A 113,434-nucleotide genomic window follows, 5' to 3' on the forward strand; every position below is an offset into this window, starting at 1 on the left:
GGATGTCTCTGTAGAGCTCTCCGCTGCGCATCATTGCGAACAGGACGTTGAGGCGTCGGCGTCGCTGGCCAGGAATTCGCTGACGTCCATGCCAATGACGAAGTCATAGGCCATGAGTCTGTGCTTCCTAGCGATGAGTAGGGAGTTGAATAGATGAGCTTCATCGCTGGGGTGGTCGGACATACTTGCGCTGGCATCCACATTACTGTGAAACCTCATGCCACCCGGGCCGGGCCAGGTTCCTATTGAGCTGTTTGAGTATGTCATTGTCTTCGGCGGCATCACCCCCGGATCATTTTCAGAGACAGGGACAGGAATAAGCCATACCGAAGCCAGCGACTAGTTCCACTTTCCTTTCAGACGGCGGGAACGGACATAAACATAGCCCGCCCATTCGGATGGACGGGCTTTGAATCTTCGGTGCCCTGGGGTGGAACTGCTAACAACGTAATGGGACATTCACGTCCCCCTAGTGCGTTGAGTTCCTAACCGATGCGCTTCACCGCATCGACGACCATGGTCCAGAACTTATCGAAGTCCAGTTCCACCGCCACCTGGGTGGTGCAGTCCTCCGGGGCGGGGGCGCGGAAATCGGCGACGGTCATGCCGGTGGTCAGCGCGCCGGACAGTTCCACATCCAGTGGTGCCTTGCGGGTGGTGAACACGGTGGGGTCGATGAGGTAGGCCACGGCGCAGGGGTCGTGGACGGGTGGGTTGTCGAATCCCTGGGCGTCCTGGTAGTTCTTGCGGAAGGCGTCGAAAAGTGCGACGACGAAGTCGCCCGTCGCGGTGCCCAGTGCGGCGAGTTTTTCCTCCACCTCCGGGGTGGCCAGCGCCTGGTGGGTGAGATCCAGACCGACCATGGTCAGGGGCCAGGACTCGTTGAAGACGATGTGGGCGGCCTCCGGGTCGATCTTGATGTTGAATTCCGCGACGGCGGTCCAGTTGCCGACGTGGTAGCCGCCACCCATGAGGACGACCTCCTTGACGCGTTCGGCGATGCGGGGTTCCTTGCGCACCGCCAGCGCGATGTTGGTCAGCGGGCCGGTGGGAACCAGGGCGACGGTGCCCGGTTCGTTGTTCATCACCGTGTCGATGATGAAGTCCACCGCGTGGGTGTCCTCAACGCCCACGGTCGGCTCGGGGAGGTCATAGTTGTTGATCTCCATGCCGGTGTCGCCGTGGATGTCCTCGGCGACCTCGATGGGGCGGACCAGCGGGCGGGTCACGCCCGGGTAGATCGGGGTGTCCATGCCGGCGATGGTGGCCACGACACGGGCGTTGTGGGTGACCTTGGCCAGGGTCTGGTTGCCGCCGACGGTGGTGATGCCGAGCAGCTCGATGTCCGGGTTGCCGTGGGCGAGCAGCATGGCGACGGCGTCATCGTGTCCGGGATCGCAGTCGAGGATGATCTTGGTGGTCATGGTGAAACTCCTAATTCTCAAAGCGCGGGGTTAGTTGCCCACGGGGGCGGTATCGGTGGTGTCGGTGGCATTGGCAGCCAGGTTTCTGGCCGCCACGGTATCGGTGATGGATTCCGGGCGTGGGATGAGCAGGGAGCACAGGAATGCCAGCGCCAGGATGATCACACCGGCCCACATACCGGCGGCGTACCCACCGTTGCTGTCCCCGAAGCTGGTGGCCACCGCGAAGAGGATGGCAAAGGAGATACCCGCACCGAGGTTGAAGGCGCCGGCGTTCATCCCCGGCAGGTACCCCTGGTTGTCGGCGGGGGAGAGCACCACACCGAGTCCGTTGAGCATGATGTTGGCGATACCGGCGTAGGTGATACCCACGAAGATGGAGATCCCCAGGTACGCCAGGTTGGAGGTGCTGCCCACGAGGAAGGTGGCACCGGCGACACCGATGATGGTGGCGGCGATACCGATCTGCAGGACGATCTTGTAGCCGAATTTGCCGGCGAGAATACCGGCGACGGGCCCGAAGACCAGGCCGGCCAGGGCATACGGGGTCAGGGTCCACCAGGAGACCACACCGGCGGACATGCCCGCACCATGGGTGGCGTTCTGCGCGAGGTTGGGCAGCAGACCGTTCATGATGGCGAACACGCCGGTCATGGTCAACAGGGTGGTCAGCAGCAGCGCCCAGGTGCGGCGCTGGCCGAGGTACTCGATGCTGACCAGGGGGTTCTTCACACGCTTTTCAATGTTGTAGAAGGCGACGGTGCCGATGATGCCGATGGCGAACAGGGCGATGACGAGGAACCAGTTGGCGTCGGCAAGCTTGCCGGCCTCGTTGAAGGCGGTCAGCAGGGCACCGATGGACACGGCGAGCGGCAGCACACCGAGCCAGTCCATCTTCGGGGTGGTCTCGGCGGTGGATTCCTTCACACTGAAGGACAGGGCCAGGGCGGCCGCCACGCAGAACACGGCCATGACCCAGAAGATGGACCGGAAGCCGAAGTGTTCCGCCAGCCAGCCACCGGCGATCGCGTCGACGCCACCGATACCACCGTTGATGGAGGTGATTACACCCAGCAGTAGTGCGTACTGCTTCTCATTGGGCACATGCTGGCGCAGGATGATCAGACACAGCGGCACGGTGGGGCCGGCCACACCCTGGATCAGACGTCCCAGGAACAACACGGTGACATTGGGGGCGAGTGCCGCGACGAGACAGCCGATGCCGGTGACGATCATCATGCCGATCAGCACCTTGCGGCGGCCGATGAGGTCACCCCAGCGCGGCAGGAAGAGGGAGAACAGGGCGGCCGCGGTGAAGAACGCGGTCTGGGTCATACCGATCTGGGCGGGGGTCGCGTTCAGTTCGACCTCCATGGTGGCCAGGGCCGGAGCGAGCATGGAGGCATTGAGCTGGAAGGCGAACACCGCCACCAGCAGGGCGATCATCAGCGGGATGATCGCAGCGGCCGGGGCTTTCTTCGGTTCGATGGTGGTTGACATGGTTACTCTCGTTTCGGTGGGGGAGTTAAGCGGTGACTGTGGGTAGGTCGTCGACAAGCGTGGGGTAGGAGGCCTGCGCGCCGCGGCGGGTGGCGGCGAACGCACCGACGCGGGCGGCGAAGCGTGCGGCCTCCACCAGGGAGTGGCCGTCGGCGAGCTTTGCGACGAGCGCACCCGCGAACGCATCGCCACTGCCGGTGGTGTCCACCGCCTCAACGGTGGGGGTCGGGATCGCGGTGAGGCCCTCGGCGTCACCGACCAGGGCGCCATCGGCACCGAGGGTCATGACCACGGTGGGGAAACCCTGACCCAGCAGGGCTGCCACCAGGGTGGACGGATCGGTTTCGGGGGTGGGTGCACCGAGCATCTCCAACACGAGGGCACCCTCGTGCTCATTGACCAGGAGGGGATCCGCCTGACGCAGCTGCTCATGACCGACCGGGACCACAGGCGCGAGGTTGATCACCACCCGACCCTGCGCCAGGTCCACCGCGCGGTTGAAACCATCGGCGGGGATCTCACCCTGCAGCAGGACGATGCCGGCCTGTTCAATGAGCCGGGCATGCCGGTCCACATAGTCGGCGTCCATGCTGGCATTCGCGCCGGGCACGACGATGATGGTGTTCTCACCGTCATCGGCCACCGTGATCACGGCCAGACCGGTGGGGCCGTCGACGGTGTGGACTGCGGACATGTCAGCGCCGGAGGCACGCATGTGCACCAGGGCGGAGTCGGCCATGGTATCGGAACCCACCGCACCGACCATGTGGACCTCCGCACCGAGCTGGGCGGCGGCCACGGCCTGATTGGCGCCCTTGCCGCCGGCACTGATCTCACCACCGCCGCCGAGGAGGGTCTCACCGGGGTGGGGGTGGCGGTGGACCGTGGTGGTCAGATCCGCGTTGATGGATCCGACAACAACAATGGAACCGGGTGAACCGGGTATGTCAGTCATGGTTGTGGGCCTTTCATGAGGGAATCACCCTGGATCAGGATAGTGGGTGTGACAAGGTGCGTCTGGGTGGATTCGGTAGTTTTGGAGCCTGTCAGCAGCCCGTGCAGGACGGTGAAGGCCTGCCGGGCCATGACGTCCACCTGCTGGTCGATGACCGTCAGGGGCCGTGGTTGCAGGGCGAAGATGGGTTGGTTGTCGAAACCGATCACGCTGATGCCCTCGCCGATACTCAGGCCGGCCCGGTGGCAGGCCTGGAGCACCCCGATGGTCATCATGGTGTCCCCGGCGACCAGTGCACGGGCCCCGTGGTTGAGTAGGTGGGTGGCACCCTGATAGCCCTGCTCCTGTTCGAACCCACCACGGAAGACCAGCTGCGGTTCCCGTTCGTTGTTCCGGCAGGCCTGCTGGAAGGCTTCCAGGCGGGCACGTCCCGAGGAGGTGCTCAGCGGCCCGGAGAGGTAACCGATCGGCAGGGCATGGTGCTCCACCAGCAGCGATACCGCGGCGTCCATGCCGGGTTGCGGATCGGAGATGACGGTGGGGATGGGGGATCCGGTGAGTTCTCGGTCGATGAGGACCAAGGGCATGCCCTGGGCGTGCAGGTTGTTCAGTTGGTCCGCGCAGGCTTCATCGGGCACGCAGATGATGCCGTCCACCCCGTGGCTGGCAAGGAAGGCCAGGGAGGCGGCCATGGTCTCCGGGCGCTCATCGGTGTTGGTGATGATGGTGGCCAGACCGGCACCCTCGGCTGCGTTCTGCACGGCGGAGACCATGGTGGCGAAATAGGGGTTGATCAGGCTGGGCACCACTATCCCGATGGTGTTGCTGCGTGAGCTCTGCAGGGCCCGGGCCTGGGCGTTGGGGAGATATCCCATCTCCGCGGCTAGGGCCTGGATGCGCGTGCGGGTGGTGGTGGCCACCGCGGGGTTGTCCGCCATGGCGCGGGAGGCGGTGGCGATGGAGACACCGGCGCGCTGGGCCACGTCCTTGAGGGTGGGACGGCTGTGTTCTGCTGCCATGATGGTCACCCCGCTTCGCCCTGTGGTGTGCAAACGATTGATGTAAACGTTTGCAATTTGTTAAATCCACCCTATTTCCTCACCACCGGTTCCAGCAAGGGGGCACTCTGGCGGGGGTGGAAACAGCTCCGACCCCGCCGCGGGGAGCGACGGGGTCGCAGGCATTGAGGGATAGGAACGCGGAAGCCGCGCAAGCGAATGTGCGCGGCTAGGAGGATGGTGGTCGCGCCGGGGTCGCGCAGGTCCTGCGGCACGAGGGAGAGGCCTGCGCAGGAGGCCATCTCGATGACGGCGAGGCGTCGCGCGGGGAACTCGACCCACTGGGCGGTGACCTGTTGTCCGACGGGTCCGGTGACTTCTATGGTGTGTGTCACCGCGGCGGGGCGGGCGGCGAGGATTTCGAATCAGGCTGTTCTGCAATGTTGCTCTCGTCACGGTATCCCAAGACATTAGTTTGGGGCGCAGATTTCCAATCTTCGGCTGCCTGAAATTGTGGGGAAGGAGGTCTATTTAGACCCGGCCTGGGGAAGAAATGGCCGACGGAATCGTACTCAGGCATGACTACTTAACTCGTCGAACCGGATAGCGTAGAGGCGTGGAAGTCTTTTCTGATAGGCGAATGATTCGTGACCTTGCGGTGTCGCTTTTGTGCGGAGCGGCGTCTCTCATCGGTAGGGACCTGATGTCCCGGCCGCTCTTTGACTACCTGATTATCGCCTTGGTCGTGCTAGTGCCAATTATTAGCAGGCGGTGGCCGCGCCTGGTGGTCTTCGTTGCATCAGTGGTGCTCTTCGCCAGCCTGTTCCAGGTGGAACTCACCGTAGGCATCATAATCCTTGCGGGGCAGGTCGCCTACATTATTCGCCGCAGGCTGGAAGAGCCCCTACGTCGAATAATGACTATAGGGATGCTTGCTGCGGACTTTATCGGCGTATTTTGGGTGAGCCAAACGGTACAGGAAGCAGCACAGGATATTGCGCGGCGCCTTTTCGTCGTGGGCTGGAGCCTACTGGTCCTTGCGGTGTGCATGCTTGTGGGTGAACTGCGTAGGAGAGCAGAGGAAGAACGCACACGGGAGATTTCGCGTGCTTTAGAGAAACAACGCCTGGAATTCGAGAAAAGCTCGACGGAACAACGGGCGTTCATCGCACGTGAGATCCATGACGTCGTCACGCACTCGCTATCGGTTATAGTTGCCCAAGCCGATGGGGCGCTCTACACCAAAGACACGGAAGCGCAAGAAGAAGCTTTGAAGTCTATTTCCCGCGTGGGAAGGACCTCTTTGAGGGAGATGCGGGGAGTCGTGGGCTTGCTGCGCACAGGCGAAAAGCGCGGCACTCAGCCGATGGCGGGATTCGGTGATCTTTCAGAACTCATTAACAGCGTTAGAAGCGCTGGCATTGCTGTGGGATATCGCTGCGCAGGAACGCCACCTGAAGAGCTTTCCGCCGCGACGTCGCTAAGTCTGTACCGAATTGTCCAAGAGGCTTTGACCAATGCGAACAAACATGGTGGCGGGCAAGCAGACGTACTAGTCGAATGGCTTGAAGGTATCGTCCGCCTTGAGGTGCGCAATGGATACATGGGTGATGCCCGAGGCGAGGGACATGGCATTGCTGGCATGAAGGAACGAGCGGAATTGGTTGGAGGAACCTTCCAACAGCGCAGTGATGCTGGCACATGGATAGTAGAAGCAGAGTTACCCACAGGAGGAGGAAGTAAGCAATGAAAGTCGGATTGGTAGATGACCAGGTTCTCTTCCTACACGGGATTGCCCAGATCATTAGTTCGCAGCCAGACATGGATGTTATCTGGCAAGCAAACGATGGCGAAGATGCGCTGACCCAATGCGCGGCCACGCCTGCTGATGTGGTGCTCATGGATGTACAGATGCCTGTCCGCGATGGAATTAGCGCCACCGCTGAGATCGCATCCACTCTTCCGGAGACGAAGGTCATCATTCTGACAACCTTCGATGACGAAGACTATGTAGTAGCCGGGCTGCGAGCAGGAGCGAGTGGCTTCGTGCTCAAGGACGCAGAGCCAGAGGAGCTACTAAGCGCGTTGCGCACTGTCTATCGCGGAGACGCGGTAATCTCACCCCGCGCCACAAAGCGCCTTGTCCACAGTATGAGGGATGATTCCACGGACACGCTGAGTATTAGCGGCGCAGACCGTCGGGTACTTGAATCGCTGACTGCCCGTGAACAAGAAATCCTTGAAGCAATCGGGATGGGATGGTCAAACACAGAGATATGTGAGCGGATGTTCATCTCTATGCCGACCGTCAAGACGCACGTTGGACGAGTACTCGCCAAGACGAGTTCTAGGGACCGCGCACACGCAGCCCTTTTCGCCTATCGCACAGGAGTTGTCTCCCGTGCTGACCTGCTTAGCTCCTAATACCCCGGTATGACTCGCAAAATCGTGCCTCGCGGCGATGTGCGGCGTAGGCGCGCCGGGCAACGATTGAGTTATGAGCACAGAATATGTTGTCGAAACTCAGGGTTTGACCAAGGAATATAAGGGATTCAAGGCCGTCGACGGCCTTGATATGGCAATTGGCCACGGTGTCGTTCACGGATTGTTGGGGCCGAATGGTTCGGGCAAGTCCACGACCATGAAAATGCTTTTGGGTCTGGCAAAGCCGACTGAGGGAAGCATCAGCTTGTTCGGTGAGCCTTTCGGGCCTAAGACGCGCAGCCGGGCCTTGGCCCGCACCGGCTCGCTCATCGAGCAGCCTTCGGCCTATTTGCACCTCACCGGGCGAGAAAACCTGCGCATCGCTGCGCGGCTTCTACGCGCTGAGGCAGAAGACGTCGATCGTGCAGTGCACCTCGTGCGGCTGGAAAAGCAGCTGGACAAGCAAGTAGCGAACTATTCCTTGGGCATGAAGCAGCGCCTCGGCATCGCAATGGCTATGATTCGTAACCCGCAGCTTCTGATCCTTGATGAACCAACGAACGGCCTTGACCCTGCCGGTATTGAAGAGATTCGCAATCTCATCGTCAGCCTCGCTGCCGATGAGGGGCGAACGGTATTGGTTTCGAGCCACCTTCTCTCGGAAATCGAAAAGATGGCTAGTGAGCTGACCATTATTAATCGCGGGCAGTTGCTCTTCCAAGGTACAAAGCAGGAGCTTTTCCATTCCCAACCGCCTGAAGTCTTCATCGAAACCCCGAACCCCAAGGAAGCGGCGCAAGCACTCGCGGGTATCTCAGTGCGCTTTGTAGAAGGTGGTATTCGGGTTCCGAACTTAAGCGAGCGCGACGTCGCGGGGGCATGCGCGCAGCTCGTCAACCATGGCGTGCCCATCTACCAAGTGCTAAGAACGCACCGCAGTCTCGAAGAGATCTTCATTTCGATTACGGGACGAGGTGGCTTGCAATGATGCTGCAGAATGAATATGCCAAGATGCGGCATACCCGGATGCTGCCGCTTGCCCTTGCTGTCACGCTCGCCATCGTTGCCTTTTCCAGTATGAATCTGGTGGGTGAGCACACCGCCGAACAATTTCAGCAAGATCCGCATAGTCAATGGGGCGGGCATCTCCTTGGCTACATCATGGTGACGGCTTTCCTCACTCCGGTGCAGGTGGCATTGTTAGCCAGCCGCGCAGCCGATGTAGAGCATCTCCACGGCGGCTGGCGGCTCAATTCCATCGCCGGGTACCGCCGCGGTGGTCTGCTCCGCGCGAAGTTCGCAGCTTTAGCCCTTGTCCTAGCCGCAGTAAAGGTAGTTGAATTGCTCGCGGTCTTGACCACTCCATTCCTCTTTGGCGCACAGTCGATTGATTCACTCGGCACATGGGTTCTCACAGCAGCTGGTCTATATGGAACCTCGTGCGCACTGATGGCGATTTTCTTGTGGCAGGCAGCACGCGTGGAATCCCAGCTCGTGGTGCTCAGCACTGGGGTAGTAGGCGGCTTCCTCGGTGTGGCAGGAATGCTTTCCCCAACCGCGGTCACGCTCATTAATCCCTTCGGCTACTACGCAGTCTTATCCCCATTTACTTTCCGCCCCGAAGGCCTAGTGAGCATCGAACCACTGTGGATTCCATGGGCACTTTTCATCGCCGTTGTAACCGTCATCTTCACCGTGCTTTGTCGCACGCTTGATTCCCAGGAGGAATAAGTTCATGTTTGCTATCGACTTGCTGAAATTTCGACGCTCCTACGTATGGGCTGTCACCTTCCTCGTGCCGTGTATAGCAGTCGGCATTGGTGCCGCGAATTATCACGCCAACTTGGCGGTACTTAATGCCGGATGGGCAAGCTATCTTTCCCAAGCAACGCTGTTCTACGGCCTTATCTTTATGACTGTGGGAGTGGCCATCATCGCTGCAGCTGCCTGGCGTCTAGAACACCGCAACCACAATTGGAACACTATTTTGACCTCACCGCGCTCGGCGGGAGAAGTAGTCGCGGCTAAGTTTTTCTCCATCATGGTCCTCATCGCGCTAATGCAGGCGGTGTTCATTGCGCTGGCATTAGGCATTGGACGCGGCTTAGGTATACAGGGAGAGATTTCGCCTCTCAACTTGAGCGCGCTGTTCCTAGCAATCATCCCGGCGTTCGCAGTCGGGGCCTGGCAATCCTTCTTCTCGATGATCTTTCGCAGCTTTGCCACGCCCGTGGCGATTTCACTTGTGGGCGCGATTGCCTCAGTTGGAATTCTCTACAGCGGTATTCGGCTCATCCCGATGCTGCTGCCACCGGCTATGGTTACGTCGACGATTTCGCTCGGCAGTACCGCCTTCGGCGCAGATGACACTCCTGATGTGTGCGGTATCGCGTTCAGGATGGCTGTTTCTATCTGCTTCGTCATCGGAGCTTGGATTGCATCTGTTGTCTGGCTGCGAACCCATGACGTTGAGGCTTAGGCCGCATCCTTGGGACTCTTGCTTGTGCCACAGATGCAAAATGCCCTCGCGTCCCTCCGCAGCTTAGTGCTAACGGGGGGAGGCGAGGGAGGCGTCGGCAAGCGCGTGTGTCTTGTCGCTTGCCCTTGGCTAGCGTGGCCTCTTAGTCGAGGTAGTCGCGCAGAACCTGAGAGCGCGATGGGTGGCGCAGCTTGGACATGGTCTTGGACTCGATCTGGCGGATGCGCTCGCGGGTGACGCCGTAGACTTGACCGATTTCGTCTAAAGTGCGCGGCATGCCGTCGGTCAGGCCGAAGCGCAGGCGAACGACGCCGGCTTCGCGCTCAGACAGGGTGGTGAGCACGTCTTGGAGCTGATCCTGCAGGAGGGTAAAGGATACGGCGTCGACAGCGATGACTGCCTCGGAATCCTCAATGAAGTCACCCAGCTGGGAATCGCCCTCATCACCAATGGTCTGGTCCAGGGAAATAGGCTCACGAGCATACTGCTGGATCTCCAGCACCTTTTCCTCGGTGATATCCATTTCCTTCGCCAGTTCCTGCGGGGTGGGCTCGCGGCCCAGATCCTGCAGCAGCTCACGCTGGATGCGGCCCAGCTTGTTGATGACCTCAACCATGTGGACCGGGATACGAATGGTGCGGGCCTGGTCCGCCATAGCGCGGGTAATGGCCTGGCGGATCCACCACGTGGCGTAGGTGGAGAACTTGTAGCCCTTGGTGTAGTCGAACTTCTCAACCGCACGGATAAGGCCTAGGTTGCCTTCCTGAATGAGATCCAAGAAAGCCATGCCGCGGCCGGTGTAGCGTTTTGCCAGCGAGACCACCAGACGGAGGTTCGCCTCCAGCAGGTGGTTCTTTGCCTTGCGGCCATCACGGGCGATGGAACGCAGGTCGCGCTTTTCCATAGGAGAGAGCTTGGCGGCCTTATCGCCCTCAGCGCGTGCCTTTTCCATCTCATCCATGCGGTACTGCGCGTAGAGGCCAGCCTCAATGCGCTTTGCCAGGGAGACCTCCTGCTCAGCGTTAAGGAGGGCGACCTTACCGATCTGCTTGAGATAAGCGCGGACGGAGTCAGCAGAAGCGGTCAGCTGTGCATCCTTGCGCGCCTGGCGCAGGGCAGCAGACTCTTCCTCGTCCCAGACGGAGGACGAGTCCTCATCGTCGTCTTCTTCGTCCTCATCCGCATCGAGCTCGTCCTCAGCATCGCCGAACTCGTCATCGTCCATGTCCGCGCTATCCGGATCGAAGTCCGCGTCATCCTGGTCGGCGTCATCTACCAGCTCGTCCTCGAGCTCGTCAGAAGCGGTCTCGAGGTTCTCCTGCTTTTCTTCAGGAGCGGTCGCGGCCTTCTGCGCAGACTTGCGGACGGTCTTCTTGGCAGATTTCTTCGCAGTTTTGCGAGTCGTCTTCTTGGCCGTCTTCTTAGCAGTCTTTTTGGCCGTCTTCTTCGCGGTCTTTTTGGCGGTCTTCTTCGCGGTCTTCTTGGCCGTCTTTTTGGCGGTCTTCTTGACAGGGGCAGATGCCTCGGCGGCATCAGTGCCCTCGCCGAGAACCTGGTCTGAAGAATCAGTGGCTGCCACGTACGCCCTTTCGACTTGCTTGTGATTGAAAACAGCAAGGTTAGACAAGGTCCAACCTTTGGGGCCATGCTACGAGCTCGCCACATCAGGGCGGGTTAGGCACGCCGCGTGCTGTTTAGATTAAGGATCGACGGCCCAGTATAGATGATCTTGCCTTTAAGGCGGTTAACTGGGGTCGATTAGCTATGTGATTGCTGTTACGGCTTAAGGCCCTGCTGGGCTGCCATAGCCGCACCCACGATGCCCGCACGATTGCGCAACTGCGCTGGGGCAACGGGAGTAGAAGTGGTGAGTTTATCGCCCCACTTTTCCCACTTGCGGGAAATGCCGCCGCCAATGATGAAAGCGTGGGGATTGAAAAGTTTTTCGTATTCTTCCAATACTCGGTCAAGGCGCTTGACCCATTCCTTGTACTTCAGTCCCTCGCGCTCCTTTACAGCAGAGGACGCCTGGTGCTCAGCCTCGGCATCGCCGACCATCATGTGGCCCAACTCCGTATTAGGGAAGAGCTTGCCGTCCAGCAGGAACGCGGAGCCGATACCAGTGCCGAGGGTCAGGAAGATGACCGAGCCCGTGCGCGCCACCGCGTCGCCGTAGGCAACCTCGGCGAGGCCGGCAGCGTCGGCGTCGTTAAGCACCACGAAAGGCTGATCCAGGTACTGGGCGAAAAGCTCCTGCGCATCCACGCCAATCCAGGACTTGTCGATGTTGGCGGCACTGAGCACCTTCTGATCTTTCACCACGGAAGGCAGAGTGATACCCACCGGGCCCTCCCAGTTCTTTTCCGCCACAATCTGCGCGACGATCGTCGCCACGGCCTCCGGGGTGGACTTTTCCGGGGTAGCAATCTTTAGACGCTCGCCCACGAACTCGCCGTTTGCTAGGTCTACTTCCGCGCCCTTGATGCCGGAACCTCCGATGTCGATGCCAAAAGAGTGCTCCGCCTGGGCTGGGGCGGCGTGGTTTGCGGTGCTGGTTTCAGCTGTAGTGCCAGTCATAGGCATCAAGTCTAGGCAAATGCATAATTGTTGGCATGGCTAGCTTTGATAGGGATGTAATTAACGTCGAAGAGCTGCGCGATTTCGCCGCGGCTACTGCCCGTGCCGCCGCAGCACGTATTCGCACGCAAAGAGCGGCGCTTATCGACGCCGACGGTCTCGCCGCGCACACGCAGACGAAGTCGAGTGCGGTGGACCCCGTCACCGAGGTGGATCAAGCAACTGAGCGTTTTATCACCGAGCAGATCGTCTTCGCGCGTCCTGGCGACGGCATCTTGGGCGAGGAAGGCGCAGACGTTTTAAGTAGCACCGGCATTACCTGGATTGTCGATCCCATCGATGGCACCGTGAACTTCCTCTATGGCATCAATGAGTATGCGGTGTCCATCGGCGCCGCCGTGGATGGCGAGATCGTCGCCGGCGCCGTCATCAACGTAGTGCGCGGCGACCTCTACTCGGCGGCCCTGGGCTACGGCGCCACGCTAGAAACGTCCGCTGGCACTCTACGAAAGCTTCACTGCCGCACCGAAACTGATCCTGCGCTAGCCCTGGTGGCAACGGGCTTTGGGTATGCAGCGGGGCGTCGCCAAGCGCAGGCGGAGTTGCTTTGCCGACTGCTTCCGCAGGTACGTGATATTCGTCGCATGGGCGCGGCCGCGCTCGACTTGTGCCGCGTGGCGGAGGGAAGCGTCGACGCCTACTACGAGCACGGAATTAACGCCTGGGACTGCGCCGCCGGTGCCATCATCGCAGCTGAAGCCGGAGCTGTAGTTAATCGCCCAGGATTGAATAAAGGCGCAAAAGACGGCGAATTAACCTGGGCCTGCGGGGGTAGCCTGGCCTCGGCATTTTCCCAGCTTCTCGAAGAAAATGGTGCCCTAGAGCCACTGCGGGGGTAGGAATCTGACCCGCCTGCGGCGGGGCGAGTATGACATCGCAGCAAATGTGTTTTAGGATGCGCACGATAAATACCTATCCCAACCACATGACTAATAGGGGCGTACACTATGGCCACCGATTATGACGCACCGCGTCGCCGTGTAGAAGACGAGCTGGAAGCCGACTCTCTCGAAGGTCTGAAGGCTGCCGAAACCGACAACAACGGCATGGACGACGATGGAGAAATCGTCGAGGCTTTCCAGCCACCGACAGTGGATCTCACCGGTGAGGAACTCAACGTCACCGTCATCCCGCGTCAGGAAGACGAGTTCACCTGCTCTTCCTGCTTCCTGGTGCAATCCAACAAGCGCTTGTCCCACGAGGAAGACGGTCAGCCGATCTGCCTCGACTGCGCATAGGCGAGAAAAACAAATTCCCCTCTGCGGGCGACTTACCCTTTGGAGCAATAGTTCCTTTCGGAGCAATAACTTGGGTAAGCGGCGCAGAGGGGAATTTTTATGTCTTGCTGCCTTTAGGGAGCTTGCGGCTCTTAAGTGTTAGGGCGATCTGCCGGATCTAAGAAGGCATTTAGCACCTGCTGTGGGTTCTTGGTGGCAACGAGCCAGTACGGAGTTGGATCCTCTGGATCATCCAGAACCAGCATCACGTGCTCATCGATCCAGCCATGCGTGACCAGGAAGGCGGCTGGGTCGAACTGCGGTCCAAGGGCGCTGCGGCGCGCCGACTTTGGCACCACCATGGAGCGCTGCACGACATCGTGGGGAAGCTGCGCGTCTTTGACCACGAGCCAGCGGGTGCCATCAGCATCCTTTTCCACGCGCAGGACGGTGCCGGACCAAGAAACCATGACCCAAATTGCGATGGCGCTTAAGACCACGGCCGGGATGATGATCCACCAAATATTGCGGTTCAGGCTGACCGTCGCGGTGGTAATCGCCACGACGAAGGCTGCCATGAACCAGAAATACCACGGCACCCATTGGCGCTCGCTGTAGAGGACCTCCGGCGCGGGGCTGCCTGCTACGCCGGCTGCGGTTTGGGAAGCGGAAGCAGAATTCTTAGACACGGGAAGTAAGTGTAGTCACTCAGGCCCTGCTTTAGCGAAGCCGTTGTGACACCACGGTAGGCTAGTGCGGGTGAATGAGACGAACCCATTAATCGATCCTGCAAGCCCCTTCGGCCCTGTCAAGGTACGCCGTCTGGATAAGGAGCTGCCGCTGCCGCAGCGCGCACACCGTGGCGACGCCGGCGCTGACCTCTGCGCGGCAGAATCGGTCGACATCGCCCCGGGCGAGCGCGTCCTCGTGGGAACCGGCATCGCGGTCGCACTACCGCTGGGCACCGTTGGCCTTGTCCACCCGCGCTCCGGCCTGGGCGCCAAGCACGGTGTTTCGGTGGTCAACACGCCGGGCACCATCGACGCCGACTACCGCGGCGAAATTAAGGTCTGCTTGATTAACCACGACCTGCACGAGACTTTCCACGTGGAGCGCGGCATGCGCATCGCGCAGCTGCTCATCCAGCGCGTGGAGCTGGTCGATTTCGAGGAAGTCGAAGAACTCGACGAGACCGTGCGCGGCACCGGCGGCTATGGCTCCACTGGTGTTTAGGTAGCGCGCGAGAAAAGTTTGGAGAACAATTATGCCTATGTGGCCTTTTTCTAAGAAGAAATCTGACTCCCAAAGCGATGAAGCCCAGGACCTTGAAACCCGTAATAAGGCCGAGGATCTCAGCGCGGCCGATGAAACTTCGGCGGCAGATGATGCTGCGCAAAGTGACGCTTCAGCTGCGCTTAGCGACGCCCCGTCCGGCCCAGAGGGCTTCAAAGCCTACAGCGTCGAGCACGACGCCGTGGGCGGCGAGATGGGTCCTTTTGACGGCGACCAAGTAAATATCCAGGACTTCGACTTCGAGGACTTCTCGGTAGGCCTTTTGGATTTGGGCTCCATGCGCATCCCGCTGCCAAAGGGCACCCAGGTCCAGGTGGAGATGGGCGAGCAGGGCCCGAAGATGCTCCACATCGTTAGCCAACATGGCCGCATGACGCCGGTTGCTTTTGCGGCGCCGCGAAAGCCGGGTCAGTGGGCTGAATCCGCGACGGACATCATTAATGGTCTCACCCGCGATGGCTTTGAGGCCCACGGCGAGGATGGCCCATGGGGCACCGAGATCGTCGGCACCAACCCGAATGGTGAAATCCGCATCATCGGCGTCGACGGCCCGCGCTGGATGTACCGCCTGACCCTTGCCGCACCGGCGGGCAAGCAGGAACAACTCGCAGAGCTTGGCCGTGAGGTCTTCGCCCGTACCTTTATCTATCGCGGCGAGGATCCGATCCTGGCTGGCAACTCTTTGCCGGTGACCTTGCCACAGCAGCTGGCCGAGCAGGTGCAGCAGGCAATGAAGCAGCGTGCCGAGGGCACCAGCGCCGATGGCGCAGACGCCCAGCGCACTGATTCTGCAGCAGCTGAAGCGGAGGCTGAGGCCAAGGCACAGCTGGATGAGTTGAACAAAGAAGAAAGCTAACGTGACGAAACCCGATAGTTCTAACGGCGCATCCGCGTCCAACGCGTCCAACGACGGAACCGCAACTACTGAGCAAGAGCCCACCCTTCTGGAGCAGATGGGCGGGCTTTCCGGTCTGGTATCTGCGACACTGCCCGTGGTGGTTCTCATTCCGGTCAACAACGTGTGGGGCTTGGGTCCTGCCTTGTTGGCCGCGCTTGGTGTTGCCCTCCTTATCGCCGTCTGGCGCATTGCCCGCAAGGAAACCCTGCAGCCTGCTATCTCCGGCCTGGTGGGCGTGGGCATTTGCGCCGCCATCGCGTGGTTCACGGGCGATGCAAAGGGCTACTTCCTCTACGGCATCTGGATGTCGCTGCTGTTTTTCATCGTGGCTGCCATCTCAATCGTGGTGCGCTGGCCGCTGGTCGGCGTCATCTGGAAAGGCATTAACGGCGAGGACATGCGCTGGCGCACCGTGGCGCCAGCCCGCCGCGCCTACGCCATCGCAACTGCCGGCTGGGCAGTGATCTTCCTGGCGCGTTTTATCGTGCAAAACGCCATTTACAACGCCGACAACACCACCGCGCTCGGCGTCGTGCGCATCCTGATGGGCTGGCCTCTTACGGGCCTGGTTACCTTGTTGACCATCTGGATGGTCCGCCGTGCCAACGCCGCTGTCGAGGAAGCCATGCCAGCAGAGGAAGCAGAAGCACCCGCTACGTCCTCTCCGGCCGCGTCCGCTGAGGAGGCTATTCGTGACTAGCCCGGAGGTAACGATTACTAAGGGCGAGACTTTCGACGTCACCGTTGAGCGCATGGCACACGGCGGCGTGGGCATCGCGCATGCTGCCGACGGCCGCATCGTCTTCGTCCACGGCGCATTCCCCGGCGACGCCGTGAGCGTTATCGCCCGTAAGGTCAAGAAGTCCTTCATTGAGGCTGACCTCGTGGCCGTGAATACCGCTGGCTCCCTGCGTGTGGAGTCCGCCTGCCCGGCGGCTGCACAGGGCGCTGGCTGCTGTGACTTCCACGAGCTGGATCCGGATAAGGAATCAGAGATCAAGACCGAGGTCTTGACTGAGCAGCTGCGCCGCGTGGCCAAGCTGGAAGCAGATGAGCTCGAACGACTCAACATTGAAACCCGCGAGCTTGCCCCACAGCGTGGCTGGCGCACGCGCGTGCGCCTCGGCGTGGACCAGGAGGGCCGTGCCGGTCTGCGCAAGCGTGGCTCTACCGAGCTCGTCACCGACGTCGCCTGCACCCAGCTGGTGCCGGGCCTCGTCGACGGAATCGTAGGGGAGAACGCCCGTCGGTTCACCCCGGGTGCTGAAGTCATCGCCGTGATGGACAGCGAGGGAAACCGCCACGTCGTGGAATCCCGCCGTGCCCCGCGCGGGCGCCGCGTCGAAACCGTCCGCGAAGTCATTGAAGGCACCGGCACCGTGGTCGAGCGAGTAGGCGAGCACGCCTTTACCTTCCCGGCCACCGCCTTTTGGCAAGCTCACCGCGCCGCACCCGAGGCCTATACCTCGCTCGTGCGCGAGTGGCTCTCTGCTTCGTCAGCACCGGCGGATTCTTCTGGAGAATCCGCTGTGGCCTGGGACCTCTATGGAGGCGTGGGCCTTTTCGTGCCCGCGCTGCACGACGCCCTGGTAAGCAGCGGAGCGGCCGAGAAACCTGCAGACTTTGCCTCCCCGCAAATTTACTCCGTGGACTACTCGCCGGCAGCAGCTGCCACTAAGCAGGATTGCCTGGCGCCGTACTCCGTGGAGTTCCGCAGCGCCAAGGTGGAATCATCTGCGGCGCAGCTGCCCGCACCGCGCTTCGTGGTCCTTGACCCACCGCGCACCGGTGCTGGAGACGACGTCGTAAGTTCCGTCGCTAGCGCCGCACCGCGCAGCGTCGTCCATGTGGGCTGCGATCCAGCAACCTTCGCTCGCGACATCAAGGCGTGGAAGCAGGCCGGCTATGAACTCAAACGCTTGACCATGCTCAACGCCTTCCCCGGAACGCATCATTTCGAGACAATGGCGTTGCTACAGCCGCATAAATAGCCTTGCCCCAGCCGCCGCGGCTAACACCCAAGCTAATTCGAGGATTGCCGCCCTTAGCGCAGGAACGGGTACGGTAGAAAAGAAAAAGAACTGACAAGAAGGAGAAGAAGGCCGCTCCATGACCATTCTGGATACCATTGCGTCGCCTCGCGATTTGAAGGCTCTCTCCCCAGCACAACTGCGCCAGTTGGCTGATGAAATTCGTCAACGTCTGATTGAGAAGGTCTCCGTCACCGGCGGCCACCTAGGGCCTAACCTGGGCGTCGTGGAGCTGACCGTGGCCATCCACCGCGTGTTTGACTCCCCGCGGGATGCCATCGTTTTCGATACCTCCCACCAGTCCTACGTGCACAAGATGTTAACGGGGCGCACCGATCAGTTCGATACCCTGCGCCAGAAGGACGGTCTTTCCGGCTACACCGATCGCGGCGAGTCTGAGCATGACTGGACCGAGTCCTCCCACGCTTCTGCCGCGCTTTCTACCGTCGATGGTTTGTCCAAGGCCTTCAAGATCAAGGGTGAGAACCACCGCAACGCCGTGGCCGTCGTGGGCGATGGCGCGTTGACCGGTGGCATGTGCTGGGAAGCGCTCAACAACATCTCGGCCGATAAAGAACGCAACGCCGTCATCATCGTCAACGACAACGGCCGTTCCTATTCGCCGACCATCGGCGGTCTATCCGAGAACCTGGGTCGTATCCGTGCCCAGCATGGCTACGATGAGATCATGGAACAGGGCAAGAAGCGCCTGAAGTCCATGGGCTGGGTAGGCGAGCGCACCTTCGATGCGCTGCATGCCATCAAGGACGGCGTGAAGTCCACCGTCATGCCTACCGAGATGTTCCCAGAGCTTGGCATTAAGTATGTTGGCCCCATTAACGGCCACGACATCGACGCCGTGGTGCGCGCGCTTTCCTACGCCCGCGACTACGACGGCCCAATCATCGTCCACACCGTAACGGAAAAGGGTCACGGCTTTGCCCCAGCCGTCAACGAGCCGAAGGATCAGATGCACTCCACCGGTGCCATCGACCCAGTCACCGGCGTGCCAAAGGGCCAGAAGCAGCCGGGTTGGACCGCAGCTTTTTCCGAGGAGCTCATTAAGGCGGCAGAGAACCGCAAGGACATCGTGGCGATTACCGCTGCCATGGCAGGTCCTACCGGCCTCGCGCCTTTTGAGGAGCGCTTCCCAGAGCGCTTCTTCGACGTCGGCATCGCAGAGCAGCACGCCATGGCTTCGGCCTCTGGCTTGGCGCTAGCCGGCATGCACCCGGTGGTTGCTATCTACTCGACCTTCCTGAACCGTGCCGTGGACCAGGTCATCATGGACATCGCGTTGCTGAAGCTGCCGGTGACCATCGTCCTGGACCGCGCTGGCGTCACCGGCTCCGACGGCCCTTCCCACAACGGTGTGTGGGATATGGCCCTGATGAGCATCGTCCCAGGCATGCGCATTGCCGCTCCTCGCGACGGCGCCCGCCTGCGCGAGCTGTTCAACGAGGCCCTCGAGGTCAACGACGGGCCCACCGTCGTGCGTTTCCCCAAGGGCAACCTGCTTGATGACATCGAAGCAGTGGACCAGCTTTCCGACGGCGTGGACATCATCTACTACAACGATGCTGAGGAAGCTGCTTCCGATGTCCCAGACATCCTGCTCGTTGCCATCGGCGCGATGAGCACCCGTTCCCGCAACGCCGCGAAGCTGCTCGAAGAGCGCGGCTACAACGTCACCGTCGCCGACCCGCGCTGGGCGGTTCCGGTACCGCAGTCCCTGGTTGGCCTCGCGGCAGACCACGACCTCGTGGCCACTGTCGAGGACGGCATCATCCGTGGCGGCATTGGCTCCATGATCGCAGAGGCGCTGAATGCCGCTGAGGTGGATACGCCGCTGCGCCGCATGGGCGTTGCCAACTACTTCCCACGCCACGCAAGCCGCGGCGAGGTGCTGGAGGAAAACAGCCTCACCCCGGAGGAAATCGCCGCAGCCGTCGAGGATTGGCTGGGTACCATCACCGAAGGCTAGGACCTAGCTGCCGGAATAATCGAGCCCTTCTTCCAGAATCGGTTGAAGGAGCTCGATTTGCCATTCTCTGGCCCCTTCATCGCGCAGGAACGGCGCGATATCGCTTTCGTCCGTGACGAGTCCGCCTACGGAACCCTCGCGTCGTGCCTGCGGCGGGCAGCCAGCAGCCCACACCACCGCACGCAACGTGGCGGGCTTGATGATGATTTCCCACGGCATGCCCAATTCCTCACCGAGCTCTTCGCAATCGGTGCGCAGGTCCTGGAACACTTTCCACAGATGCGGGTGGTCCTTGTTCCACACCGTCTTGGAAGGAACGCGGGAAGGCTCCCGCTTCTTGCTCGGCCACTCGCGTCGATCTATCTCGCGCGCCTGTTGGACTACCGCCAGCCACTGCAGGCCCGCCCCGTGGCGCTTGCGCGGCACGCCCTTGATGCGGGCAAAATCGCGGGGAGAATCGGGCAGCTGGCGTGCGATCTCCACGAGCACGCGGTGCGGCAAGACGCGGTTTGGTGCGGTGTCAGTCTCACGGGCAGTCTTCTCCCGCTTGGTCCACAGCAGCTTCGCCACGACGAGTTGTTCCGACTTATGAAGGGCGTTGAGCCCCTTGAGCCCGCGCCAGGTACGCGGCGCCGGCTCCTTGATGCCGGCATGCTCGGCCACGATTGCCGCGAATTCTTCGTAGGCCCAGTCGAGCTTGTCTTGCTCAGCCAAGATATCGCGCAAGGCCTCCGCGAGCTCTAAGAGCAACTCGACGTCGAGGGCCGCATAGGCGCGCAAATCCAAGCTCAAGTTCGGTTCAGACCAGTCAGCATCGCCGTAGCCTTTTTCTAGCTCGACGTCGAAAAGCTCTGCAACCATGGAGCCTAAATTCGCATGCTCGAACCCCGCCATGCGGGCGGCGAGTTCAGTATCAAAAAGGGTGCCTGGGCATAGCCCCAACCAGGCCAGGCACGGCAAATCCGAGGGCGCGGCGTGGACTACCCACGCGGAATCATTAAGCACCGGCGCAAGCGCTGCCGTGAGCTGTTCGCGTTTACCCTCCGGTGCAAAGAGGAAGGTTCCGGCGCCTTTGCGGCGCACCTGAACCAAAAATGCGCGGTCATCATATCGATACGAGGACGCACGCTCAGTATCGATAGCGAAAGGGCCCTCGCCAGCTGCCAGCGCACTAGCCGCGGCTTTGAACTCCGCCGCGGTGCGCAAAACCTCTGGAGTGCCTTCCGCTGGTCTGGTCCGCAATTCAGTCATAGTAGCCAGCCTACAAGTCTGGTGTGACACGGAGCGGTAGTTAACGTCCGAGCTCTGTAACGCCCTCCGGTGGCAGGCCGGCGACGTTCGCGAGAACCTGGGCAAAGGCCTCAACGTGCGGGGTTAGGTTCAGATCCGCAGCAGTCCAGGAGGCGCGCATCTCCAGCTGGTAGGCGCGCGGTGGGCCGCCGATCTCGCCGTAACGGACAGAGGCGGTCGAGGTAACCGTGCCGCCCAAGTTGGTGTGCGTTGCGCCGTTGGCCTCCATGGCCTCGTTGAGCCACTGCCAAGCGACGTCGGGAAGCAGCGGGTCACCCGCGACCGCATCGTCCATATCTGCCTGGATGTAGGCCACCAAACGCATGGCGCCTTCCCATGCCTCTTCGGCGCCGGGATCGTGCAGGAGGATAAGGCGGCCGAAGGCATCGCCCTCGGTGTCCGTTGGAACCACGTCGGTGCCTTCCGCGGCGTCGCCAATTTCCAGGCCAACAGCGTGGCTATACGGCGCCAGGCGCTGCGGCGGGCGAATGGTGCCCAAAGTGATTTCGGGGCGCAGCTGTGCCGCGTGCATGGAATCGACAGCGGCATTGAAGACGGTGGGCGTCGTTGCCTCTTCCTGTGCGGAAGTGGCCTTGGCTGCGGCGTGCTCGTGCAGGCTCATTGGGGCGCCTGCCGGGGTGCTCGAAGTTGCGTCGGAATTGCTCACGAGGTTCAAGCTATAGTTTTCGGCTCGGAATAGGGCGAAGGCGCGCCGGAACTTGGTGAGCTGCCCGACAAATGGGGCAGGGTGGTGGTAGGGGAAATGGAAATGGCCGCCTATCCAACTTATGATGGATAGGTATTTCAACATGAATCCGCTTTTCAAGGAGACGGTCCATTATGGCGAAGGTTAACTTCCAAGAGCTCAACGCAGTACAGCAGTATTCCCAACACGCGGTGTTCAAGGTCATCCCGGGTGCCCTGGGAACCGAGCGCGCGGACATCGTGACCCAGGCGCAGGAGTTCTTCACGGCTCTCGAAGCTGCAGGGAAGGTAACCGTCCGCGGAATCTATGATCTTTCGGGCATGCGCGATTCTGCCGATTTCATGATCTGGTGGCACGCCGAGCAGTTTGAGGACATCCAGAAGGCATTTGCGGACTTTCGCCGCGAGACTGTTCTCGGCCAAGTCTCTGAGGTGACCTGGGTGGGCAACGCCCTGCACCGTCCGGCAGAGTTCAACAAATCCCACCTGCCTTCCTTCATCATGGGTGAGGAACCAGGGGATTGGATTGCGGTCTACCCGTTCGTGCGTTCCTACGACTGGTACACCATGGATGAGGAAAAGCGCCGCCGCATCCTGATGGAGCACGGCATGCAGGCCCGCGACTACCCAGACGTGCGTGCGAACACCGTGCCATCCTTCGCGCTCGGCGACTACGAGTGGATCCTCGCCTTCGAGGCTCCAGAGCTAAACCGCATCGTCGACCTGATGTACCTGATGCGCTACACCGAGGCCCGCCACTACGTGCGCGAGGAGATTCCTTTCCACACCGGCCGTCGTGTCAAGGGCGTCGCCGAGCTCATCGCGGTGCTGCCTTAAGTAGGTTGCCTTAGGCTGCTGCCTAAAGCAACCTACTTAGGTATTTGGCAAACGCAGCCTAATCCTCGACGGGCTTTTCCTCGAGGTTGAGGCAGATCGAGTTGATGCAGTAGCGCTGATCCGTCGGGGTGTTATAACCCTCGCCAGTAAATACGTGGCCCAAGTGGGACTCACAGTTGGCGCACAACACCTCGGTGCGGGTCATGCCGTGTGAGGTATCAACTCTTTCGATGACGGCCTCTCCAACCAAAGGGGAGAAGAAGGAAGGCCAGCCACAGTGGGACTCGAACTTTTCCGTAGAGCGGAAAAGTTCGGCTCCGCAGGCCTTGCAGGAGTACACGCCCTCGGTGGTGGTGTTGGTGTACTCACCAACGTGAGGCGCCTCAGTGCCAGCTTGACGCAGCACACGGTATTCCTCGGCGCTTAGCCGGTTGCGCCATTCAGTATCGGCAATGAGCTTGAAATCAGTCATGCCGGGAAGTCTAGACCTTGGTCTCATTCTGCCGCCACCATCCGGCAACCGATGCGGCAATCAAAACAATCAGCAGGCCCCAGCCAATTGTTGCGCTGAACACGGCCATCCAGTATCCCGCGGTGGGCCAGGGCACCGAAGTCCACTTGACTGGCGCGAGGAATAAAAATGCCACGCACCACGCCGGGACGGTATGGAATACCGAACGCGGCAGAAAAACGGTAAAGACCAGCGGGATAAGCCACATGGAGTAGTACTGCTGGCCCAGCGAGGACAGGAAGAAGATTCCCGCCATAATTGCGCCTGAGGTGGTCAAAGCCCAGAACACCGGTTCCGTATCGCGCCATTTGAGTAGGCCCAGGATGCTAAACGCGCACGCCGCGGCGGCGGCGAGCCAAACGGCGTAGAACGGGGCGTCGCCAAGCCCAAAATAAGCCTGCACGCCCGGCCACGAGCTGTTGGCGAAGTCGCGCGTTTGCCCGAGATAAGGCACAAGCTTGTCCAGGTAGCCGCTGGCGCCCGGGGTAAGCGGCCAAGCGACGGCGTTGAAGATGACCGGCACCGCGACGCTTAAGGCGGCACTTAGCCACCGCTTCTTTACCAGCGTTAGGAATAGCAACGGCCCAAACTGGGGTTTGATGAGGATGGCCAAGCCCAACACCAGCCCCGCGATGATGTGGCTGCGGCGGCGCGTGTCCAAAATGCCCCAAAGGAATATCGCCATGGCCAAGAAGAGAATGCCGTTGATGTTGGTGAAGGCAAGGGTATTGGTCACTGACTCAGTGGCAAAAGCCAAGATGATGGAGGCCGGAAATTCCGGGCTGCGCAGGTTGCGTCCGACGAGTTTTATAAGGACAGCGAGGGCGCCGATGATGGCCAATGCATTGACCACAATGAAGCCGCAGCGCGCCACCGTTAGATCCATCCACCCTAAGGGCGAAAGTAAAAGCGTGGCGCCTGGATTGTAGAGATAGAGCGGATCGACATGCGTGTAGTCCTGCTCGTAGACGGGAATGCCTTGCAGGAAGCGGCGCATGGCCGAATGCACGGTAGTAAAGTCGTCGGTGGTGGTGCCGTTTAACGCGACGATGACAACGCGATGGAACACCAACAACAGTGCAATCGGCCAAGCCGCGGTTTTAAAAACCTTGATGCTTCGCGAGCCATACGAAGATTTTGTGTCCAATGGCAACGTGTCAGCAGCTGGAGAGAGACTCGGGGATTTCACGATGTGCAGTTTACGGGGCGTCTACTACGGCGTAGCGCAGAAACACCGTGCCGTCAGCGTCCGGGATTACGCTTTCAAGCGACAGGCTCAACGGCTGTGCATTAGCCGTTGCCTCATCCGGCGCGTGGACTAGCGGCTGGGAAACCGAGGGCGAAAGATGCGGGTCCAGGGTTAAATAAAGCTTGTCCACCATGCCTGCGGCAATGAAAAGGGAATAGATGCCTGGGCCGCCCTCGCAGCTGATGCGGGACCAGCCCTTCGCGCGAAGTGCCTCCACGACGGAAGGGATCGTGCCGTCACCAGTGCCTAGCAACGTGGCGCCGGCTTCCTCTAACCGCTTCGCCGCGGTGGTGCCTAGGTTCTCGTCTGGGGTCAAAATGATGGGCGGAGTTCCAACATTAAAAAGCTTCGACTCCACGTCCAAGTCAAGCGAGTTACTCATCACCGCAATGCGGGCCTTGCCAGGGGAGGAGCCCTCATAATCCTCGGCCTTGACCGTGCCTGAACCCACTACTGCGACGTCGGCCCATTCGCGCAGTGCTGCAAACAACGCGGCGTCGTTATCGTTGCCCATGGCATCCGAGGTGCCATCTATAGTGGCCGAACCAGAAAGGGTCGAGACCTCAATCAGGCGGATGCCCGGCTCGTCAGGGCCGACCAGCGTGGATACATCAATGCTTTCGCTCATGCCAGCCAGTCTAGTGGAGAAACAGCGGAGGAGATACAACAAAGCCGGCATCCTTCAATAAAAGATGCCGACTTTAAGAAAGCGGTGGTCCTAGCTGGGATTGAACCAGCGACCTTTCCGGTGTGAACGGAACGCTCTCCCACTGAGCTATAGGACCGCGGTGCGGTGTTGAATCTACACCTAGGGCGGCGGCAACTCCTAATCGGTCTATTGAAGAGAATTCTAAAATGACATTGGTGTAATTCGTTCGGTGAAAAGCGGTATCGAGCAGCGCTGTAAAAACAGCTAATTATCCTGCGGATTTGGAAACTTCGAAAGTGCGCGATAATGTTTCTACTCGCACCACGGCAGACGGTTGTTACACACAGCAGTTTGTATGATGCAATGCGGATGTAGCGCAGTTGGTAGCGCATCACCTTGCCAAGGTGAGGGTCGCGAGTTCGAGTCTCGTCATCCGCTCCAAGACGTTAATCGGTAGTTATTCTGGTTAGCGTGTTGACAATAAAATATCTGCGCGATTAGCTCAGTGGGAGAGCGCTTCCCTGACACGGAAGAGGTCACTGGTTCAATCCCAGTATCGCGCACAAGGCCCAGAAACGGGCTTAGAAAACCGGGCCTGGTTTTCGAATGCGGATGTAGCGCAGTTGGTAGCGCATCACCTTGCCAAGGTGAGGGTCGCGAGTTCGAGTCTCGTCATCCGCTCCAGCACACTTGTGTGTGAGGCGGTATCGCCACGGTGGAATGGCCGAGTGGTGAGGCAACGGTCTGCAAAACCGTGCACACGGGTTCGATTCCCGTTTCCACCTCAACTTTGACACGCTTTGGCGTGTCGAGCGCGATTAGCTCAGTGGGAGAGCGCTTCCCTGACACGGAAGAGGTCACTGGTTCAATCCCAGTATCGCGCACTAGGTGCTTAAAGCACCTAGTGGGGTTCGATAAGAATCCCAAATGCGGATGTAGCGCAGTTGGTAGCGCATCACCTTGCCAAGGTGAGGGTCGCGAGTTCGAGTCTCGTCATCCGCTCAAATAAGAACGCTCCTGTTCGGGATTCCTGACAGGAGCGTTTTCGTCGTGCACTTTGAAAGTTTCAAGAGCACTTATGACTCTTTAGCCCCTTTGGCATTACCTTGATGCGGATGAGCTGTATTCCAGTGGCGAAGAATGCAGCTCCTGCAGAGCTTATTGCTGCGCCGCTTGGAGTGCTCATGCATACTGGCACCATGAAACTGTTTCTTGCGTCCTACCTTCATCCGCAGCTGCGCGAATTCTTACACGGCAAAATCTTGTACATCGATGACGCTGCTGTGGGGATGGAAGAAGTGCCGTTTGCACAGAAGGAGCGGGAAGAAGTGGCTTCTATTGCATCCGACTTTGTTTCACTGACCGTTGCGAATACCACGCTTGAAGAGTTTGAGACTCAAGTAAAGAAGGCGGATTGTGTCTACGTCGCAAGCGGTAATGCTTACCGCGTACTGTATGAGTTAAAGAAGTCTGGTGCCTTCGAACTGCTTTCTGAAGCGGTTCGCGGCGGTTTGCCATATGCTGGCAGCTCGGCGGGTGCGGTCCTTGCCGGGCCATCGGTCGAACCGATTTCCGTTATGGATGATCCAGGTGCTGTTCCCGAATTGCATGATCGTACGGCTCTATCACTTACTCCCTATGTTGTAGTTCCTCACGCACAGGGAACTACTGGCCCATACACAATTTCGGTTATTAGTGAAACGGTTAAAAAGTACGGAAAAGACTGGAACCTGGTGCTTTTGCGTGATGGGCAGGCGCTGCTGATTAATGATGATTGCGTTGAATTGATCTAGAAGGTCCTATCTCGTACAGGCAGCCATACCCACCGGGCGTGGCGTCGATTGGCGGGTGCGTCAATTTCCACCTGGAGGCGTTAACCATTTACCGAAAATAGTGTGCATTAACACATTTCCTATGACACTGGGAACTAAGTCGAATGGGGCAGCGACTACTAAGGCAACCGCTGCTCGTTCAGTTTGTTGGTATCCTGATTTGCTTTAAGCAAGGCTTAGGTTATTGGCCATTGTTTCGGGTGCGGTTATAGCATGTATTTACCCATTCGCAAGCCATGCAATTCGAGGAGAAAACTATGCACTTTCGTCGCTCCACCAGTCTGTTTGCGCTCGGTGCTGCCGCGTCCATGCTCGCCATGTCCGCGCCTGCAGCCTTGGCACACGACTCTGTGATCGGCGGCAATGTGGTCAGTGATTCTCCGCTGCAGGAGTTTCCGGAGGAGATCACTCTGGAGTTTTCCGCAGTACCTAGGGACGACTTCAACACCTTCGCCGTCACCGACACTAAGACGGGCGAGGTGCTTTTCGACGCCGAGCCCGAAATCAAACAGCGTGAGCTCACCATCGAGGTTCCGGACGATGTAAAGCCGGGACCTGGCGAGTACCAGGTGGGCTTCCAGATCACCTCCTCGGACGGGCATGCAACCCGTGGTTCCGTTCCGTTTAGCGTTGCCGGCTCTGCCGACGGCGCAGCGGGCGATGCCGCAGACGGCGATGACGCGAATGACGCTGCTGCTAAACAAGATGAAACCAACTCCGAGGGCCTGCCGCCCGCCGCACTGTGGGCGCTGGGCATCGTCGGTGTTCTGGCTATCGTCGCCGTGGTCATCATGGCCGGTGCAAAGATGCGCCGGGCAAATGACCTGGACTCTTAAAAACCACCCCTTTTAAGACGCAGGCAAGGCACAAATAAAACGAGTGCCTTCGCGCCTTAAAGCTTGGACAAGAAAGACATCTAATGATGAAGATGCGTAATATCGTTGTTTCTGCCGTTGCCGTCAGCGCACTCTGGCTGGCTGGCTGCTCCAACAGCGAGCAGGATTCCGGTGCCGAAAAGGAAGCTGCAACCAGCGCGGCTCCGGCAAGCGCAAGCGCCTCCGATAAGCAGGCAGGCGATGTCACCATCGAGGACGGCGTGGTTCGCGCCATGGCTGAGGATGCGGAGATGACTGCCATCTTCGGCACCATCCATAACGATTCCGACAAGGACATCACCGTCACTGGCTTTAGCTCCTCCATCGACGCCGAGATGAACCAGGTGCACGAGGTTGTTGACGGTGTAATGCAGGAAAAGAAGGGCGGCCTGAAGATTCCGGCCGGTGGCACCGCAGAACTCAAGCCAGGCGGCGAGCACTTCATGCTGATGGGTGTGAAGGAACCAGTCATGGCGGGCGAGACGGTCAAGGTCACCCTCTTGTTTGAGGACGGTTCCAAGGTCGAGGCCGGTGAGGTGCCGGTGCGCGAAATCGGCGCCGGCGATGAGAACTACGGCGACATGTCTGGCATGGATCATGGCTCTATGGACCACGGCGACATGTCGGGCATGGATCACGGTTCGATGGATCATGGCTCTATGGACCACGGTTCGATGGAGCACGGCGAGCACTCGCACCACTAAAGGCTAAAGCCGACGCGCGGGTGGATTACTCACGCGCCAGCATTGGAATGAGTAGTAGGGAAAAGAACATGGATGAGTCCTTAAAATCTGCATCTTCCTCCGCGCGTGAGACCACGGAGTTTTTGAGCCGACGCGGCCTGCTGGTTGGCGGCGCCGTCGCGGCCAGCGCGGTGGCGGTGGCCAGCTGCGCTTCACCTTCTCGCGACGATTCTGACTCTGGGTCTGGTGCGGCAGCTGCTGCTGGGCAGCCAGCGCAGGATGAAGCAGCCGAGATCATGGGCGATAATATCGTCGCATTCGATGGCGAGCACCAGGCCGGAATCGAGACCCCGCCGCAGGCACACGTGGCGCTCGTGGGCTTTGACTTAAAAGATTCCACCACCAAGCGAGGCGCCAAGGCACTGATGCGGTTGTGGACTGAGGACGCACGCCGACTGTGCACCGCAGAAAACCCCTTGGGCAGCCTGGAGCCGGAGCTAGCGCAAACCCCGGCTAGCCTTACCGTGACCTGCGGTTGGGGAGAAGGCTTCTTTGCCCGGACGGGCGTCGCCAAGCCGGAGTGGCTCCGGGATGTGCGCGCGTACAAGCGCGATAAGTTGCGCCCGGAATGGGGCCAAAGCGATGTGGTGCTGCAGATTTGCAGCGATGATCCGCTAACGGCGGCGCACGTGATGCGGCACATGACCCGTGCGGGTGCGAGCTACGTGGACACCAAGTGGGTACAGCAGGGCTTTGGTCATGCCAACGGCGCCGCGAAGAAGGGGGAGACCGCGCGCAATCTCTTCGGGCAAAAGGATGGCACTGTCAATCCGCACACTCCAGAGGAATTCCGGGAGCAGGTCTGGATCGATAAAGGAAAATTCGCCGGCGGCAGCGCCATGGTCGTGCGCCGAATCCACATGAATCTGGACGCGTGGGAAGAGCTTGACCGCGCTTCCAGGGAAAACTCCACTGGCCGCAAGCTGGACTCCGGTGCGCCGATGCACGGCACCGAGGAATTCGATGCCGTGGACCTCAACGCGCGCGATAAGTTCGGATTGAAGGCAATTGACCCGGCATCCCACGTGGCGCGCGCCCATCCGCCGAAGGACCATCCGGAGCAGAAGATTCTGCGCCGGCCGTTCAACTACAACCTCCCACCGAGCGCGGAAAACCCAGGTGAGCTGTCTAATGCAGGGCAGATTTTCATCTGTTATCAAAAGGATCCGAGTAAGCAATTTGAGCCCATTCAAGCCCGCCTTGATGAGCAAGATTTGCTCAATACGTGGATTACCCACATCGGCTCAGCCATGTACTTTGTACCGGCCGGTACCACCTCTAACTCCTACTGGGGCGAGTCGCTTCTTGAGGGTTAAGCGGGGTAGAATCTTTCGCTGTAACTCTACGATTAGCTTTGGTCGGCCAGGTATGTCGATCGAAGCGTGAGCGCATAAGGAGCGCAAGTCTAAATGGCGGAAATGATTCCAGCTGTACCGGTGAACTACGAGCCTTTTAAGGTGCCAGCAGGCACTGCCGTAGGCGCAGCAATGCGGGAGCTCGAGCTTCCAAACAAGGGCCCAGAGGCAGTCGTCGTCGTACGCGGCGCCGATGGAGCTCTCTACGATCTCTCGCATACGCCGACTGCCGACGCCGAATTCACCCCAGTTGCAGCAAGCGAGGAGGACGGCCGCGCTGTCATCCGTCACTCCACTGCACACGTGATGGCACAGGCAGTTCAGGCTGAGTTCCCGGGTACCAAGCTGGGTATCGGTCCGGCCATTGAAAACGGCTTCTACTTCGACTTCCAGACCGCCGAGCCTTTCACGCCGGAGGATCTGAAGAAGATCGAAAAGCGCATGAAGAAGATCATCAAGACTGGTCAGCGCTTTGAACGCCGCGTGTATTCCTCCAACGAGGAAGCAGAGGCGGCACTTACTGAAGAGCCATTCAAGCTGGAGCTCATCCAGGACAAGGGCAACGTTGACCCAGACTCCGATGAGGCAGCAGAGGTTGGAGCAGGCGATCTGACGCACTACGACAACATCAACCCGCGCACCGGCGAGGTGGAGTGGTTCGATCTCTGCCGTGGTCCGCACCTGCCAACCACCAAGTACATTCCGGCGTTTACCTTGACCCGTTCCTCGGCTGCTTATTGGCGCGGTGACCAGTCCAAGGCTGGTCTGCAGCGCATCTACGGCACCGCTTTCGAGTCCAAGGAGGCCCTCGAGGCCTACCAGCACATGATTGCGGAGGCAGAAAAGCGTGACCACCGCCGTCTGGGCCAGGAGCTTGACCTTTTCTCCTTCCCGGATGAGATTGGCTCCGGCTTCCCGGTCTTCCACCCGAACGGCGCCATCGTGCGTATGGAGATGGAAGAGCACTCCCGCCGCCGTCACATTGAGGATGGATACTCCTTCGTCTCCACCCCGCACCTGACCAAGGGTGACTTGTTCAAGAAGTCTGGCCACCTGGACTTCTACGCAGACGGCATGTTCCCGGCCATGGCTTTGGACGGCGAGTATGACGAGGACGGTAACTGCACCAAGCAGCCGCAGGATTACTACGCGAAGCCGATGAACTGCCCGATGCACAACCTCATCTTCGCTTCCCGTGGCCGTTCTTACCGCGAGCTGCCGCTGCGCCTGTTCGAGTTCGGTACTGTCTACCGCTACGAGAAGTCCGGCGTTATCCACGGCCTGACCCGCGCTCGTGGCTTTACCCAGGATGACTCCCACATCTACTGCACCCCGGAGCAGTTGGAAGAAGAGCTGACCAAGGTTTTGGACTTCATCATTTCCTTGTTGAAGGACTACGGCCTGGATGACTTCTACCTGGAGCTTTCTACCAAGGATCCGAACAAGTATGTCGGTACCGACGAGATCTGGGAGCGTTCTACTTCCATCCTGCAGTCGGTGGCTGAAAAGTCCGGCCTGGACCTGGTTCCGGATCCTGCAGGTGCTGCCTTCTACGGCCCGAAGATCTCCGTGCAGGCGCGCGATGCCATCGGCCGTACCTGGCAGATGTCTACCGTGCAGCTGGACTTCAACCTGCCGGAGCGCTTCGAGCTCGAGTACACCGCATCCGACGGCACCAAGCAGCGCCCGATCATGATTCACCGCGCGCTGTTCGGCTCCATCGAGCGCTTCTTCGGCGTGCTGCTGGAGCACTACGCCGGCGCATTCCCGGCATGGCTGGCTCCGCACCAGGTAGTTGGCATCCCGGTTGCAGACGAGTTCTCCCCGCACTTGGAGGAGATCGCTGCGAAGCTGCGCAAGCGCGGCATCCGTGCCGATGTGGATACCTCTGACGACCGCATGCAGAAGAAGATCCGCAATCACACCACCGGCAAGGTGCCTTTCATGCTGCTCGCCGGCGAGCGCGACGTCAACGCAAATGCCGTCTCTTTCCGCTTCCTCGACGGTTCGCAGGTCAACGGCGTGCCGGTGGATGAGGCTATCGAGCTCATCGCCGCATGGGTTGCTGAGCGCATCAACGAGCAGCCGAACGAAGAGTTGATTAGTGCACGACGCTAACGAGCAATACGTCGATTCCGGGGCAGGGGAACCAGACCGCCTTGAGCGGCTGTGGGCTCCCTACCGGATGGCGTATATCTCGAAGCGTTCGAAGGACCCCTTTGTTGAGGCTCCCAAGGGCAGCGATGAGGACGGGCTGATTATTGCCCGCGGTGAGTATGTCTACGCCTTGCTGAACCTTTTTCCCTATAACTCGGGACATTTAATGGTGGTGCCTTATCGCAAGGAATCCCAGCTGGAGAACTTGACTCTAGAGGAATCCCACGAGCTGATGGCCTTCGCACAGAAGGCGGTACGTGTTTTAAAGCGCGTGTCCAAACCGGAAGCAATCAACGTGGGCTTCAACCTGGGCAAGGCGTCTGGCGGTTCCGTGGGAGATCACTTACATTTGCATGTGGTTCCCCGGTGGGCCGGTGACAGCAACTTTATGACTGTCTTGGAGGGCACTAAAGTGTTGCCTCAGTTATTACAAGAGACTCGTGCCCTTTTGGCCCAAGGCTGGCGGGAGATCGATGAGGAGGATTCCAATGCTTAGCGTTCACGGGCGAAAGCCAGCGGCAGTCGTCGTGGAACCCGTGGCAAAGCTGTTTCTGAAGATGGGGCTGACCCCCAACGTGGTCACCATCGTCGGCACTCTTGTCACCATTGCTATCGCAGTCGTCTGCATTCCTCTGGATCACCTGTTCGCGGCAGCAGTGCTCTCTGGTCTCTTTGCGGCCTTTGACATGCTCGACGGCACGATGGCCCGCATGACCACGGGCGGGTCCAAGTTTGGCGCGACACTCGACGCCTCCTGTGATCGCATCACCGACGGCGCCCTGTTTTCTGCCATCTTGTACTGGCTGGTTTACGTCGATAACGCTCGCCCCATCCACGTGGTGGCCTGCCTCATCGTGCTGGTTTCTTCGCAGGTCATTTCCTATATCAAGGCCCGCGGCGAGGCTTCTGGCTTCAAGATGGTCGGCGGTCTGATCGAGCGCCCAGAGCGCCTCATCATCGGCCTGGCCGGTATTGGCTTGGAGGGCTTGGGTGTTCCCGACGCCATCGAGATCGCCCTGTGGATCCTTGTATTCGGTTCCATCTTTACCGTCATTCAGCGCATGGTCCAGGCTGCCCGCCAGGACACGAAGGCCCGTTTCACCCCAGACCTTTAAGGATTAATGCCTATGGCCCTTCTTCCTGGATTAGACCGTGAGCAACTGTCTGCCGCCGGCTACTTAGCAGGGTGGCGGCTGGTGCGTTTGTTGCCGGAGAAGTGGGCCAAGCGCCTTTTTGACTGGGGCGCAGACCGCGCCAGCGATGATGGCCGCGGCATGGAGCAACTGCGCCGAAACTTAGCGCGCGTGGTGGGCCCAGAAAACGTCACTCGCGAGTTGGTGCGCAATTCCATGCGTTCCTATATGCGCTACTGGCGGGAGGCATTCTGCCTGCCGTCGATCCATCAGGACCCGGATCTGCACGCCAAGCTGCTTTCCGGTTTGCAGGGCTTAGAGAACTTCGATGAGTCCATGGCCCGCGGCAAAGGCGTCATCTTGGCGCTTCCGCACACTGGCAACTGGGACATGGCCGGGGTGTTTCTGGTGGGCCACTATGGCCAATTCACAACGGTGGCAGAAAGGCTCAAGCCGGAGGTGCTTTTCGACGCCTTCGTGGACTTCCGCGAGTCCCTAGGCTTTGAGGTCATCGCTCTGACAGGGGAGAAGACCTCACCTTTTGGCCGGCTCAAGGAAGTCTTGGAAGCAGGCGGCGTGGTCTGCCTGCTGGCCGAGCGCGACCTCACTCGCACTGGCGTCACGGTCGACTTCATGGGCGAGGAAGCCAACATGGCTGCCGGCCCGGCCCGCTTGGCCATGGAAACCGGGGCGGCATTGCACGTGGTCCACTCCTGGTTCGAGGATGAAGGCTGGGGCCTTTCCGTCAGCCCGCAGGTGGAAGTCACCAATGTGCAGGAGACTACCCAACGCCTGGCCGATGGCTTCGCTGCGAACATCAAGGCCCACCCGGCGGACTGGCATATGCTGCAGCCGCAGTGGAACGCAGACGTTAAACGCCGCGCGGCCAAGGACAAGCGTACGTCCCAAGAAAAGCTCGAAGATAACGGTAAAAAGTAGGGAAGTAGGCAGTAGTGCGTATCGGAATCGTATGCCCGTATTCCTTTGATGAGCCAGGCGGCGTGCAGGCCCACATCCTGGATTTGGCCACCGTCTTTATCGAGCAAGGCCATCACGTGGAGGTCCTTGGCCCAGCAGCGCCGGAGACACAGCTGCCGAGCTTTGTTATGAAAGGCGGGCGCGCCATTCCGATTACCTACAACGGCTCCGTGGCCCGCTTGTCCGTAGGCCCGCAGGTAAAGCGCAACGCCAAGAAGTTTATCGAACGCGGCAACTTCGACGTGCTGCACATCCATGAGCCGAACTCGCCGAGCTACTCCATGGTTGCGTTGGCACAAGCCAAAGGTCCCATCGTGGCGACCTATCACGCCTCGGCTTCTAGCTCGCTCGTGTTGAAGCTGGCCAAGCCTTTCCTCACACCAATTCTGGAGAAGGTGCGCGGCGGCATCGCCGTCTCAGAGATGGCCCGCCGCTGGCAGGTGGAACAACTCGGCGGCGACCCAGTACTTATTCCGAATGGCGTGGATACCTCCGTGTATGCGGCTGCCCGCAAGCGCGTCGCTGCGCAACCAGACCAAGAAGGGCAGCCAGGGCAATCCGGGCAGAAGGTGCCCGAGATTGTGTTCTTGGGGCGTCTCGACGAGCCACGCAAGGGCCTGGATATTTTGCTGGAGGCCCGCACGATGGTGGACACGGACGTCAAGGTCACCGTCATGGGCGGCGGCCGCCCGCGTGAGGTCGAGGGCGTGGACTTCGTTGGCCGCGTGAGCGATGTGGAAAAGGCGGAGATCCTCGGCCGCGCTGATATCTATGTCGCTCCTAACACCGGCGGCGAAAGCTTCGGCATCGTCCTGGTAGAGGCGATGGCTGCAGGCTGCGCGGTGGTAGCTTCCGATCTTGAAGCCTTTGCCGCCGTATGCGACGCCGATTCTGAGACCCCAGCCGGAGCGTTGTTCCGCAACGAGGATGCCCGCGATCTCGCGCGGGTGCTCAACCTTGTCCTGCAGGACGAAGATAAGCGTAAAGCTTTAATTGAAGCCGGTACCGAGCGCGCTCGCACCTACGATTGGGACCATGTGGCCGCTGCCGTGATGCAGGTTTATGAGACTGTGCAGGACGGAACTAAGGTCCGCACCAAGTAGAAGCGGGCGTTGCCGCCCTTTACCCACAGCAGATTTAAGAGCAGGAAAAGACTATGGCAGTAGAACTGGTTATCGCGATCGTCGCGCTCGTGCTCATCTTGATGTGGGCCTATTTCACCGCGCAGCGGTTGAACTCCCTGCACATCCGCACGGATGCGGCTTTGGCGCAGCTGGAGGCCACCCTTGACCGCCGCGCCGCCGTCGTGGCAGCGCTAGCTCCGGAGCTGGAGGAGGTTGCCTCCCGCGCGGAGTCGAGCGAGCTTACCCAGGGCCATTTTGAGACGCGTTCGGCCCACGAGCGGGAGCTGTCTATCGCGGTCAACGAGCGCTTTGCCGAGCGTCCCGCATTGCTTGCCGACGCCGAGGGGCGCATCCACCTTGCTCATCGCTTCTACAACGAAGCGGTCAGCGATACCCGCTCGCTACGCCTACGCCCCCTCGTGCGCATGTTCCGCTTGGGCGGCACGGCACCGCTGCCGGAGTTCTTCGAGCTCAGCCAGCTGCGGATTACTGAGTAGTTCCTGCTACTGAGCTGCTTGCTTGGTAGAGCTAGTGTTTTCGCGCTTGAGCTCCAAGCGCAGCCAAGACAAAGCAAGGCTTGTCAACACGAGGACGAGCACGTTGCGCGCCAGCAACAAGAAGGCAGGGAAGAGGCCGTCGCGGCCCGCGTAGAGCACCGCGTCATAGTTGAACGGGTAGACCAGTGTGCCCAGTGCCGCCGCACCAAGCGTGCACAGTGCGAGGTTGCGCAGCACTTTACCTACTTTTTCGTCGATATGTTGATGCGCAACCGATGAGTCACGCGGCCAGGCATCCTTGAGCGCTATCGCCAAGATCGGGCCGAGCCAGGTGATGTACTGGGTGGAAAAGACCTTGTTGCTGATAAAAAGCAGGCAGATCATCGTGATGAAAAAGGCCAGCGTGCTGCGCGCACCCCAGTTGCCGTTGCGGAAGCGCATGAGTGCGAAGCCGATGGCGAAAAACAGCATCGCCAAGGTCAAAACGTTGCTAAGAACTAAGAGCGTGCTCACCCAAGGGCCGGTGATTTCAAAACTCTTGGAGGCAGCGTAGCCGATGGACCACGTGTCCGAGAAAAGATGTGAGGCAAATACCGGAAGTGTTGCGGGTATCGATTCCACCTGTAGTCCCCGTACTCCCTGGTAGCGCAGCGGGGAAATGAGGCGCTCGACGTCATTGAAGGTGATGACGAGCAGGCAGATGCCCACGATGGAAGCGAAGAACGCGCTAAGGCGCTGCCAAGTCGCACGGGCATCGAAGCGGCCAACCAGGCCTGCGGCGAGCACGCCGGGCCACAGCTTCATCGTGGTGGCAAGGCCAAGCAACGCCGCCGCAAGCCGCGAGTTGCGGCCAAGAAGCATTCCTGCGGCAGCAACTGCCAGAGCCGGAAAAATATCGAGGCGCCAGACAAAGACCTGACCCACTGCGGTTCCAAAGATAACCCAAAACCATGCGGCGACGAAGGCCTGCGGCTTGCGGCGCCAGCCGTGAAGCAAGACCATGAGGAAAGCGGCGTCGACAAGCAGGCACAGCCCTGTAAAAATACCGGTAAAGCTGGTCTGATTCGGGCCGCTCAACCAGCCGACGAGAATTGAAGGCCACGTGCCAGGGTGCGGGTACTCGGTCATATCCGAGGAGTTTGTCCCAAAACGCCCGGAGAAGTAATAGGAAATATCTCCTAGCGGGACGTTGTTCCATTGCAGCAGTCCGATGAGGATAAGCCGGAAACAAATCCAGCCAGTCCAAACTGCTGGAACGGAACGAAAAATTTTCACCTAAGTAATGCTATTAGATGTTCGACTCGATAGTGGATTCGACATCGACGGGTGGCCCGAGCATCAGCAGAACGCCAAAGACCAGCGCAATGACTACGACGAACACGCTCAGAGTGCGCACTGGGAAGCGCACTACCTGGGCCAAAAGCTGCTCGGCAAGGCCGTGCGGCTGCTCAGAATCGCTAAAGCGCCAATGCGGCAGGAACTTATCGTGCTTGTCCGCCCATAACGCAAACGGGAGCGCGGCAAAAGGTATGACCGAAACGATAAGCCCCAACATGCCCAGGCCAAAAGACCACTTGTTATTGATCCACACCATTACGCCCACGACGATGAAGCAGAGGAAACCAAAACCGTGGATACCGCCCGCGATAGGAGTTAGAGCCTCCGTCACGCCGGAGTACTTCAGAACCATAGAAAAAATAAGAAATGCCCACGTGAACATCTCAAGGTAGGCAACGACGCGGTGCAGGCGAGCAGGGCGGAGTAAAGTCATGCGGCATATCCTACGCGCTAGCCCGGCGCACAGGTAAAGTTGGCAGGGTTGCATGTGAAGAGCGCACGTTAAGGTTGCGCGTTGAGCAAAGAGGGGAGTCCCGCGTAGGTAATGGCTAAGGTGTGCGAGGTTATTGATCTAGCGCCGCTGAACGAAAAGGCTCAGGGTGATGTCTTTTCCGTGCCCATGGTTCCGTCCCAGATTGCGCGCACCTTTGGCGGGCAGGTGGTGGCCCAGGCGCTCGCTGCAGCCCAGCACACCGTTGAAGGAAAGCTCGTACATTCCTTGCATGGCTACTTCGTGGGCCCGGGTGATGCCGCAGCGCCTGCGCGCGCCGAGGTAGAGCGCGTGCGGGACGGCCGTTCCTTTGCTACCCGTCAGGTGCGCATCTTTCAAGACGATCGCCTGATTTTCCTGCTCAACGCGGGTTTCCATATCGCCGATGACTTTGGTCCTGAGCACCAGGACGCCATGCCGGAGGTTATGGGCCCGGAGGAGGCTGCCGCCGCCGGCGGTGGTGCTCCTTATTCCACCCGCATCATCCTGCGGGAGTGGGAAGACTGGGATATCCGTTTGGTCCCGCAGGAAAGCCGTGACCCTGAACTTGCCGAAGCCACAGGCGCTGGGTTCCGCTACGTGTGGTTCCGCAACACCTCGCAAGAATTCGCGGCGTCAGAAAGCAGCCAGGATGCCCACCGTGCGGCACTTGCCTATATGTCTGACATGACCTTAATCCGTGCTTCGCTGCTGCCACACCAAGGCGAGCAAGTACAGCTTGCCAGCCTGGATCACTCGATCTGGTTCCTGCGTCCAGTGCGTGTTAATGAGTGGTTGCTGTATGTGCAGGAATCACCATCCGCGCAGAATGCGACTGGTCTGGCCACCGGAAAGATCTTTAACCAGGACGGGGATTTGGTTGCCGTGGTGGTCCAGGAAGGGCTTACCCGAACCGTGCACGAGGGCATGCAGGTAGGCTCGCACAACGGCAATTGGCAAAACGTCTAGAAAAATATTCACTCAAACGCCGGAAAAACGGTGGGGGCTGTTTTCAACTGCTCTACGCCCGTCCGTATAATTGCAGGAAGTTTCATAGAGCCACAATGAAAGGGATGAAATGTCCGGACACTCCAAATGGGCTACTACCAAGCATAAGAAGGCTGCTAACGATGCCAAGCGTGGCAAGGAATTTGCCAAGCTGATTAAGAACATCGAGGTCGCGGCCCGCACCGGTGGTGGCGATCCGGCTGCTAACCCGACTCTCGATGACATGATTAAGAAGGCCAAGAAGGCCTCCGTGCCGAACGACAACATTGAGCGCGCCCGCAAGCGCGGCTCCGGCGAAGAGGCCGGCGGTGCCGACTGGGAGACCATCATGTACGAGGGCTACGGCCCGAACGGTGTGGCAATGCTCATCGAGTGCCTTACCGATAACCGCAACCGTGCAGCCACCGATGTTCGCACCGCAATGTCCAAGAACGGCGGCAACCTCGGCGAGTCCGGTTCCGTTGCCTACATGTTCTCCCGCACCGGCATTGTTTTGGTTAACAAGGGCGAGCTGACCGAGGATGACGTGCTGATGGCAGTTCTGGAAGCAGGCGCTGAAGAGGTCAACGACCTGGGCGAGAAGTTCGAGGTTGTCTGCCAGCCGAGCGATATCCCGGCAGTTAAGGAAGCCCTGGTTGAGGCTGGCATCGAGGTCGATGACAATGAGACCGACTTCCGCGCATCTGTTGAGGTTCCGCTGGGTGCCGCTGATGCTCGTAAGATCTTCCGCCTCATTGACGCACTGGAAGAATCTGATGACGTGCAGAACGTCTACACCAACATGGATCTTTCTGAAGAGGTTCTGGCTGAGCTCGAGCAGGACTAACATTTAGCCAGGCTCTGCTACTTCGCACCGCGCCTTATTCTCCGCCTCGCTTAGGCGATAAGGAGAAAAGGCGCGGTTGCTCGTTTTGGCCCCGCTCCATTTTTAGAACATGTGTGTGTATGATGTGGAAGGATCTTTTTTTCCTGAACTTCGCTCGGATTTCAAATCCAACTACCCACAGAAAGGCTTGCCGTGAACCTTGAAGGCTTGCGCGTCATGGGCATTGACCCAGGGCTTACCCGCTGTGGCCTTTCGGTAGTCCAGGCTGGGCGCGGCCGCGCGGTGATTCCCGTGGCAGTCGGCGTGGCACGTACGCCGAGCGATAAAGAACTAACCGAGCGTCTCCTGCGTCTTTCGGTGGCAGTTAAAGAGTGGATGGATGATTACCGTCCCGATGTCGTCGCTATCGAGCGCGTCTTCGAACGCGGTGAGGTCTCCACCGTCATGCAGACCGCCCATGTGGTTGGCGTGGTGGTGCTTGCTGCTGCTGAGCGCAACATCCCAGTGCACATGTACACCCCGTCTGAGGTAAAGAAAGCCATCTCCGGCAATGGCCGCGCCGATAAAAAGCAGATGACGGTAATGATTACCCGTATCCTTGGCTTGAGTGAAGCACCCAAGCCTGCCGACGCCGCCGATGCCCTAGCACTTGCCGTATGCCACTGTTGGCGTGCACCCGCTTTGGCCCGCGTGGGGGAGAGCACCGGCTCTTGGCCTAAGACCAGCGGCGTGAAGGGCCGGGCCAATAAGCCGCGGACATCGTCTGGTACGTAGCCGGGGCGCTGGCCAGCATGACGCTATCCAGACTCGCACTGCTTTACTTACTGTTTCATCGCTTTAAGTTTCATCCCGTCAAAATAAAGGAGCCCCACCCACATGATTGCCTCGCTACGCGGAACCGTGTTGACCATCGGCCTCGACCACGCTGTCATCGAATGCGCGGGCGTGGGGTATAAGTTTCTCGCCACCCCAGTAACTCTTGGAACCCTGCGTCGCGGGGAGGAAGCCACCGTGCTTACCTCCATGGTGGTCAAGGAAGATTCCATGACTTTGTATGGTTTCGGCAACGATGAAGACCGCGAGATGTTCCACGTGCTGCAGTCCGTCTCCGGCCTGGGGCCAAAGCTGGCAGTAGCGGCGCTGTCCGTGATGGGAGCGGGGCAGTTGGCAGCGGCAATCTCTAGCGGTGATGCAAAGACACTGCAGTCTATTCCTGGAGTGGGCAAGCGCATGGCAGAACGCCTAGCGCTAGAGCTGAAGGACAAGGTCAGCGTCTTTGCCCCGCAAGCAGGAGCCGGCGAAGTTACAACGGGTACTTCCGCTGTGGTCAATGCGCCGGTGGTCGAGCAGGTCGTGGAAGCGCTCGTTGGTCTAGGCTTTAGCGATAAGGCGGCGCGGCCCGTCGTGGAATCTATTGTGGAGGCAGATCCGGCAGCGGAGACTTCTACCGTCCTGCGCGGTGCACTGGCACAATTGGGACGCAAGAAGTAACTTTCGCAGTTCATATTCGCTTTGAGCCTTAACCCCCGCCCGACTATCTAAATTAAGTGAGAATGCATGTCCGATGTAGAACGCACTGAGTTTCAGCTCCCTGAGGGGCTCGCTGACCCGAGCGCGCCGCAGCGCAACCTCGACATTGACGCGAGCGAGCAGGTGGGCGAGCACGACATTGAGCGTTCCTTGCGTCCGAAGTCCATTGAGGAATTCATCGGCCAGCCCAAAGTGCGCGAACAGCTCTCACTGGTGTTGAAGGGTGCTAAGAATCGTGGGTTAACTCCAGACCACGTGTTGCTCTCGGGCCCGCCTGGCCTGGGTAAGACCACCATGGCGATGATCATTGCGCAGGAACTCGGCACGTCATTGCGCATGACCTCCGGCCCAGCGCTAGAGCGTGCCGGTGACCTGGCTGCCATGCTGTCTAACCTGATGGAAGGTGACGTCCTATTCATTGATGAGATCCACCGTATTGCACGTCCGGCAGAAGAAATGCTGTACATGGCGATGGAGGATTTCCGCATCGATGTCATTGTGGGCAAGGGCCCTGGTGCTACTTCCATCCCGTTAGAGATTCCGCCTTTTACCTTGGTGGGCGCTACCACCCGCGCCGGCATGCTAACCGGCCCGTTGCGTGACCGCTTTGGTTTCACTGCGCAGATGGAGTACTACGACACTGCTGATCTGACACGAGTAATCACCCGTGCGGCAAAGATTTTGGACGTTTCCATCGATGAAGATGCTGCCGTAGAGATCGGTTCTCGCTCGCGCGGTACGCCGCGTATTGCGAATCGCCTGCTGCGCCGCGTGCGTGACTTTGCCGAGGTCAACGGTGACGGCCACATTGACCTCGCCGCAGCGCAGGGCGCGCTGGCCGTCTTCGACGTCGATGAAAAAGGTCTGGACCGCCTCGACCGCGCGGTGCTGGAAGCACTCATCAAGGGCCACGGCGGCGGCCCGGTTGGTGTCAACACCCTCGCAGTAGCGGTGGGTGAGGAGCCTTCCACGGTGGAGGAAGTCTGCGAGCCGTACCTCGTGCGCGCCGGCATGGTTGCCCGCACTGGCCGGGGCCGCGTGGCTACCGCAGCCGCCTGGCGCCATATTGGATTGGAACCGCCCGAGGGTACGTTGGGCGAGACGCTGTTTTAGAAGCCGCGTCGCGGCGTTTTGGCAGCCGCTAGATGTGGGTTTCTGGCACACTGTCCTGTTATGGAATACGCATTTCTACTCGTTATCGCCCTCCTTATTATCCTGCCTAGCTTCATGACTATGCGGAAGCAGAAGGAGCACCAGAACAAGCTGCGCAATCTCCAGGAGAACCTCGCCCCTGGGCAGGAAGTTATTACTGCGGGCGGCATGCACGGCACTGTGGTTGCCACCACCGAACGCGATGTGCAGCTACAGATTGCCCAAGGCGTTGTCGCAACCTTCGACAAGATGGCCATCGTGCGCACCGTTGAAACCGAGCAGCCTGGCGAGGCCCCCGACGTCGACAATGCACGCGTTGCGGATGGGACCACTGAGCCTGTTGAGTCTGCTGAGGATTCGCAGCGTTAGCTGCTGTTGTAGCGCTGGTCACACTCAGTGCTAAAAGCTAAGAGCCTGTTGAGTTAATGGCCCGTCCATGACGTAGCATGAGGGATCGTGCTCGTGGGGCAGTAAAACATTGGCCGCACGAATTATTCACTTTTAATTTGTTAAACCCTGTTTCTAGTTGCACAGGAGAACTTCTTGTCCGCAAAAAATCGTGGCGCATTGCGCAACAAAAACAGGCAATGGCCCAAGCGCGCCATGGCCTTGTTTGCGCTAATCGTCGTTGCAATTTATGCCCTTATTTTCCTTACCGGCCCGCGCGAGGCTTCGACGAAGCTCGGCATCGACTTGCAGGGCGGTACCCGCGTGACCCTCGTTCCGCAGGGAGAGGAACCGACGCCGGATCAGCTCAAGCAGGCACGCGACATCCTTGAACAGCGCGTCAACGGTATGGGCGTTTCTGGCTCCGAGGTGGTTATTAACGGATCCACCCTCGTTATCACCGTCCCTGGCGAGGACGCCTCCCAGGCACAGGCAGTGGGCCAGACCTCCCAGCTTCTGTTCCGCCCTGTTGCGCAGCAGCCGATGCCGGATATGTCCAAGCTGGAAGACACCTTGCAGGATATGGCTAACCGCTGGGTGGAATACCGCGTTATCACCCCTGAGCAGGCCAATGAATCCCTGAAGAAGGTCAACGACGCAATCCAGCAGGGCGCAGAGCAGGCCGGCAACAAGGACGCCAAGAAGTCCGAGGCACCGAAGGTTACCGCTAAGCCAAAGGAAGAGCCTTCCAACTCGCTTGAGAAGGCAGACTTCCGCGATGAGATGACCAAGATGCTGCTCAAGGACCGCCAGTCTGAAGACGCCACGACCATCTCCGCGGCTTCCGCACTGATACGTTGCGACGCCGATACCGATCCGCTCGCCGGCACCGACGATCCAGCTAAGCAGTTCGTGGCTTGTGACTTTGCTAATAAGACGCCGTATATTCTGGCGCCGTCCCCGCTTCTCGAGGGCATCAAGGATCCAAACGGCACCCGCCTGACCGGTAACGAGATCGACACCAACAAGCCGATCAATGGTGGGCTGAACCCACAGACTGGCCAGATGGAAATCAGCTTCGCGTTCAAGGACGGCGATGGCCCGAACGGCTCTGAGACGTGGTCCAAGCTGACCCAGGAGAACCTGAAGAAGCAGGTTGCCATCACCCTTGACTCCGCGGTTATCTCCGCACCTGTCATCCAGGGCGCAACCCCGGTTGGTTCTGCTACCTCCATCACCGGTGACTTCTCCCAGGAAGAAGCAAGTAGCCTGGCTAATAACCTGAAGTACGGCGCACTGCCGCTTTCCTTTACCGGTTCCAACGGCGAGCCTGGCGGCACTGTCGAGACTGTTCCGCCATCACTGGGCAAGGCAGCTTTGAAGGCGGGCCTTATCGCCGGCATCGTCGGCTTCCTCCTCGTGGCTGCATACTCCCTGTACTACTTCCGCGCACTCGCCGGCGTTTCCCTTATCACGCTGGTTGCCTCCGGCATCCTGACCTACGGCGCCCTAGTTCTGCTGGGCCGCTGGATTGGTTACTCCCTGGATCTTTCCGGCGTCGCTGGTCTGGTCATCGGTGTGGGTGCCACGGCTGACTCCTTCGTGGTCTACTACGAACGCATCAAGGATGAGCTGCTCGAGGGCCGCTCCTTCCGTTCCGCTGCTACCAAGGCCTGGGAGCGCTCGCGTGCCACCATCGTCACAGGTAACGCCGTGACGCTCATCGGCGCCGTCATCGTCTACTTCCTTTCCATCGGTGAGGTTAAGGGCTTCGCCTTCACCATGGGCCTTACCACTGCCTTCGACTTGGTTGTTTCCTTCCTCGTTATGGCGCCGCTTATGCAGCTCATCGGCGGCAAGCCTGCGGCTGCGAAGCCCGCAATGAATGGTCTCGGTGGCATCTACGCGCTCGTCGAGGAGCGCCGTGCCCGCGGCTACTACGCAAAGACCCCGGCGGCAGGAAAATCCGATGCGTCCCGCCCGTCTGAGGAGGAGAAGTAAGCATGACCTCTAGCGTTAAGTCCCACAAAATTTCCAAGCTGGACCGCCTCTACGAGGACGAGGGCGGATTCGATTTCATTGGCCGTTCCAAGACCTGGTACGCCATCACCGCAGCCCTCGTGGTTGCCGCCGTCTTGGCCATCGCCATTCGCGGCTTCAGCCTCTCCCTCGACTTCGAGGGCGGCACCAAGCTCAACATGCCTGCAGGCGACCTCGTGGCCGAGCAGGTAGGAGTCACCTTCGAGGAAGCAACCGGCATCGAGCCGGAGATGGTGCAGATTGTCGGCGCCGGCGATTCCCGCACCCTCGAAATCACCACCGAGCGCCTTTCCCAGGAGCAGGTCGACACCGCTCGCCAGGCCATCTTTGAAAAGTATGAGCCGAAGGACGAATCCGGCGAGGCCACTCCGGATGCGATCGGCTCCTCCACGGTCTCTGAGTCCTGGGGTTCTTCCATCACCGAGCGCATGTTGCTGGCCATGCTCGTATTCTTGGTCGCAGCCACCATCTACGTGGCAGTGCGCTTGCAGCGCGACATGGCTTTCGCCGCCATTTTGGCGCTGATTCTCGACGGCGTGATCATCGCCGGCATCTACGCCTTGTTCGGCTTGGAGGTTTCCCCGGCCGTCATCATCGGTCTGCTGACCGTTCTGACCTTCTCCATCTATGACTCTGTCATCGTCTTCGACAAGGTCAACGAGAACACCGAAGGCTTCGAGGGGCAGCGCAAGCGCACCTACGGCGAGCTGGCCAACTTGGCTACGAACCAGACCGTCATGCGTTCGATTTCCACCTCGATCATCTCCGTGCTGCCAATCATCGCGCTGTTTGTTATCGCGGTCTGGCTCATGGGCATCGGCACCCTGCGCGATCTCGCGCTTATCCAGCTGATCGGCGTTATCGAGGGCATTTTCTCCTCGCTCTTCCTTGCTACTCCATTGCTGGTTACCTTGGCTAACCGCCGCAAGGCAGTAAAGAAGCACAATGCTGCGGTCAAGGCCTTCCGAGCCGAGCACGGCGAGGATGCCACCGAAGAAGACACAACAGAGGCGGCCAAGGGTTCGCGAACCGTGGCTTCGCCGCAGCGTGCGGCAACAGGCGAGAAGGCGGCGTCGCCAAGCACTGGCGAGAATGGCACCCCGCGTAACCTGGATACGCCGGGCAGCGCTGGCGCAAGCTGGCGCCCGGGCCGTTAAGCACAACGGGGTGAAAAGGAGCGAGTACTACCGTGGTAAACACACCACAGAACGAGCGTCATTGGAGCAAGCGAGCTGCGATGGCGCTCCTCGCCGTTGTCGGGCTAAGCGCAACGGCGTGTTCGAATGGGGCAGGCGAGGATTCCGCTGGGCAAGCCAAGGATTCTGGCTCTCACTCCACGGACTTTTTCGGTTACATGGTCAATACCCGCCTGGCCACCACCAATGCGGGAACGTCCTTTGGTAACGCTGCGAATGCGGCCCAGCTGTCGAGCCGCCTATACCCAGGCATCTACATGCCGGGCCCATCGGGGCAGATGATTCCAAACTCGGACTTGGTGCAGACCGAGGAGATACCGGCCAGCCCGGAGAACCCATATAAGCAGGTCAATTTCACCTTGTCGGAGCAGGCAACCTTCTCCGACGGCGTTCCGGTGACCTGCGATGACTACCTGTTGGCATATACCGCTGGCGTCATGCCAGCCGAGTTTGGTTCGCACATGCCGCTTACTAGCGAGATCGCGCATTTTGATTGCGCACCCAACGCGAAGAAGTTCACCATCACCTTCAACAAGGACCAAGGCGATAGGTGGCGTTACCTCTTTGGCCCGGGCACCGTCATGCCGGCGCATGCCGTGGCTAAGAAGGCCGGGATGAACCTAGAAGAGCTCAACGCGGCGCTGTCCACGCAGGATCCTGCGTCCTTACAACAGGTCGCCGAGACCTGGCGCTACGGTTTCTCCACGACAGCCGAGGACTTTGATCCCGCGCTGCAGGTTTCCTTTGGCCCCTTCGTCGTGGATAAGGTCGGGGAGTCCGGCGAGGTCATCCTGCGCGCCAACGAGGAATACTTTGGTGATCAGCCCTCTACTGACAGGGTTGTGGTGTGGCCAAATACCGCAGATGCCAAGGCGCTGCGGGAGTCTGGTAACCTGCGCGTCGTCGACGCAGGCTCCGCTAAGCCGAAGTGGCTGCCGGCCGCCGACGAGGAAAGCCCCTATGAGGTTGAGCCCACCGTCGGCGGGTTGACCGATGCGTTGACGCTGTCGCAGGCTGGCGTTTTTCAGGAGCCGTGGGCGCGTCAAGCCTTCGCGGCCTGCATCGACCAGTCCCGCCTGGCCAAGGTCAGTTCGGACATCTCCGGCGTGGACGTGCCGCCGGTCTACACACGCACCCTGCGTCACTCCGACCCGGTAGGCACACACCTTAGCGATATCGCGGATGCGCACAAGAAGGCGGACATGACCAAGGCCTCGGAACTTTCGGGCAATACCATCAAGATTGGCTACTTAGGCCCCGATGAGCGCTATGCCGCGATGGTGGAGGAAATTAAGTCCATGTGCGAGCCGGCCGGCATCACCATCGAGGACCAGTCCGCCGAGTACATGTCCCAGCATTACCTCGAGATGGATCCGGTTACATGGACGCCTACCATCGACGTCTTCTTGGGTCCTGTCGATCCAATGAGCGAGTACACCACGCCCGATGCCGATATCTCGAATCTGAAGGAGATTCGAGGCGCGGAGGAAAAGCTCTGGGAGGATGTGCCTTCCATTCCGGTGGCAGCACAGCCGCGCGTGTTCATCGTGGATCGCAACGTCAAGGGAGTAGTGCCTTACACTGGCAGCGCGGGCATTGGCTGGAACATGGACCGCTGGGCCGTGAGCGCTTCCGCGAGCTAGTGCGCAGAACTTTCCACTTAACACTGATTTTTAATAAGGATTTTTAGACCGTGAGTGAAGTTTATTCAGACGCTGCACGTGCACTGGCGGAAAAAGTCCGCCTAGTGAAGGACTTCCCGGAGGAGGGCATCCTCTTTGAGGATCTCACGCCCGTGCTAGCCGACGCCGATGCTTTCCAAGCCGTCGTCGATGGCCTTGCGCAGGCTTGTAAGGACCTGGGCGCCGACATGATCGGCGGCCTGGATGCCCGCGGATTCCTGCTGGGGTCAGCCGTGGCCTATAAGCTGGGCCTGGGAATTCTGGCCATCCGCAAGAAAGGCAAGCTGCCGCCACCAGTACTGACCCAGGAATACACCCTAGAGTACGGCTCCGCGGCGCTGGAGATTCCGGCCGATGGCGTGGACATCAAGGGCAAACGTGTCGTGCTTGTCGACGACGTGCTGGCAACCGGTGGCACCCTCTACGGCGCGAAGTTGCTTTTGGAGTCCGCGGGTGCGGAAGTTGCCGGAAACGTCGTGGTGCTAGAGGTCAATGGCCTAGCCGGCCGCGAGCGATTGGCAGATGTTCCGCTGGTAGTGCTCAATCAGGCGGGCGCGACCGGCTAGAATGATGTGGCTAAGGCCGTACTAGGCCAAACACATCACCCCCATGACCTATGAGGAGGGCGACGCCGTGACCACTGAGAAGTCGACAAAGCGCCCCAATGGCGGCATGCGCAGCATGTCTGCCCGTTTAGCGCGGTCTTTGACCGGCGGCAGGGTAAAGATCAACCCGGTTTTGGACCCGCTTATGTCCATTCACCGGCAGTTTCACCCCAAGGCCGATGCAGAAGCGCTCAACAATGCTTATGACACTGCTGAGCGCCTTCACGAGGGGGTATTCCGCAAGTCGGGGGAGCCCTACATTACGCACCCGCTGGCGGTCGCGACAATTGCCGCGGAGATCGGCATGGACACCACCACCATCGTCGCGGCGCTGCTGCATGACACGGTGGAAGATACTGACTACTCGTTGGATGACCTCACGCGCGACTTCGGCCCGGAGGTTGCCCGGCTTGTCGACGGCGTGACGAAGCTGGACAAGGTAGCCTTGGGCGCCGCCGCGGAGGCGGAGACCATCCGCAAGATGATCGTGGCCATGGCTACTGACCCGCGCGTGCTGGTTATCAAGGTCGCCGACCGCCTGCACAATATGCGCACCATGCGCTTTTTGCCGCCAGAGAAGCAGGCAAAGAAGGCGCGCCAGACCCTAGACGTCATCGCGCCGCTGGCGCACCGCCTCGGCATGGCGAACGTGAAGTGGGAGCTGGAAGACCTTTCCTTTGCCATCTTGTACCCGAAGAAGTACGACGAGATTGTACGCATGGTGGCAGATCGCGCGCCTTCGCGCGATCGCGCCCTTAAGGAGATCAAGAAGCAGGTTGGTGCGGCGCTGCGTGAAAACGGCATTCAGGCCGAGGTCATGGGCCGCCCGAAGCACTATTGGTCCATTTACCAAAAGATGATGGTCCGTGGCCGCGACTTCGCGGAGATCTTCGACCTCCTGGGCATCCGCATCTTGGTCGATGACGTCAATTCGTGCTACGCCGCCATCGGCGTGGTCCACGCGCTCTACCAAGCGCTGCCGGGCCGGTTTAAGGACTATATTTCCTCCCCGCGCTTCGGCGTCTACCAGTCGCTGCACACCACGGTGATTGCAGAAGGCGGCTCCACCCTGGAAGTTCAGGTGCGTACGCACGAGATGCATTACAACGCCGAGTTCGGTGTGGCCGCGCACTGGCGTTACAAGGAGAAAAAGGGCAAGAACGGCGCCGGCGATGCCGAAGTCGACCAGATGGCGTGGATGCGCCAGCTGCTGGATTGGCAGAAGGAAGCTGCAGACCCGAACGAGTTCTTAGACTCGCTGCGCTATGACCTGACCACCAAGCAGATCTTTGCTTTCACGCCCAAGGGCGATGTGGTGACTCTGCCAGCGGGGTCCACGCCGGTGGACTTTGCCTATGCCGTCCACACTGAGGTGGGGCACCGCTGCATCGGTGCGAAGGTCAACGGCAAGCTGGTGGCGTTGGAATCCCAGCTAAAGTCCGGCGACAAGGTAGAGATCTTTACCTCGAAGGATCAGAATGCCGGTCCTTCGCGTGACTGGCAGGAGTTCCTAGTATCGCCGCGCGCGAAGGCGAAGGTGCGCCAGTGGTTTGCCAAGGAGCGCCGCGAGGAGCACCTAGAGGCCGGTCGCGACGCTTTGGCCGCGGAAATCCAGCGCGGAGGCTTGCCGATGCACCGCCTGTTCACCGCATCCTCGATGCGCCAAGTGGCAGAGCAGTTGCACTTTGACGACGTCGATTCGCTCTACACGGCAATCGGCGCGGGCCACGTCTCGGCCCAGCACGTGGCTAACCAGTTGATGTCGCTCTTCGGCGACCAAGACGATGCCGCTGAGGCACTGGCGTTACGTACTTCGCTCACGGAGTTGGAGAACTCCCGCACTCAACGCACCACCGATTCCGAGAAGGGAACCGGCATCCTGGTGGAGGGTAGCCCCGACGTCATGGCTAAGCTGGCGCGCTGCTGCCAGCCCGTGCCTGGCGACGCCATCTTCGGATTCGTCACCCGTGGCGGCGGCGTTTCGGTTCACCGTGCAGACTGCACCAATGCCGAAAAGCTCAAGCAGGAACCAGAGCGCATGATGAAGGTGGAGTGGTCCTCCGGCAAGGGCGCCGCCGGCGAGTTTGCTGCGAGCGTCCAGCTCGAGGCCATCGACCGCCAAGGCCTGCTGGCTGAGCTGACCGGCGTGTTCAGTGAGCAGAAGCTCAACGTGTTGTCCATGAGCTCCAATCGCGGTGATGACCACATCGCCACGATGCGTTTTACCTTCTCCATCTCGGATACCAAGCAACTGGGGCAGCTTATGACCACGCTGCGCAACACCGAGGGCGTCTTCGACGTCTACCGCGTAACGGCCTAGAAAGTAAAGCCCAGACCGTGACGGCGGGACGCCGTCACCCTCACCCAACCTAGGGTGAGGGTTTCTTAATGCCATATAGCTGGCGGTTTGCGGGCAGGTGAACTTTCCGGGCATGCCCGGTAAAACGCCAGGTAATGGCATTCATGTGGACTGCAAAGGTGCCTCAAAGCGACTATAAACAAGATGTCCGTACCTCTCTCATGAAACAGGAGAACTCGTGGATTTCGTCGCTTTGGCCAGCTGCTCGCTGCCTCTACCGTTACTGCCGTCGCTCTCAGCGGAACCCCTGCCTTCGCGCAGGAGAACACCGTGACTATCTCCGTCAGCAACATTACTGACATCCACGGTCATTTGGAAAATGGTCTGCCCAAGGACAAGACCGCAAAGCCCGGCGATGAGATGGGCGCGGCTCTGCTGCAGTCGCTGATTAAGAAGGTCAACGAAGGCCAAGAATATGCGCTGACTTCCTCCGGCGATAACGTGGGCGGTTCTGCATATATCTCCGCCATCTCCGCGGACGAGTACACCATGGACGTTCTCAACGCGATGGGCCTCGATGCTACTGCAGTGGGCAACCACGAGTTTGATAAGGGCATCGATGACCTGCGGGACCGTATCCAGCCGCACTCCAAATTTCCGATCCTGGGCGCAAACGTCCTGCAGTATGGCAAGCCGATTCTCGATGCTTCCACCGTCCAGGAAATCGGCGGCGTCAAGGTTGGTTTTGTTGGCACCGTTACCCAGAACACCGAGTTCAAGGTTGCCCCGGCAATGATTCCAGGCGTGACCTTCACCGACCCAGTTGAGGCCACAAATAAAGAGGCAAAGCGCCTGAAGGAGTCCGGCGAGGCTGACGTCGTCATCGCGCTCTTCCACGAGGATGCCGAGCAGTTCGCCGACGGATTCAGCACCGACGTTGACGCGCTCTTCGGCGGCGATACCCACGTGAAGACCCAGGGCGAGGTCGCCCGCGAGGGCGCCCTGCCGCTGCAGTGGGCGGAGGGGCATGAGTACGGCAAGCTGCTCAATGACCTGGATATCACCTTCGACACCAAGGCGAAGAAGGTCACCGACATCAAGATGAAGCAGTATGACGCGACGGACGCGGCGTCGCTTAGCGAGGATGCCGAAATCGCCGCGATCGTCGATGAAGCTGCGGCCAAGGCGGAGGAGCTCGGTGCTGACGTCGTGGGCACCATGCCAGAGGCGCTCTTCCGTGGCTCCGATGAGGGCAAGGGTTCGGGCTCCAACCGCGGCGTGGAATCCACCCTGAACAACTTCATCGCGCAGGCACAGCGCGAATCTGTGGCGAAGGCCGTGGGCAAGAAGATCGACCTGGGCGTCATGAATGCCGGCGGTGTCCGCGCGGACCTGCCTGCAGGCGAGGTCACCTACAAGGATGTCTTCACGGTGCAGCCATTCGGCAACTCCGTGGCTTACGGCAAGGTTTCCGGCGCTGACCTCATCAACGCTCTGGAGAACCAGTGGCAGGAAGGCTCATCTCGTCCGCGCCTAGCCATGGGCCTTTCCGATAACGTGCAGGTGGTCTATGACCAGACCGGTGAGCACGGTAGCCGCATTAAGTCCGTGACCATCGACGGTGAGCAGGTCGACCCGAGCAAGGACTACACCATCGCGCTGTCCACCTTCCTCATCGGCGGCGGCGACGGCTACTTCGCTGAGGGCGCCATCAAGGATGTTGTGGACTTGGGCTACATGGACACTCAGGCCATGATTGATTACATCAAGGCTGGCAAGCCAGCCGCTCGTGAGGGTCAGGGCCAGATTGGCGCTCACATCACCGGCGAGGTTAAGCCGGGCAATGAGATCACCGTGGAGCTGTCCTCCCTCAACTACACCTCTGAGGGCGAGCCGATGGCAAAGACCGCCACGGTCAAGCTGGGGGAGGAGACCGCCACTGCGGATATCGACAACGCGAAGCAGGACGGCGACGACCAATTCGGTGAGCCCGGCCGCGCGACGCTGAAGCTTAACGTGCCGGCGGACTTCACCTGCGATACCCCGCTCGAAATCACCACCGACGCTGGTACTAAGGCAACGCTGCCGCTTGACGACGCCACCTGCAGCGACGAGCCTGGCAAGGGCGATACTGCCGACAGCTCCTCGCTGAGCTCCCTTTCCTCCCTGAACTCCGGTTCGTCCAAGGGCCTGGGCATTGCCGCGGGTGTCATCGCTGCCATCGTGGGAATCATCGGCGTGGTGGGCATGAACATGCACATGCTGCCGGCGCCGGTGCGTGCTTTCATTGAGAACCTGCGCAAGCAGTTCAACATCTAAGCACTGCAGTCTAAAGCAAGGCACCGTGGAATCTTCTCCACGGTGCCTTTGTCTATCCAAGCTCCGTGAAGGAAATGCGTGATAGTAGAGTAGTTTGACGTGGATATTGTGGATTTATTCGGGCGTGAGTCGGCTTATCAATTAGGCATTGAGCTACACCGAATCCCTGTGGTCTTACTTGCCACCATCGGTATCTACTTGGCCTTTATGATTCTGGTCAAGCTCTTTGGCACCCGCGTGCTGACGTCGATGACTGCCTCCGATGCGGTCATCATCATTATGTTCGGTGCCGTGGCCGGCCGTGTCATCGTGGGCAATCCACCTACCCTTGCCGCCGGCGTCATCGGCCTTCTAACGCTCATGGTTTTAGAGGCTGCCTTCGGCACCATCCGCCGCTACATTGGCTGGTCCCGCTACCTTGACCGCCGTCCCGTGCTGCTGGTCTACAACGGCGAGCTGCTCGAAGACAACATGCACTTTGCTCACATCACCGTCAGCGACGTAAATTCCGCAACCCGCAAAGCCGGACTCGGCCGCCGCGGCGATGTCCAGATGATGATCCTCGAACCCACCGGCCAAATTTCCGTCATCAAAATCGGCCAATTCGTCGACCCGGACCTCTTCCGCGACATCCTCGGCGCTGAGCTCATCGAGGGCATGGACGACAAACCAGGGGAGAAGTAGCTGTGCATTGGGCTGTTCGTAATGCCAAGCTACCTGGAAAGCTCTGATAAAAGCTCCGGACTTCTGACAACTTAATCTTTTTCGAATATTCTTTCTTCTGATGAGCGACACTAATGAGGAAGAACCCCCTAACACGCAGATGGCGGAGCCAATGACACCGAAGAGTCAGGATCGATCGCTGAAGACTCGAGACAGGCTTATAGGGTGGTCTGTTTCCTTGCCTGGCGCACTTTGCATATTGCTCGTCATTGTTATCATCGGAGTTGCTGCAGCATTCCTTCTGACTTGGTGGCTTACGGGTGACGAGTGGAAAGATGTCATTTTAAAGCTCGTGAATTACCGTGGGGCGATTCCGAACGCAATTGTTGCTGTTGTAGGTCTCGTAATCGCCTGGCGTTCGTTCAAGCAAAAACAAAGTTCAGATAGGCGCGATGCCTACTACAACAGAATCGAGTGGGCAATGAATCTAACTCTTGATAGCGACGAAAGAAAGCGTCGAGCAGGATGGCAGTTGTTGCCAACGCTCGTGACAATGTCTGATCGCTCCGATGAAGACGAGACGTTTGTCCAAGCAATATCGGAATACATCAAGGAGAATTATGAGAATGGTGTAGAGCGTGAGCACTCGACGACGGAATCTAGTGAGGAAGCGTAAACGCCTCAATCTTTACCCAGGAAAAAGGGTGGATTACGCTGTATCAGCGATGTAAGGTTAAGGGCACCGAAAGAGGAGGGACGTGCCATGACGATTGCAGATAGGTCTGCTCAGAATTCTCAGGCGATTTCTGACGAAGAGTTTGAAGCGCTGGAAGAGGCACATTTCTTCATGAAGGCATACATGCAGCGTTTGAATGAGCCACGTAACCTTCCCTGGTGGGAGAAAGTCTTGGGCGTGTTCGGTATTCGACGAATTGTGCGCTAGCAGAGCTTTATTGAGGAGCACTCAAATAGGAATTCCCTCGATGCCGTTGTTTGCATCGAGGGTTTAGTTTTGCGCGTGATGCGTTCTCTGGCATCGGTGCTTAGCTGAAACCGTCCGGTGCATCACTGAAACCACAGCAGGTCAGGCATAAGAAAACCGCCCACCAAATGGTGAGCGGTTGTTCTAGATCTTCGGATCGAGTTTAGAAGATCTTGAAGTACTTGTTGACGAAGCCGAACAGTGCGCCGAGGGCGGTGATGACTGCGGTGGCAACGCCGATCCACTCCTTGACGTCCTTTGCCGTGAAATCGTCGGAGGAAGAGGAAGAGGAACCTTCCTTTTCAGGGGTCTTGGTCTCCGTAGGGGTTTGAGTAGTAGTAGGAGCAGCCGTTGTGGTAGTGGAAGTAGGTGCGGCTGGGGTTGCAGCCATAGCAGCGCCAGCGCCGCCGAAGGAGATGGTAGCGGCTGCAGCTGCTGCAACCAGTGCCTTACGGGAGAAGAACTTCATGTGTTCAATCCTTAGGAGTTTGGGAATTTCAAAGACCCCACGAATGTTAGTTCCGGCCCTGAAGATATGCAACCGATAAAGCGAAAAAGTTCATCCTGTGAAGTATCTGGAGGATTGTTGTGTGCAGGAGAAATAGGAAAAATGCACTAGATGATTGAGCCTATTTTGTGAAAAGGCCTGCGCACGCATAAGAAAATCTCAGCTACCTCTGAAAAAGGTGCATGTAAGACGAAGCCCCCTGGGCATACCCATCAGGGGTGCCCAGGGGGAGACGAAAGGACATCTATTTGTCGGCGCTTAGGCTTCGACAGACGCCTTCTTGATCTTGATTTCCTCGGCCGGCTTGCCGTCGGAGGCACCGCCTTCGACGCCGATCTTGGCGATCTTGTCCATGGTCTCCTGGCCCTTGTCGGTCAGGTCGCCGAAGTAGGTGTACTCAGGCGTGAGCATGGAGTCGGCGTAGTTGACGAAGAACTGGGAGCCATTGGTGTCCACGCCGGAGTTGGCCAGGGCGATGGAGCCTTTCGGGTAGGTCACCGGGTTCTTGGTGTCAGCTTCATCAGTCTCGTCGGTTGGGTACTCGTTGGCGAATCTAAAACCAGGGCCGCCGGAGCCGGTGCCGGTTGGGTCACCGCACTGCAGGACGCTCAAGACGCCGGAGGTCATGCGGTGGCAGATGGTGTCGTCATAGTAGCCCTGATCCGCCAGGTCCGAAATTGCGTTGACGGCACACGGAGCCTTAGCGCGGTCGAGCTCCATTTCGATGTCGCCCTTGTTGGTAGCGAAGTTAACCTTCACCGTTCCCTTGGTGGAGACATCCTTGCCGTCCGGAACCTTCGCACCGTTGGCATCCTGGCCGTCCTTTTCGTAGGTGCACTGCACGCTCGCAGGCAGTGCCTCAGCACGCTTGCCGGACAGTGGCTTGGCATCCGGGGTGTCCTGAGCAGTGGTCTCTGCGGCGCTGGATTCTTCGGCCACGACCTTCTCATCGGAATTATCGCGGGTGGCGAAGAAGTAGATGCCGCCGACCAAGGCGAGGATAACTACGAGCGAGGCCGCGACGACGCCCAGAGGGCGGGTCTTTTCCTTGCGGTCACGGGCCTTGAGCTCACGGTCGAGCTGGTTTAGCGCTTCTTCGCCACGCTGTTTGTTGTTGGGCATTTAATGGTCCTTTGGCGATGGATTTCGAGTTAAACGCTAGCTTCTAAGCCAGTGGGCTCGAGCTATACCTGACAGAGTCTAGCCCGTCTGGCCCAACGGATCGTATTTGCCCGTCGTGGCACGCCAGGCAATCCTTCAGTAGGGTGGGGCGCCATGGCTCACGTTAAATTCAATGGAAACGAAACCGAAATCGCCGGAAACCTACCTGAGGTAGGGCAGAAGCTGCCAGAGTTCACGCTCGTCGGCACCGATCTTTCCGAGGTAACCAACAAGGACTTCGAGGGCAAGCGCCTGGTTATCTCCTTGTTCCCGTCCGTAGACACCGGCGTGTGTGCAGCGCAGTTGCGTTCCTTCAACGAGAAGGCTGCCGGCCTAGACAACACCGTCGTGTTGTCCGTGTCCCGTGACCTGCCATTCGCGCAGGAGCGCTTCTGTGCAGCAGAGGGCATCGAGAACGTCGTTAGCGCTTCCGACTTCCGCTCTGACTTCGGCGAGAAGCTGGGCGTTACCCTGCAGGGCTCCCCGCTGAAGGGCCTGCTGGCTCGCTCCGTTGTTGTCACCGATGAAGAGCACAAGGTCATCTACACCGAGCTCGTTGATGAAGTCACCACCGAGCCGAACTACGACGCTGCGATCGAGGCATTGGGCAAGTAATTCGGCGAGTAAAAGCTCACTAAATCTCATCTAGCGCCTGGCCCCACTGCATTGGGGGCGGGCGCTAGACTGCATTTTATGACTTTGAGCGTTTTAGGTTTCGCAGCTGGGCCCTACAAGACCAATACCTATGTGGTAGCCAATGGCTCCCGCGCTTTCGTGGTTGACCCAGGCATGCATGCGATGCAGCGTGTTCTCGACTTGGGTAAAGAGCATGGCCTTAACTTCGAAGCTATCGTCTTGACCCATGGCCACCTCGACCACACCCGCGAGGCAGGTGACCTTGCCAAGCAGCTTAACCTTCCGGTGTACATCCATCCCAAGGACGCGTTCATGCTAGTTGACGGTTCCGGGGTCTCACCGGAATCGCAGCTGCTTTTCGACGCCGCGAATATGCTCGCCATCGACGATCTTCGCGAGCTCCACGGCGGCAAGACCTTGGAACTCATCGGCTACGAGTTCCGCATCGAGCACGCCCCAGGCCATTCGCCGGGCTCTGTCCTTATTATTGCCGAGGAATTCGTGCTTTCCGGCGACGTCCTTTTCAAAGGTTCCATCGGGCGCACCGACTTGGAGCACTCTGACCCAAGCGCGATGCAGTTCTCGCTTGCCGGGCCTGTCTGGAGGCTTGATGACAAGCTCGCTGTCCTGCCCGGACACGGCGCAACCACCACGATGGGCGCCGAAAGGGCAACTAATCCATTCTTGGCCACGCTACGGGATGTACTCTGATACGCGTGAGTGATAAGAAGCAGTTTAAGGCCCTGTCCGCTCCCAAGGGAGTCCCGGACTACATTCCGCCGCAATCGGCGACCTTCTACAAGGTGCGTGAGAACCTGGTCCATCAGGCTCATCTCTCCGGCTTCCAGCACATCGAGCTTCCGATCTTCGAAGACACCACGCTTTTCGCGCGCGGTGTTGGTGAATCCACCGATGTGGTCTCCAAGGAGATGTACACCTTCGCAGATCGCGGCGACCGCTCGGTAACCCTGCGCCCAGAAGGTACCGCAGGCGTTATGCGTTCGGTCATTGAGCACAACCTTGACCGCGGCCAGCTGCCGGTCAAGCTCAACTACTTCGGACCTTTCTTCCGCTACGAGCGCCCGCAGGCTGGCCGCTACCGCCAGCTTCAGCAGGTCGGCGTCGAGGCCATCGGCGTTGACGATCCCGCGCTCGACGCAGAGGTCATCGCCCTGGCAGATCGCTCCTTCCGTTCCCTCGGGTTGAGCCAATTCCGTCTCGAGCTGACCAGCTTGGGTGACCAGAACTGCCGCCCGGCTTACCGCGAGAAGCTGCAGGAGTTCCTGTTCAAGCTCGACTTGGATGAGGAAACCCGCAAGCGCGCGGAGCTCAACCCGCTGCGTGTCCTCGATGACAAGCATTCTGAGGTCCAGGAGCAGCTTGCCGACGCCCCGCTGATGCTCGATCACCTAAACGACGAGTGCCGTGAGCATTTCGAGACGGTCACCGGCCTGCTCGATGACATGGGCATCGAGTACACCATCAATCCGCGCATGGTCCGCGGCTTGGATTACTACACCAAGACCTGTTTCGAGTTCGTGCACCCGTTGCTCGGCGCGCAGTCCGGCATCGGTGGAGGCGGCCGCTACGACGGCCTGATGTCTCAGCTGGGAGGCCAGGAGCTTTCCGGCATCGGCTACGGCCTCGGCGTCGACCGCACCATCTTGGCTCTGGAGGCTGAGGGCATCCAGCTCGACGGCGTCGACCAGCGCGTTGAGGTCTTCGGCGTGGCACTGGGCGCCGATGCTAAGCGCCGCATGGCAGGCATTGTCAACGACCTGCGCAACGCCGGCATCTCCGCTGACATGTCCTTCGGAGACCGCGGTCTTAAGGGCGCTATGAAGGGCGCGGATCGTGCCGGCGCTCGTTTCGCGCTTGTTCTGGGCGAGCAGGAGCTTGAAAACGGCGTCGTGGCGGTCAAGGACCTTGCCGCGCATGAGCAAAGCGACGTCGCCATTGACGCGCTCGTTGAGCACCTGCGCGGCCAGCTGAATTAAGCCAACGACGTCAAAGGGCATCTCGCTGAGATGCCAAAGGCGCTTTCCTTCCCACATATCGGTTGGGGAGTGAAGGCGCCTTTTGTTTTGCTACTATGCGTTCGCCATGCCGCTTTTGATGCCTGCCAAGTAGATGCGCAGCATACGCTTTTGGATATCGGGCACGTAGCTCTCCACATGCACCTTCCTGGGGCGCACCAGCGTCAAGATTCCTACCACGAAGTCGAGGTGCCCCACGCCTGGGCCAATTACGCCGTGCTGCTTTCCGAGCTCGATGAACCTTTCGCCGTTTTCCTGCAACGCGTCGCGCTTCAACTTCAAGTCTTCCGGCAGGGTATCTAAGTCCTCCGGCACGAAGGAGGGGATGAGGCTGGTCAAACCCATGTCCGTGAGCTTGAGAGCATAGTCCAGGACGAAGTTTTCCGCGTCCGAAGGATCGGATTCGAAGCCTTTAATCAAGCGATTTTGGAAGACCAGAAAATCGTCGCTCATGTGTTCCGCGCACGCGTGAATCAATCGTTCACGGTCCGGGAAGTTGCGGTAGAGCGTGGCGACGCCCACGCCTGCTTCCTGGGCAATCTTTTCAAGGGAGACCGAGTTGCCATGGCGTTTAAACATGGCACATGCCGCCTCGATGATGGCTATTCGGCGGCGTAATGCATCGGCTCGCATGGAGGTAGGTATCGCTTTCTAGGTTAGAGTCTGTGCGTTAGCGATAAGACTACCTTTTGCCACACAAGGCTTTTGCACTAGCACTCCACCTGCGTGACGGCGAAGCCTAGCGTCTTCGCGAGGCCGCCAATGGAGGTCTCCTTGTACTTCGCCAGCATGTCGCGGCCGGTATCGGCCATCGTCTGCACGGCGGCGTCGAGAGAAACGTGGTGCGTGCCTTGGCCCATGCGCGCCAGGCGCGCGGCGTTGATGGACTTGACCGCGCCGATGGCGTTGCGCTCGATGCACGGAATCTGCACGAGGCCGCCGACTGGGTCGCAGGTAAGGCCGAGGTTGTGTTCCAGCGCAATCTCGGCTGCATTTTCGATCTGCGCCGGCGTTGCGCCTAGCAGTTCAGCCATGCCGGCCGCCGCCATTGACGACGCCGAGCCTACCTCGCCCTGACAGCCCACCTCGGCGCCCGAAATCGAGGCGTTGTGCTTGATGATCATGCCGATGGCACCCGCGGTAAGCAAGTAGCGGCGGGCGGAATCGCGGGTGAAGTTCGGCTTGAAGTCGCGGGCATAGTGCAACACCGCGGGAATGATGCCGCAGGCGCCGTTCGTTGGGGCCGTGATGACCCGGCCGCCGGCGGCATTTTGCTCGTTGACGGCGAGCGCAAACAGGTTGACCCACTCCATAGCGGAAAAGCCGCAGGTCTTATCGTCGTGGCCTTCCATCAGCTGTTTGTACATGCCCGGCGCGCGGCGTGGGACCTGCAGGCCGCCCGGCAAGATGCCGGAGGTGGAGATGCCGTCGGTGACGCACTCGCGCATGATGTCCCACACCAAGTCCAGGTGCGCGTAGACGTATTCGAGGCCGCCGTCTTCTTTATGGAGCGCTTCCTGGTTGGCGGCGACAATCTCCCAGATCTTCAAATCGTGCTTCTCGCACAGCGCCAGCAATTGCTCGCCCGTGGTGAATGGGTAAGGAACATCGTCGGTGGATTCGGCCGCTGCCATGCCGGCAGGTACCTCGGCGGAGGCTGCCACCTCTGCGTCGAGTTCCGCGCGGGAGAGAATGAATCCGCCGCCGACGGAGAAGTACTCGGCGTGCTCGGCCAGTAGGTTGCCCTCTGCATCCCAGGCATCGAAGATGAGGCAATTCGGGTGCTCGGGGACCGGCTCGTTGTTGAACTCGATGGAATATTCCATCGCGCCCAGCGGGCCGTCGGTCATGCCTTTGCTCGGAATGGGCTGATCGGAACGCGGTTCCGCGTCAACCGGGACGGTCAGCGGATCCCAGCCGGCCAAGCCCAGAATCACCGCGCGGTCGGTGCCGTGGCCGCGGCCAGTCAGCGAAAGCGAGCCCCGCAGCTCGGTGTGCACCTTGGCTGGATGCTCCGGCAGCGTTTTCAGGAACGCAAGGGCCGCGCGCATTGGGCCGACGGTGTGCGAGGAAGATGGGCCAATGCCGATGGAGAAAATGTCGGTGACGCTGATTGCCATGCTGGGCGGTGCCTCCTTTGTGAGTTTGCTTTGTGAGTTTGGAAATTAAATTGGGGGTAGGTGGGGGGAGTATTTCTAGGGGGCAGGCTGTGGCTAAACCCGTGTTAATTGCGATCTTGCTGCGGCCGAAATTCTCTGTGACGAGGACTTTTTCCGGAAGGCCGCGCATACAGTTTCTCCATGTTACCGCTTTGGCAGTAGTTCACTACGTGGAGGCAGCGTTGTTAACCCCTCGGGGTGGGTGTGACCAAGGTCAAGCGATTTTTGGGGATAAGCCGATAGAAATTATTGAATTTTATTGTGTGACCTTTGCACACAATGAATACTGATTAGTATCTCGGTTCACAATAGTTAAGCAATTCAGCGTGCCTAACAACTGTGGCTGGATAAAAGTTCTTTCATCTGCTCTGTCTGATTCCTCGGGAGATTATCGTGAGTATCAAGACCGGACCCGAACCGCGGTCCGACATCGAATTTGTTGAAGTCGACGGCCAGGCACAGCCCATCGACGTAAAGCCGGAAAAGGTCATCGGCAACGTTGAGAAGATCGTCATTTTGATTGCCGCTATCGCTGCGTCTGCCGGTTGGGGAGTGCTCGCTCTCCACCGCGGTGAGACCATCAACTCCGTCTGGTTGGTCCTAGCCGCCGTTGGCTCCTACATTATCGGATATACCCTGTACGCACGCCTTATTGAGTACCAGGTGGTAAAGCCGCGCAATAGTCGTGCGACTCCTGCCGAGTACGCCAACGACGGTAAGGACTTCCTGCCTACCGATCGCCGCGTGCTCTTTGGCCACCACTTCGCCGCTATTGCCGGCGCGGGCCCGCTTGTCGGCCCGGTCATGGCGGCGCAGATGGGCTATCTCCCGGGCACACTATGGATCGTCCTCGGCGTCGTCTTTGCGGGCGCGGTACAGGATTACCTGGTGTTGTGGGTTTCCACGCGGCGCAAGGGCCGCTCGCTGGGCCAAATGATCAACGATGAGATGGGTAAAATTGGAGGCATCGCGGGCATCATCGCCACCGTCGCCATCATGATCATCATCATCGCAGTGCTGGCGCTCATCGTGGTCAACGCTTTGGCGGATTCGCCGTGGGGCGTCTTCTCCATCACGATGACCATCCCCATCGCTTTGTTCATGGGCCTCTACCTGCGCTACATCCGCCCTGGCAAGGTCTCTGAGGTCTCCGTCATTGGCGTCATCCTGCTGCTTGCCGCCATCATCGGCGGCGGTTGGGTCTCTGATACTGAGCTCGGTGCCAGCATGTTTACCTGGTCCAAGGAGACCTTAGCCTTTGCCATCATTGGCTATGGCATCGTGGCAGCTATCCTGCCGGTCTGGCTGCTGCTTGCCCCGCGTGACTACCTGTCTACCTTCATGAAGATTGGCGTCATCGCGCTGCTTGCCATCGCCATCGTGATTGAGCGCCCGTCCGTGCACATGCCGACAGTGACCAGCTTCGCCACGGACGGAAATGGCCCAGTCTTCTCCGGCAACCTCTTTCCGTTCCTGTTTATCACCATTGCGTGCGGCGCACTTTCTGGCTTCCACGCGCTGATCTCCTCGGGTACCACGCCAAAGCTCATTGAGAAGGAATCCCACATGCGTGCCATCGGTTACGGCGGCATGATCATGGAGTCCTTCGTCGCGGTCATGGCGCTTATCTCCGCGGTCATCATTGATCGCCACATGTACTTCGCCATGAACTCCCCAGCGCCGAAGACGCAAGGCACTGCGGAAGGTGCGGCGGATTTCGTGGGCACCCTCAACCTGCCGGGCGCAGGCATCACCGCCGAGCAGCTAACCGCCGCAGCCCAGGCGGTGGGCGAGGAGTCCATCGTTTCCCGCACCGGCGGCGCGCCAACGCTGGCTTATGGCATGTCCGAAATCATGACGCAGATGCTGGGCAATCCAGCCATGCAGGCTTTCTGGTACCACTTTGCCATCATGTTCGAGGCGCTGTTTATCCTCACCACGGTGGACGCTGGCACCCGCGTGGCACGCTTTATGATGTCCGACTCCTTGGGCGGCATCCCGGGCCTGGGCAAGTTCCGCGACCAAAGCTGGAAGCTCGGCACCTACCTTTCTACTTTCATCGTCTGTGCGCTGTGGGGTGCCATCCTCATCATGGGCGTTACCGATCCGCTAGGCGGCATCAACGTGCTCTTCCCGCTCTTCGGCATCGCGAACCAGCTGTTAGCTGCGATGGCGCTCGCACTCGTCGTGGTCGTGGTGATCAAGAAGGGCCTTTATAAGTGGGTCTGGATTCCGCTTATCCCGCTGGCCTGGGACCTCATCGTGACCATGACCGCGTCCTGGCAGAAGATCTTCAGCTCCGATCCGACCATCGGCTACTGGGCTAACCACGCGCGTTTCAAAAACGCCGCGGCTCAGGGGCTTAGCGAGTTCGGGTCTGCAAAGTCCGTCGAAGAAATTGACGCAGTGGTGCGCAATACCTTCATCCAAGGCTGTCTATCTATCCTCTTCGCCGTGCTCGTCCTAGCCGTTATTGGGGCGGCAGTGGTGTCGTGTATCAAGGCGGTCAAGCAGCGCGTAGCCGGTATCGAGCCAGCGGATTCGGAGACCGAGGACATCCCGTCCACGCTGTTCCTGCCTCGTGGAATGATGCCGACCAAGCGGGAGAAGGAAGTAGCCTCGCAGTACAACATGAGCTTCGAAGAAACCGGGGGTCATTAGTGATTAGTGCGTTTAAGAGAATCACCTGGTACGTCGGCGAGCTCATGGGCGATCACGCCTACGCGAAGTACTGCGCTCACCTTAAAGCGCATCATCCCGACGCCGCGATTCCAACCGAGCGCGAATATTGGCGTGCCCGCTACGCCGAGCAGGATGCCAACCCCGGTGCGCGGTGCTGCTAGATGACGCTGTGGCTAGGCGGTGCCGTCGTGGCCTTTCAGCAGCGCGCTAAACGGCGTGAACTCTTCTTCCACGTCCAATCCGGTGGGACGTGGGGAAGGCTCTGCCAAGTTCGGGGCGGCAAGTCCTGCGACGCGGTCGGTGGGAGCCACGATGAGATCGGCAAGCTCTTTGGCCGCGCGCTCGATGCGCTGGGCGTTGCGTGTACCTTCTACGGTGCCGAAGTCTTCGGTGGCTTGGAAGACGCCGGTGGGGATCACTGTGGCATGCAGGTAGTTAAACAGCGGACGCAACGCATAGTCGAGCACCAACGCGTGCCGCGAAGACCCGCCCGTGGCCGCAATCGCTGTGGGCAGGTGCTCCAAGGCGTGCGGATCGAGTGTGTCGAAGAAGAGCTTGAAAAGGCCCGAGTAGCTGCCCTGGAAAATCGGGGTCACCGCAATCAGTGCGCTCGCCGTCGATAGTGCGCGCTTTGCCTCATCTAGGCGGGGAGTGGTGGCGCCCCAGTTCGTCATGGCCTCGGCGAGCTCGGTGGCAAGCTCACGGAGTTCAATCATGGTGGTCTCCACGCCTTCGCCTCGGGCGCCGACCTGGGAGCACACGGCCTGGGAGAGGGCGTCGGCAAGCGCGCGCGTTGATGACGGCGTGGATAGCCCTGCGGTAACAACGACCAGTGAACGCATCTAGTTCTCCTCTCCGGGGTTGACCTTGAAATGGGGTGCGGCGGGGTTGGCCTTCAGACTTGCGTGGGTAGGCGGATTTGAAGGCACATGCTCCGGGCGGCGGGCCTCCATGCGGCGGCGCAGCTCCGGAACCACCTGGGTGCCTAAGATTTCAATCTGTTTCAGCACTACCTCCTGCGGCAGGCCCGCGTGATCGATGAGGAAAAGCTGGCGCTGGTAATCGCCCACCCAATCGGCAAACTGCATGGTGCGCTCGATGACCTGCTCCACCGTGCCTACAGTCAGCGGCGTCCGCGCGGTGAACTCCTCCAGGGAAGGGCCGTGGCCGTACACCGGTGCGTTATCGAAGTAGGGGCGGAAGAACTTCTTCGCCTCGGCTTCGGTCTCGCCGATGAAGACCTGGCCGCCCAAGCCCACGATGGCCTGATCCGCTCGGCCGTGACCGTAGGACTCGAAGCGGCGGCGGTAAATGTCCACCATCTTCGCGGTGTGCTCCTTGTTCCAGAAGATGTTGTTGTGGAAGAAGCCATCGCCGTAGAAGGCGGCCTGCTCGGCAATCTGCACCGAGCGGATGGAGCCGTGCCAGACAAAAGGCGGCACGCCGTCAAGGGGCGCCGGGGTAGACGTATACCCCTGAAGAGGCGTTCGGTACTTGCCTGTCCAATTAACCACCGGCTCGCGCCACAGCCGGCGCAGCAAGTGATAGTTCTCCACCGCCAGTGGGATGCCTTCGCGGATATCCTTGCCAAACCACGGATAAACCGGGCCCGTGTTGCCGCGGCCCATCATGAGATCTACGCGGCCGCCGGAAAGGTGCTGCAGGAAGGCATAGTCCTCGGCGATCTTTACCGGGTCATTGGTGGTGATAAGCGTTGTGGAGGTGGATAGCTGCAGGTTCTTTGTCTGTGCGGCGATATATGCCAGGTGTGTCGTCGGTGAGGAGGGTACGAAGGGCGGGTTGTGGTGCTCGCCGGTGGCAAAGACGTCGAGGCCAACCTCCTCGGCCTTGAGCGCAATCTCTGTCATATTGCGAATGCGCTCGGCCTCGCTGGGGATGGTGCCTTTGGTTGGGTCCGCGGTGACATCACCGATGGTGAAGATGCCGAATTGCATATGAAGTCCTTAAGGTGTGTTCGCCAACGATTTTATATGACGTGTCAACATGGAGGGGGTGAGCTTTATTCCCACTCCAGCGCATCGACCAAACCTACGAGGTCAGCGGGAGTGGCGATGCCCAGCGGGCGCTCATTCTTTGCGCCATCTTCTGTAAAAATTAGCGCGCAAGTATGCGTACCGTACTTCGCTGATTCGGTCAGAGCATCGAGTGCTTCTTGTGCAGTGGCTGTGCGGGGAAAGAAAGCAGCACGGTCACTTGCTTCGGTGGGTTCCAAAACCTTACGTGCGCTCTGAGCTCAACCGAAAGCGAGCCCTAGGCTGAGAAGGTCTGGGGCTCGCTTCTTATGTTTCGGTTAGCGATAGATCGTGTCGCGCCTTCCAACAGCAAAAACCTCGATCGTGATGGTTGATTCTTGAATGAGCGTGAGGATTCGATAAGCGCCGACACGGTAGCGCCATTCGCCAGATCGATCACCCGTGAGGCCTTTGCCGAAAGCACGCGGCTCGGCACAGCCTTCGAGATGGGTTTTCATCCAAGTGAGCAGAAGCTTGGCATCGAATCGGTCCATCTTTTTGAGTTGTTTCCGAGCCGAGGCGGTGAGCTCAACGCTGTAGCTAGGGCTGTTGGCTGACATTAATCAAGCTCTTCGAGAACATCATTGATGCTAAAACGCTGTCCGTCATCGGCTTCGATGGTGGCTCGAAGTTCCTGAAGGTCGGCATGATCTTCGATTTTCTCCAGCATTGCGCTTCGGGCGAATTCCGAGATCGTTGTGCCTTCGAATCCGACATACTTGCGGACGAGCTCGGCGTCTTCGTTGCTCATGCGTACGGTCATAGTTGTCATTAGATTCTTCCTTCTCGTTAACGATTTGAATACATTGTATTCACCCATCGGGAATGTGGCAACGGTGTTCTCTGCCTCGATGTGCTCACAATTGGGATGCATAGGTCGCTTGTACCATCGCTGCTGGGCGACATTCAGGTGAAGGTGTCCGATGGTTTTAAAAGGTTCCAAGACACATCATGAAGTCTGTGCTAACTTGCGAGCGGGTTCAGACCCATACCGATCACCACAATCTCCGATTGAAAGGAAATCGCTATGCTCAAGCGACTAATTTCGTCATGTATTGCCGTGGGCATTTCAGCGGCAGGTAACGACTGCCCCTAAGAAGTAGGTGGGTTCTAGCTTGAGTCTTCGAAAGATCCTGTGGGTTTGTGCAGGTGTTGTGACGCTGATCATGGGCATTGGAAGTGGAATCCATTGGGTGCTCGGCGTTGCCCTTTTCTTCATCGCTGCCGTAGCAACAGCACGGTTCATTGCTGCAAAATCGGAACTAGCAGGCGGACGAGCGGCTATCGGTGGGCTTGCCGCCTGCGTGGCTGTTGGTTTCTTCTTTCCGCTCGTCCTGCCACTCGCTTATATCGGATACGTTGCATGGACGTGGTATTCGATTGCGTCCGGTGATGAAGGCGTGGCTGGCGCGCCGGGATAATCGCCACGTCAGGTGTCGTGGCGCAGCGGGGAGATTTTCATTATCCTGTGGAGGCATTGAGATTTCAGATTCGCTGCGCCAACAACTCAACCATTGGATCCTTCCCGGTTTCATGACCTTGGACGAGGTCCACGGAGCCGTGGATGACAACGAACTTGAAGACGGGTACCCCAATGATGATCCGCACGCGACCGCCGAGCAGGTGTGGATAGAACGCAAGGCCCAGGAGTCGGAGTGGGAGCATCCCACTGATTACGACCGGGTGCAGGCTGCGTTCGATGAGATGGAAGAGCAGGGGCTCGTGACGGGAATGAGCCTTGGATTCGATGTCAGCGACTGTAACGAGCTGCTTGGAGAGGAACGTACTCCGATTGATGCGCCGGACGGGGAGTATCGCTACCGCGAATGGGCATCGTGTGGCTTCCACATGCAGGATGCCGAGGGACTGGCGTACGAGCCGACGGAGCTTAATCTCGTCTTCGGTGCGTGGACGCCGGGCCCGCCGATTGCTGGTGAGGTCGACGCCGAGAAGCTGCGCAAAGGCCACCCCGAGAGGAAGGACGAGTGGGCTCGAATGGACGCCGCTTTGGGGCGGTTCCTCGTGGACATTCTTAAACGCCACGACCTCGAGGTGGAGTGGGACGGCGACCCGCGCGGGCGGATTCAGTTGCTCAACCTCAGGTGGCGCAAGCCGCTGCCGGAGGACGAGGCGTAGGCCTGCCGCGTCAGCATGAGATTACTCGGATGACAGTGTGCCGAAGTCGGCGACGAGGTCGCCCAGGGGGGAGGCGGACCTCGAAGAGGTCGAGCAAGACGGCGAGGTAGTGGCGCTCGCAGTAGAGCTCGGCGTCGGAAAGCGCGGCGCGCCAGTTGCGAATCCATTCCGGGTTCACACGGGCCGCGGCGGCAGCAGCCTTCTTCGTCCCATACGGAGCTTTGGTGTAGGCCATCACCAACTCCTCGCGCTCAGCCGGGCTGATGTCCTCGTGGCGGCGCAGGCCCTGCGGAGGTACTACAACAGTCATGAATCTGTATCCACTCAGAATCAAGCAGGTTCACAACTAGGCTGACCCAAAGGGCTAACAGGAAAATGGGAGGGATAAGAAAGGCAAAGCCCGTTGCAACATCCTGGTGGATGAGGCAACGGGCTGAGGGCTGTGGCGCAAGTTAGCCAAGCAGCTAGTAAGGCATTGCGTTCACTAGGACTTATAAGCGTTGCGGTCCAAGTAGTCGCACTGTGACATCTTGCCGGACTTGTAGCCATTGATGAACGCTTGGGCGCGGTCCGCGGAGGAGCCGTGAGTCCACTGGTCAGGGCGAACCTCGCCGCCGGAGCGACGCTGGATGTTATCGTCACCCACTGCGCGGGCGGTATCGATGGCGGCTTGTGCCTGTTCGTCAGTGATCTGCTCTAGCTTGGCATTGTCGCCTTCGTCAGCGTGGAAAGCCCAGATGCCTGCGTAGCAGTCAGCCTGCAGCTCGATCTTCACAGCATTGGAATCCTCACCCGGCTGGTTGTAGTTGGAAAGACCCAACGTGCCCTCTAGTTGTTGGATGTGGTGGCCAAACTCGTGGGCCACGATGTACATCTGCGCAAGTGGAGCGTTTTCCGCACCGAAGTTCTTGAGCTGCTCAAAGAACGAGGCGTCGAAGTACGCTGACTGATCAGCGGGACAGTAGAAGGGGCCAGTTGCCGCGGAAGCCTGGCCGCAGCCGGACATGGTGGAGTTCTCGAACACTACTCGGCCAGGCTCGGTGTACTCGATGCCTGCTTGGACGGGAAGCTGTTCTTTCCACACAGCGTCCACCGACTGAGCCGTGTAGTCGACGCGGCAGTCGTCGTACTTGTTGCCGTCCTCAGCCGTCTTGCAATGGTCGAGATGCCCGGAGCCGGTTTCTTCGCCCTGCTGCTGGCTGCTTTCGGCGCCGAGCAACTGTCCTAGATCGCCGGGATTACCGCCCATGAGCAGGAACAAGCCAATGAGGACGATGGTACCGATACCGCCGCCGGCAGCGATGGTACCGCCACCGCGTCCGCGGCCACCCGTGGTGGCTCGCTTGCCGTCGAAACTTGCGCCAGATTTAAAAGTCATGGGTTTGATCTTGCCATAAAGGCTGCATACACGACCATGGGCGGGGGTGAACGGCGTCACAACTAGGCTCATCGCAACTTGTCCATACCTCGGAGGGTAGACTTGGGCCGTTGACGACTTGTACCGCTCGGCGCGTGCTGTTTACACGTAGCGTGGGCGTCTGCAAGAAGAAATATAGAGAAGGGATTGAACAACAGTGCTGCGCACTCATTTGGCTGGCGAGCTCCGCAAGGACATCGCAGGCGAGACTGTTACTCTCACCGGTTGGGTTTCCCGCCGTCGCGACCACGGTGGAGTTATCTTCATTGACCTGCGTGATCGATCCGGCATCGCCCAGGTTGTTTTCCGCGAATCCGGAGTTGCAGAGCATGCACACGACCTGCGCTCTGAGTACTGCGTGAAGGTAACCGGCGTCGTCGAGCCGCGTCCAGAAGGCTCCGAGAACCCGAACCTGCCTTCCGGCGAGATCGAGGTCAACGTCACCGAGCTCGAGGTCCTCAACAAGTCCGCAGCACTGCCTTTCCAGATCGATGACCCATCCACCTCTGGAGAGGTCGGCGAGGAAGCGCGCCTGAAGTACCGCTACCTGGATCTGCGCCGTAAGACCCAGGGCGACGCGCTGCGTCTGCGCTCTGCGGCAAACCGTGCAGCCCGCAAGGTGCTCGACGCACACGATTTCACCGAGATCGAGACCCCAACCCTGACCCGCTCCACCCCAGAAGGCGCCCGTGACTTCCTGGTCCCAGCACGCCTGAAGCCAGGCTCCTGGTACGCCCTGCCACAGTCGCCGCAGCTGTTCAAGCAGCTGCTTATGGTTGCCGGCATGGAGCGCTACTACCAGATCGCGCGCTGCTACCGCGACGAGGATTTCCGCGCTGACCGCCAGCCGGAGTTCACCCAGCTCGACGTCGAGATGTCCTTCGTGGACCAGGACGACGTCATCGCACTAGCCGAGGAGATCGTCTCCGAGCTGTGGAAGCTCATCGGCTACGAAATCACCACGCCGATCCCGCGTATGACCTACGCTGATGCGATGAAGTACTACGGCTCCGATAAGCCGGACCTGCGCTTTGACATCAAGATCGTCGAGTGCACCGAGTTCTTCAAGGACACCACCTTCCGCGTATTCCAGAACGAGTACGTCGGTGCCGTCGTCATGGAAGGTGGCGCATCCCAGCCGCGCCGCCAGTTCGATGCTTGGCAGGAATGGGCAAAGCAGCGCGGCGCTAAGGGCCTTGCCTACATCACCATTGCTGAGGATGGCACCCTGGGCGGCCCGGTGGCCAAGAACATCACCGACGCCGAGCGCGAGGGCATCGCCGCTCACGTGGGCGCAAAGCCTGGCGACGCCATCTTTTTTGCCGCAGGCGACACTAAGTCCTCCCGCGCTCTGCTCGGCGCAGCCCGTGGCGAGATCGCCCGCAAGCTCGACCTCATCAAGGAAGGCGACTGGGCCTTTACCTGGGTCGTCGACGCACCACTGTTCGAGCCGGCTGCCGACGCCACCGCATCCGGTGACGTTGCCCTGGGCCACTCCAAGTGGACGGCCGTGCACCACGCCTTTACCTCCCCGAAGCCGGAGTACCTCGACACCTTCGACCAGAACCCGGGCGAGGCTACCGCTTACGCTTATGACATCGTCTGCAACGGCAACGAGATCGGCGGCGGTTCCATCCGTATCCACCAGCAGGATGTGCAAAAGCGTGTCTTCGACGTCATGGGAATCGGCGAGGAAGAAGCACAGGAGAAGTTCGGCTTCCTGCTCGACGCATTCCAGTACGGCGCACCGCCACACGGCGGCATCGCATTCGGCTGGGACCGCATCGTGTCCCTGCTCGGCGGCTTCGACTCCATCCGCGACGTCATTGCTTTCCCGAAGTCCGGCGGCGGCGTCGATCCGCTAACCGACGCCCCGGCACCGATCCCTGCCGCACAGCGCAAGGAGACCGGCGTCGACTTCAAACCGGAAAAGAAGTCAGAAGAAAAGGCTGCAGCGAAGTAAGCGCTAAAGCTTGCTTTTAAAGCGGGGCAGGGCCGAATCTGCGGGAAAGTGTTTCACCACACCGCATGAGGCGGTGCCCCGCTTTTGCTGCGAGCGCGGCTGACATAGAGCTCAGCGATCAAGTAAAGGAAGATGAAGTGACCACGGAGAATACGGACGTTACTGACACGGCCTATACCCAAGACGAGGTCGTGGAGATGGCCGCCGAGTTGCTTTCGCGCCGTTACGGCGGGGTTGCCGAGTTTACGCAGGTAACTGACCTAGGCGGTTCGGGCAACGCCACCGTCTTGCGCGCGCGGATGACTCCGACGGCATTTTTGCCGCACCGCTCCGTGGTCATCAAATACAACCCTTCTACCGGGCATGCGATTGATGACGCCGCGCTTCTCCGCGAGGTCGTGGCGTACCAGTTCACCACCGCTTTGGGCGAGGACGTGCGCCCGGGCCCGGTGCTTTTTGCCCATGATTTGGATCGTCGCATTTTGGTGCTTTCCGACGTCGGTGAGGGCGACACCTTGGCCGATGTTCTCACCCAAGCACAGGGCGAGGACCGCAAGGAGATCCTGCGTTCTCTGGGACGTTCTTTGGGCCAGATGCATGCGGGTACCGCAGACCGCGAGCGGGACTACGAGACGCTGCTCAACCGCATGCTGCGCCAGCACCCGGAATACGCCGAGCATCAGTCGCTGCGCGATGAATCCCTGCAGCGCTCGATCTTCATTGGAGCAGACATCCTGGCCGATGCTGGCCTGCCGGCGCCCGCAGACTTTGTGGAGCTGGCGCAACAGGCGGCAAGCTCGCTGTCCATCGGTCGCGAGCGCGCATTTACGCCTTTTGATTTGTCGCCCGATAACGTCATCGTTTCCCAAAACCTAGCCTTTTTGGATTATGAGTGGGCGGGCTATCGCAGTGTCGGCTTCGACGTCGCCTGTGTCATCGCCGGCTTCCCGCAGTTTCTTTTCGCGCGCCCGATTTCGGATGAAGAGGCCGAGATTTTCATCTCCGCCTGGCAGCGCCGCGTGGTGCAGGTATGGCCGCGTCTTGGGGACGATATCGAGCTCCACGAGCTCATCGTCGCCTCGCTCATCGGCTGGGCTTTGTCCAGTGTGACCACGATGTACGCCGGCGGTATCGAGGGCGTTGTGGCTCTTTCGGAAGGCTCCGCAGGCATCGAGCACGACGCACGCCATTCCTTGCTGCGTCCTGCAGACCAGGGTCCATTTAGCGAAGAGGAAACTCTCATCCGCCGCGACTTGTACGAGACCTTTGAGGCGTTGGCGAGGTATTCCGCCAAGTGCGATTCCGCCGCATGCGAACCGGTTGCGCAGTTTGGCCAGACCGTAGCCAGCCGTCTGCGTGAGGGCTAGGCCATGAGCCAAGATTTTCTGTTTGGCCCAGCACCCGGCGGGACAGAGGCATCCGCGCCGCTGCCTGGCCAAGAAATCTTTGCCACCCATTCCGGCTCGCCATTGGCGGCCCGGATGCGCCCGCAAAGCCTCGATGAGGTTGTGGGTCAAGGCCACCTACTTGAAGAAGGGAAGCCCCTGCGCCGGCTCATCGAAGGCTCCGGCGAGGCTTCTGTCATCTTGTATGGCCCTCCCGGTACTGGCAAGACCACCATCGCCTCGCTGATCGCAAAATCGATTGGCCAAAACTTCGTGGGCTTATCCGCCTTGGATTCGGGAGTCAAGCAGGTGCGCGAGGTCATCACCCGGGCGCGCCAAGAACTCATCCATGGCCGCCGCACCGTGCTGTTTATCGACGAGGTGCATCGCTTTTCCAAGACCCAGCAGGACGCGTTGCTCGCGGCAGTAGAAAATCGCACCGTGTTGCTCGTCGCCGCGACCACGGAAAACCCCTCCTTTTCCGTGGTGGCGCCGTTGCTCTCGCGCTCGTTGTTGCTGCAGTTGCAGCCGCTAGACGACGCCTCCCTGAAAGCACTCGCCGAACGCGCCCTCACCAGCGAACGTGGCCTGGGTGGGCGCATTAGCGCAAACAACGAAGCGCTCGACCAGCTCGTGCTGCTCGCCGGCGGCGACGCCCGTCGCACGCTGACCTACCTGGAAGCCGCGGCCGAGGCCGTGGCCGACGGTGGAGAATTGACCGCCCAAGTCATCCGTGACAACGTCAACCGCGCCGTCGTGCGCTATGACCGCGACGGCGACCAGCACTACGACGTCGTCTCTGCGTTCATTAAGTCGATCCGCGGCTCGGATGTTGATGCCGCGCTGCACTACCTGGCGCGCATGATTGAGGCTGGCGAGGACCCGCGCTTTATCGCACGCCGTCTTATCGTGCATGCCTCCGAAGACATCGGCATGGCCGACCCTTCCGCGCTGCAAACCGCCGTGGCAGCAGCCGAGGCCGCGCAATTGATCGGCATGCCGGAAGCGCGAATTCCGCTGGCCCAAGCCACCATCCACCTGGCCACCGCACCGAAGTCGAACGCAGTGATCCAAGCAATCAGCGCCGCGCAAGCCGACGTGCAAGCTGGGCGCATCGGTCACGTCCCGGCCCACCTGCGCGACGGCCACTACGAAGGAGCGAAAAAGCTCGGCAATGCCGTGGGGTATGTTTACCCGCATGATGACCCGCGCGGCGTCGTTAAGCAGCAGTACCTCCCAGATGAATTGGAAGGCGTGCTGTACTACGAACCCACCGAACATGGTGCCGAAAAGCGCATCCATGACTACCTGGGGCGGCTGCGCAACATCATCCGCGGCAAGCGGCGCTAAAGTTTTCTCCCCCGATACCCGTGCTAGGAAGCGATACGGGTAAAGTTGAGCGCTGTTACGTACCGCTTAAACAGTGAAGGACTTTTAGCTCGTGAAGACTCATGAGATCCGGGAACGCTTTACCCAGCACTTCGTGAAAACCGGACACGAGGCGGTTCCCAGCGCGTCGCTCATTTTGGACGACCCGAACCTGCTCTTCGTCAACGCCGGCATGGTTCCGTTCAAGCCGTACTTCCTCGGCCAGCAGAACCCGCCGTTTCCCAACGGCCTGGCAACCTCGATCCAGAAATGCGTGCGCACCCTGGACATCGAAGAAGTAGGTATTACCACCCGCCACAACACCTTCTTCCAGATGGCCGGCAACTTCTCCTTCGGCCAGTATTTCAAGGAAGGCGCAATCAAAAACGCCTGGGGCCTTCTCACCGGCTCCGTAGAAGACGGCGGCTTCGGCCTCGACCCGGAGCGTCTGTGGGTTACCGTTTACTTGGACGACGATGAGGCTGCCGATATCTGGCACAACAAGATTGGCGTGCCGAAGGAGCGTATCCAGCGCCTGGGCATGGAGGATAACTACTGGTCCATGGGCATTCCTGGCCCGTGCGGTCCATGCTCCGAGATTTACTACGATCGCGGCCCGGAATACGGCGCCGAGGGTGGCCCAGTGGCCGACGACAACCGTTACATGGAGATCTGGAACCTGGTCTTCATGCAGAACGAGCGCGGTGAGGGCATCGGCAAGGGCAATTTCGAAATCCTGGGCCCGCTGCCGAAGAAGAACATCGATACCGGCATGGGCATCGAGCGCGTGGCCTGCATCCTGCAGGGCGTAGACAACGTCTACGAGACCGACCTTTTGCGCCCGGTTATCGACGCCGCGGAGGAGCTTTCTGGTTCCAAATACGGCGAGGGCGCAAGCGATCAGGACAACATCCGATTCCGCGTCATCGCGGACCACTCCCGTACCGGCATGATGCTCATCTTGGACGGCGTTACCCCGGGCAACGAAGGCCGCGGCTACATCCTGCGCCGCCTGCTGCGTCGCATCATCCGTTCCGCACGCCTGCTGGGGGCTACCGCGCCGAGCATGGAGCGCTTCATGAACACCATCATGGACACCATGACTCCGTCCTACCCGGAAATTGCGGAGCACCGCGAGCGCATCCTGCGCGTTGCCATCGCAGAGGAGAAGGCCTTCCTCAAGACCTTGGAGTCGGGCACTAAGCTTTTCGACGAAGCCGTCGCAGAGCTCAAGTCCACCTCGCGTGCTGCAACCACCAAGGTGCTCTCCGGCGAGAAGGCATTCGAGCTGCACGATACCTATGGCTTCCCAATTGACCTCACCCTAGAGATGGCCCAGGAGGCCGGCCTTGAGGTCGACATGGATGGCTTCAACGACGCGATGGGAGAGCAGCGCCGCCGCGCCAAGGCCGATAACCAGGCCAAGAAGCACGGCCACGCCGACCTTTCTCTCTACCGTGAGTGGGTCGATAACAACCCGACCGTCTTCACCGGTTACGAGACGCTTACTTCCGACGCCAAGATCATCGGTCTGGTTCGCGATGGCGAGAAGGTCAACGAGGTCCACGAGGGCGAGCAGGTGGAGGTCATCCTCGACCAGTCGCCGCTGTACGCCGAGGCCGGTGGACAGACCGCAGACCGCGGCCGCCTGTACGCGGGCGAGAGCCTGCTTGAGGTAGGCGATGTCCAGAAGATCGGCAAGAAGCTGTGGGTCCATAAGGCCACCGTTACTGCCGGCGGCATCGACCTGGGTGCTTCCGTGACCGCTGAGGTCGATAAGAAGTGGCGTCACGGCGCAGTCCAGGCGCACTCGGCCACCCACCTCATCCACGCGGCGCTGCGCAAGGTGCTGGGCCCAACCGCAGTTCAGGCAGGTTCCTTGAACCGCCCGGGCTACCTGCGTTTCGACTTCAACTACACCGAGCAGCTGACCCCGGCCCAGCTGGAGGAGATCGCTCTCATCACCAATCAGGCTGTCGACGCCCACTTTGCCGTCAACACCATCGAGACCTCGCTGGAGAAGGCGAAGCAGATGGGCGCCATGGCGCTGTTCGGTGAGAACTACGGCTCTGAGGTCCGCGTCGTCGAGATGGGCGGCCCGTTCTCGATCGAGCTATGCGGCGGCACCCACGTCACCAACACGGCGGAGATCGGCCCGGTTTCCGTGCTGGGCGAGTCCTCCGTGGGCTCCGGCGCGCGCCGCATCGAGGCCTACTCTGGCCTGGACGCGTTCCGCTACTACTCAAAGGAAACCGCACTCGTGGAGGGCGTTTCCCGCGAGCTGAAGATCCAGTCCGAGGACCTTCCAGAGCGCATCGCGCAGCTGACCGAGCGCCTCAAGGCTGCTGAGAAGCAGATCGAGGACCTGCACAAGGCCCAGCTGATGTCCCAGACCGCTGAGATGGTCAACTCCGCCGTCGAGGTCAACGGCTTTAGCGTCGTGGCAACCCGCCTGCCGAACAACGTCAGCGGCGGCGACCTGCGCACCGTGGCCACCGACCTGAAGAACCGCCTCGGCGACAAGCCGGGCGTGGTTGTCCTCGCCTCCGAGAATGAGGGCGGCAAGCTGCCGTTTATCGCCGGCGTCACCAAGGCTGCCATCGAGCGCGGCATCAAGGCTGGCGACTTGGTCAAGCTGCTCGCTGGCTACATCGACGGCAAGGGCGGCGGCAAGCCAGACATGGCGCAAGGCTCCGGCTCTAACGCCGAAGGCCTTTCGGCCGCGTTCAACGCCCTGCGCGACGAACTCGAAAAGGCCTAATTCTTTCGCCGCGAATTCTCCCCGTATCTTTAAGCCAAAAGGTGCGGGGATTTTTGCGCGATAGGGGTAAACATTAGGCCTTTAAACAGCCAATAAGCTAAAACTTATGCCCCTGCGAACCATAGCCGCAAATAGTATGACTAGAATCTAAATGTCATCGTTACCGTTTTGCGACTTTTTGCGTCGCATCCAACCGCGAAGGGACATTCATAGAGCATGGCCGTACAACCCGATACTCCCGGGGTGGACGACCCGGGAAATGGGCGTCGACTAGCGCTAGATGTAGGCACCGTACGCATCGGTGTCGCGGTCTCTGACAACAACGCCAAGTTGGCGCTTCCTGTCGAGACCGTCGCTCGCGAAACCGGTTTCAAAGACCGCGATAAAGGCGATATCGACCGCATTTTGGAGCTCATTCACGAGTACCAAGCGGTAGAGGTAGTAGTAGGCCTGCCCCGCGATCTGCAGGGCAACGGCTCGAAAAGTGTTAAACACGCCAAGGAAATCGCGTTTCGCATCCGCCGCAGGCTGGGAAAAGATGTAACGATAGGGCAACCACCTGTCCGCATGGCTGACGAGCGGCTGACCACAGTCGCCGCCACGACAGCGCTGCGGGCGTCGGGGGTATCCGAGAAAAAGGGCCGCAAAGTCATCGACCAAGCAGCCGCAGTAGAAATCTTGCAATCCTGGTTGGACGCACGTAACAACGCGCTTCAAGCAGATGCAACCACCCACGAGCCTTCAACAGCAGGAGACTAGTTACGTGAGCCGAAACCAAGAACGAATCGGGCGCTCCATGGAGCCGAAGCACGTCAAGCGCCGCCAGCGCGGCCTTGCCGTGGTGGTGGCCTCCGTGGTGCTTATCATCGGCGCCCTGGGATACATCGGCTTCCGCTTGCTTGGAGGAGGCAGCAGCATGGACTATGAGGGAACCGGCAACGGCACCGTGCAGCTGGTCGAGGTCCCAGAAGGCTCGTCGATGAGCCAGCTCGGCCCGGAGCTCGTGGAAAAGAACGTGGTCAAGACCGCGGATGCTTTCTCCTCGGCGGCCAACTCCAACCCTCGCGCTGGCAGCATTCAGCCGGGCTTCTACCGCCTGCAGGAGGAGATGAATGCAAAGGCGGCGGTTTCTGCGCTGCTCGATGACAAAAACAAGGTCGATCCTTTGGACGTGCAGGGCGGAGCCACGCTTTCCGACGTTAAGGTTGTCGGCGGCGATGTTCGCTACGGCGTCTACTCGCTGATCGCGCAAGTCTCTGAGCAAGAGGGCGGCTCCGTGACCAAGGAAGAACTGGAGAAGGTCGCGGCGACCGTCGATCCGGCCGAGCTTGGCGCGCCCGAATGGGCGCTGGAGAAGATTCGCTCCCGTGGCGAGGACCCGAAGCGCCTTGAGGGTCTTATTGCTCCGGGCCAGTATGTGGTCGATCCGAACATGGACGCGCAGGCCATCTTGAAGGACTTGATTACTCGTTCTACCGAGCGCTACAACGAGACCGGCATCGTCGACCGCGCGCAGGCTATGGGCAAGACCCCATACGAGCTGCTGGTTGCAGCATCCTTGGTCGAGCGCGAGTCCCCGGCCGGCGAGTTCGGCAAGGTGGCCCGCGTCATCCTGAACCGCCTGGACGAGCCGATGCGTTTGGAGCTGGACTCCACCGTTAACTACGGCCTGCCGGACGTAGAGCTGGCGACTTCCGATGAAGCTCGTGCCGAGGTCACCCCGTGGAATACTTACGCTAAGGAGGGCCTGCCGGATACCCCGATTGCTTCTCCTTCCGTTGAAGCAATCGACGCCATGGAGCACCCGGAGGAGGGCAACTGGCTGTTCTTCGCCACAATCGACGCCGACGGCACCACCGTGTTCACCGATAACTACGACGAGCACTTGGCCAACGTTGACAAGGCCATCAACTCCGGCATTCTCGATTCCCAGCGCGGCGGCGTGCAGGGTGGCGAGGATCCTGAAGCAAAGCCAGCCGAGTAATGCCACGCGCGGCGGTTCTAGGTCAACCCATCGACCATTCCTTGTCCCCGGTGCTGCATAACGCCGGTTATGCAGCCCTGGGGCTAGAGGACTGGGACTACACCCGCTTTGAGGTCACGGCGGCGTCGCTGCCGCGCTTTCTCGAGGAAGCGCCTGCTGATTTCCGCGGTTTCTCCGTGACCATGCCGGGCAAGTTCGCCGCCCTTTCTTGCGCCACGGAGCGCACTGAACGTGCCGAACTCATTGGCTCTGCGAATACCCTTGTACGCACCGAGCAGGGCTGGCGCGCCGACAACACCGACACCGAGGGCGTCGCCGGTGCGTTGGCGGTCCTAATGGGGGAAAAGACCGCCCGTCGCGCGCTTCTCATCGGCTCCGGCGGCACCGCCCGCCCCGCGCTTTGGGCCCTGGCGCAGCGCGGTATTACCGACGTCACCGTGCTGAACCGCTCTGACCGGCTCGCCGAGCTCGCCCCGCTTGCCGACGCCCTCGGCCTCAAGCTTTATCGCGCCACCTTCGACGCTGACCTCGCCGCCCTCGCGCGCGAGGCAGACCTCATCGTCTCCACGGTTCCCTCCGCGGCCCTCGACGGTCACCTCTTTGACCTAGCCCACGCGCCAGTCCTCGACGTCATCTACGATCCCTGGCCCACGCCGCTCGTCTCGCATGCGGCCGCCAACGGCTACGCCACGGTGGGCGGCCACGTCATGCTCGCGCATCAAGCCTTCAGTCAGTTTGAGCAGTTTACCGGCCATCCCGCGCCGCAAGCCACCATGCGCGCTGCCCTCGATGCAGCCTTGAGCTAGGCTGTGGCCCCATGGGGGGAAACTTTTATATCCACGCCTGCATCGCCGCGTGGATAGTCATGCTGTGTATATTCGACATCCGCTATAAACGCCTACCCAATTGGCTTACCCTGCCCGCCTGCCTTATCTCGCTTTGTATCTTTTCCCCGGCCGGGCTCATCTGGCCGGGGCTCTACCTCGCACTCGCACTATGGCGCGGCGGGGTCGGCGGCGGCGACATTAAACTCGCCTTTCCGCTGGGCATGTGGACCGTCCACGAAGCAGGGGTGATGGGGCAGTTGCTGGCGATGATGGGGGCGTCGCTTAGCACTGCGTTATGGGGCCTTGCCCGCCGCGACGCCGCACCCCCGCACGGGCCCGGAATGCTGCTGGCTGCGGCGGCGTGTGTGATTGCGCTCTAAGTTCGACCCTAGTGCTAGCCCGCGTGTGCGCGGCGTGCGATAATAACCCGCATGCTTCGTTGGACTACCGCAGGTGAATCCCACGGCCAGGCGCTCATCGCCATGCTTGAGCACATGCCGTCCGGGGTACCAGTATTGCAGGATGACATCGCTGCCCAGCTCTCACGCCGCCGCTTAGGCTATGGCCGGGGCGCCCGCATGAAGTTCGAAGCCGACGAATTAACTCTCCTTTCTGGCATCCGCCACGGTAAGACTCTGGGCAGCCCGATTGCGATCATGATCGGTAACACCGAGTGGCCAAAGTGGACCACCATCATGTCACCACACGCGCTGGACATGTCCGACGAGGAGACCGCCAAGGCCATGGCTTCCGGCCGTGGCGCCCCGCTGACCCGCCCGCGGCCGGGCCACGCGGATTTTGCAGGCATGGTCAAATATGGCCACGACGAGGCGCGTCCGATCCTGGAGCGGTCCTCAGCTCGTGAGACCGCCGCGCGCGTGGCCGCCGCCACCATCGCGCGTAACTTTCTGCGCGAGACCCTCGGCGTGGAGGTTATCTCCCACGTCATCTCCATCGGCGCCTCGGAGCCTTATGCGGGCCCCACACCGACGCACGCGGATCTCGACGCCATCGATGCTTCACCCGTGCGCGCCTTCGGCGAGGATGCGCAAGCGTCGATGATTTCGGAAATTGAGGCCGCCAAAAAGCAGGGAGATACCTTAGGCGGCATTGTCGAGGTCGTTGTCGAAGGCCTGCCCATTGGCCTGGGCTCGCACATCTCCGGCGAGGACCGCCTCGATGCCCAGCTCGCCGCTGCGCTCATGGGCATTCAGGCCATCAAGGGCGTAGAAGTAGGCGACGGCTTCGAGGAGGCCCGCCGCCGCGGCTCCGAGGCCCACGACGAAATGGTGCGGGAAGGCGCGGGCGTTACTCGCCTGAGCAACCGCGCCGGCGGTCTCGAAGGCGGCATGACCAACGGCGAGACCCTGCGTCTGCGCGCTGCCATGAAGCCGATCTCCACCGTCCCGCGCGCCCTACGCACCGTGGATATGGCAACCGGCAAGGCGGCCACCGGCATCCACCAGCGTTCCGATGTGTGCGCGGTGCCCGCCGCGGGCGTGGTCGCCGAAGCCATGGTCGCCCTCGTTCTCGCGCGCGCGGTGCTAGAAAAGTTTGGCGGCGATAGCGTCATGGAGACCAAGCGCAATATCGCCGCCTACAATGAGTATGTTTCCCAGCGTCTTGCTTTTGAACAGGAGTAAGTAATGACCACACCGGTTTCCGTGACTGGTAGCCCGCGTCCCCGCGTTGTTCTCATTGGGCCACCTGGGGCGGGTAAGTCTTCCATCGGGCGCCGTTTAGCTCATTCCCTCAACTGCGAACTCGTCGACTCCGACCAGATGATTGAACAGCGCGAGGGCGCGGCCTGTGGAGAGGTCTTTTCCTCGCTGGGTGAGTCGGCCTTCCGCGAGCTGGAGGCGGAAGTGGTAAAGCAAGCGCTGTGTTCGCGCGGCGTCGTCAGCCTGGGCGGCGGGGCCGTGCTCGATGAAGGCACCCGCGACCTCCTGGACCGCCACACCGTCATTTTCCTTGACGTTTCCCCGGAGGAAGGGGTAACCCGCACGCTTGGCGACGCCAACCGCCCCGTCCTCGCCGCCGCCGACCCCCTGGCGCACTACGCTGAGCTGCTGGAGTTGCGCAGGCCGTACTACGAGCAGGTCGCCAACTTGAAGGTCCGCACCGATAAGCGCAGCCCACAGCAGGTAGTCGGCGCCATCTTGGGCTTTATCGACACGCTTTAAGAAACGAGTTTTTATGACCACGATTCCAGTTTCAGGCCCTAGCCCTTATGAGGTCACCGTCGGCGCGGGTTTGACCGAAGCCATCGCAAACCGGCTCAGCACAACCGGCGCGGGCCAAGTGGGGATCGTGTTCCAGCCTGCCGTCGCGGCCGTCGCTCGTCAGCTTGCCGCGGAGGCTGCCGCGCGCAACGTCGTGGTTACCCTGCTGCCCATTCCCGATGCCGAGGCCGCCAAGCGCCTCGACGTCGTGGGTGGTCTGTGGGACAGCCTTGGCGAGGCAAACTTCAGTCGCCGCGACGCCATCGTAGGACTCGGAGGGGGAGCGGCCACCGATCTCGCGGGGTTCCTTGCCGCGACGTGGATGCGCGGCATCAAGGTCATCCAGGTGCCCACCACGTTGCTGGCGATGGTAGACGCCGCCGTCGGCGGCAAAACAGGCATTAACACCGCTGCCGGCAAGAACTTGGTCGGGGCATTCCACGAGCCCGATTCCGTCTTCGTAGACTCGGACCGCCTGCACACCCTGCCAGAGGATGAAATCGTCGCCGGGTCGGCGGAGATCGTCAAGACCGGTTTCATCCACGATCCAGTCATCATCTCGCGTTACCTCGCAGATCCCGCCGCTTGCCTCGACCCGCTTAGCGGTCTGCCCGAGCTTATCGAGCGCTCCATCGCGGTCAAGGCCCGCGTGGTGGGCGAGGACCTCAAAGAGGCCGGCCTGCGCGAGACCCTCAACTATGGACACACGTTCGGCCACGCCATCGAGTTGCGCGAGGACTACACCTGGCGTCACGGCCGCGCCGTGGCCGTGGGCATGATGTTCGTCGCCAACCTAGCCCACGCCCGCGGGCTTATCGACGCCGCCGTTTTGGACACCCACACCCAGATCCTGCGCTCGCTCGGCCTGCCCACGACCTACGAAGCAGGCCACTTCGACGAGCTTTACCAGGCCATGACGAGGGATAAGAAAAACCGCGGGGGTGCTATTCGTTTCGTAGCCCTCACCGGCATCGGCGAGACCACCCGCATCGAAGATGCCACCGAGGCCGAATTGCGCGCGGCTTATGCAGCCATTTCCCACTAGTTCGGAGCAGACATGAAGATTTTGGTTCTCAACGGCCCCAACCTAAACCGCCTGGGCAAGCGGCAGCCGGAAGTGTATGGAACGACGAGCCTCGCGGACGTCGAAAAGCGCATGCGTGCGGCCGCAGGTGAGGCAGAGCTGGAGTTCTACCAGTCCAATCACGAAGGCGAGCTCATCGATAAGGTCCACGAGGCTGCCGACGCCGGCTGGCCCGTCATCATCAACCCTGGCGGCTTTACGCATACTTCAGTCGCGCTGCGCGACGCCCTTGCTGAGGTTGCCGACGGCGCCGGCTTCGTCGAGGTGCATATCTCCAACGTGCACGCGCGCGAGCCGTTCCGCCAACATTCTTATTTAAGCCCGATCGCGCGCGGGGTTATCGCCGGATTGGGTATCTACGGCTACGAGGCCGCACTCGGTTATTTTCTCAGCGATTAGCCCCAAACCCGCGGGTGGTGGGCGTTATCATGGGTTGACCGTCAAGAAGAAAAGGATTAACACATGACACTCGCTGATACCCGCTTTAGTGACCGCCGCCGCAAGCTCGCTGCAGAGGTAGCCGGCATGCGCATCGACGCCGTCTTGGTAACCCACCTGGTGCATGTGCGCTACCTTTCCGGCTTCTCCGGCTCCAACGGTGGCCTGCTGCTGCGCAAGGACCTCTCGGCGCTGATGGCAACCGATGGCCGCTATACCACCCAGATTGCAGAAGAAGTCCCAGACCTCGAAGCAGTCTTGGGCCGCCCGGTGGGTCCGGCGTTGCTCAGGCGCCTCGAGGGACCACTGCGCGTGGCCTTTGAGGCCGATTATGTCTCCGTATCTGAGTTCAAGGCCTTGGAAGAGGCAGCTCCTGAGGGAGTGGAGCTGGTTCCGATGAGCGGAGTCATCGAAGACATTCGCCTGGTGAAGGACCCACAGGAGCTGGAGCGCCTCGAACACATCGCGGCGCTGGCCAACGAAGCGCTGGAGGGCTTGGTTGCTGCCAGCGAGGTAGCAGTGGGGCGCACTGAGCGCCAGATCGCGGCAGACCTGGAATACCGCATGCGCAAGCTGGGTTCTGAGCGCGTGAGCTTTGATACCATCGTCGCCTCCGGCCCGAATTCCGCAAAGCCGCACCACGGCGCCGACGATCGCGTACTGGTCTCCGGCGACCTCGTAACCATCGACTTCGGCGCGCACCTGCGTGGCTTTAACTCCGATTGCACCCGTACCTTCGCGGTCGGGGAGCCGAACGAGCTCTCCCGCGAGATATACGATATCGTCCTGCGCGCCCAAGAGGCTGGCGTCAAGGCGGCGGTGCCAGGGGCCAAGCTTGTCGACGTCGACGCCGCCTGCCGCGACATCATCACCGAGGCCGGCTACGGCGAGTACTTCGTGCACTCCACCGGCCACGGCATCGGCCTTGACGTGCACGAGGGCCCGGCTGCTGCGCAAACGGGTAAGGGCGAACTTGCCGAGGGCATGACCCTTACCATCGAGCCGGGTATCTACGTACCGGGCAAGTGCGGAGTGCGCATTGAGGATACGCTTATCATCACCTCCGGCGTGCCGAAGATCATCACTTCATTCCCGAAGGACTTGCAGGTTCTATAATTTGGCCCTGTTATGCTGGCAAACCTGCATAAGGTATGCTGGAACACTGTTTTCACCACTATTTTTACTGGGAGTTTGATCCATGGCTGATACCACCGATTTCAAGAACGGACTCGTTCTCAAGATTGACAACAAGCTGCAGCAGATCGTCGAGTTCCAGCACGTTAAGCCGGGCAAGGGCCCTGCATTCGTGCGTACCAAGCTCAAGGACGTCGTCTCCGGCAAGGTCACCGATAAGACCTTCAACGCTGGCGTCAAGGTGGAGACCGCAACGGTAGATCGTCGCGACATGACCTACCTGTACAACGATGGCCAGAATTTCGTTGTCATGGACGATAAGACCTTCGAGCAGTTCGAGCTGCCTTTCGACAAGTTCGGTGAGGCCGGCAAGTTCCTGCTGGAGAACATGCGTGTGCAGGTCTCCTTCCACGACGGCGAGGCTCTTTTCGGCGAGCTGCCTATCTCCGTTGACCTGAAGGTTGAGCACACCGAGCCAGGCCTGCAGGGCGATCGCTCCAACGGCGGCACCAAGCCAGCTACCCTCGAGACCGGCGCCGAGATCCAGGTACCGCTGTTTATTGAGATCGGCAACGTCCTCAAGATCGATACCCGCACCGGCGAGTACCTCTCCCGCGTCAACAACTAGGGCGCAACGTGTCTGAGCAAAAAGACATCAACTACAAGCGCCACACGGCGCGCTACCGCGCGCGCCGCCGCGCCGCGGACATTCTGTACGAGGCAGAAAACCGCGACGTCGATCCCGTAAGCATCATCGAGGACCGCGTCCAACTGGCCCGCGAGGACGCCAACGGCGTCGCCCCGGTTGCCGAGTACACTCAGGTCATCGTCAAGGGCGCGGCCGAAGAGCTCGACGCCATCGACGAGACCATCGAGCGTTACCTTTCTTCTGAGTGGGAGCTGCACCGTATCCCGGCCGTCGACCGCGCAATTATGCGCGTGGCCGTGTGGGAGATTCTTTTCAACGAGGATGTCCCGAACGCAACCGCACTCGTGGAGGGCGTGGAGCTAGCTTCCGAGTACTCCAATCATCAGGCACCGCCGTATATTCACGCCGTGCTTGACGACGTCATCCAAGCCCAGTCCGCAGACAACCCCATGTCAGAGGAACATTAGGCACGCCAACAAGCGCTGTTCCCCTTAAGGAGCAGCGCTTTTGCGCGTTTTTAGCAGCGCCCGCGGTGCCAAGTGACCACACCATCGATGCGGTCTAGCCTCCCGCGGCCTGGCGGGGCGTTCGGGTCGTCTTGGTTAACCCCGTTGTGGTAGCCACAGCAGGTGGTCAGATTCGCCATGTTGGTCTCGCCGCCTAAGCGCCAGGGGTGCATGTGGTGGACCTGGGCTTCATCGGCGCCGATGTTGCATTCCGGCCACGGACACGTCGGATTTTCCGCGGCCGCCATAAGTCGCTGCTTCGAGCTGGCGTGCCTTTGTGCGCGGTATAGGTTCACCGGGCCTTCCACCGGGTGGATGAGCGTAAACAGCTCGCCGAGGCCGGCGTCGGCAAGCACGCGCTCCAGGTAATCTTTTCCAGTCATGGTGGCGCCGTTGGTCAGCCGCAGGGTGATCTCGTCGCCCGTGCCGTGCAGGACGTCGATAAACTCTGGCAGGCGCACGATGACGTTGGTGCGCGGCGTCGGGCGCTGTGCAGCCTTCACGCCGCCGTAGAGAAGGCCGGTCAGTTGTTCCACAGGCTTGGTCTTATCCAAGCGCGCCCATAAGTCCGCAATCATGTCGTTGGGGCCGGTGATGGCAAGTGTCCACGCTTTGCGACGTCGATACAACCGCGCCCCAGCACGCGGCCCCCGTGCTGGCCTGCGGGTCAGCCGGCGCGCCTGCTTTTCGATGTCGCTGGCGGGCGCCTGGAGCGCGCAGAGTTTCTCGCGCAGCCGCCACGCTTCGGCCTGATTGGCCGCCTTGGCGGCGTAGCGTTCGATGATTTTTAGCACCGGCAGACTGTGCGTGGACTCGCGGGCCGTGCGCTGTTTGGCGCTAAATTTGGTCGGACCGAAGTAGGTGTGCGCCAAGCGGGCGAGCATGCGGGCCTCGGTATCCGGGGCGCCGAGGGCTTCTAATTGCGCGGCAGACATGCCTTGGGCCCCGGCGATGATTTCCATGCCGGGGCGCAGTGCATCAAGGTATGCCTGAAGAGTCATGCCTTAAACGCTAGGAGCGTTAGTCAACCGATTGCTAGCCCCAATTTCTTTTTCGGGCTAAATCTGTGGATAACTCATCGTAAGCTCGCTATAGCAGCGAGGAGAGGAATTCCTTGGTTCGCGGGTGCTGCGGATCGTCGATGACCTGCTGCGGAGTGCCAGATTCGATGACTTGGCCGCCATCCATGAAGAAAATCTTGTCGGCGACTTCTCGGGCAAATCCCATCTCGTGGGTGACCACCAGCATGGTCATTCCACCCGCGGCGAGAACCTTCATCACGCGCAATACCTCGCCGACGAGTTCGGGATCGAGTGCAGAGGTCGGCTCGTCGAAAAGCATCAGCTTCGGCTCCATCGCCACCGCCCGCGCGATGGCCACGCGCTGTTGCTGGCCGCCCGAAAGCTGCACCGGATAGGCATCCGCCTTGTGCGCAAGGCCTACCTGTTCGAGCAGCTCCATCGCGCGTTTCTTTGCCTTTTCCACCGGCTGCTTTTTCACGTTCACCGGCGCCTCAATGATGTTTTCGAGCACCGTCCGGTGGGCGAAAAGGTTAAATTGCTGGAACACCATGCCGATATCGGTGCGCTGGGCGGCGGCCTGCTTTTCCGTAATCTCGTAGAGGACTCCGTCGCGCTCGCGGTAACCAATCAGGTCCCCGTCGACGTATAGTCGGCCCGCCGTGACCTTTTCTAGGTGATTGCAGCAGCGCAAAAACGTCGACTTGCCCGAGCCTGAAGGTCCCAACAGGCAGGCGACCTCGCCCGGCATGACGTCGAGAGTAATACCTTTCAACACTTCCAAACTGCCGAAGGACTTGTGCACATTTTGTGCGGAAATCATTGGCGTAGCCATTAGTTATTTACCTCCGGGATGACGGAAACGTTACGGGGGATTGTGCCCTCGGCGTCGGCAAGCGCTGCTAGCTGACGCCCGGTGAGCTCACGCGTGGCACCGCGTTCGAAGCGGCGCTCCAAGAAGTACTGGGCCACCATCAGCAAGGAGGTGATCACCAGGTACCACGTGGCCGCGACCATAAGCAGCGGGATGGGTTCGAAGAGAGCGGCGGAGATATCGGTGGCGCGGCCGAAAATCTCGTAGGTATAGGGCACCGCAACCACGAGCGAGGAGGTCTTGAGCAAGGAGATGAACTCGTTGCCCGTCGGCGGGATGATAATGCGCATCGCCTGCGGAAGCACAGTGCGGCGCATGGTCATCCACCAGCCCATGCCCAGAGCCTTGGAGGCTTCTTTCTGGCCTTCCGGCACTGCAGAAATGCCGGAGCGGACGATTTCTGCCATGTAGGCCGCCTCGTTCAAGCCGAGACCCAGCACGGACAGCAGGAAGGCGTTGGTCAACACTCCCGAGAGCGAAATCTCGGTGAATCCGAGGTTGATGGATTGATATAGCGCGGATAAAAGGCCCCAGAACACCAGCTGCACGTAGACCGGGGTGCCGCGGAAGATCCACAAAAATAGCCAGGCGACGCCGCGCAAAACCGGGTTGGGGGACATGCGCATCACCGCGAGCACCGCGCCACCGACGACGCCGATGAGCATCGCGAGGATGGTAATGGCCAGGGTATGCAGGGATGCGGCCCCGATGCGCTTGTCAAAGAGGTACTGGAAGTAGGTATCCCAGCCAAATGCCTCGTTGCGCGCGGAGGCGATGACAAACCAGAGCCCTAGAAGGACGAGGATAGTGGCAAAGACCCAGCGCCATGGGTGACGCAGGGGACGAGCCTGAATTTCTTGCGGCTGCGCGGCCGGAGTTGTCTTAGTCATTGACTGGCCTTTCGTTAATCATTGCCTGGTCCACGAGGCCCTCAGAGATGCCCCAGCGGCTCAAAATCTTTTCGTACTCGCCTGTTTCGATGAGGTAGTCCAGTGCCGCAGCGGCAGCAGGACCGAGCTCGGAGTCTTTCGGCACCGCCAACCCATAAGGTGCGGCGTCAAACATGTCACCGACCATGCGCATCTTGCCCTCTGAGCGGTTGACGGCCCAGGAGGAGACAGGCGAGTCGGCGGACATTGCGTCCGCGCGGCCCATCAACACGGCAAGCGCCGCGTTGTCGCTGGTGTCATAGGCCAGGATGCGCAGGTCGCCGCCGCAGGCATCGCGTTTCGGATTAAGGTCGTCGGTTTCCGAGACCGTGGTGCGCTGGACCGCGACGGTAAGCCCACACGGGTTTTCCGGGTCTACGTCTTTGATGCCCTCGGTGCGCTCGGCCCATTGGATGCCGGCATAGAGGTGGTCGACGAAGTCGAAGTTTTTGCGGCGTTCCTCGTTATCGGTAAATCCGGAGGCGCCGATGTCGATTTGCCCGGATTGCACCGCGGGCAGGATGAGCGAGAAATCCTGTTCGACGGGCTGGAACTCGAGCCCCAGGACGTCGGCAATAGCGTTGGTGATGTCCATCTCAACGCCGACGAGCGCACCATCGGAGTCCTTGAACTCGAAGGGCGCAAACGGCGGGTTGGTGCCCGCCGTGAGCACGCCATCGTTGTCGTGGTACATCGCCGCGATTTCCGGAACCATCTCGATGTCAGGTGCTTGCCAGCCCTCAGGCATGGAGGATTCCTCGTTGGTGACGCATCCCGTCGCTAGGACGGTGCAACTTAGTACCACGGCTGTGGTGGCGATTTTTCTTTTCATTGGGGTGTTCTAACTTTGCTTTTCCGGCTCGTTGTAGGCCTTGGCCTTGCGCGCGTCGATGAAGATGAATACGGATACGATGATGCCGCCGAGCACCATCATCGCGATGATTGCCCCGCTGGATGCGTCCTGGTCCGCACCCCACGGCCACAAAGCGCGCAGGGAGCCGAACATGAAGCCGGCCATGGCTGCCAGGGTCAGCGAGCGGTGATTATCCAATAGGTAGTTGAGCAGCTTTACAAACGCTGCGAGGCCGCACAGGGCACCCAAGGCGAATACGGCAATGGTGCCAAGCTCGCGGTCGGAAACGGCGCCGATGACTGGCTGGTAAAGGCCCATCGTCAGCAGAATCAGCGAGCCCGAGACACCGGGGAGCACGAGCGCGCAGACCGCTACCATGGCGGCCAAGAAGACCACGATGAGTGAGGGATTGTCCACCGGCTCCGAGGTGAATCCCGTGACGAAGAAAATAAGTACGGACGCCACCACGAAGGTGACGATGGAGGAGACCTTGAAGCGCTCAGCCCGAGTCATCATGGAGATCGGCACGAAGATGGATACCGTCACCATTCCTAAGAACAGGGCGCTTGATATCGATACTTGGCTCTCGACGAAGTTATGCAACAGCGTCGACAGTCCAAATACGGCCGCGAACATGCCTACAGCGACGGAGGCGAGAAAGCCCCATTCCACCTTTTTGAACCGGCCAGAGATGAGAAAGTTTGCATTGTGCAGCGCGCGTTCGTAAATGCCCACGATAAGCGCGACAGTGCCACCGGAGATTCCGGGAACGAGCTCTGCCGAGCCTATGAGTGCGCCGCGAATGGCGTTGAGAATATATTGCATACTTTCGAAACTAACCTTGGATGATTGGGTTCTAGGGCGTGACGTGCCGCAACACGGCCGAGATTTTTAAGCAGTCGGAGAAAATCTCCGCGCCGCCCGAGGAATAAACCTATCACAATAAATACCACTCGCGGTATATTATTCACTGGCTGTGTCACAATTCTGCGGCCCCGAACGTAAGAAATCCCCTCGCCGGGCAAAGTTGCCGAGCGAGGGGATGAAGGTGGTGCCCCTGGTGAGACTCGAACTCACACTGAATGGGTTTTGAATCCATTGCCTCTGCCAATTGGGCTACAGGGGCGCGTCTTGTTGACTGGAAAGCAGTTTAGCGCAGCCGGGCGAGCAATTACTAATTAGGTGGGGGTAAAGGCTCTATGATGGGGCGAGTGACTTCTTCGACAACACACAATAAGACCACCAAACCGCGCCTTTTGCTTATCGACGGCCACTCAATGGCCTTCCGCGCTTTTTATGCGCTGCCGGCAGAAAACTTCGCCACCTCCGGCGGTCAGAACACGAATGCGGTGTATGGATTTTTGTCCATGCTCTCCAACATCATCGCCGAGGAGAAGCCGGAGTTCGTGGGCGTGGCTTTCGACGTCGGGCGCAAGACCTTCCGTACCGAGATGTTCCCGGAGTACAAGGCCCAGCGCGAGGCCGCGCCCGAGGAGTTCCGCGGCCAGGTAGAACTCATCCGCGAGGTACTCGACACCCTGGGTATCACCACGCTATCCCGCGAGAACTTCGAGGCCGATGACATCGTGGCCACGCTGGCTACTCAGGCCGATAATTATGAAACCCTCATCGTTACCGGCGACCGCGACTACCTGCAGCTGGTCAACGAGGACACCACCGTGTTGTACCCCATGCGTGGCGTTTCCACTCTGCATCGCTTTACCCCGGCCGCGGTGGAGGAGAAGTACGGTCTGACTCCGCAGCAGTATCCGGATTTCGCGGCCCTGCGCGGCGATCCTTCCGATAACCTGCCGAGCGTTCCCAAGGTGGGCGAGAAGACGGCCACCAAATGGATCCTCCAGTACGGCACCCTCGAGGAGCTTATCGAACACGCCGCGGAAATCAAGGGTGTGGCCGGCCAGAACTTCCGCGATCGCATCGAACAGGTGCGCATGAACCGCAAGCTCACGCAGATGATCACGGACATGGATTTAGAGGTCGGCCCAGACGATCTGGCTTTCCAGGGTGCAACCGTTAGCGAGGTGGCCGAGAAGTTCGACGAGCTCGAATTCGGCACCAATCTCCGCGAGCGCGTGCTGGAGGCTATCCCGAACGATGGCGGTGGGGCGCCAGCCGTGGAGGAGGCACCGACGCAGGAGATTAAGGTCGTCGACAAGCCTTTGGCCCAGTGGTTGGAGGGCAAAGAGCACGTCGCGGTCTTTGTCACTGGTGACTCCCGCCCCGGCCAGGGTGACGCGAGCGCACTCGCGCTTGTCGACGCCGACTTTGAAGGCATGCAGGTCGAACTTGGCGAATTGAGCGCGGAGGATGACGCCGCACTTGCCGCCTGGTTTGCTTCTTCTGCGCCGAAGTATTTTCACGAGGCCAAGGCCGCTTTCCATATGCTGGCAGGCCGCGGCATCGAGCTGCGTGGCATCGCGCACGATACCGCGATCGCTGCCTACTTGCTGCGCCCGGGCCAGCGCACCTATGACCTGCCGGATGTCTATCAACGTCACCTGAAGAAGACTCTCGCCCAGGCCAGCGACCAGCTCTCGCTGCTGGATGATTCTTCCCTAGTGGACCAGGCGGGTGCCATCATGGAGCTGGCCGCGGCGCTTACTAAGCAGCTGCAGGATATCGATTCCTTCGAGCTTTATACCGACTTGGAGCTGCCGCTCGTGGGCATTCTCGCGCGCATGGAGGCCACCGGTATCGCCGTGGACGTGGAGATTCTAGAAACCCAGCGCGATGCCTTCATCGAGCAGGTTGCCGAGCAGGAGCGCGCTGCCCGCGAGCTGGCTGGCGATGAGACGCTGAACTTGAACTCGCCAAAGCAGCTGCAGACCGTGCTCTTCGAGACCTTCGAGATGCCGAAGACGAAGAAGACTAAGACGGGCTATTCCACCGCGGCCAAGGAGATTGAGCAGCTGGCGGTCAACCACCCGCACCCGTTCCTCGATCACCTGCTTGCTCACCGCGAGTATCAGAAGATGAAGACCACCCTGGAAGGCCTCATCAAGACCGTGCAGCCCGACGGTCGCATCCACACCACCTTCAACCAGACAGTGGCTTCCACGGGCCGACTTTCCTCCACCGAGCCGAACCTGCAGAACATCCCAGTGCGCACGGAGGCAGGGCGCCAGATTCGCTCTGCGTTCATCGTGGGCACGGAGTTCGAGACCTTGATGACGGCCGATTATTCCCAGATTGAGATGCGCGTGATGGCTCACCTGTCCGAGGATCCGGGGCTTATCGAGGCCTATCGCGAGGGTGAGGATCTGCACAACTACGTCGGCTCGAAGGTCTTCGACGTGCCGGTCGATGAGGTGACCTCGGAGCTACGCCGCCGTGTCAAGGCGATGTCTTATGGTCTAGTCTATGGCCTTTCCGCGTTCGGCTTGTCCCAGCAGCTGGGCATCCCGGCCCGCGAGGCCAAGGAGATCATGGAAAGCTATTTCGAGCGTTTCGGTGGCGTGAAACGCTACCTCGACAACGTCGTTGAGCAAGCCCGCAAGGATGGCTACACCGCGACCGTCTTCGGGCGCCGTCGCTACCTGCCGGAGCTGAACTCTGATAATCGCCTCGCGCGTGAGAACGCCGAACGTGCAGCGCTGAACGCTCCGATTCAGGGCACGGCTGCGGACATCATCAAGGTCGCCATGATTCGCGTGGATAGGGCGCTTGAGGGAATGCGCTCCCGTGTGCTGCTGCAGGTCCACGACGAACTTGTGGTGGAAGTCGCCCCAGGCGAGGCCGACAAGGTCCGCGAGATTCTAGAACGCGAGATGGATTCGGCCATCGAGCTCAACGTCCCGCTCGAGGTCTCCGCCGGTGCCGGTAAGGATTGGGATGCCGCAGCGCACTAAAGCTGGCGCACGCCTGGCAGCCCAGGGCATCGAGGACCACGGTATCCCGGCCTACGCGAAGGCGAAGCTAGAAAGGCAGTGGGCGGCGCTCGACTAGGCAATTAGCCAGCATGTCGAAAGGCGTTTGGCCCGCTGCCAAAACCGATATTCCCAACACGCCGAGAACTACTGCCTCCACGTGTGGCACGCCGGTCAAAGAGATGAGCGTGAGAAGAATCCAGCTATTGCGCAGCGCGGCCGACCACCAGCCGGGCTTGTCAGTGATGACGTGCAACTGCAGCGACCATTTGCCCAGCGAGGTGCGCTTGCGTGCCTCACAGATAACGCGGTAGAGGTAGAACACTCCGGCAAGGGCCGCGATGTCGTAGATGGCGGCGGCGTGGCCGGTGATGGGGGCGTCGAAAAGCGTGTTGATGGTCCACCGCACCACCATGATGATGGCGGCGGCGAGGAAGGCATCAATCCACCACGCCACGACGCGGCGGAGGGTGATGCCTAGGTGCTCTTTAGCCAAAAAATCCATGCGCTATAGATTACTCATAGTCGATTGCTACTAAACGGCGGTGCAGATAAAAATAATGCTGCCGGGGAAGATTTCGCCGCGCTCGCGCGACCACTGGCCCCAGGTGATGTCGAGGTCTTGTGGCCACTCCGGCTCGAGGACGTCCTCGATGAGAAAACCGCCGCGGGTTTGTAGCGCGCGCACCCAGTCGCCCAGTGTGCGGTGGAACTCCGCGTAGCTTAAGTTGCCATCAGCGTCGTGCTCTAAGTAGGCACGGTCGAAGTAGGAGAGCTCAGCGGTGAGGTTTAACGGGTCATCGGGGAAAATCCAGCGCATCGGGTGAGTAGCGGAGATGACCAAGCGCCCGCCCGGGCGCAACACGCGGCGGACCTCCGCGAGCGCCGCGGCTAAGTCAGCAATAAAAGGGAAAGCGCCGAAAGCGGAAAAGGCGATGTCGAAGGACTCGTCGGCATAAGGCAGCACCAGGGCATCTGCCTGTACTAGCGGCAGGCCGCTCGGCGCGTGGGAGAGCATGCCGCGTGAGATATCGAAGCCGGTGGCAAAGCCCGCCTTATCCTGCAACCACGCGGTACAAGGCGCTGAACCACAGCCAATCTCGAGCACGCGCGCGGCGGCGAGGAAGGCGGCGTCGCCAAGCAGGTGTGCGTCAGCCTCGTGCAGCATCTCCGGGCACCAATAAAAGGAGGAAAGATATTTCGGATGCGCGGCATGATAGGCCGCGGCATCGTTGTCCCAAAAGGATTGGTTCGCGCGGGAGGGAGTCTGCATGGATGAAGTCCTTTTGAAAAATTGAAGTATTTGCCGTTTTAGCTGCGCGGATGTAGTATTGCACGGGCGTGTCTATGCCGTGGGTTGTCTAAGGCTTCCGTAGGAGGGCTTTATACATCGTCACGTCGGGATCGGAATCCATCCTAAACTATCGCTATTTTGCCTGTTTAGAGACGCTTTTTGAGAGACGCGTAACTGTCCATTTACGATCTCCTACATCAATTCGGAGCATTTCTACATATGCCAACTTCTAACACCCCTCAGGTTGCGATCAACGACATCGGAACCGCTGAGGACTTCCTCGCTGCCGTTGACGCCACCATCAAGTACTTCAACGATGGTGACATCGTCGAGGGTACCGTGGTCAAGGTTGACCACGACGAGGTCCTGCTCGACATCGGATACAAGACCGAAGGCGTCATCCCATCCCGCGAGCTGTCCATCAAGCACGACGTCGACCCAGATGAGGTCGTCGAGGTCGGCGATCAGATCGACGCACTCGTTCTCACCAAGGAGGACAAGGAAGGCCGTCTGATCCTGTCCAAGAAGCGCGCACAGTACGAGCGTGCTTGGGGTGCAGTCGAGGAGCTGCACGCCAAGGAAGAGCCAGTTACCGGTACCGTTATCGAGGTTGTCAAGGGTGGCCTCATCCTGGACATCGGTCTGCGTGGCTTCCTGCCTGCTTCCCTCGTCGAGATGCGTCGCGTCCGCGACCTGGAGCCGTACATCGGCCAGGAGCTGGAAGCAAAGATCATCGAGCTGGACAAGCAGCGTAACAACGTCGTCCTGTCCCGCCGTGCATTCCTCGAGCAGACCCAGTCTGAGGTTCGCTCCGAGTTCCTGCACCAGCTGCAGAAGGGCCAGGTCCGCAAGGGCGTCGTTTCCTCCATCGTCAACTTCGGCGCATTCGTCGATCTCGGCGGTGTCGACGGCCTGGTTCACGTTTCCGAGCTGTCCTGGAAGCACATCGATCACCCATCTGAGGTCGTCACCGTCGGTGACGAGGTCACCGTTGAGGTTCTCGACGTTGATCTCGACCGCGAGCGCGTCTCCCTGTCCCTGAAGGCTACCCAGGAAGATCCGTGGCGCGTATTCGCCCGCACCCACGCTGTGGGCCAGATCGTCCCGGGCAAGGTCACCAAGCTCGTTCCGTTCGGCGCATTCGTTCGCGTCGAAGAGGGCATCGAGGGCCTGGTTCACATCTCCGAGCTGGCTCAGCGCCACGTCGAGGTTCCGGACCAGGTTGTCACCGTTGGCCAGGAAGTCATGGTCAAGGTCATCGACATCGATCTCGAGCGTCGTCGTATCTCCCTGTCCGTTAAGCAGGCAGACGAGGACTACACCGAAGAGTTCGATCCGTCCAAGTACGGCATGGCTGACTCCTACGACGAGCAGGGCAACTACGTCTTCCCAGAGGGCTTCGACCCAGAGACCAACGAGTGGCTCGAGGGCTACGACGAGCAGCGTCAGGCTTGGGAGGCACGCTACGCAGAGTCCGAGCGTCGCTTCAACCTGCACACCGCTCAGATCGAGCGCAACCGTGCCGCAGCCGCTGAGGCTGCAGAGGCTAACGAGTCCTCCAACTACTCCTCCGAGTCCAACGATGCAGCTCCGGCATCCGAGGCTTCGGCTGAGGTTGGCGGCTCCCTGGCTTCCGACGAGCAGCTTGCTGCTCTGCGCGACAAGCTCGCTGGCAACTAATCCCAGCTAGCTCATAAAGGCCGCATCCTCCGTTTGCTTCCAAACGCGGGGTGCGGCCTTTTCGCGTACCCTGGCCAATTATGAAACTGATTGGTTTAACCGGTGGCATAGGAAGCGGCAAGTCCACCGTGGCCGAGCTTCTGGCGGAACGCGGCTGGAACGTGGTGGACGCAGATCAGATTGCGCGGGATATCGTCGAGCCGGGCCAGCCCGCCCTAGCGGAGCTGGCAGAATCTTTCGGTTCCGACATCCTCCAGGCGGATGGCAGCTTGAATCGAGGCTTGTTGGCTAAGCGCGCGTTTGGCGACGCCGCCTCTACCGCGCGCCTCAACGAAATCACCCACCCGCGCATTGCGGCTGAGACCGAATCCCGTTTCGCGCAGGCCCGCAAACGCGGTGAAGCTTTTACCGTCTATGACATGCCTTTGTTGGTGGATAAAGGCCTGCACCGCGACATGGACTATACGGTCGTGGTCGACGTCGCTGTTAAGGAGCGCGTGCGCCGCCTCGTCGAGTTCCGAGGTTTGGACGAGGATGACGCGCGGCGTCGGATAGCGGCACAGATCCCGGATGAGGAGCGCCTGGCCGCAGCGGATTTCGTCATCGACAACAACGGTGCGCGCGAGGATTTGGTGCCGCAAGTAGAGCGACTGGTGGCGGCCCTCGACGCGAAAATTTAAGTTTTGTAGCGATGAATGTTAACGCTGCGCTTTAGCTACGTTCACTTTCCTTTCCTATTGTCCCAATCTATGGGAACGTGGGATGTAGGACCTTTCGATAATCACGCGGCGTGCGACCTGCTCGCCGCCATTCGTGATGGCTCCTTCGATTTCGAACGTTTCAAGCGCATGTGCGCCGCCCCGCCGCTCGACGTCGACGAGGCCGAGGTGGTCATTGCCCTTGGCATGTTGGCCAAGACTTCACCTGAACATTTGCCCCAGGGTATTAGCGCAGAAAGCATCAACGCGCTCTACAAGCCGCAGTCGCGGGCGTGGTTGCGCAAGCAGATTAACGCCACCCTCGACCCGGATACCTCTTCCGTGTACGCACTGTGGGAACCCACCGGCGAGCTAGAGACGTGGATTATGGCTGTGCGCGCTGCATTGCCCTAAAACGCTAGACTTGCGGGCATGGCATTTGCAGCGGAACATCCAATTTTGCCGGTCTCTGAGCATCGCCCAGTGAGCGAGGTGGAGCGTCGCTCCGCCGAATTCAAGGTGGAATCAGAGTTTGAACCCTCCGGAGACCAGCCCTCCGCCATCGCGGAGCTAGACGCGCGCCTGCGCCGTGGCGAAAGCGATGTCGTGCTCATGGGCGCTACCGGTACCGGTAAGTCGGCAACGGCGGCCTGGCTGATTGAGCAACAGCAGCGCCCCACGCTGGTTATGGCACCGAACAAGACCCTGGCGGCACAGCTTGCTAACGAGCTGCGCCAGCTCCTGCCGCATAACGCCGTGGAGTACTTCGTCTCTTACTATGACTACTACCAGCCCGAGGCCTATATCGCGCAGACCGATACCTACATCGAGAAGGATTCCTCCATCAACGAGGACGTCGAGCGCCTACGTCACTCTGCCACTTCGTCGCTGCTGTCCCGCCGCGACGTCGTCGTAGTTTCCTCCGTTTCGTGCATTTACGGCTTGGGTACCCCGCAGTCCTACCTGGACCGCTCGGTGGTCATTGAGGAAGGCGAGGAGATCGACCGCGACCGCTTCCTGCGCCTTTTGGTAGATATCCAATACGAGCGCAACGACGTCGGCTTTACCCGCGGTACCTTCCGTGTCAAAGGCGATACCGTGGATATTATTCCGGCATATGAGGAGCGTGCGGTGCGCATTGAGTTCTTCGGCGACGATGTCGATGAGCTTTACTACATCCACCCGCTGACCGGTGACGTCTTAGAACGCGTCGACGAGGTGCGCATCTTCCCGGCGACGCACTACGTGGCGGGTCCGGAGCGCATGGCCAAGGCTGTGGAAGACATCAAGGCGGAGCTGGCTGAGCGCCTGGAGGATCTAGAAAATCGCGGCAAGCTGCTCGAAGCCCAGCGCCTGCGCATGCGCACCGAGTATGACCTCGAGATGATCGAGCAGGTGGGCTTTTGCTCAGGCATCGAGAACTACTCCCGCCATATCGACGGCCGCCCGGCAGGTTCTGCGCCGGCCACGCTACTGGATTACTTCCCGCAGGACTTCCTGACCATCATCGACGAGTCCCACGTGACGGTTCCGCAGATCGGCGGCATGTTTGAAGGCGATATGTCGCGCAAGCGCAACCTCGTGGAGTTTGGCTTCCGCCTTCCTTCGGCCACGGATAACCGCCCGCTGACCTTTGACGAGTTCGAAGAGCGCGTGGGCCAGACCGTCTATATGTCTGCTACTCCGGGCAACTACGAGCTGACTGCCTCCCAGGGCGAGTATGTCGAGCAGGTCATTCGCCCAACCGGCCTGATCGACCCAAAGGTGACGGTCAAGCCCACAAAGGGGCAGATCGACGATCTCATCGACGAGATCCGCACCCGTACCGCAAAGCAGGAACGCGTGCTCGTTACCACCTTGACCAAGCGCATGGCCGAGGACCTCACCGACTATCTCTTAGAACACGGCGTCAAGGTCCGTTACCTGCATTCGGATATCGACACCCTACAGCGCGTGGAGTTGCTGCGTCAGTTGCGCCTTGGTGAATACGACGTCCTCGTGGGCATCAACCTTCTGCGCGAGGGCCTTGACCTTCCGGAGGTCTCTCTGGTGGCCATCCTGGACGCGGACAAGGAGGGTTTCCTGCGCTCGACTACCTCGCTTATCCAGACTATCGGCCGTGCGGCTCGAAATGTCTCGGGCGAGGTCATCATGTACGCGGACAAAATCACCGAGTCCATGCAAGAGGCCATTGATGAGACCGAGCGCCGCCGTGAAAAGCAGATTGCCTATAACAAGGAACACGGCATCGACCCGCAGCCGCTGCGCAAGAAGATTGCGGACATCTTGGACCAGGTCTACGAATCCGATGGGGAAGAGCAGGACTCCGCCGACCCAGCGGCGATGGTGGACAAACCCGACGTCTCGAGCATGGCTGCCGACGAAGTGCAAAAGCTTATCGACGACCTCACCGCCCAAATGGGGGCTGCGGCCCGCGAGTTGAAGTTCGAATTGGCGGGTCGTTTGCGTGACGAAATTGCCGATTTGAAGAAGGAAATGCGTGGCCTGAAAGAGGCGGGAATCTAGCGTGCTGCGGTGACGACAAACGGCGCCAAAAGTGAGAAAAACAGCACTTTCCATTCGGGGTATAAAATGCCACGTTGCGCAACGGACAGGTCACAAAGTTGTTAAACTTACGTTTGCGCCTTTATAAGGATTAGCAATTTGCACATTCTGCATCATCATTTGGGGTATAAGGCCCCTGAAGAAAGGTCATCATGAGCGATTACAAGAAGATCGTGGTCGGCACTGACGGTTCCAAGTCCTCCCTCCTGGCAGTGGAGCGCGCCGCTAAGATCGCCGCCGCATTCGATGCAACTCTTATCATCGGTTGCGCTTATTACGAGAACCAGGAGCAGGCTTCCAAGACCCTGCGCCAAGATTCCGTGACCATTCTGGGTGACCAGAAGGCAGAGGCTAACCTCACCACCGGCAAGGAGCACGCTGAGAAGTTCGGTGCCACCAAGGTAGAGACCGCCGTCCGCCCGGGCACCCCGGTCCAGGCTCTGATGTCCATCGTTAATGACAATCAGGCTGAGCTGCTCGTCGTTGGTAACCGCGGCATCAACTCCCTGACCGGCCGCCTGCTGGGGTCCGTACCGGCTGACGTCGCTCGCCAGTCTGACTGCGACGTCATGATTGTTCACACCGTGAGCTAATATCTTGCTTTAAAAAGCCCAGTCAGATTCCCTCGCGGGGAATCTGACTGGGCTTTTCGCTTGCGCTACTTGACGTCGTCGGTCTCCGGTGCGTCCTTTGCAAAGGCCCCAGCCTCAAGCTCCGCCGAAATCTTGTGCATCTGTGCGGCGAGCTCCGAGCCGTCCCCGCCCTGGATGAGGGGGATGCTAAACGAGCCTTCCTCGTTGGCGTCGGCAAGCGGGCCCAGTGAACCGTGGGAGAGCAACTGCTCCTGTGGCGAAAGGTTGCGGATGGCCACCGCGGCCACGCGGTCTGGGTGCTCGTTCGCGGCATCACCATAGGTGAGCGGATCGTGCTGGCCATCGTCACCGATGAGCAGCCACTTCATCCATGGGAAAGCGATAAAGAGGTTACGCAGCTGCACGCGCTTGTGCTCTTGACCGCTGCGGAAAAGCCCGGTGGGGGTAGGGCCCCAGTCAGTCAGTAGGAGTGGACCACGCGGGAAGCCGTTGTGCTCCATGAAGCTGACCAAGGTGTCGTAGGTATTCCACGCGCCGGTGGACAGGTAGATGAAAGGCATCTCCGGGTGCTGTTCTTGCAACTGCTGATAGAAGCGCGCCATGCCTTCAACCGGCTGGCGGGTGTTGGTGCGCTTGACCCACGAGTTCCATGCCGCAGTCATCGCACGCGGCAGCCAGGTCACCATGACGGTGTCATCGATATCGCTGACGACGCCCAGTGGGGAGTCCTCAGACACGATGAGCACCTCGGAGGTAATGGGCTCGGCGCCGTCTGCCTCGATGACTACCTCGTGCCAGCCGGCACCTAGGCCATGCTCGTGGACCAAGATATCGATATAGCCGTTGTAATTGGTCCGGCCGTGGACGGTCTTGCCATTGACCGTGACACGGACGTCGAGGTTGTTTACCTGAATCGTGAAAAACTGACGGTAACCGCGCTGCGCCCACGTCTCGGTGGCCTCGGCCGCTGGATCGTGCATGAGCACGCGGCCCAAGACGTGGACGAATTCCGTGTTGCCGTATCCGGCATAACCCGTAAGTTCCGGCGTCCAGCCTTTGCGGGTGGTGCGCTCTAGCGCCGCCTTATTTGTGGCGCGTTCAATTTTGCGTGCGATGTCAGATAAAGCCATGCCCACCAGACTAGTGGAAAGTCTCTTGGAAGCGGCCGGCCAAGGTCAGCGTCTGTGTCGCACGCGTGAGCGCAACGTAGAGATTTTGCAGGCCCTGTGGCGAGGCGGCCACGATGGCATCAGGGTCAACGACCACCACGTGGTCGAATTCGAGCCCCTTGATCTCCTCGACGTTCTCGCGCGTGATGACGGCGTTCAATCGCCCGTCGGCATCGGTGACAGTCCCCGGTGCGTGCGTTGCTGGCTGCGCGGTGAAGACGACTTCCGCGCCGTCGCGGACCGCCACGGCGGGAGCTGCCTCGGGGTTAATGAGCTCGAGGAGGGAATTGGCCAGCTCGGTAATCGGCTGCGGCGTGCGGTAGTTCACGGTCAGCTTGTGGTGGCGGAAGCGCTGGGCCACGAAGGGCTCAAGCGCTTCGGCCCAATCGTCTACGCCAGCGGGCGCTCCGGTTTGCGCGGTATCGCCCACGAGCGTCATCCAGCGCGAAGGGCTGCGGCGAAAGAGCATGCGCCATTCCATCGGACTTAATTCCTGGGCCTCGTCGACGATGATGTGGCCGTAGGCCCACGTGTAGTCTTCCTGGGCACGTTGCGCGGTGGTGCGGTTATCGCGCACCTCCTGGCGGCGGGCAAGGGTCTCAGCGTCGATGACGTCGTGTGCAGACAGGATCTCGGCGTCGAACATGTCATCGTCGTTGTCTGTGGAATCGGAGGAGGACAAGATGTCGAGCGCGTCTTCGGCGTCGGCAACTTGCTCGCGCCAGGCCTGATCCGCGGCAGCCTTTTCCTCCTCTGGATTCGGCATGCCGATGAGTACCGCGAGCTCGTCGAGGAGCGCGGCGTCGGAAGGCGCCCACGCGTCGCCCTGCACGCGGTACAGGCCGTCGCGGGTCTCGGTGTCGTAGTCCGGTGCCGCGGCGTCGATAAGCGCACGCGAAGATAGCAAATCCGCCAGTACTGCGCGCGGGTCCAGGGTAGGCCAGAACTCGTCGATGAGCTCGCGCACTTGTGGTTCCTCCGCCAGGTCATCGTGGAGCTGGTCGATGTCCGCGCGCGAAAGCAGGTTCTTGCCACCTAGCGGGTCGGCACCAATCTTTTCAGCCATCTGCTGGGCGAGTGACTCCGTGAGATGTTCGGCGAAGGCCGCCTGCGCGTCATTGTGCGGCTTGCGCGAACGACGCGCGCGGGTGCGGGCCGCCTTAATCATCGCGGGGTCGACGGTCAGCTCCAAGTGCTCCGCGCGAATGCGGCGCGGGCCTTCGGGAAGCGTCTGGTTGTTCTTCACCGCGGCTGCGAGAATTTCCACCATCGCCTCCGAGCCTTTGATTTCGCGCGCGGCCAAAGACTCTTGGTGGGTGGGGCGAACGCCGGGGAAGAGCTCACCGATGGTGGAAAGAACCACGCCGGTTTCACCCAGTTCTGGAAGGACGCGCGAGATGTAGTCAAGGAAGGTGGAATTAGGCCCTACGATGAGCACGCCCGTGGCCGCCAGCTGCTCGCGATGGGTGTAGAGGAGATAAGCCACGCGGTGCAAAGCGACTGCGGTCTTGCCCGTGCCGGGACCACCTTCGACCACGAGTACGCCCCGGGTGTTATCGCGGATGATCTCGTCTTGCTCGCGCTGAATGGTCTCCACGATGGATTCCATGTGGCCGGTGCGAGCACGCTGCAACGCGTGATAGAGCGCGGACTCACTGGCGACGCCCGCGGTTTCTTCCGCCGCGCCAGCACCGGAGAGGACTTCATCGTTGATATCAGTTACGGTTCGGCCCTTGGTACGGATGTGGCGGCGGACCGTAACGCCCTCTGGCTGCGCAGTGGTGGCCAGGTAGAAAGGACGTGCCATAGGCGCGCGCCAGTCCAGCAGGAGAGTGCGGTAATTCTCTTCGCGGGCATCCAGGCCCATCCTGCCGATGTAGCGGCGGTCTAGGCCTTCTGCGGTGGGATTATCGCCTGGGGCATCGATATCGATGCGGCCGAAGACGAGGCCTAGCTGCGCGAGATTTAGGCGGTCCAGCTTGGCCTGCAGGCCGTGGTACTCCGTTTCACGGCGGACCAAGGCATCCGCATCAGGCGTGTGCGGGTCCACTGCGGCCTGCACCTCGTTGAGGCGTTCGTTGGCTTGGGCGACCTCGTGGTCGAGCCTTGAAAAGAGGCTGTCAACGTAGGCCTGCTCAGCGGCAATCTCCTGTGCTACCTGCTCGTTCTGCGGGTGATTTGGGCTATTTTCTGGGGAGGCCACGACGGCTAATACACCTCAATACGCGAAGAGATTGATAAAACGACAACGGCCCAGCATACCTTGCTGGGCCGTTGGAGGTTAAAGGCTTAGTTCAGGCGGTCACCGAACTTGTTGATTGCCTTGTCGAGCTTCTTGGAAGCTTGCTTCTGCAGCTTCTCAGCGCGCTTGGAAGCCTTCTTTGCAGCACGCTTGTTGGCATTGGTATCAACCTGTGCGCGAGCGAAGTCAGCGCGCTCCTGTGCCTTGGAAGCTGCCTTCACAGCGTTCTTGCGAGCCAGCTCAGCGTTTTCCTGGGCGGTGGACAGCCAGTCATCCTTGTTGTCATCGATGAAGCTCTTTGCCTGCTCGGCGCTGTCCTCGATGAAGGAGCGAGCGGAATCCACCAGGTCCTTGCCGGTTGCCTGCCAGTCATCCTTGTTGTCATCGACGTATTCCTTAGCGCCCTCGAACCAATCGCTGGCCTTGGTGGAGAACTCGTCGGCGCGGTCGGAGAGGTTATCAGCGAACTTCTGCTGCTCGGACTTGGTCGGCAGAGCCTTCTGGATCTTCTTGTTGGTGCGCTCGGCGGACTTGGATGCGCGCCATGCCAGGGAAGGCTTACCCTCGGTGTCCTGGGTAGCGATGAACAGTGCGCCAAGCAGAGCGGTGTTGGTAATGAAACCGTTGCGGCGATTGTTCTTCTCCTCAGAATCCTCTACCTCCCAGAAGGCGTTGCGGCCGAGGAGATTAGGCAGGGTGGAAAGCGCCAACACTGCTGCGGAGGTGCGCGGTGCCTTGCCCAGCGCCAGGGTGGAGCCGGCGCCGACCTTCAGGCCGCCGACTGCGCGGGCAGCCAGCTCTGGGTCGTTCGGGATGTAACCGGCGTACTGTGCCGGGACAACCTTGCGCAGACGCTGCAGAACGGACTCGGTCTCGGCTACGTGGTCGGAGGCGTTACGCAGGGTATCGACGCCGTCCCAGACAAAAACAGAAGCCAGCATAGGGCGAGCAAACTTACGAATCACTTGTTACTCCATTCGTCGAGATTGATTTAGTAAAGTAATGAACTTCTCGCCAGTGTACGGAAAACGCCGACCGCTGTGGGCGGAAATCGTGCTTATCCACCCACCACTTGGTGTGCAAAGGTCGCATCTACCAGCAGCGCTGCCACCATTCACCAAGTTTTGGACGCTCCTCACCCAAAGTGGTGGACTTGCCGTGGCCGGGTCGCACGATGGCGGTATCTGGGTAGACATCGAAAATGCGCTCTTTGACGTCTCTATAGAGGCGTACAAAGTCACCCTCCGAATCGGTGCGGCCCACACCGCCGGGGAAGAGGCTGTCGCCCACGAAGAGATTCGTGGTCCCTTCGATATCAGCGGCGATGGCGACGCCGCCTGGGGTATGGCCGCGCAAAATAATCGCCGGGAATTCGTGGCCTGCGAAAGTCAGTGTGTCTCCCTGCTTCAACTCGACGTCGACAGGCGCGGGAATCGCAGGGGAGTCGAGGAAGGAGGCGTAGTGGGTAGCTCCGGTGGCTTCGATTACTTCCTTGGTGGCGCGGACATGGTCCCAGTGGCGGTGGGTAGTAAGCACGGCGCTAATGCGTACGCCGTTTTCCTTGGCCAGGTTGAGGAGGGCGGGCGCGTCATCGGCGGCGTCGACAAGCAGTGCTTCTTCGCCGGCACAGATGAGGTAGCAGTTGTTGTCCATCTCGGACACGGAAATACTTTTGAGCTTTAGTGCGTTATTCATGTGTCCAACCCTACGGGTAGATTTCGAGATAGACATTTTTCACTGGTCTGGCCGCTTATCCCCAACAGAACCTAGGATGGGCGCGAAGCTAGGCTGACAAAGGAGGAAATAAGTGGCTGATCGTTTGGTCGTACGCGGTGCTCGCGAGCACAATCTCAAGGGCGTCGATATCGACCTGCCGCGCGACAAGATGGTGGTCTTTACCGGCCTTTCCGGTTCCGGCAAGTCATCGTTGGCTTTTGACACTATCTTCGCGGAAGGCCAGCGGCGCTATGTTGAATCGCTGAGCTCCTACGCCCGCATGTTCCTAGGCCGAATGGACAAGCCTGACGTTGAATTCATTGACGGCCTTTCTCCCGCGGTCTCGATTGACCAAAAGTCCACCAACCACAACCCGCGTTCTACGGTGGGCACCATCACGGAGATCTACGACTATCTGCGCCTTTTATTCTCCCGCGCGGGCACGCCGCATTGCCCGAAGTGCGACGCCGTGATCGAGCGCCAGACCCCGCAGCAAATCGTGGACACAGTGCTCGAACTCGAGGAAAAGCTAAAGTTCCAGGTCCTGGCTCCCGTGGTGCGCCACCGCAAGGGCGAGTTTGTGGATCTCTTTGCCGATCTTGCATCTCAGGGTTTTTCCCGAGTGCGGGTTGATGGCGAGGTTTATCAATTAACTGAGCCGCCGACGCTGAAGAAGCAGATCAAGCACGATATTGACGTGGTGGTGGACCGTTTGCAGGTCAAGGCCTCGCAGAAGCAGCGTCTGACCGATTCTGTCGAAACTGCGCTCCGCCTGGCAGATGGTCTCGTTACCCTCGACTTCATCGATCGCCCCGAGCTCACTCATACCTACTCGGAGAAGGCCGCCTGCCCCAATGGCCACACCCTAACCATCGAGGAATACGAGCCGCGTGCGTTTTCCTTTAACGCGCCTTTCGGCTCTTGTCCAGAATGTGACGGTTTAGGTACCCGCCTCGAGGTCGACGTAGATTTGCTGATTCCGGATCCTGACGCCCCGGCAGTCGACGCCATCCAGCCGTGGCATTCCAGCCCGAATTCGCGCTACTTCGTCAAGCTCGTCGAGGGGCTTGGTAAGACGTTGGGCTTTGATCCGCGGACTCCGGTCTCACAGCTGACAAAGCAGCAGCGCGATGCCCTGATTTATGGCACCGACGTGGAAGTAAACGTGCGCTATAAAAACCGCTACGGCAGGCAGCGCAACTGGACCGCTCCCTTTGAGGGGGCGATCGGCTTCTTGGAGCGCAAGCTCGAGCAGGCCGATTCCGAGTCGCAGAAGGACCGCCTGCTGCAGTACACCCGCCGGGTGGCTTGCAATACCTGTAATGGCACGCGCCTACGCCCGGAGATCTTGGCTGTGCGGCTTGCCTCCACCGCGCACGGCGAGAAGTCCATCGCGGGGCTGTCCGCGCTGTCTATCGAAGAGGCCGCGGAATTCCTCGACTCGCTCGTACTGGGGCACCGCGAGGAAATCATCGCTGGCGCCGTATTGAAGGAGATTCAGGCCCGCCTGCGATTCCTACTCGACGTGGGTCTGAATTACCTCACCTTGGATCGTGGCGCTTCCACGCTTTCTGGTGGTGAGGCGCAGCGCATCCGCCTGGCAACCCAGATTGGTTCGGGTCTGGCTGGCGTGCTGTATGTGCTGGATGAGCCTTCCATTGGTCTGCACCAGCGCGACAATCAGCGCCTCATCGCTACTTTGAAGCGCCTCCGCGACATCGGCAATACGTTGATTGTGGTTGAGCACGATGAAGACACCATCCGCGAGGCCGACTGGCTTGTTGATGTTGGCCCGCGCGCCGGCGAGTACGGCGGCGAGGTTGTCTATCAAGGCGAGCCCGCCGGCATCATGGATAAGGAAGAATCGCTTACGGGTCAGTATCTGTCTGGCAAGCGCGTGCTGGCGGTGCCGGATAAGCGTCGCGAGATTGACCCTGAACGCAAGCTCAAAGTAGTCGGTGCTCGGGAAAACAACCTGAAGGGCATCGACGTTGAGATCCCGCTGGGCGTGCTTTGCTGCATCACCGGTGTATCGGGTTCTGGCAAGTCCACTGTGGTCAACCAGATTCTGGCAAAGACGCTGTCCAACAAGCTCAACCGTGCGCGCCAGGTGCCAGGCCGCGCCAAGCGCGTCGAGGGGGTCGAGCACCTCGACAAGCTGGTGCAGGTGGACCAGAGCCCGATCGGCCGTACCCCGCGTTCCAACCCGGCTACCTACACCGGTGTATTCGACAAGATTCGCAACCTCTTTGCGGAGACCCAAGAGGCAAAGGTGCGCGGATACAAGCCAGGCCGTTTCTCCTTTAACGTAAAGGGTGGCCGCTGCGAGGCCTGCCAGGGTGACGGCACGTTGAAGATCGAGATGAACTTCCTGCCGGACGTTTATGTCCCGTGTGAGGTCTGTGAGGGTGCGCGCTATAACCGGGAAACCCTGGAGGTCCTCTACAAGGGCAAGAACATCGCTGAGGTCCTCAACATGCCTATCTCCGAGGCCGCCGAGTTCTTCGAGCCGATCACCTCGATTCACCGTTACCTCGCCACGCTTGTCGACGTCGGACTGGGCTATGTTCGCCTAGGCCAAGCGGCCACCACGCTGTCTGGCGGCGAGGCGCAGCGCGTGAAGCTTGCTGCAGAGCTGCAAAAACGCACCAAGGGGCGCACCGTCTACATTCTGGACGAGCCAACCACGGGCCTGCACTTCGAGGACATTCGCAAGCTCATGCTGGTTATCCAAGGGCTGGTGGACAAGGGCAACTCGGTTCTTATCATCGAGCACAACCTTGACGTGATTAAGGCCGCTGACTGGATCGTGGACATGGGCCCCGAAGGCGGAAATGGCGGCGGTCGCGTCGTAGCCGAGGGCACTCCAGAAGATGTCGCAAAGGTGGAAGGCTCCTATACAGGTCAGTTCCTGAAGGAGCTCCTGTAGTCACCTCTGGCAGTGAGCGCGTAATTAGTTGCGCGTGGCGATTTGGCTCTGCGTGAAGTGGGGGTTATACTAATCAGCACTACCGCCCGTAGGGCCTTCTCCAGGAGGCTACGGGTCACAAGCGGAGTTTCTCCCACCTGAAGCCGCGAATCTCTTTGGTTCGAAGGATAAAGGTAAAAGGGTTGAGGTTAATCCCTCGGCATTTTTGTGAGAACTCCCGGCTGCCTTATGGCAGACCGGGTTTTTCGTTTGTGGTCTCGGTAGGCACATCACTAACCCACCCCCTTAATCGAGGAGAACCACAATCAGCGCTGAAGCTCGCATCAATGAGCGCATCCGAGTACCCGAGGTCCGTCTAGTTGGCCCCGGTGGTGAACAGGTGGGCATCGTCCGTACTGATGATGCTCGCAAGCTTGCATATGAAGCAGACCTTGATCTTGTTGAGGTTGCGCCTAATGCAAAGCCGCCCGTAGCCAAGATCATGGACTACGGAAAGTTTAAGTACGAGCAGGCTCAGAAGGCTCGCGAAGCCCGCAAGAACCAACAGCAGACTGTGGTCAAGGAACAGAAGTTCCGTCCGAAGATCGATGATCACGATTATGAGACCAAGAAGGGCAACGTGGTGCGCTTCCTGGAGAAGGGTTCCAAGGTCAAGGTAACCATCATGTTCCGTGGCCGCGAGCAGTCGCGTCCGGAGCTTGGTTTCCGCCTGTTGGAGCGCCTCGCCGAGGATGTCGCTGAGTACGGCTCCGTCGAGTCCCGCCCCAAGCAGGATGGTCGCAACATGACCATGGTTCTGGGACCCGTCCGCAAGGGCAAGAAGTAGACCAAACTCCACTTAGGATTTAAGGACTTAATTCTCATGAAGCAGAAGACCCACAAGGGCACCGCCAAGCGCATCAAGGTGACCGGTTCCGGCAAGCTGCGCCGTGAGCAGGCTGGCCGCCGCCACCTGCTGGAGGGCAAGCCATCCAAGCAGACCCGTCGTCTTAAGGGCACCAAGGACGTTGCACCTTCCGACGTCAAGCGCGTAAAGCGCCTGCTCGGCCGCTCCTGATTAGCGCCGAATCAACCCACTTACTAGACCCACACAAGATAAGGAAGTAATACTGTGGCACGAGTAAAGCGCTCAGTTAACGCCAAGAAGAAGCGTCGCGCGATTCTGAAGTCCGCTAAGGGCTACCGCGGCCAGCGTTCCCGCCTGTACCGTAAGGCTAAGGAGCAGTGGCTGCACTCCATGACTTACGCTTACCGCGATCGTCGCGCTCGTAAGTCTGAGTTCCGTAAGCTGTGGATCCAGCGCATCAACGCCGCTGCCCGCATGAACGACATCACCTACAACCGCCTCATCCACGGCCTGCGCCTGGCTGAGATCGAGGTTGACCGCAAGATCCTCGCTGAGCTTGCAGTCAACGACTTCGAGGCATTCTCCGCACTGTGCGAGGCAGCCAAGGCTGCTTTGCCGGAGGACATCAACGCTCCGAAGGCTGCCTAATTAAATAGGTATGCGCAAAGCGTATTGCTTTTAAAGCTCCCGCTATCGCTTTCCGTCAATTATGGCGTGAAAGGGTAGAGGGAGCTTTTTATGTTGTGTTGTCTGCGCGTCTAGCCGTTTGGGGATTTTTCCCCAGCTTTCTATACCCATCTAGGAAGTCGCAGTTAGCTCGTGCTAGTTTGTCTGTGACACACGGCGCGGACTTTTCCGGCGTGTACTCCTTTTCATCTTTTGCCCATTTCTCAGGAGCCTTCTATGACCTATCCAAACAACGGAAACCCTCAAGGTTACGGCAACCAGCCGCAGAACCCGTTTGGCCAGCAGCCGCAGCAGTTCAACAACAACGCTCCTGCGCCTGCTCCATACCAGGGCGGTCAGCCACAGTACGGCCAGGCCTACCCAGTTCAGCAGTACCCAGCAGGCGTCGAGCAGAAGTCCTGGGTTGCAGCGATGCTGCTGGCTTTCTTCTTCGGCTACTTGGGCGCGCACAACTTCTACTTGGGCAAGACCAACCGCGGTATCGCACAGCTGATTACGTTCGCGGTTTCCGCTGTGACCCTCGTCGTGTTCATCGGCTTTTTTATCGGTGGCGCTCTCTCGATCTGGGCGTTCGTCGAGTTCATCATGATCATCGCTGGTGCCGGCGGCTACGACCGCGATGGCCGCGGTATCCCGCTGCGTCGCTAAGCGTTTGCTCACTTAAGCCCGCGCTCTAATACTCGCCCACTACGGCTTTTGCTGTGGTGGGTTTGGTGGTTTTCTGGGGCTTTTGGTGCTTTTGGGGTGTGGCTTAATCCTTTTGGTGTGTGGGGCGTATGCGCTGCTAGATTTGGGGCTATGGAATTGGACTTTGAATCTGCTTTTACTGAGAGAACCCCGCGCATCGTTAATGCGGTCAAGCTGCACCGCGCGGCTAATAGGCGCAAGGCCAAGCAGTTCATCATTGAGGGCGAAAATGCGGTGGACGCGGCAGTGTCCACCGGTGCCGCAACCGATGTCTTCGTCACCGAGAAGGCAGCCGAGCGTTTCGCAGACATCGTCACCGCTGCCGGCTACATGGATGTCTACGTCCATCCCATCACGGATAAAGCAGCGCGCCACATGTCTGATACCGCAAGCACCACCGGGCTATTTGCCCTCTGCAAGCCGGTGCTGTGGTCAGTGGGCAAGATTCTCAACGCCAAACCACGTCTGGTCTCGGTTCCGGTCTTGACCTCGGAGCCAGGCAACGCGGGTACCTTGATCAGGACTTCTGACGCCATGGGCGCCGATGGCGTCATCTTCGCCGGCGAGACCGTGGATCCCCTAGGCTGCAAGGTGGCGCGTTCCTCAGCAGGTTCGCTCTTCCACGTTCCCGTTGCGCGCGACCCTAACATCAAGGACGTCCTAGGCCAGTTGCGCAAGTCTGGTATGCAGATTCTTGCCACCGCAGCCGACGGCGAGGTCGACCTTGCGGAGGCAGATCTCAGCCAGCCCACCGCGTGGCTATTCGGCAACGAGGCACACGGGCTGGGGGAGCTGCTCGACGAGGCAGACATGCGCGTGCGCATCCCGATCTTGGGCCGCGCGGAGTCGCTGAATCTCGCCACCGCCGCTTCTATCTGTCTTTACGAATCTGCGAAGTCTCATAGCCGCTAGCTGGTGCCCCTGCTGGCTTCTTGTGACGGTCACTACGGTATGATTAGCGCCGTTAGTTTTCGCGCAAGAAGAAGGTTTCAAGGCACGTGTCCGACACATCTCAGATCGAATTGACCGAAGCCGCGCTGGGCGCGGCTGCCGATTCCGCCATAGCCGCATTTGACGCTGCTACAAGCCTCGATGAGCTGGCTGCCGCTCGCCGCGAGCACTTGGGCGAGCAGGGCTATATCCCACAGGCACGCACCATGCTTGGCAGCCTGCCAAAGGACCAGCGCAAAGACGCAGGCAAGAACGTCAACATGGCGCGCGGGCGCGTCGAAAAGCGCTTTGCCCAGGTCCAGCAGCAGCTGGAAGCAGAGGCACGGAAGGCGCAGCTGGCGGCAGAGACCGTCGACGTGACCATCCCGACCACCCGCAACCAGACCGGTGCGCTTCACCCAATCACCGCGCTTTCGGAGCGCATTGCTGACATCTTTGTTGGCATGGGCTGGGAGATCGCCGAGGGGCCTGAGGTTGAGGCTGAGTACTTTAACTTCGACGCACTGAACTTCAAGCCTGACCACCCGGCACGTACCCTGCAGGATACCTTCCACGTGGGTAAGGAAGATTCGCGACAGGTTCTGCGCACGCACACCTCACCGGTGCAGGTACGCACCATGTTGGACCGCGATGTTCCGCTCTACATTGCTTGCCCGGGCCGTGTCTTCCGTACCGACGAGCTCGATGCCACCCACACTCCAGTCTTTCACCAGGTCGAAGGCCTGGCAGTGGACAAGGGGCTTACCATGGCACACCTGCGCGGCACTCTGGATCACCTGGCGAAGGTGCTGTTTGGTCCAGAGACCAAGACGCGCATGCGCACCAACTACTTCCCATTCACCGAGCCTTCCGCTGAGGTTGACGTCTGGTTCCCGAACAAGAAGGGCGGCGCCGGTTGGATCGAGTGGGGCGGCTGCGGCATGGTCAACCCGAACGTCCTGCGCGCAGTAGGCGTTGACCCGGAGGAATACACCGGATTCGCTTTCGGCATGGGCCTAGAGCGCACCCTGCAGTTCCGCAACGGCCTGACCGATATGCGCGACATGGTCGAGGGCGACGTTCGTTTCACCCTGCCGTTCGGCGTCCAGGCATAACCGTTTACCCCGCAATTAGGAAGGAATCTAGACACAATGCTTATTTCCCAGAGCTGGGTAACCAGGTTGCTTGGCGCGAAAAATCCCGGCTGGTCAGCCACCCCGGAAGAACTTGACGCTGGTTTCGTTCGCGTCGGCTTTGAGACCGAGGGCTACGAGGGCCTGCCAGAAATCACCGGCCCGCTCGTTATCGGCCACGTTGACTCCTTCGAGGAGCTCGAGGGCTTCAAGAAGCCAATCCGTTATTGCCAGATCAATGTCGGCGACGCTAACGGCACCGGCGAGCTCCAAGGCATTATTTGTGGTGCGCGCAACTTCCGCTTGGGGGACTACGTCGTAGTCTCCCTGCCAGGTGCTGAGCTGCCAGGCGGCTTCAAGATCTCCGCACGTGAGACCTACGGCAAGATCTCTGCGGGCATGATGTGCTCCGCGGCCGAGTTGGGCATCGCTGAGAAGTCCGATGGAATCATCACCTTGGGCGAGGAGTTCGCGGACAAAGTCGGCCAGGATGCCCGTCCGTTCTTGGGGCTGGACGATACTGTCTTCGACGTCAACATCACTCCGGACCGTGGCTACGCGCTTTCCCTGCGCGGCCTCGGCAGCGAGGTTGCTTCGGCCTTCGGCCTCGATTACGCGTGCCCGGCGCAGGACCCTTCCGTTGCTGGCATCGATGTCAGCGCCGTGCCGGAGGCTAGTGGCTCACTCATCAATGTTGAGCTGCGCGAGGAGACCAAGGCACAGCGCTTTGGCCTGCGGAAGGTCACTGGCATTGACCCGACCGCGCGCACTCCGTTCTGGATGGAGCGCGAGCTCATGCTGGCAGGCCAACGCCCTGTTAACCCCGCAACCGACGTAACCAACTACGTCATGCTGCTGCTCGGCCAGCCGATGCACGCTTTCGACGCCGATCAGACTTCTGGTGACCTTGTTGTACGTAACGCGCAGGCAGGGGAGAAGTTCGAGACCCTCGACCACGTCGAGCGCACCCTCGACGCCGAAGACGTAGTCATCTGCGACGACAACGGCATCCAGTCTCTGGCCGGTGTGATGGGCGGAACGAGCTCGGAGATTACCGAGGGCGAAAACGGCACCACCAACGTCTACTTCGAGGCCGCGAACTGGGATTCCATCACCGTGGCTCGCACCTCGCGCCGCCACAAACTGTCTTCTGAGGCATCCCGTCGCTTTGAGCGAGGCGTAGATCCGGCCATCGTTGAGGTCGCACTCGACGTCGCCTGTGCACTGCTCGTGCAGATCGCTGGCGGAACCATCGAGGCCGGCCGCACCCTGGTCGGCGAGGTCGCTCGCCCGCAGCAGATCACCATGCGCGCCACCAAGCCGAGCGAGTACGCCGGTGTTGA

At 60.0% G+C, this 113,434-nt stretch carries 111 protein-coding genes and 8 tRNA genes (1 of these 119 running past the window's edge); 80 read left to right on the forward strand and 39 right to left on the reverse strand.

All coding sequences use genetic code 11. The features are described from left to right. Positions 1–485 precede the first annotated feature (485 nt). The 5 genes from HMPREF3169_RS10875 to HMPREF3169_RS12840 form a co-directional block, all read right to left on the reverse strand. On the reverse strand, positions 486–1,424 hold the full coding sequence (locus HMPREF3169_RS10875) for a uridine-preferring nucleoside hydrolase UriH (RefSeq protein ID WP_061922910.1): 939 nt from the start codon (positions 1,422–1,424) through the stop codon (positions 486–488). Positions 1,425–1,454: 30 nt separating this feature from the next. After that, the gene (locus HMPREF3169_RS10880) at positions 1,455–2,924 is read right to left on the reverse strand and encodes a uridine transporter UriT (RefSeq protein WP_070456514.1); all 1,470 of its coding nucleotides are present in this window, start codon (positions 2,922–2,924) and stop codon (positions 1,455–1,457) included. Positions 2,925–2,949: 25 nt separating this feature from the next. Then, complete coding sequence (locus HMPREF3169_RS10885) at positions 2,950–3,879, reverse strand: ribokinase RbsK1 (RefSeq protein WP_061922904.1); 930 nt, start codon at positions 3,877–3,879, stop codon at positions 2,950–2,952. Then, positions 3,876–4,898, reverse strand: a complete 1,023-nt coding sequence (locus HMPREF3169_RS10890; protein WP_061923628.1) for a transcriptional regulator UriR — start codon at positions 4,896–4,898, stop codon at positions 3,876–3,878. Before HMPREF3169_RS10890 ends, HMPREF3169_RS10885 begins: the two co-directional genes overlap by 4 nt. Before the next feature lie 71 nt (positions 4,899–4,969). Further along, complete coding sequence (locus HMPREF3169_RS12840) at positions 4,970–5,272, reverse strand: glycerate kinase (RefSeq protein ID WP_235591050.1); 303 nt, start codon at positions 5,270–5,272, stop codon at positions 4,970–4,972. A gap of 221 nt (positions 5,273–5,493) precedes the next feature. Here HMPREF3169_RS12840 and HMPREF3169_RS10895 point away from each other — a divergent pair, with 221 nt between their 5' ends. From HMPREF3169_RS10895 to HMPREF3169_RS10915, 5 genes are all read left to right on the forward strand, one after another. Beyond that, positions 5,494–6,627 carry a sensor histidine kinase gene (locus HMPREF3169_RS10895; RefSeq protein ID WP_235591049.1) on the forward strand — a complete coding sequence of 378 codons (1,134 nt, stop codon included), beginning with the start codon at positions 5,494–5,496 and terminating at the stop codon, positions 6,625–6,627. Next, positions 6,624–7,301 (forward strand): response regulator, encoded by a 678-nt coding sequence (locus HMPREF3169_RS10900; RefSeq protein WP_061922898.1) that lies wholly within the window; start codon positions 6,624–6,626, stop codon positions 7,299–7,301. The genes HMPREF3169_RS10895 and HMPREF3169_RS10900 overlap by 4 nt, the downstream gene beginning before the upstream one ends. 73 nt (positions 7,302–7,374) lie before the next feature. After that, positions 7,375–8,289, forward strand: coding sequence for an ABC transporter ATP-binding protein (locus HMPREF3169_RS10905; protein WP_062040427.1), 915 nt, complete (start codon positions 7,375–7,377; stop codon positions 8,287–8,289). Next, positions 8,286–9,032, forward strand: a complete 747-nt coding sequence (locus HMPREF3169_RS10910) for an ABC transporter permease (protein ID WP_062040432.1) — start codon at positions 8,286–8,288, stop codon at positions 9,030–9,032. Before HMPREF3169_RS10905 ends, HMPREF3169_RS10910 begins: the two co-directional genes overlap by 4 nt. 4 nt (positions 9,033–9,036) lie before the next feature. Then, a complete protein-coding gene (locus HMPREF3169_RS10915; RefSeq protein WP_070456516.1) occupies positions 9,037–9,780 on the forward strand; it encodes an ABC transporter permease in 744 nt (247 codons plus the stop codon). A gap of 142 nt (positions 9,781–9,922) precedes the next feature. Here HMPREF3169_RS10915 and HMPREF3169_RS10920 read toward each other — a convergent pair whose 3' ends face one another. Together HMPREF3169_RS10920 and ppgK are read right to left on the reverse strand one after the other, a co-directional pair. Continuing rightward, entirely contained in the window at positions 9,923–11,359 is a 1,437-nt protein-coding gene (locus HMPREF3169_RS10920) for an RNA polymerase sigma factor (RefSeq protein WP_070456518.1), read from the reverse strand. 197 nt (positions 11,360–11,556) lie between these two features. Continuing rightward, positions 11,557–12,357 (reverse strand): polyphosphate--glucose phosphotransferase, encoded by an 801-nt coding sequence (gene ppgK, locus HMPREF3169_RS10925; RefSeq protein ID WP_062040438.1) that lies wholly within the window; start codon positions 12,355–12,357, stop codon positions 11,557–11,559. A 35-nt stretch (positions 12,358–12,392) separates the two neighbouring features. On the opposite strand from ppgK, the gene HMPREF3169_RS10930 reads away from it, so the two are divergent. After that, the gene (locus tag HMPREF3169_RS10930) at positions 12,393–13,256 is read left to right on the forward strand and encodes an inositol monophosphatase family protein (RefSeq protein ID WP_070456520.1); all 864 of its coding nucleotides are present in this window, start codon (positions 12,393–12,395) and stop codon (positions 13,254–13,256) included. 108 nt (positions 13,257–13,364) lie between these two features. Further along, positions 13,365–13,655 carry a DUF4193 domain-containing protein gene (locus HMPREF3169_RS10935; RefSeq protein ID WP_061922875.1) on the forward strand — a complete coding sequence of 97 codons (291 nt, stop codon included), beginning with the start codon at positions 13,365–13,367 and terminating at the stop codon, positions 13,653–13,655. A gap of 131 nt (positions 13,656–13,786) precedes the next feature. On the opposite strand, the gene HMPREF3169_RS10940 is transcribed toward HMPREF3169_RS10935, so the two are convergent. Continuing rightward, complete coding sequence (locus HMPREF3169_RS10940) at positions 13,787–14,323, reverse strand: DUF3093 domain-containing protein (protein ID WP_082785783.1); 537 nt, start codon at positions 14,321–14,323, stop codon at positions 13,787–13,789. 70 nt (positions 14,324–14,393) lie between these two features. On the opposite strand from HMPREF3169_RS10940, the gene dut reads away from it, so the two are divergent. The 5 genes from dut (at position 14,394) to dxs (ending at position 19,839) form a co-directional block, all read left to right on the forward strand. Then, positions 14,394–14,867 (forward strand): dUTP diphosphatase, encoded by a 474-nt coding sequence (gene dut, locus HMPREF3169_RS10945; protein ID WP_061922873.1) that lies wholly within the window; start codon positions 14,394–14,396, stop codon positions 14,865–14,867. A gap of 37 nt (positions 14,868–14,904) precedes the next feature. Continuing rightward, complete coding sequence (locus HMPREF3169_RS10950) at positions 14,905–15,783, forward strand: DUF3710 domain-containing protein (RefSeq protein WP_371326211.1); 879 nt, start codon at positions 14,905–14,907, stop codon at positions 15,781–15,783. Positions 15,784–15,880: 97 nt separating this feature from the next. After that, positions 15,881–16,525: a DUF3159 domain-containing protein gene (locus HMPREF3169_RS10955; protein WP_082787727.1), complete on the forward strand. Its 645-nt coding sequence runs from the start codon at positions 15,881–15,883 to the stop codon at positions 16,523–16,525. Further along, positions 16,518–17,816: a class I SAM-dependent RNA methyltransferase gene (locus HMPREF3169_RS10960; protein WP_256388636.1), complete on the forward strand. Its 1,299-nt coding sequence runs from the start codon at positions 16,518–16,520 to the stop codon at positions 17,814–17,816. The genes HMPREF3169_RS10955 and HMPREF3169_RS10960 overlap by 8 nt, the downstream gene beginning before the upstream one ends. 118 nt (positions 17,817–17,934) lie before the next feature. Then, the gene (dxs, locus tag HMPREF3169_RS10965) at positions 17,935–19,839 is read left to right on the forward strand and encodes a 1-deoxy-D-xylulose-5-phosphate synthase (protein WP_070456522.1); all 1,905 of its coding nucleotides are present in this window, start codon (positions 17,935–17,937) and stop codon (positions 19,837–19,839) included. Between the two features lie 3 nt (positions 19,840–19,842). Here the strand turns inward: dxs and HMPREF3169_RS10970 are convergent, their stop codons facing one another. Together HMPREF3169_RS10970 and HMPREF3169_RS10975 are read right to left on the reverse strand one after the other, a co-directional pair. Further along, on the reverse strand, positions 19,843–21,090 hold the full coding sequence (locus HMPREF3169_RS10970) for an HRDC domain-containing protein (RefSeq protein ID WP_070456524.1): 1,248 nt from the start codon (positions 21,088–21,090) through the stop codon (positions 19,843–19,845). Positions 21,091–21,130: 40 nt separating this feature from the next. Then, positions 21,131–21,751, reverse strand: a complete 621-nt coding sequence (locus HMPREF3169_RS10975; RefSeq protein WP_070456527.1) for a DUF3000 domain-containing protein — start codon at positions 21,749–21,751, stop codon at positions 21,131–21,133. A gap of 218 nt (positions 21,752–21,969) precedes the next feature. Here HMPREF3169_RS10975 and hemQ point away from each other — a divergent pair, with 218 nt between their 5' ends. Next, positions 21,970–22,671, forward strand: a complete 702-nt coding sequence (gene hemQ / locus HMPREF3169_RS10980) for a hydrogen peroxide-dependent heme synthase (protein ID WP_070456529.1) — start codon at positions 21,970–21,972, stop codon at positions 22,669–22,671. A gap of 58 nt (positions 22,672–22,729) precedes the next feature. On the opposite strand, the gene msrB is transcribed toward hemQ, so the two are convergent. From msrB to HMPREF3169_RS11000, 4 genes are all read right to left on the reverse strand, one after another. Further along, positions 22,730–23,143 carry a peptide-methionine (R)-S-oxide reductase MsrB gene (gene msrB / locus HMPREF3169_RS10985; protein WP_070456532.1) on the reverse strand — a complete coding sequence of 138 codons (414 nt, stop codon included), beginning with the start codon at positions 23,141–23,143 and terminating at the stop codon, positions 22,730–22,732. Positions 23,144–23,153: 10 nt separating this feature from the next. Then, positions 23,154–24,371 (reverse strand): glycosyltransferase family 87 protein, encoded by a 1,218-nt coding sequence (locus tag HMPREF3169_RS10990; protein ID WP_246815635.1) that lies wholly within the window; start codon positions 24,369–24,371, stop codon positions 23,154–23,156. Positions 24,372–24,381: 10 nt separating this feature from the next. Then, positions 24,382–25,059, reverse strand: coding sequence for a dihydrofolate reductase family protein (locus HMPREF3169_RS10995; protein WP_070456534.1), 678 nt, complete (start codon positions 25,057–25,059; stop codon positions 24,382–24,384). 85 nt (positions 25,060–25,144) lie between these two features. After that, positions 25,145–25,216, reverse strand: a tRNA-Val gene (locus tag HMPREF3169_RS11000). Between the two features lie 229 nt (positions 25,217–25,445). On the opposite strand from HMPREF3169_RS11000, the gene HMPREF3169_RS11005 reads away from it, so the two are divergent. From HMPREF3169_RS11005 to HMPREF3169_RS11080, 16 genes are all read left to right on the forward strand, one after another. After that, positions 25,446–25,521 (forward strand) — tRNA-Gly (locus tag HMPREF3169_RS11005). A gap of 50 nt (positions 25,522–25,571) precedes the next feature. After that, positions 25,572–25,643: transfer RNA gene (locus HMPREF3169_RS11010), tRNA-Val, on the forward strand. Between the two features lie 45 nt (positions 25,644–25,688). Then, positions 25,689–25,764: transfer RNA gene (locus HMPREF3169_RS11015), tRNA-Gly, on the forward strand. Between the two features lie 30 nt (positions 25,765–25,794). After that, positions 25,795–25,865: transfer RNA gene (locus tag HMPREF3169_RS11020), tRNA-Cys, on the forward strand. Positions 25,866–25,892: 27 nt separating this feature from the next. Continuing rightward, a tRNA-Val gene (locus HMPREF3169_RS11025) sits at positions 25,893–25,964 on the forward strand. Positions 25,965–26,009: 45 nt separating this feature from the next. After that, a tRNA-Gly gene (locus HMPREF3169_RS11030) sits at positions 26,010–26,082 on the forward strand. 113 nt (positions 26,083–26,195) lie between these two features. After that, the gene (locus HMPREF3169_RS11035) at positions 26,196–26,873 is read left to right on the forward strand and encodes a Type 1 glutamine amidotransferase-like domain-containing protein (RefSeq protein WP_246815636.1); all 678 of its coding nucleotides are present in this window, start codon (positions 26,196–26,198) and stop codon (positions 26,871–26,873) included. 296 nt (positions 26,874–27,169) lie between these two features. Next, the gene (locus tag HMPREF3169_RS11040; RefSeq protein WP_070456535.1) at positions 27,170–27,748 is read left to right on the forward strand and encodes a copper resistance CopC family protein; all 579 of its coding nucleotides are present in this window, start codon (positions 27,170–27,172) and stop codon (positions 27,746–27,748) included. 83 nt (positions 27,749–27,831) lie between these two features. Beyond that, positions 27,832–28,491, forward strand: coding sequence for a copper chaperone PCu(A)C (locus HMPREF3169_RS11045; RefSeq protein ID WP_070456537.1), 660 nt, complete (start codon positions 27,832–27,834; stop codon positions 28,489–28,491). Between the two features lie 68 nt (positions 28,492–28,559). After that, complete coding sequence (locus HMPREF3169_RS11050; RefSeq protein WP_070456539.1) at positions 28,560–29,846, forward strand: Dyp-type peroxidase; 1,287 nt, start codon at positions 28,560–28,562, stop codon at positions 29,844–29,846. Between the two features lie 93 nt (positions 29,847–29,939). Beyond that, positions 29,940–32,003 (forward strand): threonine--tRNA ligase, encoded by a 2,064-nt coding sequence (gene thrS / locus HMPREF3169_RS11055; RefSeq protein WP_070456541.1) that lies wholly within the window; start codon positions 29,940–29,942, stop codon positions 32,001–32,003. Beyond that, positions 31,990–32,538, forward strand: a complete 549-nt coding sequence (locus HMPREF3169_RS11060; RefSeq protein ID WP_061922834.1) for an HIT family protein — start codon at positions 31,990–31,992, stop codon at positions 32,536–32,538. The genes thrS and HMPREF3169_RS11060 overlap by 14 nt, the downstream gene beginning before the upstream one ends. Then, positions 32,531–33,157, forward strand: coding sequence for a phosphatidylinositol phosphate synthase (gene pgsA, locus HMPREF3169_RS11065; protein ID WP_061922830.1), 627 nt, complete (start codon positions 32,531–32,533; stop codon positions 33,155–33,157). Before HMPREF3169_RS11060 ends, pgsA begins: the two co-directional genes overlap by 8 nt. 12 nt (positions 33,158–33,169) lie before the next feature. After that, positions 33,170–34,114 (forward strand): phosphatidylinositol mannoside acyltransferase, encoded by a 945-nt coding sequence (locus tag HMPREF3169_RS11070; protein ID WP_070456543.1) that lies wholly within the window; start codon positions 33,170–33,172, stop codon positions 34,112–34,114. Positions 34,115–34,128: 14 nt separating this feature from the next. Next, positions 34,129–35,256 carry a glycosyltransferase family 4 protein gene (locus HMPREF3169_RS11075; protein WP_070456545.1) on the forward strand — a complete coding sequence of 376 codons (1,128 nt, stop codon included), beginning with the start codon at positions 34,129–34,131 and terminating at the stop codon, positions 35,254–35,256. A gap of 53 nt (positions 35,257–35,309) precedes the next feature. Continuing rightward, entirely contained in the window at positions 35,310–35,774 is a 465-nt protein-coding gene (locus HMPREF3169_RS11080) for a hypothetical protein (RefSeq protein WP_062038788.1), read from the forward strand. Positions 35,775–35,780: 6 nt separating this feature from the next. On the opposite strand, the gene HMPREF3169_RS11085 is transcribed toward HMPREF3169_RS11080, so the two are convergent. Both HMPREF3169_RS11085 and HMPREF3169_RS11090 read right to left on the reverse strand, forming a co-directional pair. Continuing rightward, positions 35,781–37,049, reverse strand: a complete 1,269-nt coding sequence (locus tag HMPREF3169_RS11085; RefSeq protein WP_070456548.1) for a DUF2029 domain-containing protein — start codon at positions 37,047–37,049, stop codon at positions 35,781–35,783. Between the two features lie 13 nt (positions 37,050–37,062). Further along, entirely contained in the window at positions 37,063–37,545 is a 483-nt protein-coding gene (locus tag HMPREF3169_RS11090) for a DUF3817 domain-containing protein (RefSeq protein ID WP_070456550.1), read from the reverse strand. 111 nt (positions 37,546–37,656) lie between these two features. On the opposite strand from HMPREF3169_RS11090, the gene HMPREF3169_RS11095 reads away from it, so the two are divergent. From HMPREF3169_RS11095 to HMPREF3169_RS11165, 15 genes are all read left to right on the forward strand, one after another. Next, positions 37,657–38,550, forward strand: coding sequence for an acyl-CoA thioesterase (locus HMPREF3169_RS11095; RefSeq protein ID WP_070456552.1), 894 nt, complete (start codon positions 37,657–37,659; stop codon positions 38,548–38,550). A gap of 109 nt (positions 38,551–38,659) precedes the next feature. After that, a complete protein-coding gene (locus HMPREF3169_RS11100) occupies positions 38,660–39,415 on the forward strand; it encodes a YebC/PmpR family DNA-binding transcriptional regulator (protein ID WP_070456554.1) in 756 nt (251 codons plus the stop codon). Positions 39,416–39,607: 192 nt separating this feature from the next. After that, positions 39,608–40,189, forward strand: a complete 582-nt coding sequence (gene ruvC / locus HMPREF3169_RS11105; RefSeq protein ID WP_061922809.1) for a crossover junction endodeoxyribonuclease RuvC — start codon at positions 39,608–39,610, stop codon at positions 40,187–40,189. 102 nt (positions 40,190–40,291) lie between these two features. Further along, positions 40,292–40,906, forward strand: a complete 615-nt coding sequence (ruvA, locus tag HMPREF3169_RS11110; RefSeq protein WP_070456556.1) for a Holliday junction branch migration protein RuvA — start codon at positions 40,292–40,294, stop codon at positions 40,904–40,906. Positions 40,907–40,972: 66 nt separating this feature from the next. After that, positions 40,973–42,058 carry a Holliday junction branch migration DNA helicase RuvB gene (gene ruvB, locus HMPREF3169_RS11115; protein WP_070456558.1) on the forward strand — a complete coding sequence of 362 codons (1,086 nt, stop codon included), beginning with the start codon at positions 40,973–40,975 and terminating at the stop codon, positions 42,056–42,058. A gap of 60 nt (positions 42,059–42,118) precedes the next feature. Beyond that, entirely contained in the window at positions 42,119–42,466 is a 348-nt protein-coding gene (gene yajC / locus HMPREF3169_RS11120) for a preprotein translocase subunit YajC (RefSeq protein ID WP_082787706.1), read from the forward strand. A 234-nt stretch (positions 42,467–42,700) separates the two neighbouring features. Continuing rightward, positions 42,701–44,485: a protein translocase subunit SecD gene (gene secD / locus HMPREF3169_RS11125; RefSeq protein WP_210387494.1), complete on the forward strand. Its 1,785-nt coding sequence runs from the start codon at positions 42,701–42,703 to the stop codon at positions 44,483–44,485. A gap of 2 nt (positions 44,486–44,487) precedes the next feature. Further along, positions 44,488–45,681, forward strand: a complete 1,194-nt coding sequence (gene secF / locus HMPREF3169_RS11130; RefSeq protein WP_070456562.1) for a protein translocase subunit SecF — start codon at positions 44,488–44,490, stop codon at positions 45,679–45,681. Positions 45,682–45,713: 32 nt separating this feature from the next. Continuing rightward, a complete protein-coding gene (locus HMPREF3169_RS11135; RefSeq protein WP_246815637.1) occupies positions 45,714–47,363 on the forward strand; it encodes an ABC transporter substrate-binding protein in 1,650 nt (549 codons plus the stop codon). Positions 47,364–47,413: 50 nt separating this feature from the next. After that, the gene (locus HMPREF3169_RS11140; RefSeq protein ID WP_062038815.1) at positions 47,414–47,968 is read left to right on the forward strand and encodes an adenine phosphoribosyltransferase; all 555 of its coding nucleotides are present in this window, start codon (positions 47,414–47,416) and stop codon (positions 47,966–47,968) included. A gap of 67 nt (positions 47,969–48,035) precedes the next feature. Continuing rightward, on the forward strand, positions 48,036–50,327 hold the full coding sequence (locus tag HMPREF3169_RS11145; RefSeq protein WP_070456748.1) for a RelA/SpoT family protein: 2,292 nt from the start codon (positions 48,036–48,038) through the stop codon (positions 50,325–50,327). 240 nt (positions 50,328–50,567) lie between these two features. Further along, positions 50,568–52,625, forward strand: coding sequence for a bifunctional metallophosphatase/5'-nucleotidase (locus tag HMPREF3169_RS11150; RefSeq protein ID WP_070456564.1), 2,058 nt, complete (start codon positions 50,568–50,570; stop codon positions 52,623–52,625). A 99-nt stretch (positions 52,626–52,724) separates the two neighbouring features. After that, a complete protein-coding gene (locus HMPREF3169_RS11155; protein ID WP_210387489.1) occupies positions 52,725–53,309 on the forward strand; it encodes a DUF421 domain-containing protein in 585 nt (194 codons plus the stop codon). Between the two features lie 100 nt (positions 53,310–53,409). Beyond that, entirely contained in the window at positions 53,410–53,964 is a 555-nt protein-coding gene (locus HMPREF3169_RS11160; protein WP_141741049.1) for a hypothetical protein, read from the forward strand. 87 nt (positions 53,965–54,051) lie between these two features. Beyond that, a complete protein-coding gene (locus HMPREF3169_RS11165; protein WP_061922781.1) occupies positions 54,052–54,231 on the forward strand; it encodes a hypothetical protein in 180 nt (59 codons plus the stop codon). A 202-nt stretch (positions 54,232–54,433) separates the two neighbouring features. On the opposite strand, the gene HMPREF3169_RS11170 is transcribed toward HMPREF3169_RS11165, so the two are convergent. Both HMPREF3169_RS11170 and HMPREF3169_RS11175 read right to left on the reverse strand, forming a co-directional pair. Next, positions 54,434–54,739, reverse strand: coding sequence for a hypothetical protein (locus HMPREF3169_RS11170; RefSeq protein ID WP_070456566.1), 306 nt, complete (start codon positions 54,737–54,739; stop codon positions 54,434–54,436). A 297-nt stretch (positions 54,740–55,036) separates the two neighbouring features. Then, a complete protein-coding gene (locus tag HMPREF3169_RS11175; RefSeq protein WP_070456568.1) occupies positions 55,037–55,900 on the reverse strand; it encodes a peptidylprolyl isomerase in 864 nt (287 codons plus the stop codon). A 153-nt stretch (positions 55,901–56,053) separates the two neighbouring features. Between HMPREF3169_RS11175 and tpx the strand changes: the two genes are divergently transcribed. From tpx to hisS, 3 genes are all read left to right on the forward strand, one after another. Next, positions 56,054–56,554 carry a thiol peroxidase gene (tpx, locus tag HMPREF3169_RS11180; RefSeq protein WP_062040526.1) on the forward strand — a complete coding sequence of 167 codons (501 nt, stop codon included), beginning with the start codon at positions 56,054–56,056 and terminating at the stop codon, positions 56,552–56,554. Between the two features lie 78 nt (positions 56,555–56,632). Next, positions 56,633–57,286 carry an MBL fold metallo-hydrolase gene (locus HMPREF3169_RS11185; RefSeq protein WP_070456571.1) on the forward strand — a complete coding sequence of 218 codons (654 nt, stop codon included), beginning with the start codon at positions 56,633–56,635 and terminating at the stop codon, positions 57,284–57,286. A 5-nt stretch (positions 57,287–57,291) separates the two neighbouring features. Next, positions 57,292–58,572 (forward strand): histidine--tRNA ligase, encoded by a 1,281-nt coding sequence (hisS, locus tag HMPREF3169_RS11190; protein WP_070456574.1) that lies wholly within the window; start codon positions 57,292–57,294, stop codon positions 58,570–58,572. 93 nt (positions 58,573–58,665) lie between these two features. Here hisS and HMPREF3169_RS11195 read toward each other — a convergent pair whose 3' ends face one another. Both HMPREF3169_RS11195 and HMPREF3169_RS11200 read right to left on the reverse strand, forming a co-directional pair. Next, on the reverse strand, positions 58,666–59,244 hold the full coding sequence (locus tag HMPREF3169_RS11195) for a TetR/AcrR family transcriptional regulator (protein WP_070456577.1): 579 nt from the start codon (positions 59,242–59,244) through the stop codon (positions 58,666–58,668). Positions 59,245–59,321: 77 nt separating this feature from the next. Beyond that, positions 59,322–60,731, reverse strand: a complete 1,410-nt coding sequence (locus HMPREF3169_RS11200; protein ID WP_061922766.1) for an L-serine ammonia-lyase — start codon at positions 60,729–60,731, stop codon at positions 59,322–59,324. 432 nt (positions 60,732–61,163) lie between these two features. Between HMPREF3169_RS11200 and HMPREF3169_RS11205 the strand changes: the two genes are divergently transcribed. After that, entirely contained in the window at positions 61,164–63,431 is a 2,268-nt protein-coding gene (locus tag HMPREF3169_RS11205) for a carbon starvation CstA family protein (RefSeq protein WP_070456581.1), read from the forward strand. After that, complete coding sequence (locus tag HMPREF3169_RS11210; protein ID WP_070456584.1) at positions 63,431–63,613, forward strand: YbdD/YjiX family protein; 183 nt, start codon at positions 63,431–63,433, stop codon at positions 63,611–63,613. The genes HMPREF3169_RS11205 and HMPREF3169_RS11210 overlap by 1 nt, the downstream gene beginning before the upstream one ends. A gap of 12 nt (positions 63,614–63,625) precedes the next feature. Here HMPREF3169_RS11210 and HMPREF3169_RS11215 read toward each other — a convergent pair whose 3' ends face one another. The 5 genes from HMPREF3169_RS11215 to relB form a co-directional block, all read right to left on the reverse strand. Beyond that, entirely contained in the window at positions 63,626–64,294 is a 669-nt protein-coding gene (locus HMPREF3169_RS11215; RefSeq protein WP_070456587.1) for an FMN reductase, read from the reverse strand. Continuing rightward, positions 64,295–65,407 carry an LLM class flavin-dependent oxidoreductase gene (locus HMPREF3169_RS11220; protein WP_070456590.1) on the reverse strand — a complete coding sequence of 371 codons (1,113 nt, stop codon included), beginning with the start codon at positions 65,405–65,407 and terminating at the stop codon, positions 64,295–64,297. It abuts the gene before it with no gap. Positions 65,408–65,472: 65 nt separating this feature from the next. After that, positions 65,473–65,685 (reverse strand): hypothetical protein, encoded by a 213-nt coding sequence (locus tag HMPREF3169_RS11225; protein WP_210387490.1) that lies wholly within the window; start codon positions 65,683–65,685, stop codon positions 65,473–65,475. A 78-nt stretch (positions 65,686–65,763) separates the two neighbouring features. Further along, complete coding sequence (locus HMPREF3169_RS11230; protein WP_070456593.1) at positions 65,764–66,045, reverse strand: type II toxin-antitoxin system RelE family toxin; 282 nt, start codon at positions 66,043–66,045, stop codon at positions 65,764–65,766. Then, positions 66,045–66,257: a type II toxin-antitoxin system RelB family antitoxin gene (gene relB, locus HMPREF3169_RS11235; RefSeq protein ID WP_070456596.1), complete on the reverse strand. Its 213-nt coding sequence runs from the start codon at positions 66,255–66,257 to the stop codon at positions 66,045–66,047. Before relB ends, HMPREF3169_RS11230 begins: the two co-directional genes overlap by 1 nt. Positions 66,258–66,600: 343 nt before the next feature. Between relB and HMPREF3169_RS11240 the strand changes: the two genes are divergently transcribed. Both HMPREF3169_RS11240 and HMPREF3169_RS11245 read left to right on the forward strand, forming a co-directional pair. Next, a complete protein-coding gene (locus HMPREF3169_RS11240) occupies positions 66,601–66,906 on the forward strand; it encodes a hypothetical protein (protein ID WP_148132127.1) in 306 nt (101 codons plus the stop codon). Continuing rightward, entirely contained in the window at positions 66,878–67,621 is a 744-nt protein-coding gene (locus tag HMPREF3169_RS11245) for a DUF6891 domain-containing protein (protein ID WP_371441022.1), read from the forward strand. The genes HMPREF3169_RS11240 and HMPREF3169_RS11245 overlap by 29 nt, the downstream gene beginning before the upstream one ends. Positions 67,622–67,631: 10 nt before the next feature. On the opposite strand, the gene HMPREF3169_RS11250 is transcribed toward HMPREF3169_RS11245, so the two are convergent. Together HMPREF3169_RS11250 and HMPREF3169_RS11255 are read right to left on the reverse strand one after the other, a co-directional pair. Then, positions 67,632–67,931: a hypothetical protein gene (locus tag HMPREF3169_RS11250; RefSeq protein WP_070456604.1), complete on the reverse strand. Its 300-nt coding sequence runs from the start codon at positions 67,929–67,931 to the stop codon at positions 67,632–67,634. Positions 67,932–68,105: 174 nt separating this feature from the next. Then, positions 68,106–68,999 (reverse strand): KPN_02809 family neutral zinc metallopeptidase, encoded by an 894-nt coding sequence (locus HMPREF3169_RS11255; protein ID WP_070456607.1) that lies wholly within the window; start codon positions 68,997–68,999, stop codon positions 68,106–68,108. A gap of 196 nt (positions 69,000–69,195) precedes the next feature. Between HMPREF3169_RS11255 and aspS the strand changes: the two genes are divergently transcribed. From aspS to nusB, 15 genes are all read left to right on the forward strand, one after another. After that, a complete protein-coding gene (aspS, locus tag HMPREF3169_RS11260) occupies positions 69,196–71,001 on the forward strand; it encodes an aspartate--tRNA ligase (protein WP_070456610.1) in 1,806 nt (601 codons plus the stop codon). Between the two features lie 197 nt (positions 71,002–71,198). Next, positions 71,199–72,368, forward strand: a complete 1,170-nt coding sequence (locus HMPREF3169_RS11265; protein ID WP_070456754.1) for a phosphotransferase family protein — start codon at positions 71,199–71,201, stop codon at positions 72,366–72,368. 3 nt (positions 72,369–72,371) lie between these two features. After that, positions 72,372–73,736: a replication-associated recombination protein A gene (locus HMPREF3169_RS11270; RefSeq protein ID WP_070456612.1), complete on the forward strand. Its 1,365-nt coding sequence runs from the start codon at positions 72,372–72,374 to the stop codon at positions 73,734–73,736. Between the two features lie 91 nt (positions 73,737–73,827). Continuing rightward, entirely contained in the window at positions 73,828–76,515 is a 2,688-nt protein-coding gene (gene alaS / locus HMPREF3169_RS11275; protein ID WP_070456615.1) for an alanine--tRNA ligase, read from the forward strand. 216 nt (positions 76,516–76,731) lie between these two features. Further along, positions 76,732–77,274 carry a Holliday junction resolvase RuvX gene (ruvX, locus tag HMPREF3169_RS11280; RefSeq protein WP_061922754.1) on the forward strand — a complete coding sequence of 181 codons (543 nt, stop codon included), beginning with the start codon at positions 76,732–76,734 and terminating at the stop codon, positions 77,272–77,274. A 37-nt stretch (positions 77,275–77,311) separates the two neighbouring features. Beyond that, entirely contained in the window at positions 77,312–78,499 is a 1,188-nt protein-coding gene (gene mltG, locus HMPREF3169_RS11285) for an endolytic transglycosylase MltG (protein WP_070456618.1), read from the forward strand. Beyond that, positions 78,499–79,305 carry a shikimate dehydrogenase gene (locus tag HMPREF3169_RS11290; protein WP_070456621.1) on the forward strand — a complete coding sequence of 269 codons (807 nt, stop codon included), beginning with the start codon at positions 78,499–78,501 and terminating at the stop codon, positions 79,303–79,305. Before mltG ends, HMPREF3169_RS11290 begins: the two co-directional genes overlap by 1 nt. Before the next feature lie 11 nt (positions 79,306–79,316). After that, the gene (locus tag HMPREF3169_RS11295; protein ID WP_070456623.1) at positions 79,317–79,706 is read left to right on the forward strand and encodes a prepilin peptidase; all 390 of its coding nucleotides are present in this window, start codon (positions 79,317–79,319) and stop codon (positions 79,704–79,706) included. 51 nt (positions 79,707–79,757) lie between these two features. Continuing rightward, the gene (gene aroC / locus HMPREF3169_RS11300; protein ID WP_070456626.1) at positions 79,758–80,969 is read left to right on the forward strand and encodes a chorismate synthase; all 1,212 of its coding nucleotides are present in this window, start codon (positions 79,758–79,760) and stop codon (positions 80,967–80,969) included. Between the two features lie 3 nt (positions 80,970–80,972). Further along, complete coding sequence (locus HMPREF3169_RS11305; RefSeq protein ID WP_070456629.1) at positions 80,973–81,509, forward strand: shikimate kinase; 537 nt, start codon at positions 80,973–80,975, stop codon at positions 81,507–81,509. 13 nt (positions 81,510–81,522) lie between these two features. Beyond that, positions 81,523–82,593, forward strand: coding sequence for a 3-dehydroquinate synthase (aroB, locus tag HMPREF3169_RS11310; protein WP_070456632.1), 1,071 nt, complete (start codon positions 81,523–81,525; stop codon positions 82,591–82,593). Between the two features lie 12 nt (positions 82,594–82,605). Beyond that, a complete protein-coding gene (gene aroQ, locus HMPREF3169_RS11315; protein ID WP_070456635.1) occupies positions 82,606–83,031 on the forward strand; it encodes a type II 3-dehydroquinate dehydratase in 426 nt (141 codons plus the stop codon). Positions 83,032–83,094: 63 nt separating this feature from the next. Beyond that, entirely contained in the window at positions 83,095–84,186 is a 1,092-nt protein-coding gene (locus HMPREF3169_RS11320) for a M24 family metallopeptidase (protein ID WP_070456638.1), read from the forward strand. 82 nt (positions 84,187–84,268) lie between these two features. Then, positions 84,269–84,832, forward strand: a complete 564-nt coding sequence (gene efp, locus HMPREF3169_RS11325) for an elongation factor P (RefSeq protein WP_062038886.1) — start codon at positions 84,269–84,271, stop codon at positions 84,830–84,832. Between the two features lie 8 nt (positions 84,833–84,840). After that, a complete protein-coding gene (gene nusB, locus HMPREF3169_RS11330; protein ID WP_062038889.1) occupies positions 84,841–85,320 on the forward strand; it encodes a transcription antitermination factor NusB in 480 nt (159 codons plus the stop codon). A 50-nt stretch (positions 85,321–85,370) separates the two neighbouring features. Here the strand turns inward: nusB and HMPREF3169_RS11335 are convergent, their stop codons facing one another. The 6 genes from HMPREF3169_RS11335 to HMPREF3169_RS11360 form a co-directional block, all read right to left on the reverse strand. Next, on the reverse strand, positions 85,371–86,360 hold the full coding sequence (locus tag HMPREF3169_RS11335; RefSeq protein WP_070456641.1) for an HNH endonuclease signature motif containing protein: 990 nt from the start codon (positions 86,358–86,360) through the stop codon (positions 85,371–85,373). 88 nt (positions 86,361–86,448) lie between these two features. Beyond that, positions 86,449–87,213, reverse strand: a complete 765-nt coding sequence (locus HMPREF3169_RS11340; RefSeq protein ID WP_070456650.1) for an amino acid ABC transporter ATP-binding protein — start codon at positions 87,211–87,213, stop codon at positions 86,449–86,451. After that, positions 87,213–88,142 carry an amino acid ABC transporter permease gene (locus HMPREF3169_RS11345; RefSeq protein ID WP_061922712.1) on the reverse strand — a complete coding sequence of 310 codons (930 nt, stop codon included), beginning with the start codon at positions 88,140–88,142 and terminating at the stop codon, positions 87,213–87,215. Before HMPREF3169_RS11345 ends, HMPREF3169_RS11340 begins: the two co-directional genes overlap by 1 nt. Then, positions 88,135–89,013, reverse strand: coding sequence for an ABC transporter substrate-binding protein (locus tag HMPREF3169_RS11350; protein WP_070456653.1), 879 nt, complete (start codon positions 89,011–89,013; stop codon positions 88,135–88,137). Before HMPREF3169_RS11350 ends, HMPREF3169_RS11345 begins: the two co-directional genes overlap by 8 nt. 9 nt (positions 89,014–89,022) lie before the next feature. Then, on the reverse strand, positions 89,023–89,859 hold the full coding sequence (locus tag HMPREF3169_RS11355; RefSeq protein ID WP_070456656.1) for a DUF368 domain-containing protein: 837 nt from the start codon (positions 89,857–89,859) through the stop codon (positions 89,023–89,025). A gap of 224 nt (positions 89,860–90,083) precedes the next feature. Beyond that, positions 90,084–90,160 (reverse strand) — tRNA-Leu (locus HMPREF3169_RS11360). Positions 90,161–90,236: 76 nt separating this feature from the next. On the opposite strand from HMPREF3169_RS11360, the gene polA reads away from it, so the two are divergent. Beyond that, positions 90,237–92,903 (forward strand): DNA polymerase I, encoded by a 2,667-nt coding sequence (polA, locus tag HMPREF3169_RS11365; RefSeq protein ID WP_070456659.1) that lies wholly within the window; start codon positions 90,237–90,239, stop codon positions 92,901–92,903. 67 nt (positions 92,904–92,970) lie between these two features. Here polA and HMPREF3169_RS11370 read toward each other — a convergent pair whose 3' ends face one another. Both HMPREF3169_RS11370 and HMPREF3169_RS11375 read right to left on the reverse strand, forming a co-directional pair. Next, positions 92,971–93,426: an RDD family protein gene (locus HMPREF3169_RS11370; protein WP_062038908.1), complete on the reverse strand. Its 456-nt coding sequence runs from the start codon at positions 93,424–93,426 to the stop codon at positions 92,971–92,973. 30 nt (positions 93,427–93,456) lie between these two features. After that, a complete protein-coding gene (locus tag HMPREF3169_RS11375) occupies positions 93,457–94,194 on the reverse strand; it encodes a class I SAM-dependent methyltransferase (RefSeq protein WP_070456662.1) in 738 nt (245 codons plus the stop codon). A 240-nt stretch (positions 94,195–94,434) separates the two neighbouring features. Here HMPREF3169_RS11375 and rpsA point away from each other — a divergent pair, with 240 nt between their 5' ends. From rpsA to HMPREF3169_RS11400, 5 genes are all read left to right on the forward strand, one after another. Beyond that, a complete protein-coding gene (gene rpsA / locus HMPREF3169_RS11380) occupies positions 94,435–95,895 on the forward strand; it encodes a 30S ribosomal protein S1 (RefSeq protein ID WP_062038914.1) in 1,461 nt (486 codons plus the stop codon). 80 nt (positions 95,896–95,975) lie between these two features. Continuing rightward, positions 95,976–96,575 carry a dephospho-CoA kinase gene (gene coaE / locus HMPREF3169_RS11385; protein ID WP_062038917.1) on the forward strand — a complete coding sequence of 200 codons (600 nt, stop codon included), beginning with the start codon at positions 95,976–95,978 and terminating at the stop codon, positions 96,573–96,575. 69 nt (positions 96,576–96,644) lie between these two features. Beyond that, entirely contained in the window at positions 96,645–97,007 is a 363-nt protein-coding gene (locus tag HMPREF3169_RS11390) for a DUF4259 domain-containing protein (protein ID WP_083306128.1), read from the forward strand. Positions 97,008–97,025: 18 nt separating this feature from the next. Further along, positions 97,026–99,119: an excinuclease ABC subunit UvrB gene (gene uvrB / locus HMPREF3169_RS11395; protein WP_062038921.1), complete on the forward strand. Its 2,094-nt coding sequence runs from the start codon at positions 97,026–97,028 to the stop codon at positions 99,117–99,119. A 191-nt stretch (positions 99,120–99,310) separates the two neighbouring features. Then, a complete protein-coding gene (locus HMPREF3169_RS11400; RefSeq protein WP_061922687.1) occupies positions 99,311–99,751 on the forward strand; it encodes a universal stress protein in 441 nt (146 codons plus the stop codon). A 65-nt stretch (positions 99,752–99,816) separates the two neighbouring features. Here the strand turns inward: HMPREF3169_RS11400 and HMPREF3169_RS11405 are convergent, their stop codons facing one another. From HMPREF3169_RS11405 to HMPREF3169_RS11420, 4 genes are all read right to left on the reverse strand, one after another. Then, the gene (locus HMPREF3169_RS11405) at positions 99,817–100,881 is read right to left on the reverse strand and encodes an App1 family protein (RefSeq protein WP_070456664.1); all 1,065 of its coding nucleotides are present in this window, start codon (positions 100,879–100,881) and stop codon (positions 99,817–99,819) included. A 10-nt stretch (positions 100,882–100,891) separates the two neighbouring features. Beyond that, on the reverse strand, positions 100,892–103,123 hold the full coding sequence (locus tag HMPREF3169_RS11410; protein ID WP_070456667.1) for a HelD family protein: 2,232 nt from the start codon (positions 103,121–103,123) through the stop codon (positions 100,892–100,894). A gap of 86 nt (positions 103,124–103,209) precedes the next feature. After that, on the reverse strand, positions 103,210–104,127 hold the full coding sequence (locus HMPREF3169_RS11415; RefSeq protein WP_070456670.1) for a DoxX family protein: 918 nt from the start codon (positions 104,125–104,127) through the stop codon (positions 103,210–103,212). Positions 104,128–104,254: 127 nt separating this feature from the next. Further along, positions 104,255–104,857 carry an MBL fold metallo-hydrolase gene (locus HMPREF3169_RS11420; RefSeq protein ID WP_070456672.1) on the reverse strand — a complete coding sequence of 201 codons (603 nt, stop codon included), beginning with the start codon at positions 104,855–104,857 and terminating at the stop codon, positions 104,255–104,257. A 112-nt stretch (positions 104,858–104,969) separates the two neighbouring features. On the opposite strand from HMPREF3169_RS11420, the gene uvrA reads away from it, so the two are divergent. The 8 genes from uvrA to pheT all read left to right on the forward strand — a co-directional run. Continuing rightward, positions 104,970–107,807: an excinuclease ABC subunit UvrA gene (uvrA, locus tag HMPREF3169_RS11425; RefSeq protein WP_070456675.1), complete on the forward strand. Its 2,838-nt coding sequence runs from the start codon at positions 104,970–104,972 to the stop codon at positions 107,805–107,807. 304 nt (positions 107,808–108,111) lie between these two features. After that, positions 108,112–108,633, forward strand: a complete 522-nt coding sequence (gene infC / locus HMPREF3169_RS11430) for a translation initiation factor IF-3 (protein WP_082778602.1) — start codon at positions 108,112–108,114, stop codon at positions 108,631–108,633. 36 nt (positions 108,634–108,669) lie between these two features. Continuing rightward, positions 108,670–108,864: a 50S ribosomal protein L35 gene (gene rpmI / locus HMPREF3169_RS11435; RefSeq protein ID WP_046646844.1), complete on the forward strand. Its 195-nt coding sequence runs from the start codon at positions 108,670–108,672 to the stop codon at positions 108,862–108,864. A gap of 54 nt (positions 108,865–108,918) precedes the next feature. After that, positions 108,919–109,302, forward strand: a complete 384-nt coding sequence (gene rplT / locus HMPREF3169_RS11440) for a 50S ribosomal protein L20 (protein ID WP_061922666.1) — start codon at positions 108,919–108,921, stop codon at positions 109,300–109,302. A gap of 255 nt (positions 109,303–109,557) precedes the next feature. Continuing rightward, complete coding sequence (locus HMPREF3169_RS11445) at positions 109,558–109,989, forward strand: TM2 domain-containing protein (protein ID WP_070433182.1); 432 nt, start codon at positions 109,558–109,560, stop codon at positions 109,987–109,989. Positions 109,990–110,139: 150 nt separating this feature from the next. After that, the gene (locus HMPREF3169_RS11450; protein WP_061922657.1) at positions 110,140–110,940 is read left to right on the forward strand and encodes a TrmH family RNA methyltransferase; all 801 of its coding nucleotides are present in this window, start codon (positions 110,140–110,142) and stop codon (positions 110,938–110,940) included. Positions 110,941–111,026: 86 nt separating this feature from the next. After that, on the forward strand, positions 111,027–112,073 hold the full coding sequence (gene pheS / locus HMPREF3169_RS11455; protein WP_070433183.1) for a phenylalanine--tRNA ligase subunit alpha: 1,047 nt from the start codon (positions 111,027–111,029) through the stop codon (positions 112,071–112,073). A gap of 36 nt (positions 112,074–112,109) precedes the next feature. Beyond that, positions 112,110–113,434: the 5' portion of a phenylalanine--tRNA ligase subunit beta gene (gene pheT / locus HMPREF3169_RS11460; protein WP_070456678.1), read on the forward strand. 1,204 nt of this gene lie beyond the right edge of the window; the window shows 1,325 of its 2,529 coding nt (coding positions 1–1,325); it begins with the start codon at positions 112,110–112,112; its stop codon lies beyond the right edge, outside the window.

Source organism: Corynebacterium sp. HMSC08C04 (genome assembly GCF_001807495.1).
In the GTDB taxonomy this organism is placed as follows: domain Bacteria; phylum Actinomycetota; class Actinomycetes; order Mycobacteriales; family Mycobacteriaceae; genus Corynebacterium; species Corynebacterium simulans.

Bases quoted from the DNA above. Each gene is read 5' to 3' on its own strand.
- HMPREF3169_RS10875 (WP_061922910.1), bottom strand. From the start codon at position 1,424: ATGACCACCAAGATCATCCTCGACTGCGATCCCGGACACGATGACGCC.
- HMPREF3169_RS10880 (WP_070456514.1), bottom strand. From the start codon at position 2,924: ATGTCAACCACCATCGAACCGAAGAAAGCCCCGGCCGCTGCGATCATC.
- HMPREF3169_RS10885 (WP_061922904.1), bottom strand. From the start codon at position 3,879: ATGACTGACATACCCGGTTCACCCGGTTCCATTGTTGTTGTCGGATCC.
- HMPREF3169_RS10890 (WP_061923628.1), bottom strand. From the start codon at position 4,898: ATGGCAGCAGAACACAGCCGTCCCACCCTCAAGGACGTGGCCCAGCGC.
- HMPREF3169_RS10900 (WP_061922898.1), top strand. From the start codon at position 6,624: ATGAAAGTCGGATTGGTAGATGACCAGGTTCTCTTCCTACACGGGATT.
- HMPREF3169_RS10905 (WP_062040427.1), top strand. From the start codon at position 7,375: ATGAGCACAGAATATGTTGTCGAAACTCAGGGTTTGACCAAGGAATAT.
- HMPREF3169_RS10910 (WP_062040432.1), top strand. From the start codon at position 8,286: ATGATGCTGCAGAATGAATATGCCAAGATGCGGCATACCCGGATGCTG.
- HMPREF3169_RS10915 (WP_070456516.1), top strand. From the start codon at position 9,037: ATGTTTGCTATCGACTTGCTGAAATTTCGACGCTCCTACGTATGGGCT.
- ppgK (WP_062040438.1), bottom strand. From the start codon at position 12,357: ATGACTGGCACTACAGCTGAAACCAGCACCGCAAACCACGCCGCCCCA.
- HMPREF3169_RS10930 (WP_070456520.1), top strand. From the start codon at position 12,393: ATGGCTAGCTTTGATAGGGATGTAATTAACGTCGAAGAGCTGCGCGAT.
- HMPREF3169_RS10935 (WP_061922875.1), top strand. From the start codon at position 13,365: ATGGCCACCGATTATGACGCACCGCGTCGCCGTGTAGAAGACGAGCTG.
- HMPREF3169_RS10950 (WP_371326211.1), top strand. From the start codon at position 14,905: ATGTGGCCTTTTTCTAAGAAGAAATCTGACTCCCAAAGCGATGAAGCC.
- HMPREF3169_RS10955 (WP_082787727.1), top strand. From the start codon at position 15,881: ATGGGCGGGCTTTCCGGTCTGGTATCTGCGACACTGCCCGTGGTGGTT.
- dxs (WP_070456522.1), top strand. From the start codon at position 17,935: ATGACCATTCTGGATACCATTGCGTCGCCTCGCGATTTGAAGGCTCTC.
- HMPREF3169_RS10970 (WP_070456524.1), bottom strand. From the start codon at position 21,090: ATGACTGAATTGCGGACCAGACCAGCGGAAGGCACTCCAGAGGTTTTG.
- HMPREF3169_RS10975 (WP_070456527.1), bottom strand. From the start codon at position 21,751: ATGAGCCTGCACGAGCACGCCGCAGCCAAGGCCACTTCCGCACAGGAA.
- hemQ (WP_070456529.1), top strand. From the start codon at position 21,970: ATGGCGAAGGTTAACTTCCAAGAGCTCAACGCAGTACAGCAGTATTCC.
- msrB (WP_070456532.1), bottom strand. From the start codon at position 23,143: ATGACTGATTTCAAGCTCATTGCCGATACTGAATGGCGCAACCGGCTA.
- HMPREF3169_RS10995 (WP_070456534.1), bottom strand. From the start codon at position 25,059: ATGAGCGAAAGCATTGATGTATCCACGCTGGTCGGCCCTGACGAGCCG.
- HMPREF3169_RS11035 (WP_246815636.1), top strand. From the start codon at position 26,196: ATGAGCTGTATTCCAGTGGCGAAGAATGCAGCTCCTGCAGAGCTTATT.
- HMPREF3169_RS11040 (WP_070456535.1), top strand. From the start codon at position 27,170: ATGCACTTTCGTCGCTCCACCAGTCTGTTTGCGCTCGGTGCTGCCGCG.
- HMPREF3169_RS11045 (WP_070456537.1), top strand. From the start codon at position 27,832: ATGATGAAGATGCGTAATATCGTTGTTTCTGCCGTTGCCGTCAGCGCA.
- HMPREF3169_RS11050 (WP_070456539.1), top strand. From the start codon at position 28,560: ATGGATGAGTCCTTAAAATCTGCATCTTCCTCCGCGCGTGAGACCACG.
- thrS (WP_070456541.1), top strand. From the start codon at position 29,940: ATGGCGGAAATGATTCCAGCTGTACCGGTGAACTACGAGCCTTTTAAG.
- pgsA (WP_061922830.1), top strand. From the start codon at position 32,531: ATGCTTAGCGTTCACGGGCGAAAGCCAGCGGCAGTCGTCGTGGAACCC.
- HMPREF3169_RS11070 (WP_070456543.1), top strand. From the start codon at position 33,170: ATGGCCCTTCTTCCTGGATTAGACCGTGAGCAACTGTCTGCCGCCGGC.
- HMPREF3169_RS11080 (WP_062038788.1), top strand. From the start codon at position 35,310: ATGGCAGTAGAACTGGTTATCGCGATCGTCGCGCTCGTGCTCATCTTG.
- HMPREF3169_RS11090 (WP_070456550.1), bottom strand. From the start codon at position 37,545: ATGACTTTACTCCGCCCTGCTCGCCTGCACCGCGTCGTTGCCTACCTT.
- HMPREF3169_RS11095 (WP_070456552.1), top strand. From the start codon at position 37,657: ATGGCTAAGGTGTGCGAGGTTATTGATCTAGCGCCGCTGAACGAAAAG.
- HMPREF3169_RS11100 (WP_070456554.1), top strand. From the start codon at position 38,660: ATGTCCGGACACTCCAAATGGGCTACTACCAAGCATAAGAAGGCTGCT.
- ruvA (WP_070456556.1), top strand. From the start codon at position 40,292: ATGATTGCCTCGCTACGCGGAACCGTGTTGACCATCGGCCTCGACCAC.
- ruvB (WP_070456558.1), top strand. From the start codon at position 40,973: ATGTCCGATGTAGAACGCACTGAGTTTCAGCTCCCTGAGGGGCTCGCT.
- yajC (WP_082787706.1), top strand. From the start codon at position 42,119: ATGGAATACGCATTTCTACTCGTTATCGCCCTCCTTATTATCCTGCCT.
- secD (WP_210387494.1), top strand. From the start codon at position 42,701: ATGGCCTTGTTTGCGCTAATCGTCGTTGCAATTTATGCCCTTATTTTC.
- secF (WP_070456562.1), top strand. From the start codon at position 44,488: ATGACCTCTAGCGTTAAGTCCCACAAAATTTCCAAGCTGGACCGCCTC.
- HMPREF3169_RS11160 (WP_141741049.1), top strand. From the start codon at position 53,410: ATGAGCGACACTAATGAGGAAGAACCCCCTAACACGCAGATGGCGGAG.
- HMPREF3169_RS11165 (WP_061922781.1), top strand. From the start codon at position 54,052: ATGACGATTGCAGATAGGTCTGCTCAGAATTCTCAGGCGATTTCTGAC.
- HMPREF3169_RS11170 (WP_070456566.1), bottom strand. From the start codon at position 54,739: ATGAAGTTCTTCTCCCGTAAGGCACTGGTTGCAGCAGCTGCAGCCGCT.
- HMPREF3169_RS11175 (WP_070456568.1), bottom strand. From the start codon at position 55,900: ATGCCCAACAACAAACAGCGTGGCGAAGAAGCGCTAAACCAGCTCGAC.
- tpx (WP_062040526.1), top strand. From the start codon at position 56,054: ATGGCTCACGTTAAATTCAATGGAAACGAAACCGAAATCGCCGGAAAC.
- HMPREF3169_RS11185 (WP_070456571.1), top strand. From the start codon at position 56,633: ATGACTTTGAGCGTTTTAGGTTTCGCAGCTGGGCCCTACAAGACCAAT.
- HMPREF3169_RS11195 (WP_070456577.1), bottom strand. From the start codon at position 59,244: ATGCGAGCCGATGCATTACGCCGCCGAATAGCCATCATCGAGGCGGCA.
- HMPREF3169_RS11200 (WP_061922766.1), bottom strand. From the start codon at position 60,731: ATGGCAATCAGCGTCACCGACATTTTCTCCATCGGCATTGGCCCATCT.
- HMPREF3169_RS11215 (WP_070456587.1), bottom strand. From the start codon at position 64,294: ATGCGTTCACTGGTCGTTGTTACCGCAGGGCTATCCACGCCGTCATCA.
- HMPREF3169_RS11220 (WP_070456590.1), bottom strand. From the start codon at position 65,407: ATGCAATTCGGCATCTTCACCATCGGTGATGTCACCGCGGACCCAACC.
- HMPREF3169_RS11230 (WP_070456593.1), bottom strand. From the start codon at position 66,045: ATGTCAGCCAACAGCCCTAGCTACAGCGTTGAGCTCACCGCCTCGGCT.
- relB (WP_070456596.1), bottom strand. From the start codon at position 66,257: ATGACAACTATGACCGTACGCATGAGCAACGAAGACGCCGAGCTCGTC.
- HMPREF3169_RS11245 (WP_371441022.1), top strand. From the start codon at position 66,878: ATGAAGGCGTGGCTGGCGCGCCGGGATAATCGCCACGTCAGGTGTCGT.
- HMPREF3169_RS11250 (WP_070456604.1), bottom strand. From the start codon at position 67,931: ATGACTGTTGTAGTACCTCCGCAGGGCCTGCGCCGCCACGAGGACATC.
- HMPREF3169_RS11255 (WP_070456607.1), bottom strand. From the start codon at position 68,999: ATGACTTTTAAATCTGGCGCAAGTTTCGACGGCAAGCGAGCCACCACG.
- HMPREF3169_RS11265 (WP_070456754.1), top strand. From the start codon at position 71,199: ATGGCCGCCGAGTTGCTTTCGCGCCGTTACGGCGGGGTTGCCGAGTTT.
- HMPREF3169_RS11270 (WP_070456612.1), top strand. From the start codon at position 72,372: ATGAGCCAAGATTTTCTGTTTGGCCCAGCACCCGGCGGGACAGAGGCA.
- ruvX (WP_061922754.1), top strand. From the start codon at position 76,732: ATGGCCGTACAACCCGATACTCCCGGGGTGGACGACCCGGGAAATGGG.
- mltG (WP_070456618.1), top strand. From the start codon at position 77,312: ATGGAGCCGAAGCACGTCAAGCGCCGCCAGCGCGGCCTTGCCGTGGTG.
- HMPREF3169_RS11290 (WP_070456621.1), top strand. From the start codon at position 78,499: ATGCCACGCGCGGCGGTTCTAGGTCAACCCATCGACCATTCCTTGTCC.
- HMPREF3169_RS11295 (WP_070456623.1), top strand. From the start codon at position 79,317: ATGGGGGGAAACTTTTATATCCACGCCTGCATCGCCGCGTGGATAGTC.
- aroC (WP_070456626.1), top strand. From the start codon at position 79,758: ATGCTTCGTTGGACTACCGCAGGTGAATCCCACGGCCAGGCGCTCATC.
- HMPREF3169_RS11305 (WP_070456629.1), top strand. From the start codon at position 80,973: ATGACCACACCGGTTTCCGTGACTGGTAGCCCGCGTCCCCGCGTTGTT.
- aroB (WP_070456632.1), top strand. From the start codon at position 81,523: ATGACCACGATTCCAGTTTCAGGCCCTAGCCCTTATGAGGTCACCGTC.
- aroQ (WP_070456635.1), top strand. From the start codon at position 82,606: ATGAAGATTTTGGTTCTCAACGGCCCCAACCTAAACCGCCTGGGCAAG.
- HMPREF3169_RS11320 (WP_070456638.1), top strand. From the start codon at position 83,095: ATGACACTCGCTGATACCCGCTTTAGTGACCGCCGCCGCAAGCTCGCT.
- efp (WP_062038886.1), top strand. From the start codon at position 84,269: ATGGCTGATACCACCGATTTCAAGAACGGACTCGTTCTCAAGATTGAC.
- HMPREF3169_RS11335 (WP_070456641.1), bottom strand. From the start codon at position 86,360: ATGACTCTTCAGGCATACCTTGATGCACTGCGCCCCGGCATGGAAATC.
- HMPREF3169_RS11340 (WP_070456650.1), bottom strand. From the start codon at position 87,213: ATGGCTACGCCAATGATTTCCGCACAAAATGTGCACAAGTCCTTCGGC.
- HMPREF3169_RS11345 (WP_061922712.1), bottom strand. From the start codon at position 88,142: ATGACTAAGACAACTCCGGCCGCGCAGCCGCAAGAAATTCAGGCTCGT.
- HMPREF3169_RS11350 (WP_070456653.1), bottom strand. From the start codon at position 89,013: ATGAAAAGAAAAATCGCCACCACAGCCGTGGTACTAAGTTGCACCGTC.
- HMPREF3169_RS11355 (WP_070456656.1), bottom strand. From the start codon at position 89,859: ATGCAATATATTCTCAACGCCATTCGCGGCGCACTCATAGGCTCGGCA.
- polA (WP_070456659.1), top strand. From the start codon at position 90,237: ATGGGGCGAGTGACTTCTTCGACAACACACAATAAGACCACCAAACCG.
- HMPREF3169_RS11370 (WP_062038908.1), bottom strand. From the start codon at position 93,426: ATGGATTTTTTGGCTAAAGAGCACCTAGGCATCACCCTCCGCCGCGTC.
- HMPREF3169_RS11375 (WP_070456662.1), bottom strand. From the start codon at position 94,194: ATGCAGACTCCCTCCCGCGCGAACCAATCCTTTTGGGACAACGATGCC.
- rpsA (WP_062038914.1), top strand. From the start codon at position 94,435: ATGCCAACTTCTAACACCCCTCAGGTTGCGATCAACGACATCGGAACC.
- coaE (WP_062038917.1), top strand. From the start codon at position 95,976: ATGAAACTGATTGGTTTAACCGGTGGCATAGGAAGCGGCAAGTCCACC.
- HMPREF3169_RS11390 (WP_083306128.1), top strand. From the start codon at position 96,645: ATGGGAACGTGGGATGTAGGACCTTTCGATAATCACGCGGCGTGCGAC.
- uvrB (WP_062038921.1), top strand. From the start codon at position 97,026: ATGGCATTTGCAGCGGAACATCCAATTTTGCCGGTCTCTGAGCATCGC.
- HMPREF3169_RS11400 (WP_061922687.1), top strand. From the start codon at position 99,311: ATGAGCGATTACAAGAAGATCGTGGTCGGCACTGACGGTTCCAAGTCC.
- HMPREF3169_RS11405 (WP_070456664.1), bottom strand. From the start codon at position 100,881: ATGGCTTTATCTGACATCGCACGCAAAATTGAACGCGCCACAAATAAG.
- HMPREF3169_RS11420 (WP_070456672.1), bottom strand. From the start codon at position 104,857: ATGAATAACGCACTAAAGCTCAAAAGTATTTCCGTGTCCGAGATGGAC.
- rpmI (WP_046646844.1), top strand. From the start codon at position 108,670: ATGAAGCAGAAGACCCACAAGGGCACCGCCAAGCGCATCAAGGTGACC.
- HMPREF3169_RS11445 (WP_070433182.1), top strand. From the start codon at position 109,558: ATGACCTATCCAAACAACGGAAACCCTCAAGGTTACGGCAACCAGCCG.
- HMPREF3169_RS11450 (WP_061922657.1), top strand. From the start codon at position 110,140: ATGGAATTGGACTTTGAATCTGCTTTTACTGAGAGAACCCCGCGCATC.